Raw genomic sequence first — 115,343 nt, 5'->3', positions numbered from 1 at the left:
GACAAGCTGTGATTCCATTTTCTGCTGCACCTACATCTCTTATTCCAACTATGGCACCATTTTGTGCATCAGAAATATCTGCTGGATTCCCCATTCCTATTGCCACACTGCCAATACCTGGCGCCATCGTAAAAGTACTGCCACCATTGTTCTGTAAAGGTCCTAAATTTAATGCAACACTACTTACATTCGTTTGATCAGAGATAACGGTTCCTACTGGTGCATCATCAAAAATGTTATATCCGTTGCTGGTAGAAATTGAACCAAAAATAGTATTGTCTCCAACATTTCCTGCTAGGATACTACTACCTATTGTAAAGTTTGTATTAGGGGAAATATAAATTCCGCCACCATCTTCTGTATTATTGGATGAGGCCGTATTTCCATGAACGGTTGAATTAATTAGTGTTAAAGCACTATTGGCAACACCTGCACAAACAATTCCTCCGCCATAAGTTCCTGAAGTTAATGAATTCGTGGAAGCAGTATTGCCATAAATCGTACAATGATTAAGAGATAGATTAAAAATTGAAGCATTATTTCCTGTAAGGGTATAAAGACCCCCACCTGCTGCTCCTGAAGTTGAAGAAACTGCCGCATTTCCGCTAATCGTTGTATTCTTTATTGTAAAATTGGAAGAAGAGGTATTGGAATTGGAAGCGCTTCTAGCATAAATACCTCCCCCTAAACAAGTAGAAGATGTAGAAGTGGCCATATTTTCACTTATGGTTGAATTAGTGATTGTTGCAATAATCTTAGAATTGTAAGAAGATTGCGCAGCCGTAGCAAGAGAATAAATTCCACCACCATAAGTAGTTCCTGAAATTGATGAAGCTGAATTTCCCTGTATAATTGAATTGTCTATTGTCAAATTAAAATTAGATGCAGAAGAGGTATATGAAATAGAATTAGAAATAATATAAATTCCTCCTCCCTGTGCTGTGGTTGTTGAAGCTGCGGAATTTCCTTTCAGAATGGAATTCTTTAAAGTTAAACCTGAAAGAGCCGGAGAAGGAGAGTTATCAGTGGTTGCGTAAATGGCACCACCATAAGCCGCCGTTTTAGAAGAAGTTAGATTTTCAGTAAAGGAGGAATGATCTATTGTCAAATAAATATTATCCGCATAGATAGCAGCTCCAGCACCAAAGGTAGCATTGATTGAAGTATTTGAAATTGTATTAGAAACAAAAGTAGAATACGTTATTTCCAATGTAGAGAAAGCACTGGAAGATACTGTATTTGATCTGGTATAAATTGCTCCCCCAGAAGCTGAAGAATTAGAAGATTGAGCGGTATTTCCACTAAAAGTAGAATTATCTATTATTAAAGTAGTTAAGCCAGAAGAAGCATAGGCATAAACTCCCCCTCCAGTGGCCGCTGCAGTACCCGAAGATACTTTATTGTTAGTGAAAGTTGAATTAGTTATTGTCATGGTTCCGCTCACATATACTCCCCCTCCGTATGAAAGATTACCCTGTGCTAAATTTTCACTCACAATTGAATGGTCAATAGTCAAATTAGAAGTGCTAATTCCACCACCATAAGACAAATCACCAGTGGCATTAGACTTGGCTATATTTTCGGTAATAGTTGAATTACTAACGGTCAAATAAGTCGAGAATATTCCACCCCCAACCGCAGTGGAAGCTGAAGAAATAGATGTATTGTCAATGATAAGAGAATTTTTTATTGTCACGTTAAAAGCGAAAATTCCTCCCCCAGCAGTATTGGAAGCGCCTGATGCAGAATTGTTTCTAATAATGGAATTTCTTATCGTCAATAGATAGGCTTTAATCCCTCCACCCTGAGAAGAGTTAAATCCATTAACAATTGCCATTTTATCTAGAATAGTAGTGCCTCCTGTGATATTGAAAATGCGTGAACTATTATTCCCGCTAACGAAAAGTGTGTCTGTAGCAGTTATCAGGCCGATGATGGTTAAATTCTTATTATAGCTGATTTCTCCTGATGTTAATACAATACTGTTATTACCTCCTGATATTAAGTTTGGATTGAAAGTAATAGAGTCTCCACTATTTGCATCCATAACAGCCTGCCTAAGGGACCCTATTCCGGAATCATTCGTGTTTTGTACCGTAAAAACTCCCGAAAACCCTATTAAAGTTGTCAATGAGAATAAAATAAATAAGAATAGTTTTTTCATTTAGATGCTTTCTTTTTCAGTGCCAATATACGATAATATGTCTTAAAATTACAACAAGGTGATTTGTTGGAGAAATCACGTATCAACTTAAAGTAGAGAACCTTGATTCAGAAGGCGTCTATGTTTTAACATTTTAAACATCCCACTAGTCGGCAACACAAAAAATCAGTATCAATCAGTAAACAGAGAAAGTTATAACTAGAATTTACCAACAAAAAAAGAGCGCAACTGTACTACACAGTTACACTCCTTTTAACCCTTTCACTGGTTATGAAAAAAGTTGGTCAATTATCAGAAACTATCGGTACTGGTGTTGGTTACTTTTAATTTGTCATCTCCAGTAGAGATTACTTTGAATTCTGTTCTGCGGTTTTTCTGATGTTCTTCTTCCGAACAATCGGATTTGACTGTTCCTTCGCATTCGCAGCCGTTCAATAAACGGGATTCTCCGTATCCTTTACCGTAGATGCGCGCAGGATTGGTAATTCGTTTTTTGATGTACTCAGCGGACGCTTTTGCACGGTTATCGGATAACTTCATGTTGTAAGCTTTTGAAGCACGACAATCGGTATGTGCTCCCAATTCTACTACCAAATAAGGATATTTGTTCATGACTTCAACGATCTTATCCAATTCTTTGGCTGCATCGGGGCGGATTGTGAACTTGTTCAAATCGAAATTGATCGGGTTAATCTGGATCATTTCAGAAAGGTCTTTCACTTCCGGGTCCATTCCCAGGTCAAGAACGCCTTGAACATCGTATTGTCCGGGTCTGTCAAAAACCGTATTATAGGTAACCGTTTTGGAGAAATACCCTTCTTTTTTAAGAACCAGGTTATAACTTCCGCGGTCATTCAATTTCTTACCAAATAAAGCTTCTCTGAAATCTCCTGTCGCAGGTGTTTCAATTTGTTTCGATTGTCCCGTCATGTTGTCAACCAGGTAAACCTGAACTTTATCCAAAGGCGTTCCTGTTTTCTTGTCTGTGATCAAAGCATAAAGTGATAGTCCGGGATCTTTTTCCAAAACCACATCTGCGATGACTACTTGTTCATCTGTAAATGTACTTGCGGTATTCTTCCCGTCAAAATAATCTGCTTTTGATCCGCCTAACGCGTACTTTTTCTCATATTCCGCTTCAAAAGCATAAGCTCCGTTCTCATCAGCCGTGATTGTTTCAAGGACGTTTCCTTTATCGTCTTTCAGATCCACTTTTGCAAAAGGTACAATTCCCTCTTTCTTATCTTTCGCAGTTCCTTTGATGGTTACTCCAAACACGAACGGGCGAATCAACTGCACGGCATAAATATCATCACCTCCTTTCCCGCCTTCCCGGTTGGAAGAAAGAAATCCTGTTTTGAAATCCTTTGACATGTTGAATGCAAAATCATCGTACTGGCTGTTAATGGGTAATCCAAGGTTATGGATTTTCCCAATAGTTTCTCCATCAAAGAAAGCAGCGAATACGTCTAATCCTCCCAATCCGGGATGACCATTGGTTGAAAAAAACAAGCGTCCTTCGGAATCAATGAAAGGGAACATTTCCTGTCCTTCCGTATTGATTTTATTCCCCAAATTGATCATTTCCCCGAATGTTCCGTTGTCTAAAATGGCTACTTTGTAAATATCAGCGCCGCCAATTCCGCCGGGTTTATCAGATACCAGATACATCGTTTTTCCGTCAGCAGTAATGGTGGGATGTCCCACGGAATAATCCTTCGAGTTGTAAGGAAATTCTTGTTCGTTTACCAGTTTTCCCTCACTGTCAAGGTCTGCAATATATAACTTCAGGTTTTGGATCTTTTGTCCGTCACGACGCTTACTTCCTGAAGAAATGTTATTTCGTGTGAAATAAACGGTTTTCCCGTCGGGTGCAAACGCAAGCGGACCTTCGTGGAATTTGGTATTTACTTTGGAAACACGTTTCGGATCTCCCAATTTATTTTCAGGACTAACGGAAACGTGGTATAAATCCAGGAATCTTCTTGAATCCCATGACCACTCATTTTTGACAAATGCTCTTTTCTTTCTTGCTGTAATAAAATACACCTGGTTTTGCGCCGGATTGTAATATCCTCCGAAATCAGCTGATGCAGTATTCAAAGCCAGGTTCTCCAATGAAAAGAAGGCTTGATTTTTCTCGATTTTTGATTTGTAGCTTGTATTCGACAGGAACAATTGGCTTCTTACGTCGGCAGTGACAGACTGGCTGTATTTATTCATCCACTTATCACTTTCCGGATAATTTCCTGTCTGCTTTAAAACGTAGGCATAATTGTAATAATCGTCCTGCTTCGCTTCGGAAGATTCGATCATCTTACTGTAATAATCAACCGATTTGGTATAATTATCCATTTTCAGGTAACTGTAAGCCAATTTACTTTTCAGTTTGGGGCTGTCAACCTCGGAACCGATTAATTCTTCGTATAATTCGGCAGCATAAGCATAAGATAACCTGTTGAAATAATTGTCCGCCTTTTTCAGTTTCCCTGATTGCCCAAATACTGACAATGAAACACTGCAAATAATTGCTAATATGATTGTTTTCATGTTTGTGTTTTAGTTGATTAGAAATAACGAGGTGAACGAATACCTTCTTTTTTGAAGACGAAATCGTAAGATACCATGAGTTCAAATGATCCGTCATTGTAGTTTCTCAATTTCTGAGTTCCGAAATCGCTGGCTATTCCAACTTTAAACTGGGGAGAAAGCTGTACTTGAACAAAAGCTCCGAAAGCAGCCATTAAGCGGTAATTTGCTCCAAACCACACTTTTTCATTGTAGATTGCAGCCAAAGTCAAATCGAGACTCAAAGGAGAACCCTCCGTGATCTTCACCAATGAGGATGGTCTCAGTTTCCATTTGTTTGCCAGGCCGATAACTCCTCCTATCGTTCCGAAATAGTGACGACGCTCTAAGTTGGTCTTACTGACCTCATCGTAACTCTTCTCCAGGATTTTCGGCGTACTTATTCCAATGAAAAATTTGGGAGTATGGTAGTAAATCCCCACTCCAAAGTTCGGATTCACGTTGTTCCGGATGTTTTGCAGTAATTTGGGATCATCCGGGTTACCCGAATTTAATCCGTCTCTTCCGATATTGATCAGGTTAATTCCTCCTTTGACTCCAAATGCAAGTTTTCCCTTGTGTTTTTTGAATTTAATCGTGTAAGAAGCATCCGCATAAATCATGGTTTGGTTCATCGGCCCAACGTTGTCGTTTACGGCTGTCAAACCCAATCCTACCGATTCATAGGACAAAGGCGAATGCATACTGAATGTAGAAGAGCGTGGTCTTCCGTCAAATCCGACCCATTGCTCCCTGTGAATCCCGGTAAGGTTTAACATTCCGCGGCTACCTGCATAGGCAGGATTAATAAACAGCATGTTGTCAAAATACTGTGTATAATGAGGATCCTGCTGTGCACTTGCACTGGTACTTCCAAGAAGTACCAGTGTGAAACAAGCTACTAAAAACTTTATTGTTTTCATTTTTTCAATTTTGAAAAATTTCTATTCTTAACGCTGGATATATACATACCCTTTTAATACTCCTGCAGCTGCATCTTTTGTATCCAATACATAGAAGTAGGTTCCTGTTGGCAGTTCTTCTCCGCCTACATTCAGCTTACTGTCAGATGTACCGCCCCAAGTATTCAAATACTTGTCTGCTGAGTATACCAGGTTCCCCCAGCGGTTATAAATCATCAATTGGTTTTCCGGGTATTTTTCAATTCCTTCAATTACCCATACTTCATTGATCCCGTCTCCATCCGGAGTAAACGCATTCGGTACGGTAATACCACAGCTTTTCGGATCACATGAATCAAGCGGATTGGAACCTGCGGATACTTCTTCCCCGTTCGTAATTCCGTCACCATCACAGTCTGCATTGTTCCATGCTGTTCCAGGCGTTACCGTTTGATTTGCCAGGATAAAATCACACGGATTGTTTGGATTCGTACCGTTTGTTACTTCAGTGCCGTTAATGACACCATCGCCGTCACAGTCAACTGTATTCCAATCTCCTCCTTGTGTGAGCGTAACGTTTGTTCCTGTGTAATCACAAGGATTATCAGGATTCGTTCCATCCGTTACTTCTTGTCCGTTTGTAACTCCGTCTCCGTCACAATCTGCATTACTCCAAATTGTTCCTGGTGTCACTGTTTGACTTGCTGATGTAAAGTCACATGGATTGTTCGGATCAGTACCATCTGTTACTTCCGTACCATTGATTACTCCATCTCCGTCACAATCTCCGTTATTCCAAGCCGTACCTGGTGTTACCGTTTGACTTGCTACTGTTAAGTCACATGGATTGTTCGGATCAGTGCCATCTGTTACTTCCGTACCATTGGTTACTCCGTCACCGTCACAATCTGCGCTATTCCAAGCAATATTTGGTGTTACAGTCTGACTTGCCAATGTGAAATCACAAGGATTATTAGGATCAGTGCCGTCTGTTACTTCTGTACCATTGGTTACTCCGTCACCGTCACAATCTGCGTTGTTCCAAATTGTTCCTGGTGTTACTGTCTGATTGGCTACTGTCAAGTCACAAGGGTTATTCGGATCAGTACCGTCTGTTACTTCCGTACCATTGGTTACTCCGTCACCGTCACAATCGCCGTTATTCCAGGCAGTAGTTGGTGTTACGGTCTGATTTGCTACTGTTAAGTCACATGGATTGTTCGGATCTGTACCATCTGTTACTTCCGTGCCATTTGTTACACCGTCTCCGTCACAATCTGCATTATTCCACGCAGTATTTGGCGTTACAGTCTGATTTGCTAATGTCAGGTCACACGGATTGTTCGGATCTGTACCATCTGTTACTTCCGTACCATTTGTTACGCCGTCTCCATCACAATCTGCATTATTCCAAGCAGTAGCTGGTGTTAGGGTTTGGCTCGCCAATGTGAAATCACATGGATCGCTCGGGTCAGTACCGTCTGTTAATTCATTTCCGTTCGTAACTCCATCGCCGTCACAATCTTTTGAAGGATCAGATAAACATGGTGTCACTGTAATAATAATCATTGCAGTATCGCATAATACCGGCATTCCTGTATCACAAATCGAGTAGATCAAGGTATCGTTTCCGTTGAACCCGGGATTTGGAGTGTAAGTCACTTCGCCTGTTACAGGGTCAATTGTTACCGTACCGTTTGACGGCGGAGTTACAACCGTTACACTGGTATTATCCAGGTTTCCATCCGAATCTGTATCGTTTGAAGGAACATCGATTACCACCGGAGTATTCTCATCAGTCGTTGCTGTATCTTCGTTCGCTACCGGAGCGTCATTGACCGGAGTTACCGTAATAATAACGAATGTCGTATCACAGATTACCGGCATTCCCGTATCACATATAGAATAAATCAAGGTATCATTCCCGCTGAACCCGGAATCCGGAGTGTAAGTCACTTCACCCGTTACCGGATCAATTGTTACCGTACCGTTTGACGGAGGAGTTACTACCGTTACACTGGTATTATCCAGGTTTCCGTCAACATCCGTATCATTTGAAGGAACATCGATTACCACCGGGGTGTCCTCATTAGTCGTTGCTGCATCTTCATTTGCCACAGGACCATCATTCACCGGAGTTACGGTGATAATCACCAATGCTGTATCACATACCACCGGCATTCCGGTATCACAGATTGAATAGATCAAGGTATCGTTCCCGTTAAAGTTCGCATCCGGAGTATAAGTAATCTCACCTGTTACAGGGTCAATCGTCACCGTACCGTTTGACGGAGGATTTACAACTGTTACGCTGGTGTTATCCAAATTCCCGTCAACATCTGTATCGTTTGAAGGAACATCAATCACAACCGGAGTATCCTCATTGGTTGTCGCTGTATCTTCATTAGCTACCGGAGGATGATTCACCGCATTTACGGTAATAACAACAATCGCTGTATCACACAATACTGGCATTCCCGTATCACAAATCGAGTAAATCAACGTATCTGTTCCGCTGAAGCCAGAATCCGGAGTGTAAGTCACTTCGCCTGTTACTGGATCAATTGTTACCGTACCGTTTGAAGGAGGAGTTACAACTGTTACACTGGTGTTATTCAAATTCCCGTCAACATCTGTATCATTGGAAGGAACATTGATCACAACCGGAGTGTCCTCACTAGTCGTTGCTGTATCTCCATTTGCTACAGGAGCATCATTCACCGGAGTTACCGTAATAATCACCAATGCTGTGTCGCATAAAACCGGCATTCCAGTATCACAAATCGAGTAGATTAGGGTATCGATCCCGTTAAAGTTCGGATTCGGCGTATAAGTGATCTCACCTGTAACCGGATTCACTGTAACCGTACCGTTTGATGGCTGATTAACAACTGTTACACTGGTGTTATCCAAATTGCCGTTATCGTCCGTATCGTTTGAAGGTACATTTATTGTAATTGGCGTATCTTCATTGGTAGTTCCTGCATTCCCGTTTGCTACCGGAGGACAATTGGTTCCTGTTACTGGCAATGTAATATGCGTTGTATTGTATTCACATGCATTTAAAGGGTTCGTGCCGTCCGTAACTTCCGTACTGTTTGCTACTCCGTCACCATCACAATCACCGTTATTCCAGGAAATGTCAGGCATTACGCTTTGGCTTGCCAAAACAAAATCACACGGGTTATTCGGATCAGTTCCGTCTGAAACCTCCTCTCCGTTTGTTACTCCGTCGCCATCACAATCTCCGCTCAACCACGATCCGCTTTGAGAAAGTGTAATGCTTGCAACTTGCAATTCACATGGGTCCAATGGATCCGTTCCGTCTGTAACTTCCTGTTCATTCGTTACACCATCACCATCGCAATCTGCAGTGTTCCATGCCGCGCTCGGTGTACCCTGGCTTGCCAAGGTAAAATTACACGCATTTCCCGGATCGGTTCCGTCTGTGATCTCCTGGCCATTTGTTACTCCATCTCCGTCACAGTCGCCTGCAAGGTCTGTCAGAATATCTACATCCACTAAGAAATCTTCTACTTCACCGTGAATAACCGGTCCAAAACTTCTTTCATCGATTGCTGCAGTTGCAGGATTGTCGGTTAGTGTTTCAGTTGTTATTCTGACACGTGCATATTTATTTCCACAAGAAGTTGAAATACTGTTCCACAAAATATTGGTTGTCTGAGAACTAGCAGCTGAAGGAGCTGAGGTAGTAAAAACCTCATTGGCAGAGAATACACCATCGTTATTCCAGTCAACCCAGGCATAAATATTGGCGCTGGTTCCCGAATTATTTGTAAATGTGAGTGTCGTTGAGAAGTTCGGATTCACAGTTGCATGTGACAAAGGCGTTACTAATCCATCTTCATCCGCTCCGTCACCATTTGTACCTGTATTATTTGCGCCAGGTGCAACTTTATTACTTAATCCGTTATCCGGATCCGGCTGCGTTGCTCCCAGGTAGATATCATCTCCACACATGTAATAGTGTGCCGCAGGATTCCCGCTTTCATAAGAAAAAGGTACATCTCCTGCATCGTAAGTACTGGAACCACAAATCAAACCTACTGGTGTATTTGCACAGTCAAATGTTGCCACAGTGCTCGTTGCAGATACACCATCTCCCATTGAACCGTCTATTTTATGTCCCATGTAGCAATATCTTTCGGCACATAATTTCATAATAGCCGTAGTATGCCCACCGATTTCCACATAAGTTGCGTGGTCTGTTCCTTGTATAAATCCGTTGGGAACTTTTGGCAATGTATGATTACCTGTTCCTCCAGGTACCCCAATCATTTCGTTGTTGTTTGAACCCCAAGACCACAATTCGCCATTGGAGAGAATCACCGACACCGAAGCATTGGGTGTTCCCGGTGATCCGTCGTTGTCATTTGCAGAAACAAAAATAACGTTTACAAGATCTGCCGTATTGGTTGAGTTCCTTACAGGTACCCATCCTGTAGAGTTTGTTGTATTTCCTTGTCCGAGCTGTCCGTTTCCGTTACTTCCCATTGCATATAGTTTGTTATCTGCAGGGTTGATAGCGTAATAAGTAGCTCTATTACTGGCATCGTTCCAAGTATTGTTGCCAAAATCAGCAGTCATTGCAATCATAACAGGAAGACTTGAAAACGGCGTCGTCATAGCAACAGCACGATTGTAAGTAGTAACAGCTGAACCATCTCCTCGATAACATCTAGGTCCCCAAGTGTACCACTGTCCAGTAGAAGTGATAGCAAAAGCCCCCGCAGGAGTAACCCGGATATCAACCACTCCCGTAAGCGGAGGGTTTCCTGTTATATCTCTGGTTACTCTTGCCCAATAATTCTCTGCAGCTCCTGGTAATACTCCTCCGTTTCCATGAATAGCATCATTACGACCACTTACATATACTTCTCCAGAATGTGTAAGTAATACCAATGCTCCCCAAGAAGCAATCATATTTTTAATATCACCCGGAACAATTCCGACCGGCATGGAGATTTGTGCAAATCCCGCAACATTATCCAATCCTGTTCCTATAGCAACGTTATTAGCTCCCCATGAGTAAAGTCCGTCTGTTGACATCACGAAAACTTGTGTTGTAGTTGAGGACTGAGTAGCTAAGGTTGCAAAAAGCGGAGCTCCCGTATAGTTGTAATGTTGTGCCGGAATTCCCGCATTCGGTTCGATGACCACAGGTGTTAAATGCCTTGCTGCGGCAGCTCCGTTTCCATTTGCTGTTGAACCCGCACCCCAAATAAGGAAAGTCCCATCAGGACGGGAAGCGATCGTGGTATGAAAACCAGATTGGATTTGATCGTAAGGCTGAAGCGGATTACAACCCGAAGATTGTGCCAGGACGTCAGCCGCAAAAAAAGTAAGATACCCGGCACCAATCAGTGCAGAGTAAAGCCTGGTTTTATTGAAAAGGATTTTCTTTCTCATTTTTAGTTCGTAATTGAGTAGGTAAAAAAGACGGCTTCTCCCTTCGCATCGTAAACACGAAACTGGATGTTCCCTTTTGTGGGAACTGCTCCCGATAATTCGAATGAAAGTTCATTCAGACCATCTTTCAATACAGCTTTGTCGTTTGTCATGCGGGAAGAAACATTGGCAATGCCTGTTGTCTGTACTTCACGCATGGAATAGTCGTATGCTTTTCCATCATAGGTTTTCACCGTTACAGGAACCTTCATTACAATCCCCGATGCATCTCCTGTTTTGAGCTGCTTTGAGAATGCGATGTGCTCCAGGTCAAAGGTCATTCGGGCACTGCTTACTTCTACAGTAACTGTTTCCGTTTTACCTGGATGATTTCCATGAGCAGGAATGTCGAATGTAATCTGGTATTTTCCAGGTTGAGCGAAAACCAGCTTTCCCGTAATTTTTCCCGTTCCTGATACTTTACTTACCCCCGATTGCGGAGCAACTCTCCATGAAATGGATAAAGAAAGATCCGTAGTAACTCCCGCTTCTATTGCATCACCAAAAGAAATTGAGTAGTGGCTTTGAAGGATACTTACATCATCTTCACACAAAAAAGTAGTCTGGGTATCATTTCCAGATGCAAATAAGCATATCCAGAAGAACCCCAGCACGGTGAATAGTTTTTTCATCATTAAAAAAATTATTTTTAGTTATTGTTTTAAAATAGGGTGCGAAGATAGATCTCAAGATATGCTCATTACTGATAGATGTATGTTCGTATTCGGGAATTTAAACAGCGTAAAACTCCCTGTAAAAAATTCTTAATCCTTCAAAAAGAATGACTTAACTTGCTAATAAATCGCATTTAAAATCTAACCTTAAGTTGCTTAGGAATGTGTATTGTCTTTATACTAACTGGTACAAATAATAGCCTGAACTAATCTAAAAATAGTAGTCAAAAAAATTTCACATAACAAAAAAGACCATTCATGAGAGTGAACAGTCTTCCTGTATATTAATTAATAAATTATCCGAAATGTCTGATAATAGTTCCTGCGAAATCTTACTAAGCTGATTTACTTTCTTCCAGGTATGCTAAAAAAGTAGATGGTGAAAAACCTGTTATAGCTTTAAAAACAGCTGAGAATTTACTATGGGATGAGAAGCCACATTCTTCTGCAAGAACACTTAGTTTATAATTTTTGAACCTTTCGTCCTGCTCAATTTTTTCAATAATGTATTTGATACGGAGCTCATTGATATAGGTATTAAAATCCTTATTCAAATAGGTGTTCAATACATGGGAAAGATATTTCGTATTGGTCTTGAGCATTCCTGCAAGAATTGGAAGTGAAATCTGTTTATCAGTATATTTATTTCCTCTTTCAAAATCTTTCAAGTCCTTTAAAATCTTTGCTTCAATAGCATCTGACATGATTTTTCGATTGGGATCTTTCCTTTCTGAAACAGCAATTACGGTTTGCTCCTGCTCTTTTTCGAATTGAGCTTGTCTCATTCTACTCATCACTTCTCTGAAACGTTCGCGCTCATGTTTCCGACTTCTTCTTTGCCAGATAAAAGTAAGAACAATTAAAATACTCAGTACAATGGATACAATCAACAACACATTTCGATTCTGTGCAAGTATTTTTCCTTTTGATTTGGTAGTATTAACAAAATCGGTAATCGATTCTTTCTTCTTTTTTTCGCTTAGAGCAAGCGCTTCAACATACTTGTCATTATATTTCGCATACTTTACAATGTCTTTTGAAAGCTGATAATAATCGGCCAATGTTTTGTATACTTCAATTTTTAGTTCCAAATAATCTGAGTTTTCAACAATTTCCTCTGCTTTCAGTAAATTTTCAAATGCAATGGTCATCTCCTTCTTCTCCAGATGAACTCTTCCCAATCCACTGTAAATGAATCCACTTAGCATGGCATTTTCCTGAGTCACTTTTGTCAGTTTACCGAGCGCTTTGTTATAATGTTCGGAAGCTTCATCCCATTTATTTAAGCCGATACAAACACGTCCGAGAAGCTGCTCATTGGTAGCCAAAAAGTAATCCCGGTCTTGTTCACTGTAAACCAATTGATTAAAATAATCATCTGCACTCTTGGCTGCTTTATATGCCTTTTTATACTGCTCGTATTCAATCTCATAATAAGCTGTTTCCTGATAAATCATTCCAAGATAAAGCTTCTTCATCTGCTCATTTTCAATTTTATGACTGACATTTTTACCTTTTTCAAGGTATTCCTCGCCTTCTTCATACAATCCCATTATTCGGTATTGCGTAGATAAGAAGCCAGCTATCCTTGCTTCCCAATCATAATTCTTGTGCTTGACAGCAATAGAATCTGCCTTTACTGCATATTGAACCGATTTTTTAATATCTCCTTTTTGCTGAAATAAAGAGGAAGAAAGCATTAAAGCTTTCAATTGATGAATAGCCAATTTTGAATGCTTATGCAATGAATCTGCAATCCTGATCGCCTTATTGATGTCTCCCGCAGCAGTATTTACTGCTGTTGCAAAATAAATACTATCAAATTTACGATTGATATCGGTGTCTTTTTGAGCAATCACACTGCTTATTGACAAACAACTAAATAGAAGTGTTTTAATAAATTTCATGATTTTTTCAAACAATAAATGACACAATTAGCTTAGTGTTTTTGGGGAAACAAAATTAGCAAAAACTCCCTATTAAGTGTTAAGCTATTTAGCTTAATCAAAAATCATAGGGATTACAATTGAATCCTATTTTTATTTTGTTCGATGTAAGTCCTTTTTTCTCTACAAAAAAGCCCCAATCCTTTAGTTAAGGGATTGAGGCTCTTCAAATAAAACCAACTCTCCTATTCCTTTACAAATTTCTCAATTGCCCCTGATTCAGATCGAATAAAATAAACTCCTGAACTTAATCCAATCAATGAGATCAAATTATGACCTGAGTTTAAAGTTACTCTCTGTATTGTTTTTCCTGTCAAATCTACAAGAATAATTTCTGTTACTTCATTCACATCAATAAACAACTGCTCGCTTGCTGGATTGGGGTAAATCCTCCAACTGGATTGAGTAAGTGCTTCTAATCCCAAAGTAGTGATTGCAATGCAATTCGATGTGTCCGAACAGCCATTTTGAGTCACAATTACTGCGTAAGAACCATTTTGAGTTGGAGTGAATGATACATTTGTTGCCCCGTTAATTGTTTGATTCGTTGCACAATCAATCCAATGATAAGTTGCTGCTGTTGCTAATGCTGTAATCGTATTCCCTTGGTTTGTAACAGATGTATTGACAGAGTTAACAACAACTGTCATGGTTACGCTTTGAACACATTGTCCGGAAGTCGGTGTGAACGTATAAATTGTCGTTGCGGTATTGTTGACAGATGGGCTCCATGTCCCACTGATTCCATTGTTGGATATCGCTGGAAGCGCTATTGCTCCTCCAGAACAAATTGGAGAAATGGCTGTAAAGGCTGGCGTCACATTATTATTTACTATTACCGTCATTGAGATAGTTGTTGCACATTGACCAACATTCGGGGTAAAGGTATAGGTTGTTGTTACCATATTATTAATCGCTGGACTCCATGTTCCAGTGATTCCATTAGTTGAAGTGGTCGGAAGAATAACTAGTTCTCCTGCACAAATAGCTGGAATTTGATTAAATACTGGTATTGTCGAACTACTATTTACAGTCACAGTCATCGTAGTTGTCGTTGCGCATTGTCCTGCATTCGGGGTAAAAGTATAGGTTGTTGTTGCCATATTATTAATCGCTGGACTCCATGTTCCAGTGATTCCATTATCAGAAGTTGTGAAAAGTGTAAATAAGTCCCCTGAACAAATTGTACCAACTTGATTGAATACAGGGATCGTGTTATTGTTCACCAGAACACTCATCGTTGCAGTATTTGCACATTGTCCACCGTCAGGTATAAACGTATAGGTTGTTGTTGCTGTATTGTTTATTGCTGGAGTCCAAAAACCTGTAATTGCATTATTCGAAGTTGTAGGAAGTGTAAATGAACCTCCTGAACAAATTGCAGGAATTACAGTAAACGTAGGTGATACAGCCGGTGTTACTGACATCACAATCGCATTACTCGTTGCTGTCGTTGGAGAAGCACAAGTTGCATTACTGACCATTACACATGTTATGCTGTTTCCATTTGCAAGTGTTGTACTCGTATAAGACGGATTATTTGTACCCACATTTGATCCGTTAATCTTCCACTGGTAAGAAGGCGCTGTTCCTCCATAAGTCGGTGTTGCGCTGAAAGTCACGCTTTCTCCCTGACAAATAGTAGTTGTCGTTGTATGAATTGCTACTGTCGGGGTACATGCACTTGGAGGCGGACCGACCAGACAAATACTGAAACTGCTCGTATTCAAAGCAGCACCAACATTAAGCACTCGGATGTAATACGTTTGACCGATAGTTAAAGTAGTGAATGTATAAGATTCTGCGAATCCTGATCCGTTTTGGTTACGGCAAAGAATTTCTGTTCCGGTGCAGCTTCCTTCAAACACCTGAAAACCATGATTCAATCCAGAAACAGCACTCAACTGAACCGTCATGCTTGCAGCCGTCGCTGTAAAACGGTACCAAATATCCTGGAAAGTTGCTGATCCACAAGAAGGAGTATTTCCATTCATCATAGCCCCACTGAATGTTCCTGAAATATTGCTGCAGGTATTATTTGGAGTCAATTCTGTTGCATTGGCACATTGATCATTTACAGGAGAGGGATATTTTCTGATACAAATTCCGAAAGAGGTCGTACTTAAGCTAAAAACATTGAATACGCGTACATAATAAACCTGTCCAGGAATAAAATTATTGTTGAAGTAACTTTCGCCAAACCCACTGCTTGAACTATTTACACATTGTAAAACTGGACCGTTACACGAACCTTGGAGCAATTCAAAACCATGGTTTAATCCTGATTCCGCGGTTAGTGAAATACTCATCGTTGAATCAGTCGCAGTGAAGCGGTACCAAAGATCCTGAGTACTTCCTGGTGCGCAAGAAGGTGCTCCTCCATTCATCATTGCTCCGCTGAATGTTCCAGTTGTAATAATACAAGTTGTATTCGGTGTCAAAACTGTTGCATTCACACATTGGTCATTGACAGGAGATGGGTACTTTCTAATACAAATCCCAAAAGAAGCAGTATTTAAACTTAGCACATTGAATACGCGTACATAATAAACTTGTCCAGGAATAAAATTATTGTTGAAGTAACTTTCTCCAAAACCACTACTTGAACTATTCACACATTGTAAAACTGGACCGTTACACGAACCTTGGAGCAATTCAAAACCATGGTTTAATCCTGATTCTGCGGTTAATGAAATACTCATCGTTGAATCAGTCGCAGTGAAGCGGTACCAAAGATCCTGAGTACTTCCTGGCGCGCAAGAAGGTGCTCCTCCATTCATCATTGCTCCGCTGAATGTTCCAGTTGTAATAATACAAGTTGTATTCGGTGTCAAAACTGTTGCATTCACACATTGGTCATTGACAGGCACTGGAAATTTCCGCACGCAAATCCCAAAAGAAGCAGTATTTAAACTTAGCACATTGAATACGCGCACATAATAAACCTGTCCAGGGATAAAATCATTGTTGAAGTAGCTTTCGCCAAACCCACTGCTTGAACTATTCACACACTGTAAAACTGGACCGTTACACGAACCTTGGAGCAATTCAAAACCATGGTTTAATCCTGATTCTGCGGTTAGTGAAATACTCATCGTTGAATCAGTTGCAGTGAAGCGGTACCAAAGATCCTGAGTACTTCCTGGTGCGCAAGAAGGTGCTCCTCCATTCATCATTGCTCCGCTGAATGTTCCAGTTGTAATAATACAAGTTGTATTTGGAGTCAAAACTGTTGCATTCACACATTGGTCATTGACAGGCACTGGAAATTTCCGCACGCAAATCCCAAAAGAAGCAGTATTTAAACTTAGTACATTGAATACGCGTACATAATAAACCTGTCCAGGAATAAAATTATTGTTGAAGTAACTTTCGCCAAACCCACTACTTGAACTATTTACACATTGTAAAACTGGACCGTTACACGAACCTTGGAGCAATTCAAAACCATGGTTTAATCCTGATTCTGCGGTTAGTGAAATACTCATCGTTGAATCAGTTGCAGTGAAGCGGTACCAAAGATCCTGAGTACTTCCTGGTGCGCAAGAAGGTGCTCCTCCATTCATCATTGCTCCGCTGAATGTTCCAGTTGTAATAATACAAGTTGTATTCGGTGTCAAAACTGTTGCATTCACACATTGGTCATTGACAGGCACTGGAAATTTCCGCACGCAAATATCGAAAGAAGAGGTAGTTAATGAACCTGACACATTGAAAACGCGAACGTAATAAACCTGTCCCGGAATAAAGTTATTGTTAAAGTAGCTTTCTCCGAAACCACTGCTTGAACTATTCACACATAATAAGACGCTTCCGCCACAGCTAGCTTGGATTACTTCAAAACCATGATTTAATCCTGATTCTGCGGTTAGTGAAATACTCATGGTAGAATCTGTTGCGGTAAAACGGTACCATACATCTTGGCTCGCGCCCGATGCACAGGAAGGCGTACCTCCATCAAACATTGCACCACTGAAAGTACCAGTTGTAGTAACGCAATTAGTATTTGGTGTTAAAATTGTGGCATTTGCACACAAATCGTTCGCTGGACTTGGGTATTTTCTTACACAGATACTAAAAGAAGCATTACTTACAACACCAGCATTGAAAACACGAATAGTATACAGCTGTCCAGGAACAAAATTGTTATTGAAATAATTTTCACCAAAACTACTGCTAGAAGCATTGATACATTGCAAACTTGTTCCGCCACAACCACCCTGAATCAATTCAAATCCATGGTTCAGACCGGAAACAGAACCAAGTGTGATACTCATAGTCGCATCTGTCGCGATAAATGTATACCACACATCCTGAGTTGCAGAAGCCGCACAAAACGGGGCTGTACTACTAATCGTCATTCCGCTGAATGAGCCCGTAGTATTTATACACGTGGTGTTCGGCGTTAAAGACACCGCATTCACACATTCATTCTGACCAAAAGCAGTAAAGATTGATGCGATAAAAATAAAAGAGAGAGAGAATCTTGTCATATTGATATTGATTACTTCGCAAAGGTAATGTGTGCATATTCCAATGACGTGCACGGATGTTGTATATCCATGTACTATTGTTGCATCTCTAGTAAAATGAATACTTTCAAAGGATTTGACTAGGACTTTTCCCAAAGTGTTCCGTAAAGGATTTAGTGAAATATGACTGGCTACTGAAACCACATTTGTAGGCAATTTCAGTGATATTCCCGTCTCCATTCAACAACAGATCTTTGGCTTTTTCCAAACGGATCATGCGGATAAAATTGGTCGTCGAAAAACCTGTCAAAGCGGATAATTTTCGATGAAGCTGACTCCTACTGACAGCCATATCATTTGAAAGTTCATTCACAGAATAGTCAGAATCATCCATGTGACGGACAATACATTCAATGACTTTATTCACATAGGAATTCCGACTCCTCACCCGCTCTTCAAAAGTTTTTTCAGAAAGAATCGATGCGTTGTAAGCTTCTTTGTTGCGCTGAACAGTACTGAATAGGTTAAGTATTGTGAGTTTTAGCTCCTCTGGCGAAAAGGGCTTGGAAACATAGGCGTCTGCACCATGCTGTAATCCTTCTAAACGACTTTCCAATGAAGCTTTTGCAGAGAACAAGACAAACGGAAGGTGATTTGTCAATTCATCCGAACGAATGTCATGTAACAGTTCAATTCCATCCTTCTCGGGCATCATCACATCCGAAAGCACAATATCTGGCAAATTTTCACGGATTAGATCCAAGCCCTCACTTCCATTTTTAGCATGAATAATATTAAACTCCTCTTTCAATACTGACATACTGAATGCCGCCATGTCAGCGTCATCTTCGACCAGCAGCAATACTGGAAGATCTTCATTTTTTGCCAAGGTGGAGAGTGAGTGTGAGACTTCTTCATTTTGTTTCTTGCCAACGGGAATCTCCATCCTGAACTCCGTACCAACTCCGCTACTCTGCAACTCAATCATTCCTCCGGTCAGCTCAATCAGTTCTTTCACTAATGACAAACCAATTCCTGTTCCCGTGAGGTCACTCGTGTGTTTTCCTCTAAAAAAACGACGGAATACCTTTTTCTGATCTTTTTTTGGAATTCCAGGACCATCATCTGCTACTTTCAGCTGTAATTTGTTTCCTTTGATTTCCGAACTAACTGAGATCACTGATTTCGCAGGGCAATATTTCACCGCATTGCCAATCAGGTTTGAAAGTATTTTCTCCAATGCATTGGAAGGAAAAGAATAATGTGCTTCTAACTCATTAGGCTGATAATTGATTTGAATTGCTTTGATTTTTGCTTCACCAGAAAAGGTCTCAATCACATTTTCGATGAATTCGATCAAATTTCCATTCGTATAATCCAATTGATAACTTCCTTTTCCGAGTTTCGATGCATCCAACAACTCATTCACTAGATTAATGAGTTTTTTCGAATTGCGTTCCATCAACACCAATTCCTCTGGATAAGCAGTATCTAACTTCATTACTTGGATTGGCCCATCGATTAAAGTCAAAGGAGTACGGATCTCGTGGAAAATATTCTCAAACAAACGTAATTTCTCCTTCTCAAATTGGCGTTCGATTCGTTTTCGCTGGAAAATGAGGTAGGTAATAAATCCTGCAACAAGAAACAATGAAACAGCACAAAAAACAAGGATGTTTTGCTGATTGTTCTTGCGTTCCAATTCCTGCTTGTTCTGCTGAATTTCTTTTTCCTTCTTCTCGCTTTGGTATTTGATTTCCAGTTCTTCAATCTGTTTTTGCTTCTCAACCGAAAAAACACGCTGACGTGCTTCCGTCTCCAATTTCTTATAGCTGTAAGCATGCTTAAAATCTCCTATTGAGTCATACAAAGCGCTGATACGTTGATAAAGCGAAGGTTTGTAGGAATCCTCTGGACGCTTTTCGTTCGTTGCAATCGCCAGTTTCATATAGTCAATTGCTCTGGAATATTCCTTTCGATCGAAATAATAATCGCCCAAATTTTGGTATGCATTCATCTTCGTCAAATAATCTTTATGCTTGGTTGAATATTTAAGACTAAGTTCGTAATAATACACACAGGAATCTGGCTTTACACTTTGATAAGCGGCTCCAAGAGAATTGTAAACCGTTGCTAGGTATTGATCTTGTTTCTTCTTCAAAAGCGTTTTTTCAGCCTCCTTCAGCGTAAGCACCGACTCATCAAACGATTGGTTCATAATCTGCAACCCAGCGAGGTTGATCGCAATTAGCGCATAATACTGATAATCATTTGCGTCCTTCTTAGCCCGTGCTGCTCGTTTCATGTATTGTTCCGCCTTCTTCACATCGTTGAGGTAGAAATAACAAACGCCTATTCCATTGTAGATCGTTCCGGCAAGTGATTTCTCTTTGTATTTCTCGGCCAGTTCCAATCCTTTCAGGTACGAAGCAATTGCCTCCTTCAATTTGTTTTGTCGTTGGTACGCCTCCCCTGTCACAGAATACGAACGAATAATCAATACGTGATCATTCTCTTCCTTGCCAATTGCGCGGGCTTTGCTTCCATAATAGATACTTGAATCTGGGTTTTCAGCCAAAAGCAGGTTGGCAAGTTCCAAGTTGAGTTCTCCTTTTCGCTTCCCAATTGTAGTCTCTATCAACGAACGCAGCGAATCAGTAGGCTCTTGTTTAGCCGACACACCTTGCGGAAACACAAGCATCGAAAGAACTAGGAAAGAAAAAACAAAAATCCTCATGTGGGCGATTCAATAAATGTTTGTATTACTAGCAAAAATAAGGGATTTCTGTTAAAATGAAATTAAATATTTAGTCATAATATGAATCTGTCTCACCTTTAAAGAAGGAAAAGTTCTTGAAGCCTTATCCACACATCAAGAATGAAGTTCTAACGAATTATTTAGAACTGATACGGATAAGAATCTAATAAATAGAGAATTCATAATCAACCAAGATAAAACTCGAATCTTGTGTAAATATTTCTATGATTATTATTAAAATCCAATCACCCCTTCAACCACTTCTTAAATAGCTTGGTCAAGAAAGGCATAATCAGCCATGTCAGGAGTATGACCATCAATGCAGCGTTGACAAAAAGTCGAACAATTACTGGTAAATCTTTTATCAATGGACTAACAGCGAAATAAAGCAACAAACTAGTAGGGAAAACACCACACAAAGTCACTAAAGCCATTTTGATTCTTGGTGGTGCTACTGGAGAACGAAACCAAGCTTCCAATCCTGTTAAATCACGATAAATGGGTTCTTCTGTAAGTGTAGAAGCATAAGTTTCCCATTTTTGAAATTGCTCCGAGTTGTAAAAGGCATCCCGCTCCTCTTTGTTCTTGAAGGTTCTTAAAATTCCTATTTCACCCTCATTCGTTTCCGATAAAGACGTAATCATACTGGCTCCATGAACTCCATCGTGCGCAAATGATTCACTCAAAAAACGACGGAGTGCTTCCTTAAACTCCTCTTCTTTTCCTGGTAAGACTTTTCGGGTTATTGCAACATGTACAGACATCTCTTTATTCTTTGATTAAATCTATCAAAAAAGAATTGAAAACAACTATTCTTTTTTTAAACTGCGTTTAGCGCAATCTGAAAGAAATTGAATTTCAAACATTTAAACAAAACCATTTAGTATTTGACTTTAACTCCTTGGAATTATATCATCGATTAATTCAAAATGATTAAATAATAATCAAATAACTATTAAATATTTATCATACATTTGTTTTAAAGCTTCAGATTCAACTCAATTATGTCCAATAATTTACCATATAAAAATGGCCGTGGAGCCCAGATTAATCCACACAACAGATTCTTTTCACAGGAAAAAGGAGATGATTTTGACGACATTGATCCAGCGGAAGAACCAGAATTGAAAACAAAGTTCATCCAAGTTCATCCAAAAACGATTGTGAACAAATTGTCTAGTCCCGATGTTGGGATGTATTATTCACTCAATCCTTATCAAGGCTGCGAACACGGCTGCACCTATTGTTATGCCCGACCAACCCACGAATATTGGGGCTACAGCCCAGGAACAGATTTTGAACGCATCATCCTCGTAAAGCAAAACGCACCCGAATTATTGGAAGAAGCATTGAACAAGAAATCATGGCATGTTCAACCAATCTCCATTTCAGGAAACACAGATTGTTACCAGCCTTGCGAACGCGAATATAAAATCACACGAAGATTGCTGGAAATCATGCTGAAATACAGACATCCAGTTGGAATCATCACCAAAAATGCGCTGATTACAAGAGATCTTGATATTTTGGAAGAGCTTGCTAAGCTGAATTTGGTAGCTGTAAGCATCAGTTTGACAAGCTTAAAAGAAGAATTGCGCAGAAAATTGGAACCACGAACGGCAACGAGTCACAAAAAACTAGAAACTATTGAACGACTTACTCAACATGGAATTCCTGTAAATGTAATGATGGCACCAATTATTCCAGCTTTGAATGACGATGAAATTTTCTCGATTGCAGAAGCTGTAGGCAAACGTGGGGCTTTGAGTATGCATCACACGATTGTGAGATTAAATGGCCCGAACGGAGAAATTTTCACAGATTGGGTAACCAAAAACTATCCAGATCGTGCAGAAAAGGTCCTGAATCAACTGCGTGAAATGCATGGAGGAAAGCTAAGCGATAGTCGGTTTGGAACTCGCATGAAAGGAGAAGGAGTTTATGCACTCAGTATTCAACGGCAAATGCAGTTAGCTAAAAAGCGGTTTCTCCCTAACCTGCCCTTTCCACGACTTAGAACTGATTTATTTACGAGACCTGATACCAGCGGACAGATGAAATTGTTTTAGAACATTGAGCACACAGAAGTTTTTGATTTATTTAGTGAAATACAGAATAACAACTGTATTTTTAAATTCTCAATGTGTTCATCTGTGCCCGTCTGTGGGAAATAGAAATAGAAATAAAAAAAGGAAAGCACAAGCCTCCCTTTCAAATCTGTATCTTCTATTAAACAGTTACTGCTTCATCCAGCAAATCATGTGCTGTTTCTTTCTGTTTCACACCAGAACCGTATTCTTTACGAAGAAAATCAGCAACCTCATCACGCACTTTTACTTGTTTCGGTTTAATCGCAGTTAAAAATACGATAAATGGAATCAAAACACCTAACAAAACAAGAGATAGCGCAAATAACATTTGTCCACCCATAGTAGGAAATCCTTCAAAAATACGGACATGTCCCTTCTTTTCTCCAACGATTTGTGCACCACCAACTTTACCTTCTCCAATTACCAATACTTTAGGCCCTCTAAATTTCACAGTGTATTCTGGAAAAGCAGCTTCCAATTTAGGCTTCAGCTCAGCCAATGTATATGCTTGCTCAACATTTACTTTCATAGTATTCAGTTTTTTTTTAGTTTGAGGTGCTAAAATAATATCTTTTTTTTGAGCGAACATACCTTTCTAATTTCATAGCAGTTACTTAATAAAAAAGTCGAAATTGCATATCAATTTGTTCTTCCCTATATTTAAACTCTATTTATTGAAACAACAGTAAAAACAGATCGGATTGTAGTGACAGATGCTCTTGGGAGATTTGTAGATCAACGTTTGAAACCAGAAACAAAAACGGATTTAGTGACTTCTTCGTGGAAAAAAGGAACGTATTGGATTACAGGCTACAATCAGGATCAACATGTGTTTCATAAATTACTTGTGGTTCAGTAGAAAATACATCTCATTGAAATGGTTGATTGTTCAGTAACTAAAAAGAAATCATAATTCGCAATTATTTCTTCAGCTTATTCAACACTTCTGTTTTTCTCCTGCGGGATACCTCAAACACCTCATCGTTCGTCATTTCAATGATACAAGGTTCTCCTTTGCTGTATTTAATAATTTTAGTTGTGTTGATAATATGTCTTCTAGTGATGCGAACAAAACTAGAATTTTCATCAAAATATTCTTCAAAATCGATTAGGCGTCGTGTACTTATAAAACGATCATTGTTATCTGTTCGGATTGTACAATAATTTCCGTCAGACATAATGGAAATAATGGACTTCTCCTCTATCATGATCACCGAATCGGCTGAATGTATTGAAATCCGTTGGTTTTCGGAATCCTCTATAGTTCTAAGCAAGTTGACTATTTGAGACTGATTATTCCGTTTGAGAGAAATACTTTCCTTCGCTTTTTCTATGGCTTGTCCAAGATCGCTTATTTCCACCGGCTTCAGTAAATAGTCTAATGCACTGAACTTGATTGCCCAGATGGCATATTGATCGAAACTGGTTACAAAAACGACTTCAAATGGAACTTTTTCAAAGTGCTTCAGGAGTGTAAACCCGTCGCTTTTGGGCATCTGAATATCCAGGAATATAAGTTGTGGTTTTACTTCTACCAAAAGTTTATATGCTTCATCTACATTACTGGCTTCACCGATTAATTGAATTTCGGGAAAATTTTGAGTAATCAAAGTATGCAATACGAACCTACTTTTCGTTTCATCGTCAATGATAACAGCCGTTATTTTATTCTCCATCCATTTAGATATTAACCGGAATACTTATTTCTACTCGTGTTCCTGAAGGAGTTCCTTCCTCGTCGAAAAGATCGATCACCTTCACACTGGCAATATTGTCTCCATGCAGGCGATTCATCACTTCTAGTCTTTCACCAGTAAGTTCCATGCCTACCGATTTGTGATGTGTATTTGAGCGAAAACTCTGAGCTTTTTCCCTTCCTACTCCATTATCTGTAATTGTGAGGAGCAGCCGCTCATCCGCATGATTGATGGAAAGCGTTAATTTACCGCGTCTGCTGTTTTCCAAATTCACGATCCCGTGCCAGATGGCGTTTTCGATGTAAGGCTGTAAGAGCATTCCTGGAATATTAAAATCGGTAATTTCGGTTCCTTCTACTATTTGTAATTCATAATCAAAACAATTGTCAAAACGCAGTTGTTCCAATTCGATGTACAAATGAAGGACTTCTAATTCACGTTCCAAACGCAAAACCTTCATTTGAGAATTATGGAGCACCATGCGGATCAGCTTACTGAATTTGGCAAGGTAACCGTATGCTTCGGCTTCATTTTTCCCGAGAATGTATCCTTGAATCGTATTGATAGCATTGAAAATAAAATGCGGGTTCATTTGTGCCTGTAAAGCAGTAATCTGGTATTCAGCCATCATTTTATTGACCAGCGTTTTGGCTTCTTCCGCTTTTCGAACATTCCCAACAATCCAACGAATCAACAAACCAATTCCAAAAGCAAACAGCAAGACAGCAATTGAAATAAACCACGCCGTTTGCCAAAATGGTGCTGCAATGACGATGTTGAAAACTTCAGGACTGGCACTTTTCACTCCATCATTATTTATTCCATAAACAGCTAATTTGTAGGATCCTGGAGACAAATTCTCCAGAAAAACCTCGTTGCTGTTTACTTCCATTGTCTTATTCTCACCTCCATCATTCAAGACATAAATCAATTTGTTCAGAACTCCATTTTTGAAAGTGAGAATATCAAACACAAAATGCAGATCATTCTGATTATATCCCAGTTTGATCAAACGAGATCTTTTCCAAGGACGATTATTCACCGTCATTTTCTGCAAATGAATCGAAGGCCCTACACCATTTTTAGGCTCTGTGTTTAAAGGCAGACTAAAAAGCCCTTCAAAAGTGGAGAACCAGATCTTTTCTTTATCGGCAGCTACTTTATACACTTCATTCGAAGGCAATCCGCTATGAACCGTATAAAGTGACGATTTATAGTTCGTTCCCTGTTTTGAAAAGCGGTACAATCCTTCATTCGAGGCGACCCAAATGGTTCCATACTGATCTTCTGTAATATCATATAGGTTCCCACCTTTCAAGTTCAGTTGTTTCCCCGCTGAAGTAACTTTAGTTCCATCGATCCAATAAATATCATCATCTGCTGTTATGACCCAGATTCTTCCGGTGCGGGATTTTAGAAGGCTGGTCACTTTTTCTGGGATGCCATTTATCCGGGCATGTTTCCCGGTGTTAAGATTGTATTTGAACACCCCTTGGTCTCCGCCCAAAAGCAGCTGTCCTTTTCCATGGGTCAAAACGGATTTAATCTTAAACGGAAGATAATTGGCAATAAGTTCTATCTGCATTTCCGGATCTTTCAACTCATAGATGAAAGTTCCCATCACCCCATATAAGCTGTTCCGATATTTCACCAGCTGGTAAGCTGCCGCAGTGCTAATTGAATAATGTATGATTTTTGCAGATCCGAACGTTTTATCGGTTTCTATCATAGTTTCTTTACTGGATAGCACCCAATGACCTTTATAAGTTAAAATATCCGAGAAAAAGACTTCTTTCCCAAATGGCAGTGAATAAGACGTGAATTGCCTTCCTGATAAGGTCTTCAAAAATAGCTGATTCCCTGTTGAAGAAGCATATAAATTTCCGTCCAGGTATTTTAATAGGGAAACACTTCGGCCAAGACCTTCGGTTGCAGTAAAAGCCAATAAAGACTTATTGCGGCTGTACTGAATTCCTTTTTCCAGGGTGGTACACCAAATTCCGCGTTCATGATCTTCACAAATCCCGCTTACAGAATAATTTCGGAGACTGTGGTGACCTAATTGCATAGTATTCACATCCGGATAGTAATACACCCCGTGATTGAGTACTCCCACCCATAAACCATTGGATTTATCCACGTATAAACTCAAAATGCGATCGGGAAAGGCTTGCATCGTATGATTCAGTTCTGAGTCTACACGAATCAGCTGGTTATGAATACCTATAAAGTCGGTATTTCCAACCAAACTTGCAGGGGTAAGCCAGTGAAAAACCTTCTTATTTAGTTCGGGAAGACTGAATTTCTTCTGGTGGGTTTCGTTTTCAAGAAGCACGACCACTTCTTTCCAGTTCTCCCCCCAGTCAATACCGCGAATTGACAAATAAGGATGTCCTTTTCTTTTTTTTAACCGATAGACAATCTCCACATCTGCTGCTCTTTTGATCAGTGAAACCCGGTTCTTTTTTTGATTGATCTCTATACTATAATATGAATTCGAGATCATTGAATGTTCAGGATCATTCATATCCAAAGCAGCGGGGATGGAATTTTTTAAAACTCCCGTTCCAAATGCCTGATATTGCTTATTAAACAATGCTTCCTTTAATTTTCCATTTTCATAATAGAGAATCCTGTTTTTTGAAGTTGCAAACCAAATCTTTCCGCTTTTATCTTCAAAAATGGCATAAACATTTTCTTCCGGCAGTCCATTTCTCTTGTCAAAAACTTCCAGTTTGTTTCCACCATAACGGCACAAACCATTATCTGTACTAAACCAAATATATCCTTTTTTATCCTGGATAATTTGGTAACATTCCTGAGAAGGAAGCTGTATTTCATTATTCAGACTGGAGAAAAGTAATTCCTGCGCAGAAAGCTCGTTGGAAAAGATCTGCAAAAAGATGAAACATAAAGAAAATCGATGGATCGCCTGAAACATTGGGCCAAAAATAACTGGTTTTAATGAGGATTGGAGGATTTAATCCAAAAATTGGAAAAACAAAAAGCCCGGAATAACAAACTACTCCGGGTATTCTGATAACATAAGGTTCTATTTTTGAGCATTCTTAATCAACATTTCAGTAACATCCCCTCCAAAGAAATGAAATTTTGGGTTTTCCCATTTGCCACCTACATAGTTGCAGTATAATTGTCCTTGTTCGATGAAGCATTTTCCTTCCGCATTTGTATATACCACATACGCCAACATGGTTCTGTCCGTGATCGTTCCGAATGAATTTCTATTTACCTTCCATTCAGTACTGCTGATACTGGTCCTTAATAATTTTTCCTTCATAGTTGAGAAGGATTTTTTGACCGCAGCAATACATGCCGCATCGTTATTCACAGCTTTCGGACAGCGAATCCTATCCAATTTCAGCTCTTTTATAGTATCAAAATCCTTTGAATACTGTCCGCTGGCAAGGTATTCTGCGCAGTCTACTTTCAAAGAATCTGTTTTGTTCATAGTCTTCAGAATGTCAGCATCTCCGGGAATGATCAGTAAAGCTTTGCGAAGTTTCTTTTGATAGTCATTGATCATGTCAATCATGGTCTCAGGATGATAGAGAGCGATTTTACCATCCCCAGCCAGTTGAAAAAAGTCGGGTTGCATTCGGGTTTCTTTTGAATTTTGAGAAAGTTTTTGCATTGTTGCGACACTTTCATCCGATACCGTTGCCTTTAATTTCTGCGGATATATCGTATAAAAAGTATCGATTTCACGGATGTTTCGTAAGACATCTGATGATTTGTATTCTTTTTTCAAATAAACAGTTTTCAAAGAATCGTAAAACAACTTTCTAACCCAGGTATCATCTTTCAACGTGTAATACTTAGTACCAGATCTGTTGTCCATTAAGGATGATGCAGTACCAGAGATACTTACAAAGTAATTGTAATATTGCATAGGTGTTGTTTTGTCTTCTTCTGTTTGTGCAGCAGATTCGTTTGAAGACGCAGATGCTTTTTCCTTTTTATTGGCCTTGTCAGCCACTTTGCCTTTCAAACCGCCAAGACTGATCTGAGCATTGCTATTAAGTGCAGCGAACGAACAAATAATCAGTAAGGATAGTATGGATTTTTTCATAATTATTCAGTTTTAAATTTCATCACAAAGGTTGTAGCAACGTCCAGATTAACAGCTACCGTAAATGAAATTTTCAGCACAACAGATAAATTCTAAATGTGCTCAAAATTTCATTTATGGTAGGAATAGAGAGATTTAAGATTTAGACATTTGCAGGGAATAAATCTATACTATGAAAAACAAAATCACACTTACTCTTCTGCTGTTTGGACTAATTACAGGTTCAAACAACCTGTTTTCTCAAAATCCTTCATTGACATGGGCGTATGGCTTATCAGTAACACCTACCAATGGGCAACTTGATATAGCATCACTGATAACAGACGCTTCGGGAAATACCTATGCTTTATGCATAATCTCTGGAACCGTGGATTTCGATCTTGGTGCAGGAGTTACAAATTTGAGTTCCCTTGCCGGGAAGAGCTCCATAGTAACAGCCAAATACGATCCTACGGGCGCATTATTATGGGCTAGAGGAATCAATCTAAACGAATCTATGCTGCAATCTCCTAAATTTGATATTGATGCAAACGGCAACGGGGTTATATGCGGGAGTTTTGGAGGAACAATTGATTTGGATCCAAACGCCGGTACGGCAAATATAACTGCAACTGCCGGAGGACAAACAGATATCTTTGCAGTAAAGTGGACATCCAATGGCAATTACGTTTGGGGATTCAAAGTAGGAACTACGGCAGCCGATCAATTTTCTTGTATAGCAGTTGACCCAATCGGTGATGTATTCCTGAGTGGCAGAGTTATAAACACCTCCATTGATCTGGATCCGTCGGCTGCCGTGGCAAATGTTACAGGCAATCCCAGTTCAGCTTTTCTTGCTAAATATTCTTCCTCAGGGGCTTTTATCTGGGGAAAAACATTGGGGTGACATTGGTTAGGGAAATGAAAACAAACGCTGCAGGTGATATATTCCTTACCGGTGATTTTATGGGAACGGTAGATGTAGATCCATCTTCGGGGACCGCCAATTTGGTTTCTATGGGAACGTATACAGATGTTTATTTAGCCAAATACAGTTCAGCGGGTGATTATGTCTGGGCAAAGGCTTTATCCGGCAACAATACAGATGTTGCAACATCCATTGCACTGGATCCCCAGGGAAATGTATTAGTTGCATTTGAATTCCAGGGAACCCTGGATATGGATCCTTCCCCAGCTGTTGCAAACATCAGTAGTTCTTATTCGGGGGATACAGATATGGCATTCGCTAAATACGATGGTTCAGGCAACTACTTGTGGGGCGGTTCCATTGGAGTTGGCAGTCTTTATCAAGATGGAATTTATACTATACGGACGGATGCTACTTCTAATGTGTATATCGCAGGGACTTATGGAGGTACTGTTGATTTTGATATTACTTCGGGGGTTCTCAATAGGACTCAGAGTGCTGGATACAATGGCTTTTGGGCAAAATACACTTCTTCTGGAAATGTGGTATGGGTTAACGAAATTACCGGAGGAGGTCCAAAACCTAGTGCTATGGCAATAAACGGAGCAGGTACTGAGATTACACTTGTGGGCGATTTCGGCACACAAGCTGACATGGATTACTCTGCCGGCGTGTATGAAATTACTGGAACAGGTTCATACTCTGGCTTCATTGCGAAATATTCAGGTAACTGCATAGCTACCACTTCTTCCATTTCGGTCACAGCCTGCAGCTCATATATTGTTCCGTCTGGAGATGAAACACATAGTGTAAGCGGAACATATATGGATACCATTCCCAATGCAGCCAATTGTGATTCAATTATCACCATCAATCTTACCATTGGTGATGCGGTGGCACCTGTCGCAAGCACACCAACACTTACAAATGTAACAGGCCAGTGTTCAGTTACAACTTTAACAGCACCAACCGCAACGGACAACTGTGCAGGACCAATCACAGGAACGCACAACGCAACACTTCCGATTACAGCGCAAGGAACAACAGTCGTAACGTGGACTTATAACGACGGAAACGGAAATACGTCAACTCAGACTCAAAATGTAATTATATCAGACAACACCGCCCCGGTTGCAAACACAGCAAATTTAGCGGATGTAACGGAACAATGTTTAGTCACTTCTTTAACAGCTCCAACCGCAACAGATAACTGTGCAGGAACAATTACCGGAACGCACAATGCAACTCTTCCAATTACATCACAAGGAACAACGGTTGTAACATGGACTTACAATGATGGGAACGGAAATACTTCCACTCAGACTCAGAATGTGATCATTAACAACAATACAGTACCAGTTGCAAATACAGCGAATCTTTCCAATGTAACTGCTCAGTGTTCGGTGACTTCGTTAACCGCTCCAACTGCAACAGACAACTGTGGAGGAAAAATTACCGGAACGCATAATGCAACGCTTCCAATTACCACCCAAGGAACAACAATCGTAACCTGGACCTACAATGATGGAAACGGAAATACATCGACACAAACGCAAAATGTGATTGTAACACTTCCGGTTTCAACAACTACTTTAAGCGGACTAACCATTTCAGCAACAACATCCGGAGCAACTTACCAATGGATTAATTGCGGAACAGGGAATACTCCGATTGCCGGTGCAACTTCACAGTCATTTACGGCAACAGCCAATGGAACGTATGCCGTGATTGTAACACAAAGCGGCTGTTCTGCTACTTCTGCTTGTGTGGCAATTTCAACTGTAGGATTGGATGAGATTTCTCAAACCCTGTTTACGGTTTATCCGAATCCGAATAATGGAACTTTTAAAGTGGTGACGGAATTGCAAGTAAACATTCAAATTACCAATACAGCCGGGCAATTGATTTCAACACAAATGTTGGAACCCGGAGAAAGCATCATCGAGCTTGTAAATGCTGAAAGTGGTATCTATTTCCTCACAGCAACCGATTCAAACGGGCAATCAACGGTTCAAAGAGTTAGTATTATCAAATAACCCCTCTAATTCAAATACTATAACTAAATTATTATGAAACACGCAAATCGTTTATTGTTGTTGTTCTTTATGACAAGTATTTCGCATAGTTATTTCGGACAAAACCCAGTGACTCAATGGTTAAAAAAAGCCGGATCAACCGGGATTGACCAATCTACGTCAATGGCACTTGATGCTTCCGGGAATATCTATATTGCAGGAACATTTGCAGGAACAGTAGATTTCGATCCTTCAGCTGCAACGGCAAACCTTACTTCCGTTGGAGGTACAAATAATATGTTCTTTGCAAAGTATTCGAGCAGCGGAAATTACATCTGGGCGAAATCTATAACAGGTGGTGGCCTTGGATTGATTGACATTGCTGTTGATGCTTCATCGAATGTCTATATCGGAGGCGGTTTCCAAGCAGGAGCTACTCTCGATTTTGATCCTTCTGCCAGCACTGCTAACATGACCTCCGTGGGAGGATATGATATGTTTGTTGCAAAATATACTTCTGCAGGAGTTTATAGTTGGGCGAAGAGAACCGGAGATAGTCAGGCTGAGTATGCCCGAGCAATTGATGTTGACGCAGCTGGAAATGTATACTCAACCGGAATTTTCACATCAACTTCTGTTGATTTTAATCCCGGATCCGGAACGCTTAATCTTACCAATAATAGTAATGCGGGGGCCGGGGATATATTTATTCAGAAACTGGATGGGAATGGGAATTTCCTTTGGGCAAAAGCTTTAGGAGGAACGACTTTCGATACTCCTTATGACATAAGGACAGATGCTTCAAACGTATATATAACCGGAGAATTCAGCGAATTAGTTGATTTCAATCCGGGCGCAGGCGTTTCTAATTTATCCGTACAACAAGTGGGACAAGGTTATAAGGATGCTTTTGTGCTCAAACTTGATCTTTCAGGAAATTTTGTATGGGCAAGGGACATTGCAAGCGGGACTAGCACTTCAACTGGAAAGGGTATTGATATCGATGCAGCAGGAAATGTTTACACCGGAGGATATTTTATTTCGGCTAACACGGATTTTGATCCTGGGCCGGGTTCTGTTCAGTTAACTAATTTTACTGGAGTCAAAGCATTTGCTTCCAAACTGGATGTAAATGGAAATTACGTTTGGGCACAAAAAATAGCAAGCCCTGCAGGAGATTTTATTTATGGAAAAGATATAGCGGTTGATAATGCAGGAAATTGTCTTTTTAATTGTTATTTCAACTCTACAGCAAATGTGGAGCTATTATCCGGAACTGCATCATTCACATCAAGCGGGGGTGACGACATATTGCTAACAAAATTAAGTCCAACAGGTAACTTTTTGTGGGCAAAACAATTTGGTGGTACCGGACAAGATCAAATCAATTCCATGAAACTAACTAATACAGACCATCTTATTGCAACCGGTACATTTGAAAATACGATAGGCTTTGATGCATTCAGCATTACATCCGCCGGAAATAGTGATCTATTCCTCGCAAATCTGGATGTTTACACTTGCTCACCAACCACTTCAACCATCGCTGTTTCAGATTGCTCTTCCTATACTGTTCCTTCCGGAGATGAAACGCATACTGTGAGTGGAATATACACAGATACGATTCCCAATGCAGCCAATTGTGATTCTGTCATCACCATCAATCTTACAATCGGTGATGCGGTTGCGCCAGTTGCAAACACAGCAACGCTTACAAATGTAACAGGTCAGTGTTCCGTTACAACTTTAACTGCCCCAACTGCAACCGACAACTGTGCCGGAACTATTACAGGAACACACAACGCAACACTTCCAATTACAGCACAAGGAACAACGATTGTAACATGGACTTACAATGATGGGAACGGTAATACTTCTACGCAAGTACAAAATGTAATTATTACGGACAACACTGCCCCGGTAGCCAATACGGCGAATCTTTCCAACGTATCAGGTCAGTGTTCCGTTACAACTTTAACTGCGCCAACTGCAACCGACAACTGTGCAGCAACAATTACGGGAACGCACAACACTACCCTTCCAATTACAACTCCCGGAACAACGGTTGTAACGTGGACTTACAACGATGGAAACGGAAACACTTCCACCCAAACACAAAATGTGATTATTACTCTTCCGGTTGCAACAACAACTGTAAGTGGATTGACGATTTCAGCAACGACTTCCGGCGCAACCTATCAATGGATCAACTGTGGAACGGGAAACATACCGATTAACGGAGCAACTTCGCAAGCATTTACTGCATCGGCAAACGGAACTTATGCAGTAATTGTAACACAAAACGGCTGTTCTGCTACTTCTGCTTGCGTGGCAATTTCAACTGTTGGATTGAATGAAATCTCTCAACCGCTCTTTACGGTTTATCCGAACCCAAACAATGGAATGTTTAAAATCGCAACTGAATTACAAGCACTGATCCGAATTACAAATACTGCTGGACAATTGGTTTCAACACACCAATTGGAAAGTGGTGAAAATATGATAGAATTAAAAAATATTGAAAGCGGAGTTTATTTCATCTCTGTAATCAATTCGAACGGATCCATTTCTGTTCAACGAATAAGTGTAGTTAATTAAAGTTTACGATTAAAATTCTAAAAAAGCTGTATTCATAAATGGGTACAGCTTTTTTACCTTATTCAAAAAAACATAGTTATTTTTACTCTGTTTTATCTTCTGAATGAAAATCATAACTACAATGAAAAATCGCTTAACACTACTCCTATCTATCACTTTAATGGGAATTATTGGATGTGAAAAACCTGTTGAAGGGTGTATGGAATCAAATGCGGAAAATTTTGATGTCTATGCAGAAAAAGAGAATGGAAGTTGTTTATTCCGAGGCAGTGCTATTTTTTATCACGATTCTCAAACTGTTCAAAATTTACAAAATGCTGGAGTCACCGACGTAAAATTATATGTTGACGGTGTTTTTCGAGATAATATGGAGCCCTATCTGATTTTCGATTTCCCTCCTGATTGTTCAAATCAATTTGGAATGCAATATGAAAATGTGGATATTGGAAATCTCAAATCCAAAACATTCAATTATGCTATAAAAGACCAATATGACATGGTATTAGACCAAGGAACTTTTGTAATTACTGGAAAAAAGTGTAATGCAATTAAATATACTTATTGAGTAAATTGAATTGTAAATAAGTGCTTTTTATGATTTCTTATCGGTTGCCGATCACCTCAAGTTCAATCTTTTTCTACCTTTGAATTCCAATTGATAAATAGTTGAAAATGAAACAAATTATATTTCATTCCTTACTTCTACTGACTTTCTATTTCGCTGAAACTTCACTATTTGCTCAAAACACCCAAACAAATCTTATTCAGAATGTTCAAGTACAGCATGATGTTGTGGAAAATGGCGTGAAGGGAATTAAAGTGACTACTAACATTGATCTCAAACCATTTCAGAAGAAATACAACACCGATAGTTTACTAAATATTGCATTGAAAACTGCTAAGCTTTCTGTCACATTAACTATGTTGAAAGACAGCTCTTCGGTGAAGTCTGCTTATGGTTACTCCTTCTTAATGGGTAAAAAAGAGTGCATTGAAATCAAGAAGCAAATTTCTTTAGGAACCATTGAAATAGATAACTCTGACTGTATTTCATTTATTCCTTATGCTGCATTAAAACTCACCGAAGGACAGCAAACAATTTCTATCCAAGCAGATTTATCTGGAAAAGATGGATTTAATGCAACTTACAAGCAACGCGCGTTTTCTACTCCAGTTTCATTTGTAAAACCTGCAACGAGACTCTTCGAATTGTCTTTGGATTCTATTCAAGTAAAATCATTCAATGCGCAAGGTCAGGCTTGGGATCACTCACTTTTTGGTGCCGATGCTCCCGATTTGGATTTTTCAATTAAGATGGGAAATATGGAAGTTGGAAATATCCACAAAGGAAACAGCTACTTTATTTCATTTCCTCAAAAACCAAGAGTATTTCAGTTTTTGGTCTCTGAAAATGATGAAATCACCGTATTTCTAACAGATATGGATGATGTTTTCCATGATCAAATTGCGAGCTGGCGTTTTGACACTGCAAATATGAAAGAAACTGTTTCATATCAGCAAAAAGAATCAAAAGCGGGAATCAAAGCCTTTAGTTTCAGATGTAAGATTGGGAAGTTGAAAGGGTGAAAAAGCAATTAAAATCGCATATTCCCCTTTTCAAAATCTTTCTATCTTAGCCGTTTTTAATTAAAACGCTAACATGTCTTCTACTTCGAAACTACTCCTAGTCCTTATTCTTGTTTCACATTCCATTTATTCTTCAGCACAGAAAAAAGTGGCAATTATTGGTGGTGGAATGGCTGGAGTTTCCAGCGCGTATTACATTTCTCAATTTGATTCTACAGCTAAGATTATTTTATTCGAAAAAGAAGCAAAACTCGGAGGAAATGCACAAACTGTTTTAGTAAAAAACAAAGCTGGAGAATTGGTAAATGTAGACGCTGGCCCTCAATATTTTGTAGAAGGCCCATGGGATGATTACATTTTATTTCTAGAAAAAACATTGGGTAAAAATCCATATAAAAGCGAAACATTGGATGCCAGTTTGCTTATCCAACGGGAAAAAGAACAAAAACCAGTATTGGTTTCTCCATTAGGAATGAAGCTTCGAGGTGAAAAATTGGTAAAATTATTGAAATTAAAACGGTTCAATAAAGAAGCTTATGATATGTACAAACATCCAGAAGCTTGGAAAGGAATCAATATCGAAACATGGGTAAACGGATTGAAGTTTGACGAATCTTATAAAAACGAAATCATCTATCCTTTTCTAGCAGCTTCACTTGGAACAACTGTTCTGGAGATTAAAACAACCTCCGCAGTAAATATCGTAAAGCTCTTTGCCTTCCGAAAACCTAAAGCTTCCAATAAATTCAAAGTAATGACGGATGGAATGGGAACTTTAATTCAACAGGTTGGAGAAAAAATAAGTTCCAATCAAGTCACAATTAAATGTAGTTCTCCAGTTGTGAAAGTCATGCAATCTAAAGACAAATGGTTGGTTACTTATTTGAACAATGGAAGTGAAGAAACGGAATTAGTCGATTTTGTACTTTTTGCTACACATGCAGATCAAGCAGCTAAAATAATGAGATTGGAACCAAATCTAAATGAAATCAAGGAAATATTGAAGCATCTCACCTATTTTGAAGCTCGCATTGCTTTGCATACAGATTCCAATTTTGTAAACAACCAAAAACCAGCTTTTTTGAATATCATCACAAATAATTCCAATCAATTGGTTTCAAGTACTATGAATCTCAGTATGATTTCAGAAAGATTGGATGGAATCTATAAAAGTTGGGCAAGTCAGAAAGCAATTGAACAATTAAAAAACTCAGGAAAACTACTCCATGTAACGAGTTTTTGGCATCCGCTCATCACCACTGATTTCATCGCCCAACTCGCAATTCTTCACCAACAAGTAAATCAATTTCCCTCGATTTATTTATCAGGAGGTTGGTCTGAAGGCTTGGAAACTCAAAACAGTGCGGTAATTTCAGGTCAACATGCTTTGGAGAAATACAAGGTATTTATAGCTAATGGCAAGTGATTTTTTTCTTTGACGTAATTCCGCAATATTACGTCAAAGAAAAACCGTCTGCTTCAATTTGAAAACAGACGGTTCATATTCTAAGTTAGATAAACTATACTAGTGCATCTATTTTCTATTGCAATTTATTCACGTGTCCTGTGAACTTCTCACTTTTATTTTTCAACCCATCTTTCACTTCAATCATCCAGGTATAAACACCGTCTTGAACATATTCCGCATGGTAAGTTCCATCCCATCCAAACTCAGTATCGTGCGATTCGAATACCACTTCTCCCCAACGATTAAAGATCATTAATGTGTAATCGTCTATCTCTCTATCTTTAGAAAAGATTGGTTTGAATACATTATTGAATTCATCTCCATCAGGTGTAAATGTATTGGGAACCCAAACCAAGAAATCGCTGAAAAACTTGATTGCTTTACAGATTGAATCTGCACAACCATGCTCAGAGGTAACAGTCAAACAAACCGTGATCGTCTCATCTGGTCTTACTCCATGGAAACTATGTGTTGGATTCTCAATTGTTGAAGTTCCATAAGAAGTTCCAAAGTTCCAGTTATAAGTCGTTTCACCATAAGACAAATTCGTAAACTGAACCGTATTATTCAATTCTGTTGGTAGACTTGGAGAATGGTTAAAATTTGCAACTGGATTATCATATACACAAACTGCAGATGCAAATGTTCCAGTTACAGGACAACCATCAGTTGTGTTACCAGTGAAAATAACATCGTAGCAACCAGGGTTTGTAAATGTTGCATTTATGCTTCCACATCCATTAAACGTTTGACCATCTGAAAAAGTCCACGTACAATTCTGAAGGTTTGTAATCGCTAAATCATTTGAAAAAGTAACATTTAATGGACTACAACCAACTTGATCAGAAGTAACAAACTGAGCTGTAGGAACACTGTACAAGTTCACTTGAATACTTGTATCAACTGTCACACAAACATCTGAAATTGTCACATTATAAAGAGTTGCTGCTGTTGGATTCACAGTAACATTATTCAAAGTATCATTCACTGAAGTACTCCATTGATACGTGTAAGTTGGAGCTCCATCTGTAACATTCACCAACAAGGTTATTGGATTACCGCTACAAATGGATGTATCTCCGAAGATCGAATAAGCGAAGATTGGAAGCATTGTCAAATTTACTGAGTTTGGTGCAGCAGTTGTACAACCATTCGCATCTGCCACAGAAACTGTGTAAATAGCAGGTGTCGATTGAATCACGTCTTGAGTTTGTCCAACAAATCCATTACTCCAAGTGTAGGTGTAAGGTGTTGTTCCGCCAAATGCAACTGCAAATAATGGAATGGTATCACCCGTACACATCAAGCTATCAAGAGATGAAAACAATTGAACTGGAAGTGGTTGTTCAATTTGCACAGAGCTTATTGCAATACATCCTGCAGCATTTGTAGCCTGAACTTGGTAAGCATTCGCACAAAGTGCGCCTAAAGTATTCGCTGGATTAAATGTGGCTCCATTGTCAAAGCTAAATGAAACTCCTCCAGGCGCATAAATCGTTGCTGAACCATCACAAAAAGTATTACAAGAAGTATTTACATGTGTCGTTGAATCAATCACAAACTCAGCAGGGTCAGTAATTACATAAGTCGTATCAAACGCACAGTTATTTGCATCTGTAATTTGAAGCGTGTAATTTCCACTCGTTAAATTTGAATTCGTATTGGATGGTCCTGCCACATTATTCCAATGATAGGTATAAGCAAGCGTTCCTCCAATTGTATTTGCAACAGCGGAACCATTGTTAAATCCAAAACAAGTTGGATCTGTAATGGTGAGTGTTGCAGTTAATAATCCTGGTTGAGTTAATACTTGACTCCCTATAGATTGGCAATTATGATCGTCACGAACAATCAAATTATAAGTTCCTGCAGGAATAACTTGAAGTGTATTTGAAGACACGAATGTTCCTCCATTGTCATACGAATATTCAAACGGAGCAGTTCCTCCAATAGCAGTAATATCTATGGAACCAGAGCTATTTTGGAAACAAGTCAAATTTGTTCCCAGTGACGTAAATGTTAAAGTATCTGGCTGGTTAATAATCACATTCAATGTATCCGTACAAGAATTAACGTCTGATATAACCACATCGTAAGTTCCAGCACAAAGACCATTGAAAATACTATCTGTTTGAGTTACCCCATTCAATTCAAAAGTTAAGGCCCCAGTTCCTCCTGTACCACTTACGTGTGCAATACCATCACAAATACTGAAACAAGTTGGCTCTGTTACATAAACTCCAGAAATTACTGGTGAAACTAAATTTAAAATCGTAACAATTGAATCTACACCACAACCATTCGCATCCTCTGCCTCCAGTTCATAATCATTAGCTGTAAGACCATTGAATACATTTGTTGAGACAAAAGTAGTTCCTGCATCGATACTATAAGTGTAAGGAATTGTTCCACCTGCTAAACTCATATCAATCTCTCCATTTGCATTTCCACATGTGGAAGGAGTTAAAGTTACACTAAGAGTAACACCAGCTGGTGAGCCAATTGTTGTAGTCGCAGTATCAGCACATGCATTTATATCTGTTACAATTAAGTCATACGGTCCTGAACATAAGTTATTGAAGGTACCTGTAACATTAAAAATAATACCTCCATCGACGCTGTACATGTAAGAAACTGTTCCTCCAGAAGCATTTCCTATTATTATTCCATCACAGGCATTATTACATAACACATCTGTTGGAACCGCACTTGCAATTAAATCTGCTGGCTCAATCAATGTAATAGTGGTATCCTGCACACATCCTTCTTGATCCGTTACAACAACATTATAAACTTGTGCTGACAAACCAAAGAATGAACTTGATGCGGAGAACGGTGCTCCACCAGTAATCGAATATTGAAAACCTCCGTTTCCACCCGTTGCTCCTAATTGAATAAATCCAGAGGTATTTTGAAAACAAGTTAAATCTGCTTTATTGTTTGAAATTTCAATTGGAAGAGATTGATCAATATCAACATGTCCAAATTCCATACAACCGTTGACATCCATAACTACTAAATCAAATCCTCCAATTGGTAAATTGGAATACGTTGTTGGCACATCAAATACATTTCCTCCATCAATACTAAATTGATAAGCACCCGTTCCTCCAATAACATTTGTAAATTCTATTTCACCTGTAGATCCGCCATTACAAGCCACATTTGAAACAATTTGATCAAATGTAATTGGATCTGGCTGACTTAAGTTTAATGGAATCGTAAATACACAGAAACCGCCATCATAAATAGTTACAATGTGACTTCCTTCAGACAAATTAGGAAAGAAACCGGATGATTGAGGCGCTCCAGAGTTATCTAGTTCAAAAGAAATTGGAGCTAATCCATTGACATTGGTAACCTCAACAGTTCCGTCAAATGAACCAAAGCACAATGGATCTGCTTGAGAAATTAAAATACCATCCATTTCAACGTCATTTACACCAAAGTAAATACTGTCTTGACAACCAATATCATCCATTACATGAACAAGATATGCACCTGCGAATAAGTTAGGAAAAACACCTGAAGGTTGAAATGGATCCGTATTGATAGAGTACTGAAATCCTGGATTAGGACCTGTTGCTGTTACTACTAATTCCCCGTTGTTGAATCCACAATTTGATTCAGTCATTGAAAGGGTATCAATTTGAATTGCTGGAGGATTCACCAATGTTGGATTCACCTCAAATGTACACCCATTAGCATCAGTAATTTCGACATCTTGATTTCCAGCGCATACATTCAAAATTACATTCGAGGTTTGTGAAGCAGCACCATTTAAACTGTAAGAATACGTTGGTGTTCCACCAGAAGCAGTTACCGTAATTGAACCATCACAAGAACCATTACAAATTGGATCTACTTTTACAAAAGTCGCTGAAACAGCAGTTGGTTGAGTTATTACAACCGTAGAGTTCGTTAAACAACCTTTCGAATCACGAACAACTACATCGATATTACCTGCGCACAAATTCAAAATTGGGTTTGCCAGCGTAAATGTTAAACCATTGTCATGAGAAAAATCGTAGGGAGCCGTACCGCCTGAGGGAGTAATTTGAATTTGACCATCACAAACTCCAAAACAAGATGTACTTGTTAAAGCTGTTGTATAAGTAAGTTGTGTTGGTTGAACAATTATAACTGGAATAGTATTAAAACACCCATTTATATCTGTTACTCTTGCGGTATAAGATCCTGCCTGTAAATTGCTAAACAAATTGGATGCTTGATTCGTTGGTCCAGGGTTCAATGAATAAGTATAAGGCCCCGTTCCTCCAGTGACTCCTATAATAACAGAGCCATTAAATCCTCCAAAACAGCTAACCGGCTGTTGGCTCAAAATAGAAGCTACAGGAGAATTAGCTGCTACGATAGTAACTGATAAATTTTTGGTACACCCATTTGCATCAGTAACAATTACATTATGTATCCCTGGAGTTAAACCTGTAAATGTGCCAGATGCTTGAGTTACGGCACCCACTGTATACGTATAAGAAGTTGTACCACCAGTAGCACTCACTGTTAATGAACCATTGCTAGTCCCACATGTTGCAGGAACTGTTGAAACCAAAGCTAAATTAAGAGGTGTCGGTTCAGTAATAGTTGAGTTTACAGTAACCGTACAGCTATTTGCATCTGTTACAACTACTGAGTAAGCACCATCACATAAAGCAGTATAACTATTTGACACTTGATTTGTAGCCCCATTTAAACTGTATTGATAAGCAGCCGTTCCTCCAGATGCGTTTACTGTAATTGTTCCATTACAAACGTTATTACAGGTTGCATTAGTTTTGACAATTGCTGCAACAAGCGGAGCTGGAGCTGTAAGTGTCGTATTTGCTGTTGCCGTACAAGTTTTAGCGTCCGTAACTGTCACTGAATAGTTTCCTGCACACAATCCGGAAAGATTTGGAGTAGATGCTCCATTACTCCAAGCATAGGTATATGGAGCAGTTGTACTCGTTGTAAAATTGACATTAATGGTTCCATTACATGGAGTTGCACAAGATAAATTCGTTCCAATTAAGCTGATGACTGGATTCGGATTTACCACCAAAGCAACGATGAAGGTGTCCTTACATCCTCCAGGAGTTGTATAAATCACTCTATAATTACCTGTATGAGTTAAAGCAGCACTAGCAATTGTAGGATTTGCTGCCGTTGATGTATAACTATTTGGACCTGTCCAAGCGTAAGTTCCACCAGGAATGGAAACTACCGTTGTGAAATTAATCGCATTTCCAACACAAACAGGTGTATTGACAGTAGCTGTAATTTCAGGGGCAATATAGTTTATGAATGTACTTGGAACAGTTGTTGTTTGTCCAGCCCCCCCCATTCGTTGCACCATTCTCAACAAATTCAGTTAATGAAGACGACAATGTCATACCACTTTGTCCTCCAGCAATATTCTGAGTTGGAGCTCCAGCAGTAATCGCAATAAAGCCACCGCCACCGCCACCGCCAGGACCTTCACTTTCTGTACCTAACGGACCTTGATCGCCACCTTTTCCACCAACAGCATCTAACAACAATGAATTCGCAACAGTTCCTTTAATGATAACTGTTCCACCACCACCACCACCAGCAGGAGCATCGTTCGCTGAACCATTATTATTTGCAATTTGATTGATAGCTGCTCCTCCCTGAGAGCGAATACTTCCTGAACCAGCTATGTTTGGAGCAATAATATAAACAATTCCACCACCACTTCCACCTGGTGCATTCGAACCATTATTTGAATCACCTGCTCCCCCGCCGCCGCCGAAAAAGATCCGAGTTTGAGGTGCAATTGTTAAAGGTCTACCTCCCCAACCACCATTAGGGTCTCTGTTATCACCTCCCCAATTCGTGTTACTAGGTGCAACAGCAAGTGCGTTTTGATTACTTGAGCCATAAGAATATCCTCCGCGTCCTCCTCCAGATGAAGTAGTTAACACATTTCCATTAGCAATCACATAAGGATCTAATAACCAAGCTGCTGTTCCTGGGCAAGCCGTACACATTGAACCTTGACCATTCCATGCAATTCCACTATTTCCATTAGAACCGCCACCGCCGCCAGCATTGTGACCATTTCCACCACCTCCACCATTTGCAGGTGCTCCACGATTATATGCTCCAGTAGTATACTCAGGACCAAAACCAGCAATACTTTCTCCTTTTTCAGCACCATCACTAGAATTTGTTGATACAAAAGCAGTAACAATTCCCCCGCCAGCTGCACTTGTATTTTGCTCTGTTGCTCCTGGTCTAAATCCAAAAGAGGTTGCTTGAATCATTCCATTTACAGTAACAGTACCAAAAGAATGAATTGCAACAACTCCTCCTTTCCTTCCTCCTGCGACATCTTGCCATAGCAATGGAACGATAGACGCTCCAGCATTAACAGTAAGTGTTGTATATGAAGGAACTTTTATTAACTGAACACGCCCTGCTGCAGTGTAATTATTTGTCCATGGATTTTGAACAGTTACTGTCGTACCTGCTAAAGAAACTACATAGTTGAATTCATATAATCCAGAGTTGTTATAAGCATTGATTGTTCCATAAGCATCCGAATTTACGGCATTAATTTCAGCACCCTGAGCTTGGTAAATCATCACCAAATCACCACATTCAAGATTACAGTTATTCCCTCCCGCGTTATTTATAATAACAGACAAAGAACCTGAAGCAACGTTATTGGTAACTGGACTATAGCAATTCACAACAGTATTAAGAGCCGTAATTGTAGCCGGCCCACTTTTACCTGGCTGTGCAAAGGCAAAAGATACAGATAAAAAGAGAATGACGGAGAGTGCAAAGCGGACCCATCCCATGTCCGGGTTTGCTGGTAGAATTTTCGTTTTCATCGCAGAGTATTAGTTATTTTATAGACGCTATATTTATATAATCCACTATAGCTAGTAAACATTTCTAGGTATTGGTTTTTCATTTCTACGTTTCAAGCGAATATTAACAATTAAGATTCCAATTATTTTTTTGCAAAACTGGCTATAATAATCCAATTTATTACATAGTTGATAAGAGTTAATGAAATTTACATTTCTAGTTATCAATTACTTAACTTTAGAAATGTTATATATCAACTACTAAAAGTCTGCAAAAGTAATTATTTTAACGTTCTAAACCTTAATTTTACACAATAATTAACCGTTTGACTTTTTCATGTTTTTTAATCAACACAAGGTATTCACTAGAAAAATTTCGGGTAATACTCAATTCGTATTATCTGAAATAATTCAATCAAAAAGCATTTTGTCTATCACTATCGGTTACAAAAATGACCTATCTTATTCAATGATAAATTGTTAAAGTTAGTTCTATAAAAAGTTTACTTATTTTGAACAAATCAGACCCTTTCAACACATTAAAAAAGAAGTCCTAATTTAAAAATAGGAATCCAAGAGTTTATTATTCAATTGATTAATCAATAAATTTTTAAAAATTAATTTCTCTAAAAAAAAGTCAATTACCATACTCAACTCTTTGTAAATAAAAGTAATAGTTGTATCTTTGCACCCGTTTTCGTAGTGAAATCACTGTAAGTTTCGTTTACAGGTTATTATTCATTTCTTTCAGGAATCACGAAACATCCTGAAATACAAGTAGAAAAAGCCAAATGGCAAAACAAATTAACGCGCAGGGATCTGCGGATTTTGATTGGGACGCATTAGCGTTAGACGGGTACACATTAGCTCAACGTTCAGAACTTTCTGACACGTATGAGAAAACCCTAACTTCAATTAACGAGAAAGAAGTTATTGAAGGTACTGTTATAGCAGTTTCCAAAAAAGAAGTAATCATTAATGTTGGTTACAAATCTGAAGGAGTTGTTGCTGCTTCAGAATTTCGTTACAATGCTGAATTAAAAGCTGGTGATGTAGTAGACGTATTCGTAGAATGCCAAGAAGACAAAAGCGGTCAATTGGTTATCTCTCACAGAACGGCTCGTATGCACAAAGCATGGATTCGCGTGAATGACGTATTGCGTACAGGTGAGGTTATCACAGGTTTCGTAAAATGTCGTACTAAAGGAGGTTTAATTGTTGACGTATTTGGAATTGAGGCTTTCTTGCCAGGTTCTCAAATCGATGTTAAACCAATCCGTGACTACGATATCTATGTTGGTAAAAACATGGAATTCAAAGTTGTTAAGATTAATCAAGAGTTTAGAAACGTTGTTGTTTCTCACAAAGCGTTGATCGAAGCAGAATTGGAAGAACAAAAGAAACAAATCATCTCTGGCCTAGAGAAAGGACAAGTATTAGAAGGTACTGTGAAAAACATTACTTCTTATGGTGTGTTTATCGACTTAGGTGGTGTAGATGGATTGATTCACATTACAGATTTATCTTGGGGTCGTGTTAACCACCCAGAGGAAATCGTTGAATTGGATCAAAAATTGAACGTTGTTATCTTAGACTTTGATGATGATAAAAAACGTATCGCTTTAGGTTTAAAACAATTACAACCACATCCATGGGATGCTTTAGACACAAACTTAGCTGTTGGTGATAAAGTTTCTGGAAAAGTTGTTGTTTTAGCTGACTACGGTGCATTCGTTGAAATCGCTGCAGGAGTTGAAGGATTAATTCACGTTTCTGAAATGAGCTGGTCTCAACATTTACGTTCTGCTCAAGACTTCATGCAAGTTGGAGATACAGTTGAGGCTGTTATCTTGACTTTGGATCGTGAAGAGCGTAAAATGTCTCTAGGTATTAAACAATTGATGCCAGATCCATGGTCTGCAATCGAGGCTAAATATGCAGTTGCTACTAAGCACAAAGCTAAAGTTCGTAACTTCACCAACTTCGGTGTATTCGTAGAATTAGAAGAAGGTGTTGATGGATTGATTCACATTTCTGATCTTTCTTGGCAAAAGAAAATCAAGCACCCATCTGAATTCTGTAAGGTAGGTGACGAAATGGAAGTAGTTGTATTGGAAATTGATCGTGAAAATCGTCGTATTTCTTTAGGACACAAACAATTGGAAGAAAATCCATGGGATGTGTTTGAAACTATCTTCGGAGAAGGTTCAGTACACCAAGGTACTATTATCGAAACAAAAGATAAAGCTGGTATCGTAGCACTTCCTTACGGTGTTGAGGGAATTTGTCCTTCTAAACACTTACGTAAAGAAGACGGATCAAATGCCAAAGTTGAAGAGACACTTGATTTCAAAGTAATCGAATTCAACAAAGAGTCTAAGAAAATTGTTGTTTCTCACACTCGTACATTTGAAGAAGGTACAGACGAAAAAACTACCGCAAAACCTGCAGCTGGTAAAAAAGGTGCAACTAGCGGAAGTGGAGCTGGTTCTTCTACATCACAAGCTGTTAAAGCTAACAACCAAGGAAATGAGAAATCAACTCTAGGTGACTTAGATGCTTTAGCTGCATTGAAAGAAAAAATGGAAGGCGGAGAGTAATCTCAATCTTTTAAAATAATGAATCCCGTTGGTCTTTTGATCAGCGGGATTTTTTTATTTATCCCATGCAAGTCTTAGCTTTGAGTCACATAGAACACGTAGAGAATAATTTTAAGGAATAGTTGAAAACAAACTCTATTCCTAAGCACTTATGAATAGAATTACCCTATTAATAAGCTATCGAAATAAATGGTCATCAAATAGTATTTTCCGCAACCAAAAGCCCACTATGTGACCTCTGTTTCTATGTGATTTTATTCTTGAACAGGAACATAAAGCATTACATCTGTTTTCTTTTTTTATTTCATATCTCTTGCCCCTATTGACTTTTTGACTTGTTTAAAAAATTATTTTTTTATTTTTATAGTACTTTGTATTGCATAGTACTGATTTATACATATATTTGTGTCATAAATAGTACTGTTATGAATGTAGAAAATACTCAGGCGCAAATGCGAAAAGGAATCCTGGAATTCTGTATTCTCAGCATCCTAAATAATAAAGAAGCTTATCCTTCTGAAATTTTGGATCAACTGAAACAGGCAAAGCTAATTGTGGTTGAAGGAACCCTTTATCCACTTTTAACTCGCTTGAAGAATATCGAACTCCTCACCTATCGTTGGGAAGAATCCACTTCTGGTCCGCCTAGAAAATATTACTCCATCACGGAAGGAGGAAAAAACACATTAGAAGCTTTACAAATCACATGGAATGAGCTTCAACACGCCGTAGAAACATTAACTGCTAAAAAGAACTGATCATGAAAAAAACACTTTCAATACATTTAGGTCGCCAATTATTTGTTATCGAGGAGGATGCATACGACCGTTTACAAGCTTACTTAAAGAAATTAGAAGCTTCCTTAGCTAACGAAGCCGGAAACAGCGAAATTGTGGAAGACATTGAAATGCGATTCGCTGAATTGTTGATCCAATATTTGGGAGAAACGCGTCAAGTTGTTACCATTTCTGAAATTGAAAAGGGAATTGCTTCTTTGGGTGAACCAGAAGAAATCACCGAAGAAACAGAACAACCAAAACAACAAAGTACAACAACTTCACAGCAAGAAACTAGCGGACAAAAAAGAATGTACCGTGACATGGACAATGCAGTGATTGGTGGTTTAGCATCAGGTTTGGCTGCCTACTTAAATATCGACCCAATTATTATTCGAATTGTTTTTGTAATCTTCGGGTTCATGGGATTTGGAGTTCCCGTTTACTTGATTCTCTGGATAATCATTCCAGTTGCGAAAACACCTGCCGATCGGCTACAAATGAAAGGGAAACCTGTCAATATTGATACCCTAAAAGAAGAGTTCGAAAAAACAGCACACCGAATCAAAGATGAAACAATCAATGCTGCTAATCGGTTTAAAAGCAACAATCAACACTTAACCAAACAAGCGTCGAACTTTCTGCGATTCATTGGAAAAATGATGGGTGTATTCTTTATTACGAGCGCGTTGATTTGGTTAATCGTATTCTCTTTAGTTGTAAGCGGAATTATTGATGTAGTTCCCACAACTGGTGATCAGAATTTTGCATCTCTTTATGAATTCCTTCGATTAGTTTCACCAGCTAACAAATCCTTTTCGTTGATTTGGATCGGAATTTTACTGGTCGGATTTGCAGGACCTTTGCTTTCAATTGCCATTGGAGTGAGGTTGTTGATGGGAAAAGTAAACAAGTATTTTAAACTAAACTTCATTGTCTTACCTGTATTCATTTTTGCAGGAATCATTCTTGGAATCATTGGTGCTATTAACTCTGCAAGGGATTATGAAATACAACGCGAAGTTAAAAATCAAGAGTTAACTCTAAATTTGGAGCAATTACAACTAGAAGAACTCCCACTCATCGTAAATAGCAAAGAAATTACAGGGACTCATGGAATTGATTTTATCTCTATACACAAAGGTCAGATTATGGAGCATGGAATCTATATCAAATACAAAGAGTCTACTGATAGCTTATTCCATGTATCTCAAAAATTCAGCGCCCATGGAATCGATATGATTGCTGCTGATAAGAGAAGTTCACATATTAAACATCAGTTGAAAATAGAAGGAAATCAGTTATTAGTAGATCCATATTATTCTTTTCCTTTGAAAGACGGATTAAGAAATCAGGAAATTGAAGTCGTAATCGAAGTTCCAAGAGGAAAAAAGCTATTTATCAATAACCAAGAAGTACTGATTAACGGAAAAGAATATTCTGGAGTGATGTATGCAGGCGAAGCATTTGAAGCGGAAGAAAACTGACTTCATCAAGGTAAAAGTTCAAATTTAATTTTTAACTCTTCGAACTATTTTAAAAACTTGAACTTTTCTTTTAGAATCAACACCAACCAAACATAAGTAAAGCAAAGTAAGCGGTACTCAGGTAAAACTGGATACCGTTTTGCTTTTTCAGGTGTTGGGTAATAAGAAAAATGAATAAAACATAAAAAAAATATAACTAATTAAAAATCAATCAATTAAATTAAAACTTGTTCACATCTTTGTGAACAAGTGAATTCTGAAATTCGCAAATTTTCGAAGTATTTTTAAATACATACTAATTTGTTTCTCTTGCAATTTCCTTCTTCTGGGGTTTGATAAATTCCTCTATTCGAATCAATTGTCCAAACTCATCAAAATGAACCCATTTACTAATTTTCTCATCATTTTCGTTGACAAAACCATAACTCTTAAGAGGATAAGTCTTCACCCAATCCTTTGAATGTGAAGAATGAAAACGAGGCACTGAATGAATCGGGTAATATTGAAGATTTTCCAAAACGGAGTACCATTCAAACTCCATACGTGATCGTGTTTGCTGCCTGTAACCATCCAACCAATTAACCTTCCCATCTGAATAATTCACATGAACGGAATCGAATCCTGATATGTCTATCGGAGCTGGTAAAACATGTACATGGGTTAAAATCTCTTTTCCAAGTCTTTTGAAATCACTCAGAAAAAACTGATTCATCTGCACTGAATTAGATACTTCTAATGGATCTAATTCATCTTTGTAATAAACCCAATCTCCCTGTTTAATATACTCTACCAATTGTGGCTCTGAATATAACCTAACTGAACTTGCCCCTTGCACAAATCTCGAGCTTCCTTTTTTACGAATCTGAAGATCCATAGAATAAGACTGAGAAGACAAAGACATAGTATTCAGTGCTGTTAATTCAATATTCTGAAACCACTGTAGGTTTCCTGGATTATGAATCGTTTCATGTCCAGAAGCAAGTAATCCACCATTCAAATCATAAACTTCTGTCCACACATTATCTCCTCCAAGAGGTTTCCGCACATATTTCAGTGATTGCTTCAATTCATAGTTTGTTTTTACGATCGCATTTCCATCTTCAAATTGAATCTCTTCGATGACATTCCCAGAACGATCAAAACGCGTACGAATCCCATTCAATTTATCATCTTTCCAATGTTCTGTCCGACATAAAGCATACGTTCCCTGATAATATTCCAGCCATTTTCCTTCACGCTTACCATTTTGATAAAAACCTAAAATCCAAGGCAAAGAAGGAGAATAATTTTGCTGCCATCTTCCATGTAAAATCCCATTCTTACCTTCCCCACGAATCCAAATCTTACTGGTTCCACCAATACTATTGCTTTGCAGCAAATCACTCTGTTTAAAATTGACTGAAATAACTTCTGGTTTTTGCGGGATTTCAATCCGATTAGGGGCTTTTAACGCAAATGGCATATACGAATCATAAGCTCCTTGAATCAATTTCAATTCTTCTAATGTAAATCCTGATAATTGCTGCCATTCAATGACTTCTTGATCTTTTAAATCCTTTACCCAACTATAATTATCCGTTTTTGAGATTTTTAGAGCCAAGTTCTCAAAACCGCTTTCCTTCATTAAATAACCAACTGCACAATGCGTATTATGTTCATCGATAAACACTGGAATTCTCTCAGATTTATAGTAATTCAATGGAAAATTTCCTTGTAAACGATAATCCGAAAGAACCTTTATTAAACGAATTCTCATTCTGAGTTGATCGGCATTCAAACATTTCAAATCGGGAGAATTCAGAACTTGAATCACCAATTCCAAATGAGACTGAATATACTGTTTGTCTGAGAGGAATACACGCTCATTTTCTATCGGAACATAGGATTTGTAATTACCCCAATTCGGATTAAAAACACATAATTGTTCAAAAAGTGTACCCGCTTGTAGCGAAAAATGAAATGTAAGTACTAAAAGTAAACTAGCTGTTTTCATAACGAATCAATTTTGGTTAGTGTTACAGCCTTAAAAAGCATTCGTTCAATGATGATATTGAAACAGGCTACTAATTAAAGAATCAAATACTCAATCAATAACTGTTAGTAATTTTACTAACACACTAACAATTTCAAATCATTACATTGATTATCAATAAATTAACCTATTTTCGTAAGTAAATTTACTAAATTGCTTACGTTAAAAATATATCATACTGATTGTTAATACATTAAAAACTAACAGATCCATCTCAAATGCCTTGCTCATCAAACACTCACCTTTCATTTCTAAAAAAGTGATTTACCTCCCCTAAAACCACCTCCATTTTTGCTCAAGATTTAGTATATTTGTGCAACTTTATAACAAAGCTATGGCATCACAAACACCCCAAGAAGAATTGATCGCAGTGGACTTTAATACATTCAAATCGGAAGTATTGAAAGACTTTCGTTTGGCTAGTATCTCCAGAGAAACCTCGCTTTTAGGACGAAAAGAAGTTCTTACCGGAAAAGCAAAGTTTGGAATTTTTGGCGACGGAAAAGAGTTGGCACAAATTGCATTGGCAAAACAATTCAGAGATGGTGATTTTAGATCAGGATATTACAGGGATCAAACCTTGATGATGGCCATTGATCAATTAAGTGTGCGTGAGTATTTCTCTGGTTTATTTGGTCATACAGACGAAGTGGTTGAACCACAATCTGCTGGACGTCAAATGGGTGGACATTTCTCCACACGTAACCTGGACGAAAATGGAAACTGGAAAAACCTAACACAACAAAAGAATTCCTCAGCTGACATCTCTCCTACTGCTGGACAAATGCCCCGTTTATTAGGATTGGCTCAAGCTTCAAAAATTTATAGAGAACACCCAACATTGAAAGATTTGGAAGAATTTAAAAAATTCTCCAATGGCGGAAATGAAGTTGCTTTCGGAACAATCGGTGATGCTTCTACTTCAGAAGGTCCTTTTTGGGAAACTATCAATGCTGCAGGCGTTTTACAAGTTCCAATGGTCATGTCTGTTTGGGATGATGGATACGGAATTTCAGTTCCTCGCGAACATCAAACAACGAAAGGAAGTATCTCTGAGGCATTGAGCGGAATGCAGCGTTCTGCAGATTCGAAAGGATATGAAATCTTCGTTACCAAAGGTTGGGATTATGCACATTTGTGTGAAACTTACGAAAAAGCAGTTGAATTAGCTCGAACAGAACATATTCCTGTATTGGTTCACGTAAAAGAAGTGAATCAACCGCAAGGACACTCTACTTCGGGATCACATGAGCGTTACAAAGACGCTGCTCGTTTGCAGTGGGAATCAGACTTTGATTGCATCCACAAATTCAAAGAGTGGATCCTAAACTTTGATGCTGATGGTCAAAAATTGGCTTCTGAAGAAGAATTAGCTGAGATTTCAAAAGAATCAAAAGACTTCGTAAACGTACAAAAGAAAGAAGCTTGGGCGTTATTCACACAGGATTTAAAACAAGATTTAGATAGAGCTGTTGCAGTTTTAGAAAACCTAGCGAATGAAAGTTCAAATGGGATTTTCATCAAAAGAGAGATTGAAGCACTTCAAAAAACAATGAATCCAATCCGCAAGGATGTATTCAATACCGTTCGAAAAGTCTTGCGTTTGGTTCGCGAAGAAAATACAGCAGCTAGAACAGCTTTAATTGCTTGGTTGAAACAAGAAACAGAAAACAACTCTGATCGTTATAGCAGCTACCTGTATTCCAATTCGGAAAATAGTGCATTGAAAGTAACACCAGTTGCACCTGCTTATGATGGAAGCGGTCACCTCGAAGACGGAAGAATTATACTTCGTGATAATTTTAAAGCAATTTTCGAAAAACACCCGGAAGCATTAATTTTTGGTGAAGATGCAGGAAAAATAGGCGGAGTAAATCAATCATTGGAAGGATTACAAGATCAGTTCGGTACATTGCGTGTTTCAGATGTTGGAATTCGCGAGTGCACCATTATTGGTCAAGGAATTGGTATGGCAATGCGCGGATTAAGGCCGATTGCTGAAATTCAATACTTGGATTACTTGCTTTATGGAATTCAGATTATGTCTGATGATTTAGCAACAGTTCAATACCGAACAAAAGGCGGACAAAAAGCTCCATTGATTATTTCAACTCGTGGACATCGTTTGGAAGGAATTTGGCACAGTGGTTCACCAATGGGAATGATTATCAATTCCATTCGTGGTATTCACGTATGTGTTCCAAGAAATATGACAAAAGCTGCGGGTTTCTACAACACCTTAATGCAAGCAGATGAACCAGCTTTGGTGATTGAGCCATTAAACGGATACCGCATTAAAGAAGAGATGCCAAACAACATTGGAAGCTTTACAACTCCATTGGGAATTCCTGAAATAGTTACTGAAGGAACAGATTTGACAATTGTTTCTTACGGTTCTACATTTAATTTGTGTGAAGTAGCTGCAAAATCATTAACGGAACTGGGAATCTCTGTCGAGTTAATTGATGTCCAAACATTACTTCCATTCGACATCAATGGAATGGTTTCAGAATCATTGAAGAAAACAAATCGTTTAATGATTGTGGACGAAGATGTAAGTTCTGGTGCTACAGCATTTTTGTTGGATCAGATTTTGGTGAAACAAGGAGCTTTTGAATATTTAGATTCAGCTCCAGTAACATTGAGCGCAAAGGATCACAGACCAGCTTATGGAACGGATGGCGATTATTTCTCCAAACCAAGTGTAGACGATATTGTTGAAACAGCTTATTCAATTATGAACGAAGCAGATCCAACAGCTTTCCCTTCCATTTACTAATTAAATGATTTGAAAAGAACTGCGACCATATTGAGTATTGTTTTTGTAATAGCTTTGCTTTGGAAAGATATTGCAGCATTCTCTTGGAACGTTTGGTTTTACAATAATCAAGTAGAACTCGCAGCAAAATATTGTGTCAATAAGAAAAAACCGATGCTTCATTGCGACGGTAAATGTTATTTGGCCAAGCAATTGAAAAAATTGGAGCAGGAAGAGCAAAAAAATCAACCTGTTCCCAAAATGCCATTGAAATTAAAGGAAAACGTTTGGACAGCAGATGCACAGATCATTTTAGCATTCGAAACAAGCACCATTGAATTGCTTTCAGAAAAAGCAACCATTTTCTTTTATCTAAACAAAGAACTGATTTCTTATTCTGGTTCTACTTTCCACCCACCGTCTTTAGGATAATTTCTTTTTTAGAACTGGATTTCTTGGACCTTAACGCTAAAAGTGCTAGAAAACAAGAGAATGGAGCGAAGCCGAACCCATGTTTGAGTCAACTTGTCCAAACCGATTTTAATCGGATTGGGTAACAAGTTAGACGAGTTTGGGTGCAGGTAGCGAAATGACTCGTCGTTTTCAAACTTTTGAGTATAGTCCTAGACTTTTTGGCTCCCCCTTTTTTGGCAATGAAAAAAGGTGGAAAGTTCTAAATAATCTTATTTATTCAAATTATTTAATACAGAATCATGAAAAAAAGGATCCTCTTTTTCGTGTATCTTGTGGTATCTCATGCTGCGCTCTCTTGTGATGTGTGCGGATGTGGAGCTTTTAATTCCACACAAGGTTTGGGAACATTGGCACAAGGCAACCGAACAAGTATTGGACTGAATTATCAATACAGGCTCTATAAAAGTAAGCATCCTAAGGTTTTTGGAAATGGGATTGAACACAGCACCGATTATTTTCAACGCTTAGATGTATTGGGTCAATTGCGACTTTCGAAAAGATGGCAATTACAGCTTTCTGTTCCAATTAGTTTCAATACACACATTGCTGAAGATACAACCTCCCGAAAAAATGGATTAGGGGATCCCATTTTAATGGTTAATTTCTTCTTATTCAACAAGCAAGACAGCCTGCAAACACGTATGTTTCGGTGGATTGTTGGAGCTGGGGTGAAAAATCCAATCGGGAAGTTCACACATCCAAATGATGTAGACTTATACCTCTATCCAGGCACTGGAACGTTTGATGCCGTATTCCAAAATTCTTTCTTTCTTCAAAAGAGAAAATGGAGTTTGGTTCAAACATCTCAATATGTGCTTCGTGGAGAAAATAAATACAAATACATTCCTGGATCTTTGTTTAGCGCAAGTCTTTTTGCCCAATACAAATTTAGAACTTGGGGAATTTACGCTGGAGCTCAATATTCGTGGAGTGGTGTTGATTACTTGAACCGAAAAGCGGTTTCCAGCTCACCCACACAAGGAAAAATCCTAACAGGAATCATTGGGGCCTCCATTCAATGGAAAGACTGGGTTCTTCAAGGAAACTATCATATTCCGATAGCTCAGCAACTAGGAGAAGGAAACTCCCATCAAAAAACCGCATTTAGCATTTCACTTAATTATTTTTTCAATTAGATATGAGAACATTTTTTATTACAACAATTCTAGTAAGCAGCCTTTCTTTCACAGCGTGTAAAAAAGAAAAGAAAACCGAAGAAGAATCTGAACACGAGCATACAACAGCTCTAATAACAATCACTTCACCAAACGAAAATGATACGATTCAAGGGGATTTTGTGGTTACAGGAAGTATAACTGGAACAGATAATCTCCATGGATATCAAATTACTGTTACAAATACCTTGAATGATTCAATTGTTTATCAAAATGAAGTTCACGATCACTTAGCGGATTTCACAATCAATCAAGCTGTAGCGCAACCCTACACTACATTCACACCATTGAAATTGGAAGTTGTGGTAGCATTGGATCACGATGGAAACAAAGAGAATAAGGTTGTTCATTTTGTAGTGCATTAAAATGATTGTAAGTGTGGGGAAAATGTGGGAACGTGATGCGTCGCGTCCCCGCAAAATTTCCCCACACTTTCCCACATACCAACTTATACCAATCAATTTCTGTATTTTTGCTCGCCATGACAAAAAAAGAAAAAGCGCAATATGTAATCGAAGAACTCGAAAAATTGTATCCTGAAACTCCAGTTCCTCTAGATCATTGGGATGCTTATACCTTACTAATTGCAGTTTTACTATCAGCTCAATGCACCGATGTACGAGTAAATCAGATTACTCCTATTTTATTCAGACGCGCTTCTCGACCACAAGACATGATTAAATTATCTGTAGAAGAAATTCGAGATATTATCAAGCCTTGTGGACTTTCTCCTAGAAAATCACAAGCAATCTACGATTTGTCGCACATGATCATTGATTTACACGGTGGTGAAGTTCCTGCTTCTTTTGAAGATTTGGAGAAAATGCCAGGGGTTGGTCACAAAACAGCTTCAGTAGTCATGTCACAAGCCTTTGGAGTTCCTGCTTTCCCTGTTGATACACACATTCATCGTTTAATGACTCGTTGGGGTTTGACCAGTGGTAAAAACGTAGAAACTACCGAAGCCGATGCAAAAAAACTCTTTCCTAAAGATTTGTGGAACAAACTACATTTACAAATCATTTTCTACGGTAGAAGCCACTCTCCTGCCCGATCGCCGAAACGAGATATCGATTACATTACTGCAAAGATTGGAACGAAGAAAGCATTGGAGGAGTTGAAGTGATTCAGATTGAACAAAATTTAGGATATTTAACTACTTTTGCCACTCTAACTAACACAAACCTTACAAATAAAACCACGCATGAAATCTATAACGCTTCTGATATTAGCCTCTACGTTAATTGCTCTAAACTCTTGTAAAAAGAAAAACGATTGCCCTATCAATCCAGAAGACATTGTATTGAATTCAAATGGACCTGTTTTTGAAGGTTGGCCGCTACATTTATGGACAGAAAGTGGTTTCAGTTATACTTACCATTGGCAAGGCCCAAATGGATGGAAGAAAGACTACGATTATTCAACAAATACGTCGGGTAGTGAAACAATTGAATCCATGACACAAGCCAAAGCAGGCGTATACATTGTAAATATTCGTGATGGAAATTGTGTGATCAAAAAAGGAAGCGTAAATGTAAGTGTGATTCCTCCCAGTAATGCACCTTGTTCTGTCAATAATAATACATCAACCTCAACTGTAATTGGAGTTGGAGGAACAAATTACACTTCTGTATTTGGTAATTCAAATTCGAACTATTACGTACAAGCATCTAATAGTTCTCAAGCAATAACGTTCAATTTTAAAGGAGAACAAGCTCCTCTTCCAGGAATCTATAAATCAAATGACACCTATTATCCTTCAGAACAAAACAAAGTTGGAGTTTATATTGGTACTGGGTTTCAAGATTATCAAATGGAACCAGATGTAGATGTATATGTAAATAAAGTAAACGGAAAAACTGTAATTTCATTCTGTAGCGCTGGATTCTATAATCCAGTTGGAAATGCGACAATAACCATTTCAGCAAAAGTGACAGTTCCGTAGAGATTTGATTATTTACGCACTTAGGTATTCTGTTTTTTTGAAGCTTTCTAAATCTGATTTTTCGCTATCTTTAATCGAACTAAAAAAAGCAATATGTCGTTTCAAGCATATCTCGATAACATAAAAGCAAAAACAGGAAAACTACCTGAAGAACTTCAAAAATTAGCCGAAGAAAAGGGATTCATCAAAGACGGAGAACTCTTGGCTGATGTGAAAGCTGGACAAATTGTAGCTTGGCTGAAAGAAGAATATGAATTGGGGCATGGACATGCAATGGCTATTTATGCTTATTTCAAAGGAAAACGATCGTGAGTTCTAAATCGATTCAACTAACAAATAAACAATCTTCTGAGACTATTGCGATTGGTGCTTCAGCTTACAACATCTTGTTAAACAGTCAAAATTCAGAAGGACAGTTGGCCATTATTGAAATGTTGGTTCCTCCAAACGGCGGACCAATTCCACACGAACACAAAGGTTTTCAAGAATGTTTTTACATACTCGAAGGAGAAGTGGAAATGCAAACCAAAGAAAAGAGATTCAGTGCAAAACAAGGAGATTTGGTTCACATTCCGTTAGACGGACCAGTTCATTGTTTTAAGAATAACAGTTCTGTAAATGCACGGTTGTTGTGTATTGTTACTCCATCAGGATTAGATTCATTTTTTGAAGAAGCAGGACGAAAAATTCCAGCAGGAACCTTACCTGACCCAGTTCCTCCAACTCCCGAACAAATCGCTTTTGCAAACCAAACAGCAGAAAAATACGGTCAAAAGTTGTACCCGAAAGATTATTTGGATTAAAGGTTATAAATTTTAAACTTTGGTATCCTTTTTAACTTAAAAACAACCATGATCTCAGTAATAGTAACTTACCAAATAAAACCGGAATTCGTTGAACAGAATAAAGAAAATATTCAAGCATTTCTGAACGATTTCGAGCAATTGGATGCATCAAAATTCAAATACAATGTATTCGTAAAAGAAGATGGCGTTTCATTTGTGCATTATTCCCAGTATTCGGACGAAGAGATGCAAAATATGTTGTTGAATATCAAATCTTTTAAAGCTTTCCAACAAATGCGCGATGAAAGCGGATTGAATGATTCGCATCGAGTGGAGATCCTTCAATCAATTGGTTCTAAAGGAAACTTGGGATAAAAAATTAACCGCAAAGAAACAAAGGACGCAAAGAATCTAATATTCCCTTTGCGCTCTTCTATTCTTTGCGGTAAAAAATAGAAGTTAACTATTCGCTACAAACGGACTTTTCTGGACGTATTCTTCATTCGAAAGTTGATCCACTAGAAAGACAGCTAAATCTGTTGCACTGATATTTTCTCCCGGACAATCTATTAAACTTATTTCCACCGGAAATCGTTCATCTGTTTGAATAATCATAGGCAGACGAACCATCGTCCAATCAATCCTGCTATTAGCAAGTAACTCGTATTCAACTTGTCTGTCTATCGTTGTTTTGGGATAATTCTGATACATCCAATCAGTCGCGAAACGAACTTTCTCATTCTTTTCGTCTCCAATCGCATCTACGTTCAATCCAGCGGTGACAATGTATCGTTTGATTCCTCTTGCTTCCATTGCTTGAATAACATTCCGTGCGGCGTCTCCGAATATCGATTCTTCACCAATCGGCTGACTCAATGTGCTGATTACCGCATCACATCCTTCAAAAAGTGAATAAATTGAATTGTAGTCTCTTACATCACCTCGAACGATTTCCACCAATGGATTTTCAGTTTCAAAATGAGAGGTATTTCGGAGTAAAAGTTTGATTGGAATGTTGCGATTCATTAATTCCTGAACCAAGTATTTACCTGATTTTCCTGTTCCGCCTAATACGGCGATTTTAATTGTATTCATGATTTTCTACTTATAAATAGATACTAAAATTTTGGTCAGTTCCTCAGAAGGAACCGATAACCCCAGCGGGTTTTTAATAAATTCTATTTATAATTAGATTCGAATAGTGTAAAACTACAATTCATTTTTGAAATCAGCAAGCATTACTTCAATGCTGCTTTTAATGCTTCTGGATCCAATTGCTTTTCCCATCTCGCAACAACAATCGTTGCAACTGCATTTCCAATCAGGTTCGTTAAAGCACGGCATTCCGACATGAATTTGTCTACACCTAAAATCAACGTCATACCTGCAATTGGTACATCTGGCACAACGGTTAGTGTAGCTGCCAAAGTCACAAAACCAGCCCCAGAAACTCCTGCTGCACCTTTGGAACTCAACATCGCTACTAAAAGTAACGTTGCTTGTTGACTAAAACTTAAATCTACATTACAAGCTTGTGCAATAAACAAGGCCGCCAATGTCATGTAAATATTTGTTCCATCCAAATTAAACGAATAGCCAGTTGGTACAACTAGTCCAACAACTTGATTAGAACATCCTGCTTTCTCTAATTTCGTCATCAATGATGGCAAGGCAGATTCAGAAGAACTAGTCCCAAGAACTAATAACAACTCATCCTTCAAATAGCGAAGTAGCTTCAGGATATTAAAACCATTATACCTTGCTACCAATCCCAAAATAACGACCACAAACAAAGCTGCCGTCACGTAAAACGTTCCGACCAAAAAGAATAAATTTTGCAAGGTTTCAACTCCGTATTTTCCTATTGTAAAAGCCATTGCTCCAAATGCTCCTATTGGTGCCAATTTCATCAAGATATCTACTATTTTAAAAATCGGATGAGTCAATGCTTGAAAGAAATCTAAAACGGGTTTGCTTTTATCCGCAGTTAAAGACAGGGCTACCCCAAATAAAATTGCAGCAAACAACACTTGTAGAATATTCTCCCCAGTAAGTGAACTCATGAACGTTTTCGGGATAATGTTCAACATAAAATTCGAAAACGAATTTCCATGTGCCACAGCAACATACTCAGAAACATCTTTCTGGTCTAACGTACTTGGATCAATGTTCAAACCGCTTCCAGGTTGCACAAGATTACTGACGATCATTCCAAGTATCAATGCTAATGTGGAAAATGTGAGAAAATAAATGAATGCTTTACCCGTTATTCTCCCCACCTTTTTCAAATCATTCATAGATGCAATTCCAACTGTTATCGTAATAAAAATAACAGGTGCAATAATCATCTTAATCAAGTTGATGAATCCATCCCCAAGAGGTTTCATTTTTTCTCCTAGATCTGGCTTAAAATACCCAAGAGTTATACCAATTACAATAGCAATCAACACTTGAAAATACAAGGCTCTATACCACGGTTTCGGTTTTACAGGTTTGGCGTTTAAGTCTACTTCCATCAGAGAATTTCTTTTTTAGAGAATAATTTCGTTGAATATATTAATTATTGGTCAATTGCAGTCTTTTCTTCCAATTACTCTTCGACAAAATCTAAATCCCGACCATGAGTTTCTGGAATACTCCATGTACTGTAAATTCCAAGGGCAAATGAAACAAAACCAACAATCGCCGCAGAAACTAAAGCCGATTGTCCCATTCCCATCAGTCCTTCAAAGCTTATGGTCATTAAAATAACCATTCCACGTACCATATTTGGAATCGATGTAGCAGCGGTTGATCGAATATTTGTTCCAAATTGCTCAGCGCCAATTGTTACGAACATTGCCCAATAACCTGTTCCAAATCCAAACCAACAACACATGAAATAATACATATTGGCTGAATGAATCGTTCCTGATAAGATCCAAATAACACTAATTAATGTAAATCCCATCATAAGAAGAATAGATTTTCGTCGAGATTCCAACCAATGACTCAATATTCCACTAAAAATATCTCCTGCGGAAATACCAATGTATCCCCACATAATAGCGTCTCCAGGATCAATTCCGCCTTGAATCCCCAAAGCTTTGCCAAAAACATTCCCATAAACAGCTAAAATACCTATACAAAACCAAGTTGGTAATCCAATAAATATGCACCGGATGTATCGCCAAAATCGATCCCAATTCGTGAAAAACATAAAAAAATTGCCTCTACTCACTTTGCTTTTCTTGGTTTCTTTAAAAATACCAGATTCCAATACTCCAAACCGAAGCAAGAGCAAACCAATTCCCATTCCGCCACCAATGAAATAAGCAACATTCCATTCTTCAGTTAGTTTAACGGTAAGATTCGCAACGACCGCTCCCGACAAACCAACACCAGCAACCAAAGAAGTTCCCAAGGCACGTAATTCCTTAGGTAAAACTTCAGAAACCAAGGTGATTCCGGCTCCTAATTCTCCAGCGAGGCCAATTCCTGCCATGAAACGCAAAGCGATGTATGTATAAGTCAAATTTTCTTTATCGTTGGGGAAATAAGGCAAAAAACCGCACATAATATTCGCTATCGAATACAAAATAATCGAACCAAAAAGCACCGATAATCTTCCACGTTTATCCCCAAGAATTCCCCATAAAATCCCTCCAAGTAACAAACCTCCCATTTGCCAATTGAAAATCAAGGTTCCTACATGAGCAATTTCCTTTTCATTGAATCCTAATCCTTGGAGACTGGGAACTTTAACTATACCGAAAAGTAATAAATCGTAAATATCTACGAAGTAGCCCAATGCTGCAACAATAACGGGCAATGACCATAAAGGTTTGTAAGAAGTAATTTTATCCAAAGTAGTTTGTTTGAGGGTGAATATACTTAATCAATTCCTAATTACGAATGCCGAATTACGAATTGATGAATTCATATAAGGTTTGCAGTTCTTCTATTTGACATGAAAATTGAAATTAATTCTAATTACGACCATTTTTTATTAAAGATGTATCCCACAATTCGGAATTCGTAATTCGGAATTCGTAATTTTGACTAATGAATTTGGATGAAAAATACATGCTTCGAGCGTTGCAATTGGCTAAATCAGGTGGTATTTCAGTTGCTCCAAACCCGTTGGTAGGAGCTGTCATTGTTCACAACCAACAAATTATTGGTGAAGGATATCATCAAAAATATGGGGAAGCACACGCAGAAGTAAATGCCGTAAATTCGGTGAAAGATAAATCCCTTCTGTCGGAATCTACTATCTACGTAACTCTTGAACCTTGTTCTCACTTTGGAAAAACACCTCCTTGTGCTGATCTATTGGTTCATTCTCAATTCAAACGAGTCGTTATTGCTCAGATTGATCCTTTCTCCGAAGTCGCAGGAAGAGGAATTGAAAAACTAAAAAATGCAGGAATCCAAGTTGATTGTGGCATTTTGGAATCTGAAGCAAAAGAACTCAACAAACGTTTTATTACTTTTCACACCAAAAAAAGACCCTTTATTACCCTGAAATGGGCACAAACTAAAGATGGCTTTATTGATCGTGATCGGTCTCAAGATAAAGAGATTGGAATAAATTGGATTTCACAGCCAGAAACGCAAGTAATTACACATCAAATGCGGAGTACAGAACAAGCCATTCTCGTGGGTTGGAAAACAATTCAAAATGATAATCCGTCATTGACTACCAGAGTTTTCACAGGCCCTAATCCAATTCGAATAATCATAGATCCCAATCTAAAAGCACCAAAAAACGCTACTATTTTTACTGATGGATTAAAAACAGTTGTATTCAATAAAACAGAAGAAAAAACAATCAATTCTATTCAGTATGTAAGGTTGGAATCAATTGATTCTAAATCGATTTTACGCAAATTACACGAACTTCAAATCAACTCTGTAATTATCGAAGGAGGTGCATTTACACTTACCCAATTTATCGATTCGAGCAATTGGGACGAAGCTCTTATCATCGTTGGCGAAAATCAATTTAAAACAGGAATCAAAGCTCCTATTCTTCCCCAAATTCCTTATAAAAGCATTCAATTTGGCAAAGACAAAATCAATTATTTCAAGAATTCGGCTTTTTAATCTCCTTTTTCATTGTAAAAACCCTCGAATTTTCTATTTTTAGTTCGCAGAAAGAAATCTACCCTTTAATAGATTCATGCTTTCAAAACCGAAAAGATGAAAATTTACCCAATTGAAACTGGCACATTTAAATTAGATGGTGGGGCAATGTTTGGAGTCGTTCCAAAAAGCCTTTGGTCAAAAACAAACCCTGCAGATGACAATAATTTGTGTACTTGGTCTATGCGCTGTTTGCTCATTGAAGATGGAAACAAATTAATTCTGATAGATACAGGAATTGGAGATAAACAAAGTGAAAAATTCTTTTCGCACTACTATCTAGCGGACACAAAAACGTTGGAGCAAAGCTTGAATAAATTGGGGTTTGGATTAGATCAAATCACCGATGTTTTTCTATCTCACCTTCACTTCGATCATTGTGGAGGAGCTGTTAAATGGAATTCTGACCGAACGAAGCTAGAAACAGTTTTCAAAAATGCTATTTATTGGAGTACTGAAAATCATTGGAATTGGGCTACAGAACCTAATTCACGAGAGAAAGCATCCTTTTTAAGCGAAAATATTCTTCCCTTGCAAGAAAGCGGACAATTGAAATTCATTCAAAGAACCGGTAATTATACGAAATCTGTATTCAATAACTTCGATGTCTTGTTTGTAGACGGTCATACAGAAAGCATGATGATTCCACACATTCATTACCAAGATAAAACACTTGTCTTTATGGCAGATTTATTACCAAGTACTGGTCATATTCCTCTTCCATATGTAATGGGATACGATACTCGTCCATTGATTACGATGGGAGAAAAAGGAGAATTCTTAAATCAAGCAGCTGCTAAAGAAATGGTCCTCTTTTTGGAACATGATAGTGTGAATGAATGTTGCCTAGTTGAACAGACTGAAAAAGGGGTTCGACTAAAAGATCACATGACTTTCTCTTCCATATTTGGATAAAAACTTTATATTAGAACAAAACTTCACATCATGAATAATTACTTGCTACAACTATTAAAAGAAGTCAAAACATTGATCATTCCTGGTCTTGGAGCCCTAACGGTTACCAATGAAAGCAGCGGTGAAATCTTGTTTATGCCTTATTTAAAGTTCGACGACGGCACTTTAGCTAAGCACATTGCAAGTAAAGAAAATATGGACTTGAATGATGCTACGAATCTAATTTCAAAGTTTGTTCGTGAAGTTACAGCTGAATTAGATAAAGGAAATTCATACGACATGTATCAATTTGGTCGTTTTATCAAAATCGATGGTGAAATTGCATTTGAGGCGTGGTCAGTTAATTCAGCTGAACAAGAGAAAGCACCGATTTCGAAGATTGAAACACCATCTCACAAAGATGAGGAATCACTGCTTCCAAAAGAGTCCAAAATTGTTTCTCCAATAATCGAAACTACTAAAGAAGAAAAAGTACCGCTTCCGAAGGCTGAAGCTTCAATTGAAAAAGAGGAAGAGCTAAAGGTAAAAACTGTTCAAACGGTAGTTGAGACTTCTAAGAAGGAAGAGCCTGAAACTTCGGAAACACCTAAGGTTGATCCAGTCATTCCTCCAGTAGCTGAAAAACCGAAAGAGTCCAAAATTGTTGCGCCAATAGCCGAGACTCCGAAGAAGGAAGACCCAATCATTCCTATTCCACTTAAAACAGAAGAGCCGAAAGTTCCAGCGGGAAATCCAAGTTCTTTGAATGATAAAAATACGAAGCAAAAAGAAACTGTTAAAAAGGAAAAGGTTGTAAAGCCAGCGAAAGAAGGAAAAAAACGATCTGTACTTTCATACATTTTGTGGGGATTCCTTGTACTTGTTTTAGGTTCAGGAATTTTTGTTGCTGTCAATTTCAATACGTTAAAGAAAGACTTTCCAATTTTAGCTGATTTAGCTGGTGAGAATGACAATATTGCTAAAGGAAGTTCAGATGTGAAGACATTGGAAGACGAAACGGAAGAAAATAGTGATTCTGAAGTAGAGTCAGAACCTATTCCAGAAGATCAAGTTCAAGTAGTTGAAGACCAACTTCCAGAGGAGAAAGTAGTAGAGAAACCCAAGAAGGTAGTTACTCCTACAAAGGAAACTTCTACTCCAAAAGTCACTCCTAAACCAAAACCAGTTGTTACGGTTAATAAGAAACCCGTTAAAAACACTAAAAGCACACCGAGTTCATCTGGAACATTTGACAGTTCTAAATCTTTCCATGTAATTGCAGGATCTTTTGGTTCAGAAACGAATGCAAATAAATTGGCCGGAAAACTACAATCAAAAGGATTTGGTGAAGCTTCTGTAACGATGAACAGTGGAATGTATCGTGTAAGCGTGAAAGGATTTGCTACATTGAACGAAGCAACTACAGAAGCTGCGAATATTCAAAGTTCCGTTCCTGGTGCATGGGTATTGAAAATGTAAATATGATATAAAAGTAGGGATGTGATGCATCGCATCCCTACTTTTATATCGATAAATATTACCCCAATTTTACCACCAAATCAATCAAACGATTCGAAAAACCAGCTTCGTTATCGTACCAACCAACCACTTTGATCATATTTCCAATAACAGAAGTGAGTTCACTATCAAAAATACACGAATTGGGATCTCCAATAATATCAACTGAAACAATTGGATCTTCTGTATAACGAAGAATTCCTTTTAAATTAGATTCAGATGCTTTTCGGAATGCAGTATTGATTTGCTCTACTGTTGGCGGATTTTCTTTCACTATTACAGTCAAATCAGTCAATGAACCATCTGGAACAGGAACACGCATTCCACAGCCTCCCATTTTACCTTCCAATTCTGGAAAAATACGGGTAATCGCTTTTGCCGCCCCCGTTGATGTTGGCACAATACTTACAGCTGCTGATCTTGCTCTTCTCAAATCTTTGTGAGGACTATCATGCAATCGCTGGTCCGATGTGTAGCTGTGAATAGTTGTAATGTAAGCTTCTTCAATATCACAAAACTCTTTCAAAACGGCAACCAGTGGAGCAGCAGAATTCGTTGTGCAAGAAGCGTTACTAATAATTTTATGTTCGTCCGCAATTAAGTGATCATTGACACCAATAACTACATTGAAGATATCATCTCCCTCAGAAGGTGCACTCAAAATAACACGTTTAGCGCCCGATTTTAAATGAACTCCAGCCTTTTCAGAAGTTAGAAACAATCCTGTAGATTCAATCACAATATCTACGCCTAAATCTCCCCAAGGAATTTCTTCTGGATTCTTATGTTGTAAGAAAGTTATTTTTTGAGTTTGATTAAAAATCAATTGATTTCCATCGATAACCATTTCATCATGTAATCTTCCGTGAATGGAATCGTACTTTAGTAAATGTACCAATGTTGAAATTGGAGCTAAATCATTAACTGCTACTAATTCTATTTTTGGGTTCATCAAAGCTAACCGACTGAAATAACGTCCAATTCTTCCAAATCCATTCACTCCTACTCTTATGCGTTCTTCCATTTGTATTAATTTGTAAAATTTAAAAAGCGATACTACAACTATTGAATGTACAAAAATAAGAAAGGCCTTGATTCGTTTTATTGAATCAAGGCCTTTCTTTTAACATCATTTAATATTAATGGAATACCTGAACAAATCCTTGTTGTTGAATTTCTTCACCAGTTTGCAATTTTGCAGTAAAGTTGTAGAAATAAACTCCTTCAGAAACAACTTGTCCGTTTAAATCTTTACCATCCCAAGCAGCTGCTGGATCATCATATTCAGTAATTAAATTACCCCATCTATTTACGATTGAAATGTGGAATTTTTCAACACCATCGTAAGAAAGGAAAAACTTATTATTACCAACAGCAGAAGATAATGTAATGATATTTGGCGCAGTAATGTAACACACTTTCCCACCAATTGTCATTGTTGAAGAAGATGAATTACATTCATTAGTTGCCGTTACAGTATAGACACCAGGTCCAGCCAAGATATCATGACCAACTGTACCATCACTCCAAACATAACTATCATTCTGCGGGTATTGTCCTGAAGAAAACAAAATTTGAGATCCAATACAGATTACAGTGTCGACTGTCGTTACATAAGCCCAATTGATAAAGTTAATTTCTGAAGTAACAGAAGTGTTACACTGATTGTCAGTAAAAGTAACTTCAAAAATACCTGGAATGCTTGATGTAATAGTAGGATTCAAGACATTTGCATTCGGAAGGAAACGTATGTTCGTGTCTGCAGATGACCAAACACCTCCATTTGCAGCAATTGTACCTGAGGCATTATAGATATAGTTACAAGCAGATGTATCTGGGAAAATTTGAGGCAATAAGAACAATGTTACTTGAGAGGAAACCGAATTATTACAAACGCTATCCGTATAAGTAACTGTATATTGACCACTAGTTGTAGCCCCAATTAAAGGATTCACAGTAGCATTATTCGGGGAGAAGAATACTTCTGGTGAAACTGCAGACCAGTAACCTCCAGTAGGATAAGTAAACGTACCTGCAACTTGAAAATCATCACCACAAAGAAGTGTATCATTAAATATCTGCGGATAAGGCGGGAATATAATCGTCGAGGTGACGGTATCACTACAAGCATTATCGACATAGCGGACCGTATATGTTCCAGCTGTACTCGTGGTAATTAATGGATTATTATTCGTTGTAGAACTGAAATTCAATCCATTTGGTATTGCACTCCAAACTCCACCAGCAAATGCTTGCGTACCTGCAACTTGGAAAGTCATATCACAAGCTAATGTATCAGGGAAAATAATTGGTAATGGTAAACTGAACACATCAAAAGTCGTGTCATAAGAACAACCGAAATCATCTACCACATTATAAGTATAGTAACTGTGTCCCGGTGCAGTTGTTTGGATAACAACTAAAGTGTCATTCTGTCCGGAGATAATATTTGGAGAAGGACTCCAGAAACCATCTATATAATAATTTTGATACGTTTCAAAATTAGGATATAACGAAGCGTCAAATTCAAGCCCCCATTGGAAAATATAACCATCATCCTGACCCTGGTTATCCTGAACTGAAATTGTCCAATCACCATCTAAAGGACAGCCAATAAAATTACTGAAATTTCCATCTGGAGTATATGTTCCTGGAATCATCGATGAAAATCCTGAAGGATTTTGGTAAGTATTACCTAAATTAGCACAAATAGTCCCAAAATCTGGATTGACAAAACTAAAACAATAAGTCTCAACAGGAGAACCAGGTGCACCACCGTCATCATCAGTATCGCTACCAAGAAAGATATCTCCACCTGCACATCCAAAGGGAACTAAGTCATCATTATTAGGTGCTGCTGTAAAATCAGAATATGTATTCATTAAAGAAACCATGGTTCCATTAGGACAAGTTAACGCGATTTCTAAATCTCCAATAAAGGAATGTTCAATATCCAAACAAATAGAGGCAATATCAGATGCTTGTGTTACGGTTCCTGAACCCAAACCAGCAATAGTAATGGTAGTTTCATACAATAAACCATTTCCATCAGGCAAAAAAGTTAACCCAGCAAAATTCCCTCCAATTGAAAACTCTCCTCCTGGAACATCTACACCAGCAGTATCTTGTGCAGTCACCCCTCCAATTAACACATTTGTTTCACCTAAACATATTGTATCTTCAATTGGGCCAGCTGTTGCAAAAGAAGGAAGAATTGAGACTCGAATCTTCGCTGTAATTCCCATTAATTGAGGGAAAATATCCGTTGTTTTCAAATCAAGAAAAAAACCTTGTCGCGTAGTTGGCACAAACCATATTGAGTCATTATTAATTCCTAACGGCCCAACATTTGAAATAGTCCAATTATAATTAATATTATTCAAATTCTGCAAATATCCATGTCCTGTAGATTCGAATGAGTATGGAAATAAATGTTTAGCAACAAATAAAATACTATCCCCCAAACAAACATTCACATAACCTGTATCAATCGGATTAATCTGATTTTGAGGATTACCATTAACAAATGCTTCCAAATGCGGGTAATAAGGTTGAGCTAAATTACCACAAGCAACTTTTGCTAACCATCCTGTTCCTTCATTTATAGCATCCGACTTAAATCGCACCGTCAAACATCCACTTGGATTATTCAAAAAAGTAGCTTGCCAGTTACCTCCAGTAGGGTTTGTTGCTGAATTTGAAGCAGTTAATAAAGGTGCAGAAGTATTCGGCCCATCGTAAATATACAAAGTATCAGAAGGGTGGATATCAAATTCATAACCAATATTCGTAGCAAATGCAATGGAAACTTTTGTTCCTTGACTCAAATCAGGACAAAATGTAATAGTATCACTAAAGTTAGGAGCATAGTTTCCAGCCATCTCAATAAAGTTAAGCCCGCCTGCTGATAATGCAGTACAATTCAATTGATTTACTCCAACATAGTCGGCATCAGATATAGTCATTTGAGAAAAGGAAGTAAATCCTGTCGTCAATATTCCAATCGCTAAAAGTAATTTCTTTATTCTCATCTGTTAGAATTTTTCATTTCGTTATCAAGTATCCACGTTGATTTAACTACCAACAAATCATTTGTCCCGGCGATAGTAAAATATTGAGTTTTATTGATAATTTTTACGCCGATTTCTTTGGGATCAACCAACTTTGCTTTTTCGAGTGTCACTTCGCCATCCGGAGTTAGTTTTTTGCCTTCCGAACGAACTATGATGTACGTTCCATTCTTCGCTGCATAAACTTCCATTTCCTTTGTTAAGGGAGGAGGTGTCTGATCCGATGCAACTTGTTTCATTGGAGGTTTAGTTGTTTGCTGTCCGTAAGATATTCCCAAGCAAAGAAAAAAACCAACGGAGAGTATTGTCTTTATCATAGTTTAATTAGTTTGTGATTTATTATTCTAGACTCCTACTATTAAAAAAGAGTTGCATGAACGTTTAAAAGTAGTTAAAAAAAAAGAAGTGGAAGCAAATATAAACCTTAGATTTGCATTGAAAATAGGAAATAACAATGGAAATTCAACAATTACAAGCAATTGCAACACAGGTAAGAAGAGACATCGTTCGTATGGTTTCTGGTGTAAATTCAGGTCATCCTGGAGGTTCGTTAGGTTGTACTGACTTTTTAACAGTGCTTTACTTCGAATTCATGAAACACAATCCAGATCATTTTTCGATGGATGGAAAAGATGAAGATTTGTTTTTCCTTTCAAACGGGCATATTTCACCTGTTTGGTACTCTGTTTTGGCAAGAGCAGGTTATTTTCCAATTGAAGAATTAGGAACTTTCCGTAAATTAAATGCACGGCTTCAAGGCCATCCAAGTGTCGATAAAAAAATCCCTGGTGTTCGAATGGCATCTGGTTCTTTGGGGCAAGGACTTTCAAACGGAATTGGAGCTGCACTAACTAAAAAATTGAATAACGACGATCGTTTAATCTATACGCTTCACGGCGATGGAGAATTACAAGAAGGTCAAATCTGGGAAGCAGCATTATATGCAGCCGCAAATAAAGTAGATAATTTGATTGCAACGGTTGATTACAACGGTCGTCAAATTGATGGTGATGTGGATGATGTACTTTCTTTGGGTGACTTAAAAGGAAAATGGCAAGCTTTTGGTTGGGAGGTTCTGGAAATGGATGGTCACAACTATTCAGATTTGATTGAAACATTGAATAAAGCGAAAAACATGACAGGTAACGGAAAGCCAATTATCATTATTATGAAAACTGAAATGGGTCAAGGAGTTGATTATATGGTAGGTTCTCACAAATGGCATGGTGTTGCTCCAAATGCGGAACAATTGCAACTTGCTTTAGACCAATTAGAAGAAACTTTAGGAGATTATTAATGAAATTTTACGCTGTCATTTGTAGTTTTATTCTCTTGAGCTTTTCAAAGGTTCAAGGACAAGAACTGACGCGTATATTATTCATATTGGATGCTTCTAACTCTATGAATGCAAATTGGGGGGCACAAACAAGAATTGAAGCAGCTAAAGAACTTCTAGTAAAAACTATTGATAGTTTGGATGGTTCTGCAAATTTGCAAATAGCATTGCGGGTTTATGGACACCAATCCCCTATTACAGCAACATACCAAGATTGCAACGACACGAAATTGGAAGTTCCTTTTGGACCAGATAACTTTTTGAAAGTTCGCAACAAAATTCGAACAATTATAGCAAAAGGTACCACTCCAATTGCTCGATCTTTAGAAGCGGCGGCATCCGATTTTCCAGACACAAATGCCCGAAATATCATCATTTTAATTACAGATGGTTTGGAAGCTTGTGACAATGACCCTTGTGTGATTGCAAAAAAACTGCATGATAAAGGAGTAAAAGTGACACCCTTTGTAATTGGACTTGGATTGGACTTAACCTATTTAGATCAGTTTAAATGTATCGGAAGTTATTCGGAGGCAGAAACAAAAGAGGCCTTTAATAATGTATTGAAAACGGTTATCTCAAAAGCACTAATCAATACAACTGCGCAAATCAATTTGAACAATATCAACAAGGTTCCAAATGAAACAGATGTAACAATGTTCTTATACAAAGCTGGGACGCAAGAATTGATGTATACGTTTGTTCATACCTTGAATCGTCAAGGAAATCCAGATACATTAACAATGGATCCGAGTTTTAAATATGACTTGGTGGTGAATACAATTCCGAAAGTGTACAAAAAAAACATCACCCTAGTTAAAAATACTCACAATATTATTCCAGCGGATTGTCCACAAGGATTTATTAAACTGCGATTTACGAATGCAACAAGTCCTTATCAGGTACTGTCAAGGGTTTATCAAAAAACGGATGAAAAAACATTGAACACCCAGTTGGTAGGATCAACGGATAAATACATCGTAGGAAATTACGAAGTCGAACTACTGACACTTCCTCGAATTTATCATTCAGTTCAAATCAAACAAAGTACCACTGAAACAATCGATCTTCCAGCTCCTGGACAATTGAATTACAGTGCAACAAAAATGATAGCTGCTCAGATATTTGTCATTCGAGAGAATGGAAATGCGGAATGGGTTTGCAACTTAGACCAAGTGAATTTGAAAGGCTTGATTTATCTTCAACCAGGAAATTATCGCTTGGTTTTTAGACAAAAGCAAATGAAATCTACTACTTACACTACTGAAAAGAATTTTAAAATACAATCCAATAAAACAACTTCGATTAATTTATAGCAATGAAGCAATTTGAAATTTTAGGAAAAAAGGATACCAGATCTGGTTTTGGTGAAGGTTTATTAGAAATTGGTCGCAAAAATCCAGATGTGGTTGCATTATGCGCTGATTTAACGGGCTCTCTGAAGATGGACGCATTCTTAAAGGAATTTCCTGAACGCTTTTTTCAAGCTGGTATTGCAGAAGCAAATATGATTGGTATGGCTGCAGGTATGACTATTGGTGGAAAAATTCCTTACACGGGAACTTTCGCTAATTTCTCTACTGGCCGTGTTTACGATCAAATTCGCCAATCTGTTGCATACTCTCAGAAAAATGTAAAAATCTGTGCTTCTCATGCAGGATTAACTTTAGGTGAAGATGGCGCAACTCACCAAATATTGGAAGATATTGGAATGATGCGCATGTTGCCAAATATGACAGTGATTGTTCCTGCGGATTTCAATCAAACGAAACAAGCTACAATGGCAATTGCAGATCATTTTGGACCTGTCTACCTGCGTTTTGGAAGACCAGTTGTTCCAATTTTTGTTCAACCAGATGCGAAATTCATCATTGGTAAAGCAGATTTATTGATTGAAGGAACCGATGTAACTATCATTGCTTGTGGGCATTTAGTCTGGAAATCCATTGAAGCAGCACAACAATTAGCAGAACAAGGAATCAGTGCAGAAGTAATAAATATGCACACGATTAAACCTTTGGACGAAAAAGCAATCTTAGACTCAGTTCGTAAAACGAAATGTGTCGTTACTGCAGAAGAACACATGTTGAATGGAGGTTTGGGAGATGCTGTTGCGCAAGTACTTGCACGTCATTTGCCATCTCCTCAAGAATATGTTGGAGTGAATGATACATTTGGAGAATCTGGAACACCAGACGAATTAATGGTAAAATACGGTTTGGATACTCCAAACATTGTTGAAGCAGTAAAAAAAGTGATCAAACGAAAATAAAAATATGAATCAAATTCCCGATGAAAATACAATCATAACTTATTTTCGTCGGGAAGATGATTTAGCCTACAAAGCCTTTACCTGGATTGTCGATATCCACAGTAAACGTCTCTATACTACTATTCGTCGTTGGGTCAATAACCATGAAATCACCAACGATATCCTTCAAGAAGTTTTTATTAAAGTTTGGAATCACAGAACCCAATTTCAAGGAAATAGTGCTTTATTTTCATGGATGTATCGCATTGCTTATAATGAAACAGTGCATTTCCTCAAAAAAGAAAACAAACACAAAAGCTTTGATATTGACGAACCTACCGTTTCCTTTTCACATCAATCGGAACACTATGGGAAAATGAATTCCGAAGAAATTACAAAACTTCTTTTCGAAGCGATCGAAACTTTACCCCAAAAACAACGCCTGGTTTTCGAATACAAATATTTTGAAGATTTGAAATACGAAGAAATTTCCAAACTAACAGGTGGTTCTGTTGGCGGATTGAAAGCCAATTACTTCCATGCTGTTGGAAAAATTGAAGATTTTTTAAAACAGAAATTAAACCATTGAACAAACAAATTGTCTTAGAGTTATGAACCAAGAAAACAAATACATTATTGATGATTTAGAGGTCACTCCTATTCAAATTCCTTCTGACTCGTATTTTGAAGATTTGAAACAGAATATCCTCAACCAAATCGACAATCCTTATTTGGAAAAGAAAAATGAACCACGGATTATCACCATCTATCGTCGCTGGTACGTTTGGGGATCAGCTGCAGCAGTTCTTTTGTTTGCTCTTCTTTTCTCTTGGAATACACCAAACTCTGTAGAACAATCTAATTCAGTAAATTTATCTTCCGTGAGTAACGAGGAAATTTATGAATACTTGGATAAACACATTGAGGACCTCGATTCTGAGGTCATTGTTTCTCACATAGACAATACTTCACTTATAGAAAGTACTGAAAAACGAGAATCGACAAATGATGTCACTCAATTAAATACTTCCCCGAAAAAAACGCTGTTTGAAAGTGTTGACGATGAAGAAATCATGGATTATTTGAAGAATGAATCAACAGAATTGGACGAATATTTACTAATAGAAAGTTAAAAACTAAGAAAAATGATACAGAAATTAATTTGGATCCTTCTTCCACTTGCATTTGCAACAAATGTATTTGGTCAAGACGACAAAGAAAAAGAAGACAAAATCGAAGCATTAAAAGTTGGTTTTATTACCAAAGAATTGAACTTGACAACTTCTGAAGCAGAGAAATTTTGGCCAATTTACAATGAAATGGATGGAAAGATGAAGGAACTTCGTCAAATTTGTCGCAAAATCAATCAAGAACTGAGAGAATCGGAAGATAAGATTTCCAATGACGATGCTCGAAAAAAGCTCAATACACTTTTCGAAAACGATCAGAAAGAATTGGATTTAAAAAAAGAGTACAGCGAGAAATTTATTAAGATTATTGGTGAAAAAAGAAGCTTAAAACTCTTAAGTTTGGAACATGAATTCAGACGTGCTCTTTTAGACCGATTGAAAGATCGAAGAGGAGGAGAACATCCCGATAAAAAATCGCATGGAAAACCGTAAAGAAGACTTTTTAAACCATTTAGGACAAACGAATCCCTTCCCGTATTTAATTGATGTTGAGTCCGCGGAAGGGATTTTTATTTACGACAAATCAGGAAAACGCTACACCGATATGATTTCGGGAGTTGGTGTTACCAATATCGGGAATCGACATCCACAAGTAATCAAACGCATCAAAGAACAATTGAATAAATACTTGCACGTAATGGTTTATGGAGAATTTATTCAGGATTCTTCCTTAGAAATGGCGCGATTGCTCCGAAAGTTTCTTCCTTCGGAATTGAATTGTGTTTATCCTGTAAATTCTGGAACAGAAGCCAATGAAGCAGCTTTAAAGCTAGCAAAGCGTGTTACTGGTCGAACACAACTCATAGCATTTAAGGGTTCTTACCATGGAAATACACACGGATCTCTCAGCGTTTCAGCCAATGAAGTGAAGAAAAATCCCTTTCGGCCGCTTTTGCCAGATGTGGATTTTATTCAATTGAATGTTTTAGAAGATTTAGAGCGAATTACCACTAGAACAGCTGGTGTTATTTTAGAAACTGTACAGGGTGATGCTGGAGTTCGAAAAGCTTCTGACCAATTTTTGAAAGCACTTCGCAAACGGTGCAGCGAAGTTGGAGCAATCTTGATTTTCGATGAAATTCAATGCGGAATGGGAAGAACTGGAAAAATGTTTGCATTTGAGCACAGTGGTGTAATTCCAGATGTTTTGACACTTGGAAAAGCACTTGGAGGTGGATTACCAATTGGAGCATTCATTTCAAAATACGAATATATGAATCAGCTGAGCCACTCTCCTATGTTGGGTCACATTACCACTTTTGGTGGAAATCCAGTGATAAATGCTGCAGCCTGGGGAACCTTGGAAGTCTTCGAATCAGAAATCAACTTTGCCGAAGTAGAAAAATTGGGTTATTTATTAGAATCTTACCTCCAAAAAATTGACGAGATTTTTGAAATTCGCCGTGTAGGAATGATGTTTGCCTGCGACATGGCGAGTGATGAACGTGTAGCAAAAGTCGTAGATAAACTATTGGAATATGGCGTAATTAGCTTTTGGTTCTTATCTCATCCATACAGCTTCCGACTTTCACCTCCATTAAATATCACCGAAGAGCAAATTCACGAAGTGGGAAAATTGATCCAGCAAGCAGTTGCTGAAACAAGATAGTTATCACCACGAGGCACCAAGGATTATTCAATATAATCTTCCTGTGCCTTGTGTACTTCGTGGTCATTCAAAAACAAAACAGCTGAACTATTATTTAATTAAGCTTTGGAAATAATAGATCAATCGTTGTATTATTATTCAGAACACACTCTCTTTTTGCAATTTTATAGATTGAATCCAAATTCATCGTTTTACACAATTCAAAATCAAGTAAATTCATTTTTTGACTTGGCGATATTGTTTGAATAACTCCATAATCATTGCTATTACTAACATACTTTCCCTTTAATTCTTTTGGAACCTCTTTATCAAAACTTACACGAGCTTCCGAATTACCTTTTTTCAAGACCTGCATAAATATCCGGGAACTACTATTTTCGGAGGAATCAACTTGAGCGACTAAATCACAATTAAAGGCAGTCTTATCGTCTAAAAAGTAAATAACATGATTACTGTAATCCAAAAAAACATGCTTCAAAGAGCCGTCATCCGACCCAATCCCTTGACTACTTTTGATGAATTTATTATCAAAATACGCATATTTTCCATTCGAATAGCATTGCATTCTTTCAACAATTACTAAACGTCCATTTGACTGAATTTGATTGGTATCAATAGAAATCCAATCTTCAAATGTGAGTGAATCTTGGGGGTTTATTTTAGCCATCGAAATAGTGGAATAAGTTGCATGATAGGTCACAAACTTGCTACAGCCAAATAAACAAGTGGCAATTAATCCAATGAAACATATTTTAATCATAGTTAAACAAAAAAGTAAAATAGAATTACCAAACTCAAAAGCTTGGTAATTCTTAATAGGTTAATTACATTAATTGTAAATATGCAACAAAATCCTCCAACATATCACGGTCACTTTGGAAAACTCCAATGATTGCCCTAGAGCCAAACATTTCTGAAGTTCCATCATCGTGAACAGCTAATCCAAAAGTAAAAGTCCCTTCTGGACAACCATTTTTTCCTGATGCATAAACATTACCAGTAAAGTTACCTGTCCATGAATTATAATTTCCAACTATATGAAACTTACAACCATTTTTAGATGTCAAAGTAATATCAATATGAATCTTCTTCTTATTATTAATATCATAAGATGAATTAGTACGATTCAAAGCTGTTGTAGCTAACAATGTAGTGCCAGATCCTAAAAGGAAAAGCGATAAAAATGCAATTTTCATTTTGATTAAATTGTTAGATCCCCCAATTTAAAAATCAGCTGGGTTATAGGCTGACTTAGACGTGAATAATGGCCATTTATATGAATAAGTAAAGTAAGAATAAAAAAAAAGTGGAAACATTTCATAGGAATCAATATATAAATTAACTTTTTTTAACAAAAAAAACAATCTATAGTTAGACAAAGCTTTCCTTTTATCTATTGCAACACTCAAGGAATTTACTTCTCAGACAATTCTAGAAAACGAACTATTAAAAATCCCGTTAGTTATTGATTAGCGGGATTTTTTTGTTTCCACCGGCATAAATCTGCGAAGAGGTTAACCACAAAGAGCAAAGAGCACAAGGATTTTTTTTGCATCTATAAGGAACGATCAATCTTTGTGTTCCTTCTTTACCTAAGAAAACTCCATCCAACAATCCATCTATTCTTCGTGCTCCTCGTCTCTACCTCAGGCTATTTCTTCATTGAAGAAGCCTTCGTCTTCAGATATTTCACATCTTCTTGTGGTAAAATATTCAGCGAAGCTGCCAACTCCATACAAACAACCCTTATATTCTTCTTCCTTGTGGTAAAAATCAAAGTGAAGTTCCCAATTATTTTAATCCAGACAAACGATTCCCTTCATTTCTTCGTTAAGCAGAATAAAGAAGTTTATAATGAAGCAAATTGTTTTCCTGTTCCTATTCCTTAGTTCATTCATTCATGCCCAAACTTGGACTTCTGTTACTTCGGTTCCGACAGCTGGTAGAGACGATGGAATTTGTTTTGCACTGAATGGATCTGGATACATTGTTACAGGATATTTGGGCACATTTGCAGAAAGTAATAAACTCTTTCAATACGACGCATCAACCAATTCATGGAATGAAAAATCCGTTTTTCCAGGAATAGCAAGACAATATTCAAGCGTTTTTACACTTAACAATAAAGCATACATCGTTGGTGGATATTCAGAATTTAGTCAAGCATTGAATGATGTTTGGGAATACGATGCTTTTACGAATTCTTGGAGTCAAAAAACTAATTTTCCTGGAATCGCTCGCTGGCATGCAACTGCTACAAGTATTAGAAATACAGCTTATTTAGGAATGGGAACCACTGCAGATTCAACTTTGGCTGATTTTTGGAAATACAATCCAGATTTAGATTCTTGGATTCAATTGAGTAATTATCCTGGAGGACCAAATCGAAGTGTTTTAGGTTTTTCATTATTCAACGAAGGAATTTTTGGTGAAGGGTTTGACATCAATCCAATTACCTACTCCAATTCGTGGTATTCATTTAATCCCAGTACAGAAACGTGGACTTCCTTCCCCCCTCTTCCAGCTGGATTAAGATCTTACGGAACTGCTATTAGCAATGAAATGAGCGCAATCGTTTGTGGCGGAATGGATGAAAATAGTATTTTTAAAAATGATTGTTTTTACTTAGATCACACCAAAACATGGAGAGCGATACCTGCTCTTCCAGTAACTGGTTTGAAAGGAGCAAAAGGTTTTGCATTGAATGGACGATTTTATTTAGGAACTGGATTAAATGACAATCTAACACGCATTTCAGATTTCTTTCAATATACTCCAGAAATGAAATCACCTAAAGAATCACTTCTATTTCCGAACCCTAGTAAAGATTATTTTAACTTAATTACAGAAGCAAATGCCAAAGTTTCGCTTTTATCCATTGGTGGACAACTCATTAAACAATTCAAAACCAACGATTCTGGTTTCTTAGAAATCACCAATCTTCCAATCGGTTTGTACCTACTACTGATTGAAGGAAAAAAGAGCTCCGAGATAAAAAAAATCGCGAAAGTATAAGATTTTATAAAATCAATTAAGTGATTAGTTCTTTCAAAAGCTTGTAGCTATCTTTGTTAAGAAATTCACTTCAATATGCGGTTTCAACCGATTAAACAATTCAATACGATTCTTCAACAAGAATACCTAGAACCCACAATTAGTTGGTCTATTCGGGTAGTTTTAGCGTTGAATGTTCCATTGATTGTTTTTCCGCTTTTCTTTGGATTTTCTTACCACATTATCTGGGCGGCTTTCGGAGCTTACATGCTTACACTAATTGATTACCGCGGTTCTCACTACCGCAAAATGTTGATTCAACTGGTTGAAGCAATCCTCATATTAATTGCAGCAATTATCGGAATGAACATTGGTAATTCCATGATTCTTTCAGTTATCGGAATGCTTGTCATTGGCATATTTGCCGCATTGATTCGAAATTGGAGTGATTATGGCTCCACAATTGGAGTTGGTGTAGGATTTTTCTACCTTTTTGGCATTTCGAATCCAACCAATTTTGGAGAATCGTTGGTTTACGGATCGTATATCATTGCTGGTTCAATTTGGGCAATTGCCATTATTTTCATCTCATTTCCTTTTTCAGCATCCAATCCATTAAGGCGTTCATTGGCAACGATTTGGAAGAAAAATACCGAATATTTAGATGCTCTATTGGAAAGCTTTCTCGATTTAGAAATCGACAATCAAGATATTCGAACCATTACTGCCAAGGAAATTGAGATTCGAGCAGCTATCGACAAATCCATCGAATTGTTTAATCGGAGAAAGGAAAACTCGCGTTTAAAAGCAGATCATTACGATCAAATGATGGAGGTTCGCAAATCTGCTGCTTATTTTGGAGCGAGTGTTCGCGTAATCCACGAAGAATTGGAATCACTCCGAGGAAATGCCTTGCTCCAAACCAATCAATCCATTCTTTACAAAACAATTTCTTCACTTTCTCAGGCCTCTGCTCGACTTTCCATCGTTATTTTCACCTTCAGAGGAGAAGATTTAACCATGGCTAAAATTCGAATCAAACGCTTCGAAATTGCTGTTGGAATCCTAAAAGAAACACTTAAAAATCAAGAATTTGATTTGGACCAACGTATTATTCTGAAACAATTGATTGTCAATTTGGAACAATGCCATGAATTAATGCAAAACACCATTGATTTAGTGACTCAAAAACTCGATTTTAAACGCAGTAACTATTTTGAAAATTACAAACTCTCTTTCAACCATTTCATTGCTGGTTTACAACCACGTGTCATGGTTCAGATTGTGAGAGAAGTTTTCAATATTGATTCACAGCAGTTTAAATACTCCTTACGAGTTGGTTTAGGGCTTGCTCTATCTGTTTTTATTTTTAAATTTTTTAAAATCGATCACGGCCATTGGATTGCACTGACGTTACTCATTGTGATTCAACCCTATTACGGAGCTACCCGTAAAAAAGGAATTGAACGAATTATTGGAACTGTTGCTGGAATTCTAGTTGGTGGTGCAATTATGTTACTTCCCATCAAGCACGAAGCATTCGTTGTAATCTTAATCTTCATTTCTTTCTTGGTTGCATATTACTTGCGAAACAACTACAAAGTGGGAGTTTTCTTCGTCACAATCATGATGGTTGTTATGATGCAGCTTTCCAAACAAGGTTCTTGGGATTTAATTTGGTGGCGAGTTCTTTCCACACTAATCGGATCTATCCTTGCCATCATCATTAGTTTTACTTTTTGGCCGATTTGGGAAAAACAACGCTTCCCTTCCTTGCTCAATAAATCATTGAACATGAATTTGTACTTCTTGAATCAGGCAGTTTTAAATTATCAAAAGAAACTTCCACCAGGAATAACTTGGCATCGAAGTAGGCGCTTATCCGAAGCGGCAAACAATAATCTTTTTGCCTGTGTGCAGCGCATGTATGAAGAACCTCAATCACAACAGCGAGATTTAAATGTGAATTTTGCGAAAGTTGGTTCAAATATCCGCATCTCACGCGAAGTAACCAGCTTGTCATTTAGTTTGGAAAAAATTCCCTATTCGGAAGAACTTTCCAATTTATTGAATAGCTACATGGCTGAAGTAGAAACTATCTTTTACAAGAACATGCGTCGAGAAGATGATATTAATCTCAATCCTGTGAAGCAAATTATTCAAAATCCATTTTTCACTACAAAACAAGAATATCAATTCATTCAAGTTGATTTGGAAAAAATCGTCTTCGAGTTGGAGGCATTGAAAGCGTTTAGAGCATAATTCATGTCCTTTATTACTAAATTAGCCGTTGATGAGTTCCTACAACAACAGAAATACAGAACCTGCATTATGGGTAGAGCGCTTTGCCGATTATCTCTATTCAATAGCATGTATTCAAGTGAATGATAAAGAACAAGCCAAGGATTTAGTCAGTGACACTTTTTTATCAGCACTTCAAAATCTAGACAATTTTAGAGGAGAAAGTTCTGAAAAAACGTGGCTAACGCGTATTTTAAATAATAAAATAATTGATCATTACCGAAAATCCAGCACTGGTTCTAAAAACCTGAAACATTACTTGGAATCATCAGACGAACAATTCTACCAAACATTTTTTGAACCGTCATACCTTTCAGAATACCATTGGAAAGGAAATAATTCACCTAGTAAAAACGAGCAATTCACAGATTATCTCATTACCAACAGTGAATTTCAATTGGCATTGGAACATTGTTTGAACCAATTATCCCCAAAACTAAAGCCCATTTTTGTTGCAAAGTTTATTCATGAAGCCGATTCGGAAACTATTTGTAAGGAATTTGAGATTAGTTCGTCTAATTATTGGATTATTATTCATCGAGCCAAATTACTTATGCGTACTTGTCTCGAACATAAATGGTTAAATGGAAAGGCATAGAATTACAACAAAGTCACATTGGAACCTCAACTGTAAAGAGGCTACTTTTCTAACCGAATTAAGTAAGGAAGGCAAACTTTCTATGTCCTTACGAATTCGTTTGTGGTATCACCTAAGGATTTGCCCACCTTGTAAACGATTCAAAAAACAAACTCTTCTTTTGGCGAAAAAACTAAAAGACCTTGGAACCATTTCAAATTATTCTTTGGGAAATTCAGAAAAAAAGCAGCTTCAAGAGCAAATTGAACAAATTTTAGCCAATAAAAATAAATAAGCCATTCAAAATCAATTAATTATATATTTTTTTTTATAAAAAAATCAATTCTTCTTGTAAGGAATAAGAAACATTCCCGTCTGTTATTTGAGACTAAATAATATGGATATGAAAACAAAAATCAACTATTTGATCCTTTCAATTGGATTAATGTTCGCTCCTTCAAGTTTTGGACAGCTTCAAACAGGAAGCATTGCACCGAATTTCACACTCACTGATATAAACGGTTCAACTCATACACTCTACGATTACCTCGATGCAGGAAAAACAGTCTATCTTGACTTTTTTGCATGTCACTGCCCGTATTGCTGGAATTACCACAATTCTCATGCTCTATCAAACTTGTATGATCAATATGGCCCAAATACTGCTTCCAACGATGTCTTTGTCTTTGCAATTGAATTCGATCCAAACAACGGAAACAATGAATTTTACGGAATTAGTGGAAATACTCAGGGTAATTGGGTAGCGGGAACCAATTATCCACAAATAAACCCAGAAGGAGGTGAAAGAGATGCAATTATTTCAGATTATGAAGTCAATTTATATCCCTTAATTTATGCCATCTGTCCTGATCGAACTATCACTGTAATCGGAACAAAAAACACCTCTCAATTGTATGCTCACGCGGCAACATGTGCTCCTTTAGGACTTCAAAATCTCGAAGAAACCTTTTCTGTAAGCCAACATGAAGCAACTATTACCATTCAATCTTCAATGAATTTTGATGCGAATCAAACAACAATCATTCTGACAGATATTCAGGGAAAACAATTATTGAGAAAATCTTTTTCAGGGAATATAGAAACTCTTGATTTGAAAGATATCAATCATGGCATCTATTTTATTCAAATTGTTGGAGAAAGACAAATTGTTTTTTCTAAAAAAATTCAATTCTAATTCAAACGAAAATATTAAAAAACGTACTCAGTGGGTTTAAAGGGAAATATCATCCAAAAAATCTAACAATACTACGTGCAATTTATCCAATTCTTCTTCTGAAATACAATAAGGAGGATTCAAATACAAGACATTTCCCAAAGGGCGAATCAAACACCCTCTTTCGAGAAAATAATTGTATGCCTGATCTCTAATCGTTGAATAATAGTTATTCCCTTCGCCTGTTTCTATTTCGAAGCGCAAGATAGTACCACACAAACCAATGTCTTTTACCTTGGAATGGGCTTTCAAAGCTTCGATAAAATAACGGTGACGTTCTTCTATCCATTCAATCGAATCCCAAGTTTCTGGTTGTTCAAATAAATCTAAACTTGCATTTGCGACCGCACAAGCCATTGCGCTTCCAGTAAAGGAATGACCATGAAGCAAGGCTTTTGACGTTTCTGGATGTAAAAACGCGTCGTAAATTTCGTTCGTTGCAACTGTTAATCCCAAAGGAAGAACTCCTCCAGTTAATCCTTTCGACAAACAAATCAAATCAGGTTCTTCGGCGCAAAAGTTATGAGCAAACAACTTTCCAGTTCTTCCCCAAGCAGTCATTACTTCATCAAAAATAACCAATGCCTTGTATTTACGAGCTAAAGAAACAAAAGCATCCAACCAAACAGCATCATACATACGCATTCCAGCAGAACCTTGAACCAAAGGCTCTACAATCACTGCAGCAACTTCTCCAGTTTGTAAAATTTGTTCCGCTTGAATCAAGGAATGACTTCGTGCTTCGTCTTTCGGGAAATCAATGAAATCTACATCAAAAAACAAATGCTCAAAAGGTTTATTGAAAGCCCCTCTTTGTCCAATAGACATCGCACCAAACGTATCTCCGTGATAAGCTCCATCCAACGCAATGATGCGTTTTTTTGGTTCGTTTTTATTGTGCCAATATTGAAAAGCCATTTTCAAAGCCACTTCAACTGCCGTTGATCCATCGTCTGAAAAAAAGACCTTTTCTAGTTTTTCGGGTAGAAGCGAAGTAATTCGATCAGCCAATTTAATAGCTTGCGGATGAGTTGCCCCAGCAAAAATAACATGATCTAATTGAGCAAACTGTTCCTGTAAAGCTTCACCCAAATAAGGATGTCCGTGTCCATGAACATTTACCCACCAAGATGAATTTGCATCAATGTATTCTTTACCATTTGCATCTGTCAGCGTTGTTGCTTCTGCTTTAACAATACACAAAGGTTCGCCAGCAGTTTGCATTTGTGTAAAAGGATGCCAAACGTGTTTTTTATCTTTTTCTAAGCTAGTTGCTCTATCCATAATTTGGCTGCTTGTTGTATGCTTTCTTTCGAAAATTCGTTCAATTCAGGAATGGTTGTAATGGCAAGATCTGGAAAGTGTGAATAATAAATGCGTTCTGAAGCTTCGTTTCGTTCTCCGTTAACAATTAATCCCGCTATTTCAATTTCACGAGACAGCAATGCATTCAAGGTCAATAAAGTGTGATTAATACTTCCCAAATAATGTTTTGTTACTACGTAAACAGGAAGTTCCCACAATTGAAACAAATCTATGTAACACAAGCCCTCATCATTTAATGGAACCATTACTCCTCCCGCTCCTTCAATGATTGTTTGCTTTGAAAAACGAGGCAAATCAAAATCGTCTTCTGTCAATTCAATTTCATCCAAACGCGCGGCTTCATGCGGCGACATGGCGTAGTTCAACAATACATTTGAGGGAATAATTTCCGTTTCAGAAGTAAATGAACGCACAAAATCACTATCCAAAGTATGTAAATCTCCTGCTTGAACTGGTTTCCAATAATTGGCTTTCAAAGCTTCACACAAAACAGCACTAACTACAGTTTTTCCGACTTCTGTTCCGATTCCAGTAACTACAAAATGTTGCATCTTATCTCAATTCCGCACCCAATTGTTTTTCCAATTCGGTTCTTATTGTATTCATCACTCCATCTACTTGAGAATCTTTCAACGTTTGCTCAGCATCTTGGAATGTGAATGAAACTGCATATGATTTTTTACCTTCTGGTAAATTTTTCCCTTCGTAAACATCAAATAAACCTACTTTTTGAAGAATCTTCTTATCCGCTTTTTTTGCAATTTGTTCGATTTGAGAAAACCGTACTTTCGAATCAAGCAACAAGGAGAAATCGCGACGAACCTCAAATGTTTTCGGCAATTCTTTGTATTGTACTTTGACTAATTTCAATGAATCTAAAATAGCATCCCAATCCAAGTCTGCCACAAAAACGTCTTGTTTCACTCCAAAATGCTTTTTCACTTTTTGATTTGCCCAGCCAACTGTTCCAACTACATTTTTGAGAATGCGAAGTTGATATCCATCTGCTAAAACTTCTTGCTCTGAAAGTGATTCTTCTTGCAATAATGAGTGTAATCCAAGTCTTTCAAACAAATTCCCTACAATTCCTTTCAAAGTAAACAAGGTCGTTTTTTCTTGTTTTTGAGACCACGATTCTTCTTGCTTATTTCCGGTAATTAAAAGCAATAAGCGCTTGTTCTCCCCATAAATATCGTTTTCAAAACTATAAGTCTTGCCAAACTCAAACAAACGCAAATCTGGGTTTTGACGATTTTGATTGTGAGCAACCGTTTCCATTGCTTGGAACAATAAACTTTGGCGCATCACTGCTAAATCTTGACTCAATGGATTCAACATGCTTACTGCTTTTGAAACAGGGAATTGATTTCCTCCCAATTTCTCAGCGTACTGTGGACTTGTCAATGAATTATTCATCATTTCGTTGAAACCCATTCCAGCTAAAACTTCTGCGAAATTGGAACCTAACCGCTCTAAATCAGGTTTTGAAGTAACAACCAATGAAGTATTCAATTTTTCTGGTAGTGGAATCAAATTGAAGCCATAAATACGTAAAATTTCTTCTATCACATCTATTTCACGATCTACATCTATTCGATAATTTGGAACCAATAAATCCAATCCTTCTGAAGAAGATTTTACCACTTCAAAATCCAGAAATTCTAAAATAGTTGCGATAATTTTTGGTTCAATCTCATGTCCTAAAAGCTGTTTACAACGTTCATAACGCAAAGTAACTGACCTTTTTTGAATGGGATTTGGATAAGCATCTACGACTTCCATTCCAACTTTACCTCCAGCAACTTCTTGGATTAACTGAACGGCTCTTTCCAAAGCATACGGAACTAAATCTACATCTACTCCACGTTCAAATCGGAAACTTGCATCTGTAGACAAACCGTGTCTTTTAGCCGTTTTACGTACCGAAACAGGCTGAAAATAGGCAGCTTCCAAAAACACATCCGTCGTAGAATCTGAAATTCCAGAGTGATTTCCTCCAAAAACACCCGCAATACACATGGCTTCTGAACCATTTGCAATCACTAAGTCTTCTTCGTGCAATTCACGTACAACACCATCCAATGTAGTGATTTTTTCTCCTGATTTTGCTGTACGAACAATCACTTTTCCTGCCACCACTTTTGCATCAAAAGCATGCAATGGAGTTCCCAATTCACGCATGACGTAATTTGTTACGTCTACAACATTGTTGATCGGTGAAAGTCCAACTGCTCTTAATTTATTTTGTAACCAAGCTGGAGAAGGCTTTACCTCCACATCTCTTAGCGTAATTCCCAAATATCTGGGACAACGTTCTGTATTTTCAACCGAAACAGAAACAACCAAATCAGCTTCTTTAACGGGTTTCTTTGTTTCTTTTAATTGTAATTTTGCGTTACTTCCTTCGTGACAAGCCAAGTAAGCCAACACATCTCGAGCCACACCAACATGTCCCATTGCATCTGCTCTGTTTGGAGTCAACCCAATCTCTATTTGAACATCACTTTCCAATTCCAAATACTCAGCCGCTGGCATCCCTACTTTTGCAGCAGGATCAAGTACTAAAATACCATCGTGACTTGTTCCTAACCCCAATTCATCTTCTGCGCAAAGCATTCCGTGAGATTCTACATCGCGAATTTTCGACACCTTCATTTTCAAAGGCTCATCTGGTTTCGGATATAAAGTAGCACCCACTTGTGCTAAAATCACTTTCTGTCCAACCGCTACATTTGGCGCACCACAAACAACTTGAAGAATTTCAGTACCATTATTTACTTTGGTTACTTTCAAACGATCAGCATTCGGATGTTGCTCGCATTCAATCACTTCAGCAACAACAACACCTTGCAAGCCGCCTTTCACGCTTTCAATCGTTTCAAAACCTTCCACTTCCAAACCAGTATCAGTTAGTAATTGATCTAATTCTTCAGGAGATTTTTGAAGGGGTAAAAACTCATGTAACCAAGCAGATGAAATTTTCATTATTGTGTATTTTTTTGGAAGTTCAAATTTAACAAAAAGGCAAAGAATACACCGCATAAATTAAAGGAAAAGCGTTAAATTCGTTGACACTAAAATTGGAATGAAGCATCTCTACTTACAAATTCTCTTTTTGTTTCTTATTTCACCTGTTTTTTGTCAGGAAAATGCTACAATTAGTGGTTATTTAACCGAAGAAAGTTCTGGAGAACCAATTATTGGTGGCCAAGTCTTTGCACCAACTATTCAAAAGGGTGCAATTACTAATGAGTACGGCTTTTATTCTTTAACACTTCCCAAAGGAACATATCAACTCATTTATCGGGGAGGAGGATTACCAAATGACACTATTTCAGTGGACTTAACTAACAATATTGTCAAAAACATAGAACTTGGAAAATCCGTTGAAATTGATGAAGTAGAAATCAATGCCAAAAAAGGAGACAATGTGAACTCTACCAAAATTGGACAAATTGAATTAGACATTAATCTCATCAAGAAGCTTCCAGCCTTTTTAGGTGAAGTCGATGTGTTAAAAACCATTCAATTACTTCCTGGTGTTTCATCCGTTAGCGAAGGTGGACAAGGTTTTTATGTTCGTGGCGGAGGACCAGATCAAAACTTGGTATTGCTAGATAATGCTCAGGTTTACAATGCCTCTCACTTATTTGGATTCTTTTCTGTTTTCAATTCAGATGCCATTAAAAGTGTAAATTTGATAAAAGGAAGTATGCCAGCAAGTTATGGAGGCAGACTTTCATCTGTGCTTGAGGTAAACATGAATGAAGGGAATAACAAGAAATTCAAAGTCACTGGTGGTCTAGGACTTATATCTTCGCGATTAACTTTGGAAGGTCCAATTGTGAAGAATAAAGGTTCATTCATTGTTTCTGCTCGAAGAACCTACATCGATGTTTTCATGAAAGCATTTATCAAAAAATCGAGCGCCTTTTATGGATCTAGTTATTTTTTCTACGATTTAAACGCCAAATTGAATTACAGACTAGGTCCAAAAGACAAAATTTATTTGAGCGGGTATTACGGGAAAGATTTATTCAATTTCGGGAATAAAAATGCCAATTTCAATGTTCGCATGCCTTGGGGAAATGGAATTGGAGCATTTAGATGGAACCATCAATTTAGCAGTAAGTTATTCATGAATACGACTGCAACTTTAACCGATTATTTATTCAGTTTTGGATCCGAACAAGATCAATTTAAGTTTGAATTAAAATCAGGAATCAGAGATTTGGGAGGAAAAGTAGAATTATCGTATTTTCCAAACAATCGTCATTCCATCAAAATGGGAGCAGATTACATCTATCATACATTTACACCAACAAGTGTTTCTGCTTCACAAGAAGATGTGGTATTTGATACTGGATTGGCTCAAAAATTATTCAGTCACGAATCTGGAATTTATGCGCAAGATGAAGTGGATATTACTTCTTGGCTTCGAATCAATGCTGGAATTAGAGTCAGCATGTACCAATTTACAGGACCATTTACACGCTACTATAAAAGTCCAACAGGACAAATAGATTCCACAAAAAATTACCGAAAAGGAGAAATAATCAAGTCTTTCTTCGGATTTGAACCACGCATTTCAGCTCGCTTCTTATTAAAAGACAACAGTTCTATCAAAGCCGGATTTACTTACAACAATCAATACGTTCACTTAGCAAGTTTGAGCGCTGTTTCACTTCCAACTGATATTTGGTATCCAAGCACCGATAAATCGCACCCACAAAAAGGTTGGCAAGCAAGCTTGGGTTATTTTAGAAACTTTAGCAACAATAAATGGGAAACTTCTGTGGAAGTGTATTACAAGAAAATGGAAAACGTGATTGAGTTCAAACAAGGTGCTTTACCAACAGACAATGTGAATGACAACACCGATAATTTATTGGTTTATGGAACTGGCTGGAGTTATGGTGCTGAATTCTTTATCAAAAGAACATTTGGAAAATTAACTGGTTGGATTGGTTACACTCTTGCAAAAACAGATCGTCTCTTCCCTGATTTACAAGCTGAGAAATATCCAGCAAAATACGACCGAAGACATGACTTAACGCTTGTTGGAACTTACGAATTGAATAAGCATTGGACATTTGGTCTATCCTTCATTTATGCATCTGGAAACACATTAACCCTTCCAAATAGCTGGTATTTCAACAATCAAGATTTATTGTTCAATTACGGCCCTCGTAATTCCACACGGATGGCTCCATATCACCGATTAGATATTTCTGCAACGTGGTATGATAAACCAACAAAAACACGAATCGATAAGAAAACAGGAGAAAAGATGGAAGTTGTGAAGAAATTTAGACAAAACGTTGCGTTCTCTGTTTACAATGTTTACAACCGAGCGAATCCTTATTTTTTGTATATTGATAACAGCGGAAGTGTAACTTCTAACGATTTTAAAATTTCTGTGAAGCAAGTTTCCTTGTTTCCAATATTACCAAGTATCACATGGAATTTCGAGTTTTAATAGTGCTTTTCTCTTTTTCCGCCATTCTTTCCTCTTGTACGAAAGAAGTAAACATTGATATTCCAGGATACGAAGAAAAAGTAGTCATTGATGGAAGAATAGAAACTGGAATGCCGCCAATTGTTTTGATTTCAAAAACACAAGACATCTACTCTCCAACAACTCTAGATGCATTTTTGAATAGCTTTCAATCGGGAGCAATTGTTACCGTTTCTGATGGAACCACAACAGTTGTATTAGATGAAATTTGTTCAGATAATTTACCTCCTGGAACTGAAGCCATGGCAGCTGCTTTATTTGGAATTTCGGAAGCAGAATTGGCAAACTATCATATCTGTGCATACTCCTCCTTCAATCCCGCTATTTTTGGTCAAGTTGGTAAAACCTATTCCTTAAAGGTCGAATTGAATGGCGAAACATTTACTTCCTCTACTCAAATCGTAAATCCAAGACCGCTAAATACCGTTTATTGGGAACAAGATCCAGGTGGAAACCCAGGATACGGCTATTCTTGGGCAAACTTATCTGACCCAGCAGGAGAATACAATGCTTATCTATGGGAAGTCAAACGTATTAACATGGTAGATGGCGCCACGAAAGACCCAAACTTTAAAACAACTTTCAGTCCCGTAATTAATGATGAGTTTTTCAATGGTCAGACCTTTAATTTTTTCTACGAAAACCCTTTTACTTGGGATGATAACACAGTAGCAAGCTCTGATAAAGGTTATTACAAGCAAGGCGATTCTGTGGCGATTAAATTTTCCACAATGGATGCAAACGTTTACGAGTTTTTAGAAAAGAAATACATGCAACTTCAAACAGCAGGAAATCCATTTGCAGCTCCAACATCAATACCTACAAACATTCAAGGAGGTGCGCTTGGATTATGGGCAGGATATTCTCCATCGTTTGATACACTTTATTGTATCCCCTAAAAAATTCAAAGGTGTTTAATGAAATCTATTTTGAACATTTGAACATTTGAACATTTGAACATTTGAACATTTGAACTTTCATAGTTATAAACGAGCTTTTGTTATTTTCATTTTTACAAACTAGATAAATAATTCTGTTCTAGGTATTATTTTTGTCCCATGAAACAACACGAAGATTTCATCAATGTAAAACGCTTAATTGGAAGTAAGAATCCGAGGTTGATTAAATGGATTCCTGGTTTTATTATTCGCTATGTAGAACGGATTCTCCATCAAAAAGAAATCAATAACTTCTTAAATACACACGATTCGAAAAACCAAGATTTTTGTAAAGAAGTACTTGAACACCTTGGCGTTACCTACTCTATTTCAGGAATTGATAAAATCCCGAAATCAGGAAAATGCGTAATCGTAATGAATCACCCACTCGGAGGAATGGATGCGATGGCATTGGTCGATGGTTTAAGAGATCACAGAACAGATATCAAATTCATTGTCAATGATTTACTTCTAAATTTAGAGCCCCTAAAAGATATTTTCGTAGGAATCAATAAACATGGTAAAACGAAAAGTAGTTCTTTACTTCAAGTAAATAGTTTGTTCTCATCAGAGCAATTGGTGTGTGTATTTCCAGCAGGACTTGTGAGTAGAAAAAGCAAAGGAGTTGTAAAAGATTTGGATTGGAAAAAAGCATTTGTGAAGCAAGCCAGACAAAATGACCAACTAATTATTCCTATTCACATTGATGGAGAATTATCAAATTTTTTCTACCGTTTGGCAAATTTTCGTAAATTCATTGGAATTAAAGCGAACATCGAAATGCTTTATTTAGCAGATGAAATGTTTCGCCAAAAAGGGAAACACATTCAATTCACTGTTGGTGAACCAATTGAAGCAAAAACATTAGATACTAAAACATCAGACGTAGAATGGGCCGAATGGTTCCGGAATACGGTCTACTCATTGAAAAAATAGACTATGAAACCCATAATTCCTGCAGTTGACAAAGAAATTCTGAAGCAAGAGTTAGCCCAAGTTGGTATTGCTAGAACTACACGCAAAGGCGATAATGAAATTTACATTGTTACCATTCACAATGCACCAAATGTGGTGCGAGAAATTGGACGTTTACGAGAAGTTACTTTTCGCCATGCTGGTGGTGGAACTGGGGAAGAACTCGATTTGGATGAATTAGATACTCAGGAAATTTGCTACAGTCAGTTGATTGTTTGGGACCCAGAAGAAGAAGAAATTATTGGAGGCTATCGCTTTATTTTATGTAAAGATGCCATTGACGAAAACGGAGAAATTCATTTATCCACCACTCATTATTTTGATTTTACGGAACGTTTTATCAACGATTACTTGCCCACAACTTGTGAATTAGGACGAAGTTGGGTACAACCCAATTATCAACCAGCACAGAATCCAAGAAAAGGACTATTTGCATTGGATAATATCTGGGACGGACTGGGTGCATTGGCAATTGGTTACCCAAATCTCAAATATTTCTTTGGTAAAGTAACCATGTATCCCAATTACAACAGAGAAGCGCGTGATTTTTTACTTCATTTCATGCATCATTACTTTCCGGATACTGAAAATTTGATGGTTCCTTATCATCCCCTAAAAACTGAATATGATTCCACTTTTGTAGAAGAACAACTCAAAGGATTGGATTTCAAAGATGGATTTAAGGTACTAAACACCTTTGTGAGACAACATGGAGAGAATGTTCCTCCATTGGTAAATATATACATGCATCTTTCCCCTACTATGAAAACGTTCGGAACGGCAGTCAACCCAGAGTTTGGAAATGTCGAAGAAACAGGAATCTTAGTAACGATTGAAGATGTTTACCAAGACAAAAAAGAGCGCCATTTGACTTATTGATTGCTATGAATCACGAGTTTGCACGTTGTTTTACAAAAGATCTGGATTCCTTAGCGAAAGAATTAGCGCTTTGTGATGAAGACACACTTTTGTGGCAAGTTCCACCAGGAATTGCGAATTCAATTGGGAATCTGACACAACATCTGATTGGAAACCTGAATCATTTTATCGGTGCGACACTGGGTGAAACCGGTTACGTCAGAAATCGAGATACCGAATTTTCAAATCGCTATTTCTCTAAAGTAGAATTGATCTCCGAACTCGAAAAGACTTCCAAAATGCTGGAAAAAGTGTTGGGTTCACTCACACAAGAACAGCTAGATAAAAGCTATCCTTATGAAACATTCGGTTATTCCATGACCACCAATCATATGATTGCGAAATTAGCCAGTCATTTGGGATATCATTTGGGACAAATTAATTATTTGAGGAGGATTATTTCTGGAGGAAATTAAACTTCATGTCGGTCTCGATACTTCCGCTTGTCAATTCGAGTGCGAAGTAGTATCGAGAATACAAGCGGAATCCCGATAACCATCGGGACGACAAGACATGAAAGTTAGAGCAAACTCGAAATACTTTTAACTTAAATCAAGTAGGTTTCCCCGTCCTCAACAACTCGTACATTTTTAAAAACTGCAGATGCTTCTTCGAAATGCTTCAAACTATTGTCATAGCGGGCGCTTAGATGACCTAGAAGCAATTTACCGACTTCTGCTTGCTTTGCAATACTTGCTGCCTGGGAAGCCGTTGAATGAAATGTCTGTTTTGCGCGGTCTAATTTATCATCCAAGAAAGTTGCTTCGTGATATAACAAATTTACGTGTTTGACATATGCAACAATTCGTTCATCGTAAATGGTGTCTGAGCAATAACCGTAAGACCTACTTGGTTTTGCTGGATACGTGTATTCATCAGCATAAATAACTTCTCCGGAATCCAATTCGACATCGATTCCTTGTTTGAGTTTCGGAATAAGCGTTAATGAAAGTCCAGCTTCTTCAAACAATTCGGCATTCAATTTTCGATCTCGCGGCTTCTCTTTAATCAAAAAACCATTTGTGGGAATACGATGACTCAATGGAAAAGTCCAAATTTCAATGATTTTATCTTCAAAAAGTAGGCGGTTTTCTTTTCCATTTAAAGCTACAAAATTCAACTCGAAACCCAATCGTGCTCCTCCTACTTCAAGTTGTAAGCGAATAATTTGCTCCAATTCTTCTGGACCATAAATAGTGAGCCCTTTATCTCTCCCCAATAAATGCATGGAACTTAAGAAGCCAACAAGTCCGAAAAAATGATCTCCGTGGAGATGAGAAATTAAGATGTGATTGATTTTCTGAATGTGCACATGATATTTACGCAGTTGAACCTGTGTCCCTTCTCCACAATCGATTAGAATGTGTCGATCGTTGCAAGATACGTATTGTGCAGTAGGATTTCGATTTGAAGTTGGCAATGCTGCTCCTGAACCTAATATAGTAACTTCAAAATTCATTGTTTAAATCAATACAGATTTCGCTTCGGTAATTGTTTCTGAAATACTTAATACTTTATCCAGCTGAGCAATTCGAATCATTTTGGCTACATTTTCTTGTAACCCACATAAAATGAATTTTCCATTGGTGTCTTTACACAATCTGTTTGCAGTTAAAATGGCAGATAAACCTGAAGAATCACAATATCTTGTTTTAGAAAGATCCAAAATAATGGAATTCACTCCCGATTTATTCAATAGAAGCAATTCACTTTTCAAATCTGAAGCATTGGAAGCATCCAATTTTTCAATAGAAGATTGGATGACCGTAAAGTTAGAATCTTGCGCAATAATAAAGTTCATGTTGCCACTGTGTTTATCAAATGTAACAAAATATTCGGTTTAAAGACTTTAAAGTACGTGAGTTTTTAACGACCAATTTTAGCTGCGAGCAAATAAATAACTGCCATTCGGATAGCCACTCCGTTCTCAACTTGCTGAAGAATAATTGATTGACTAGAATCTGCTACATCAGAAGTAATTTCCACACCTCTATTAATAGGACCTGGATGCATGACGATGATTTCTTTCCCTAGACTATCCAAAATCTCTTTATTCAGACCATATTGCATAGAATATTCTCTCAAACTTGGGAAGTATTGAATATCTTGTCTTTCCAATTGAATTCGAAGCATGTTTGCCACATCGCACCATTCAAGTGCTCTTCTAAGATTATGTTCCACTTTTATTCCGAGTGTATGAATGTATTTCGGAATCAAGGTTGTTGGTCCACAAACCATTACTTCAGCACCTAACTTTTGAAGTGTGTAAATGTTTGACAATGCAACTCGAGAATGAAGAATATCACCAACAATTACCACTTTTTTACCTTCAACAGATCCAAGTCGTTCACGAATGGAAAATGCATCTAACAATCCTTGAGTTGGATGTTCATGCGTTCCGTCTCCAGCATTGATAACACGTGTATTTGTTCGTTCGGAAAGAAACTTTGCAGCACCCGGATTTGGATGTCTCATAACAACCATATCCACTTTCATGGAAAGAATATTATTTACGGTATCAATCAACGTTTCACCCTTTTTTACAGAGCTTGAACTCGCTGAAAAGTTGACAACATCTGCAGATAAACGTTTTTCTGCTAACTCAAAAGACAAACGGGTTCTTGTTGAATTTTCAAAAAACAGATTGGCAATCGTAATATCTCTAAGCGATGGAACTTTCTTGATCGGTCTATTAATAACTTCTTTAAAACTATCAGCAGTTTTAAAGATTAATTCGATATCCTGACGAGTCAAGTCTCGAATTCCAACTAAATGATCAACACTTAAATGCTCCATTATTCGGGTGTATACAATACAATTTTATCCATTCCTTCACTATCCTTCCATTCCACAGTAACTCTTTCAGAATCCAATGTATCAACAGCTTTTCCAACGTAATCTGCCTGAATGGGTAAATCGCGTTGAAACCTTCTATCGATTAATACCATCAATTCTACGCGAAGCGGTCTTCCAAAAGCCATCAAAGCATCTAAGCCCGATCGAATGGTTCTACCTGTATACAAAACATCGTCAACTAAGACTACATTTTTTCCTTCAATCGTAAAATCAATATTGGTAACATTGGGAATGAGTGGCTTTTCGCGTCTTCGAAAATCATCTCTGTAAAAAGTAATGTCTAATTGACCACAGGTTACTTTTTCTTGACGAATGCTCTCTAAAATTTCTTTCAGACGCTCAAGCACAAAAACACCTCTTGGTTGTAAGCCAATCAGCACAGTATTTGAGAAATCGTCATGATTTTCGATTAATTGATAAGCAAGACGGTTCATTGTTAATTGAACCTGCTGTTCGTCTAAAATGACTTGCTTTTCCATCAACACAAATTTAGTAAAAGGATTTATATTGCCACTATTTATTTCAAATAATGATTCAAAACTAAATCGTTTTACACATCAAATCTAGTTGTTCGAAACAATTAGCAATCAATTTTTTACGGTTAAATCAATAAAGTGGATATTTTAAAAAAAAATAAGTTGAATCAAAAAAAATAAATGTATTTTTGATTCATTCAAAAGAACATTTCATTTTTTTTAGGATAAAATATTTGGAATTTTAGATGTCGGAAGATATTTACTTTTTCATAGGGTTGGTTATTGGTTATAAATTTTTGAACAGTAAATCCGGCATCTAAATTCCATTTAACCTCCTTTCCTTTTGGTTTTATACCCCTCTTTTGTTAGCAACTCAATTACTTTATCTCGAAATGATCCTTGAATAACAATTTCACCATCTTTGGCAGTTCCACCTACTCCACACTTCGATTTCAATAATTTACCTAAGTCCTTCAAATCTTCATCCGACCCAATAAAACCTTCAATCAGTGTTACCTCTTTACCTGCTCGCTGTTTTTTATCCAGTAAAACATATAACAATTGATTCTTTGGATCAAGCGTTTCGGGTGTTTCTTCCTCTTCAAATTCATAAGAGAAATTTGGATTCGTTGAATAAACTACGTTTAATTTTTCTTTTTTATTCTTACTCATTTGTACTTTTCAATTAGCGTTGCTTTAATATCATCTGTCAATAAAACAGTTGGTTTTTTCTCAAAAGCAGATACAATTCCTGTTGCAGAACGAACATCGTAAATGATGACTTTCTTTCCTGCAAATTTAATAGAATTCACATCTGAATCGGTAATTTCCGAATTCCTAAAAGAGGCACCATCCGCATAAGTATTCATTGGATGATTGAAAAAATAAGCTGCATTAATCGCGTCTAAGTAAACCGTAAACCCCAGGCTCTTCATCGTTGGAACAAATCTTCCACTATTGCTAATTATTTCAAGATTTCCGTTTGAAAAATAACTTTGTGCTTGAATTAAAGCCTGTAACAATGTTGTTGAATCTATAAATCCAGAAGTTGTACCATCCGATTCTTTCAAATCAAGCTGCAGGGTCAATCCTTTCAAATCAGCAGGCAGATCTTCCAAACGAATTAACTTTTCTTTTTCCAATGAACGGTATTTGAGTGTAGACAAATAAGAATCTTCCACTTGGGCTACAGCTCCAGTACCAGAAGATTGATCACTTAATTCCCTGTCATGAAAAAGCCAAAGTGTTCCATTTTTTGAAAGCTGTACATCGACTTCTATTACCTCTACCCCTTCAAAACTCCGGGCATATTTATACGCTTCCAAACTATTGTCGTGATAATTATTGTTTGAAACAGATAGGCCTGCACAAGCATGACCACCAATTTTCGTGTCTGGAAAACGATTTTCAGATTTTCTGCATGCTGTTGAAAACAACAGCAGAAAAATAAAAGTAAACATCCCTTTAAAACACATAATAGTAGGTTATTTCAGCAAAATAATTCCACATCAAAAAATGCTGTCGTCTTTGATAATAAGAATCGTATTTCCATTCAATCGCTGGTCCGATTCCTCCCCCGAGTGCAAGCTGGTTCTTTTTTCCGACTGTAAACCTAGCTGCTAGAAAACATTCGGCGGTGTGAATAAACGGATGTTTTGAGGGGATTTTGACATTCAAATTGTAATAAGCTAAGCGAATGAATGGAGTAGCGGAAAACCAATTTCCAAACTTCCATTTATATCCTAAATCATAACCTAAACTTGGCATGAACTGCTTATTTGAAATCGTCTTTATTGTTCCAAACCCCAGAAAAACATCTTGAACCAGATATTTTTGGTCTAATTGTCCGTGGATATGAAAAAATAAATCTTGTGGGTGGTAAGAGATGGATGCTCCAAGTGCGAATTTAGAGGAATCTTGGCACTTTGCTGAAAAGACAACAAATAAGCAATAAGAAAAGACCAACTTTCGAAACATCCTTCAAAAATACGGATTGCCTAGCTGAAAACTAAAGTTTCGGACACTTTTTACAGTGATACCCTTTTCGTTTATATTTCTTGCAGCACTCTTTTTTCTTATCGCACGAACAGTTGTCACAGGAAAATTGAGGAATATTGTTCTGCTGTAAAGAAACTTCTTTTCTCACCATCTTTATTTAGACTAATTCTATACAAAGATAATCTGAGAAAATAAACTACCAAATATTGTTGGTAAATATTTTGTTAAATAACAAAGTTAAAACCTTGTTCAAAGAGTTCAAAAGTTTAAACTATTGAAGCTTTTGAACATTCAATTATTTTCCAAATAATTGATGAGCCAATCGGAAAACATGCATGTGAGCATTCACAATATCGCGTACATTTGTACTATATCCGCCACCCATTGAACAAACAATTGGAATATTTCGTTCTTTGCCTTTGTTCAAAACAAATTCATCTCGTAAACGGATTCCGTTTTGAGAGACACTCAATTTTCCAAGCTTATCTGTTTCTAGAATATCCACACCACATTGATAAAATATAAAATCAGGAGAGAACGAATCCAAAATAGCGGTCAATTCCGATTTTAAGATATTCAAATAATCTTTGTCTTTCAGATTTGTTTCTAAGTGAATATCTCGGTCAGACTCTTCTTTATGCATCGGATAATTGGCTTTTCCATGCATACTAAAAGTAAAAACGTTCGGATTATTTTTAAAAATCTCTGCGGTTCCGTTTCCTTGATGTACATCTAAATCTACAATCAAAATTCGTTTAAAGAGTTGTTCATCTAAGAGCCATTGAGCTGCAATTGCCTGATCATTCAATAAACAAAATCCCTCGCCTCTATTGGTATATGCATGATGTGTTCCTCCTGCAATATTTAGAGCTATTCCTCCATTTTCAACCCGTTCAGCGCACAATCTCGTTCCTTCCATAATCCGAAATTCACGTTCAATTAATTGCTGATTATGAACAAACCCACTGACACGTTGTTCTCTTGAAGTACAATTCAGATTCACCAATTTTGTGAGGTATTCTTTTGTATGAACTTTAGATGCAATTTTTAAATCTAAAAGATTAGGCTCCAAAAAATGTGCTTCTTCTAGAATTCCCTCATAAAGCAATTGTTCATAAATAAGTCCGTACTTCTCCATTGGAAATCGATGAGTACTCGGAACAGCATGAATATAAGAAGGATGATAAGCTACAAAAAATGACATTTTACTGCATTCTATCTACGTCAGTTGCAATTGTAAACAACATTAATTCATCACTTACGTGCATGAATTGATAGTCTAGACGCGACTTAGATTTCATCCTCATAGTAATGAATCCAAGACCAGCTCCACCTTTATCTGAAATCAATCCATTGTTCAATGTTTCCAAATAAAAAGACTTCACTTCTTCTTCGTCCATTGCATTCAATCGATCCAAATAAGTTTTCAATTTATCTGTTTCTGAAATTTCGGTCAGATTTCCAAGAGCAATTCGGTAAGTAGTTTCGTTGTAAGCGACTATCAATAAAGCTTGTTGTTCATTATCCCACGTTTTTCCATGGATAAGAATATTTTGCAAACCTTCAATTAGAATTGAAAATACACGCTTGACTAATGTTTTTTTATCACCTGCTGAAATCATGAAGTCTTCAGTAGATATCGTAAAGCTATTTACCAAATCTTGATTCAAAGGACCAAAATGCGCAACTTGAACTGAGTTAAATCGAGCTTCCTTTACGTCTTGTATCCAAGAAGCAAGTATTGTTTTGGGTTCTATGTGAAGTGTACCAGGTTGCATCAATAGTCAACTGAACGTAAATATACTAAAGGAAAAGGATTCGAACTTAATCAATGAGCAAATGAACATTTCCCTGCCATATTTTACCATCTGCAGTTATTAATTGGTAGAAATAGACTCCATCATCTATCTTATTCCCTTCAAGATCTTTTCCTCCCCAATCATTTTTATAATTCGCTGATTCAAAAACTAAATTTCCCCATCTATTTTGAATAATCAATTTAGAATTTGGCTTCAAATTGGTAATGTAAAACTCATCATTTGTATGATCTCCATTTGCTGTAACAATATTTGGAATTTTCAACTCACCCAAAATCTGGAAGCCTTTCGTAATTGAATCAATACACCCATCTGCCGTTTCAATCACCAACGTCATATGGTAATCTCCTTCAATCATTGAATTATAAGTACAAGATGAAGATGTACTAATAGAACCAACACCCGAAATATTCCAACTGTAATCAACAATCACTCCTCCAGAGCTCGCATCGGTGAAGTTAATGAGTTCTCCAGGCGAAGCAATTACTGGTGAAATTGTAAAGTTTGCATTGGGCATTGGACCTGAACTAACTGTTATTGGTAAACCTGTAGTAGTACATCCATTCACATCAGTTATCGTCAATGTGTAAACTCCAGCAGTTAAATTCGTCAAATTCAAACTAGTCAAAGGTGTTCCCGTCCAGGAATAAGAGTATGGCCCATTTCCAGCAATTTGAATTCCATTAATTGAACCGTTGTTACCGATACAGCTTTCATTAGAAACAAGCACATTCGTTTGATCAATAACGGACGCAGGTACAACACCTACAAATAAAGTCGTTGTGGCTTGACATCCCGCATTATCTGTAACAACCAAGACGTAATTCCCTGTTGTTAGATTCGAAATGTCTAATGTATTTAATGTGGAAGAATTATTCCAAGAATAGCTGTAAGGATTTGTACCTCCTGAAACTGTAACACCTGAAATTGTTCCTGTTCCAGTACCACAATTGTCATTTGTAATAACTACATTATTGGTATTGACCGCTAATCCAGATGTTGTTGGAACCGTAAATGTTTCTTGAATACTGCAATTTTGATCATCTGTAACTGTAATGGTATAATTACCTGCAGCTAAAGCTCCAATACTCAATGTAGTTTGACCATTAGGTGACCAAGAGACTGTTGGATTTATACCTCCAACGATCTGCAATCCATGAATTGCTCCTATATTTCCAGTACAGCCAGTTGGTGTAATAAGCAGTGAATTTTGATTCAGACTCAAAGGAATAACTGCATTTACTGTAAAAGGCCCTCCATTTACCGAACAGCCAAATACATCTGATACAACGACATTATATACTCCTGGAGATAAACCGGTTTGGTTTAATGTTGGACTTACCCCACCATTCCAAGTATAAGTTAATGTTCCTGTTCCATTTGCGATTAATCCAGAAATCGTTCCATCATTTAAAGCACATGTCTCGTGTGTGATTTGAACATTTGTTGTATTTAGCGTTAGTGAATTTGAAGCTCCAATTGAAATCGGACCATAAGTAGTCGTACAGTTATTTGCATCTGTAACAATCAGGGTATAATTTCCTGATGCTAAATTTGATTGATTTAATGTAGAACCCACTCCATTCCATTGATAGGTAAGACCTGTTCCTGTTGCATTAATTCCTGTAATACTTCCATTACTCAAGCCACAAGTGGTGTTAGTTACAACCATGTTTGTGGTATTGATTGCAGGTCCAGGTGATAAGCCTACATTAAACGGCCCAGCAACAGCATTGCACCCAAATGCATCAGACACTATTAAACCATAAGTTCCACCAGGAATATTTGTATGATTCAACCCAGCACTTGGGACTAGATTCCAAGTGTAAGTTAATGTTCCTGCTCCACTTGCTGTAATTCCAGTAATTGCACCATCATTTCCCGCACAAGTTTCATTTGTAATAACCACATTCGTGCTATTAATTGTTGGTCCAGCGATATCATTTACAGTGAAAGGTCCTGCATTTACAATACACCCTAAATTATCCGTGACTTGTAACGAATAATTTCCGGCTGGAATTGCACTTAAATTCAAGGTTGAATAAGCTCCTGAGTTCCAAGAATACGTATATGCTGTTTGTCCTCCGGAAACTGTAAGTCCCGAAATTGCACCTGTAGACTGTCCACAATGAGCATGAGTAATTGCAATAGACGCCGAATTGATCACTGGAGCACTCGATGCGCCAATTACTATTGGTCCTACAGATGCTGTACATCCAATATTATCAGTAACCACTAAATTATAATTTCCACTTGCTAAACCTGTAATATCTAAGGTTGAATATGCTCCTGTATTCCAGTTATAAGTTAAACCTGTTCCAGTAGCTGAAATCCCTGTAATACTTCCATTACTTAATCCACAAGTAGTATTCGCAAACACCATATTTGTAGTATTAATAGTTGGACCAGCATTTTGCCCGACATTGATTGGGCCCAAAGTAGCTGTACATCCATTATTATCGGTTACTAGCAAACTGTAATTACCTGAATTTATGTTTGTAATGTCCAAGCTTGAATAAGCTCCAGTATTCCAATTATATGTCAATCCTGTTCCTGTTGCTGTAATACCTGAAATTGAACCTCCACCTCCTGTGCAAGATGCATTAGTAACAACCATGTTTGTTGAGTTGATTGTAGGTCCGCCAGATGTTCCAATAACATAAGGTCCTGAAGTTGCCGTACAACCTACTCCATCTGTAACAGTAACAGTGTATGATCCAGCAGATGCATTTGTCAAATTCATTGTTGGATTAACAACACTATTCCAAGTGATTACTGGAGTTGGTGCCCCACCAGAAGTTGTTAATCCTGTAATTGAACCACCAGTTGAACAAGTCGCGTTAGATACTACCGCTGTTCCAGAAATGGTTGGTCCACCAACTGTAACAGTTACGGGAATTCTGAATGTTCCACCAGGACAAAAGCCGACATAATAAGTTGTTGTTGCTGCTAAAACTGGTGTTGTGAAAGTTAATCCTGTTCCTAATGCGGCAGTACTAGTATATGTAGCATACCAAGTGATATTTGCATTCGTTACGGGTGCAGGCAAAGTTCCTTGAACACTTACCGAGAGATTTGCTGTGCCTCCAGTACAAATCGTTGCATTGTTTGCGGTTAAGTTGTAATATGTTTGAGGTAAAGAAGAAGTTCCAGTAGCTCCGTTAGTTGCTCCATTTGGAGGAAAATTAGCTACAACATTCGTCAAATTCGTTGTTACAACAATTCCACTATTTCCTCCTCCAACATTTTGTACTGGTGTACCCGAGGTAAAGGCAATCATACCACCACCACCACCACCACCTGGACCATCTGCTTCACGAGGATTATTCGTTGAACTAGAGATAATAGCATTGTTTCCACCATTTCCGCCAATCGCACTTAAAGTAAGTGTACCCGGAAGTGCAGTTCCATTTGAAATGACAATCGCACCACCTCCACCTGCTCCACCAGCGCCATCAACACCTCTTCTAGCCCCACCATGTGGGGCATCAGTAGGATTAGACTTTTGACCATTTGCTCCATTTGCTTCAATTAATGCTGTTCCGGTAATGTTACCGTAAGATTGGAGAAATACAATTCCCCCTCCGGCTCCACCGCTTCCTCCATCAGAATTATCCATTTCGCCAGCTCCTCCACCACCTCCACAGAATACTCGTGTAGCATCATAAGCCAATGGGTGGCCTCCTAATCCGCCTTCATTCCTTCTAAAATCACCTACCCAAGTGGCATTATTAGGGCCCACTGTTGTTTCGTCCGGATCCCAAGCGGGAATACTAGCAGCTTTCGTTGTACCTGTATAACCACCTCTACCACCACCAGGACTGGATGAAGTACCCATTCCTGGTGCTTCAAGGTCCCATATTGCGGTATATCCGGGAACCGGAATACCTTTTCCGGTATAACCTGCTGTGTTTCCCACATTGGAACCACCACCACCACCGGCATTTTTATTATTTCCACCACCGGCACCATTTGCAATAGCTCCATTACCATAACGAGAATAAAGCGTTGTATATTCAGCAGTAGCAGAACCACCAATTCCTTCGCCTTTTTCAGCACCTCCAACACCTCCAGTACCTGCAACATTTATCTTATGCCCTGGATAACCAACCTCATTTGCACTTGAAGCTGAACCAGAAACATTTTCAACTAAACCACCACGAAATCCAAATCCAGAAGCACTAATTTTTGACAAGTTTCCAAAGGAAATAGCACCTTCCACCTCCAAAGCTACAATTCCACCCGTAGTCCCATTCCACGCTTGCGGAACGATTGAGGTATTTGCATTTAAAGTCAAGGAAGAATATCTAGGAACTTTAACAATTTGAACATGACCAGTCGCCGTATAATTATTCTTCAATCCACAGCGGACCGTTACATTCGATCCTGCCACTGAAAGGACTTCTGCTAATTCGTGTTTTCCTGCATTATTATAATTAGTAACTGCTCCAAATTCTGAACGATAGTCTGTCCATACCCCTGGTATCAATCCATTTAATGCTTGAAATGAGTTGCTTGACATTGTATAGGTGCCACCCCATCCCCATCCCCATGGTGATGCAGAAATCGTGTCAATATCAACACTTGCTCCCTGCATTTGAATAATTAATATTAAATCTCCTTGAGTTAAGGATAGCGTATTAGAAACAGGAAAAGTTGTACTACCAATGGCAACATTCGCTGTAACCTGAGCGTATGTATTTACAACAGTAAGTGGAGCAGTTATTGTAAATGCACCATTTTTAGCTTTTTGACTAAATCCAAAATTGCTTGTTAGTAATAGTAAAATGAAGAGTAGAAGAGATTTCATGTTGAAAATTTGGATATACTAGTTAATTAAAGAGACGCCAAATTATATAAAAGGTTGTAAGTTTTGTTATATTTTTTTCGATATTTCTTTTACGATGAAACTCACTGCTGGACAGACTTCCATATTCTTTCTTGTAAGATCTAAAATCTGATACATATTCTTGCGATCTGTATGCGGATATTCTCTGCAAGCAAGCGGTCGGTCTTCGTATACAGAGCAGTAATTATCAGCACCTAAGAAAGTACAAGGAGAGGATTGAAGTACATAATCTTGATCTTCGTCAATTTTCAAATAAGCATCAATGAATTTACTTTCGGTTAAACGCACTCTTTTTGAAAGTCGTTTTATATCCACATCTCTAAAGATTGGACTGGTTGTTTTACAACAGTTCGCGCAAACCAAGCAATCAATTTTTCGGAATGCTTCATTGTGTGATTTATGAAACTGCTCATCCAATGTTCGATTATTTGTTTTTTTTGCCTTCTTAATCCATTTCAGGTAGAATTCCTTTTCGGCCTTTCCATAATCGGTCAATTCTTTCAAATTCATCTTACAAAATTAATAGAATAGCATCGTGAATTTTAAAGTATTGTTTAATTTAGTGGGAAGACTTATGGAAAAATTTGATTTAATTGTTATCGGTGGAGGTCCAGCGGGTTACGCAGCTGCTATGCGCGGAATAGATTTTGGCAAACGTGTTTGTTTAATTGAAAAGGATCGTGTTGGTGGCGCTGGGGTTTATAACGGCGCGTTGTCATCCAAAACTTTGTGGGAAATTTCTCAAAAAGTAGCATCGGTAAATGACACGATTGGCGGAAAAGGACGAGAGAAATTCTACCTTTCTTGGGACGATGTGATGGCTACAGTTGATGAAGCTGTTTTTGAACGAAAATTCCAATATTCTTGCCACTTAAAATTACTTCAAACGGAAACAATGAACAAATTACTTACCTATGAAAGAGGTACAGCAAGTTTTTTGAATCCACATGAAATTGAAATTCATCAAAACGGCGAAAAAACAGTTGTTTATGGAGAAAACATCATCGTTGCAAGTGGAAGTCGGCCGCGAAAAATGAAGGATTTAAACGTAGACGAAGAAACAATCCTTACAAGTGACGGCATTGAAAACCTAAAAGATTACCCCAAAAGTTTGGTAATCGTTGGAGCTGGTGTAATTGGTTGTGAATACGCAACTATTTTCTCTAATTTTGGAAAAACAAAAGTCTATCTAATTGACCGCCAAGACAGAATCCTACCCTTTGAAGACAACGATATCTCAACTATTGTTAGTGAGAATATGGAAGAAAAAGGAGTTACAATCCACCACAATGCTCAATTAGAGCGATTAGAAAATATTGGAAATGAAGTCGAATACGAATTGAGCTATCCAGATGGATCTCGCGAGGTAATTCGTGTGGAAAAAGCACTTTTATCCATTGGCCGTATTCCAAATATTGAGTCCTTAAAACTGGAAAATGCTGGAGTTTTAATGTCTAAACGAGGTCAACATATTGGAGACGACGATACGGTAACCAATGTCCCTCATATTTATGCCGTTGGCGACGTTTCAGGACGAATTGCACTAGTAAATATGGGGGAAATTGAAGCTCGACATGCGGTTGAAAGAGCATTTGGAACAATTCGGGAACGCTTGAGTTATGATAACGTATGTACTATTATGTTCTTACAGCCAGAAGTAGCAGCCGTTGGCATCAATGAAATGCAATGTTTGGAACAAAACATCCCCGTAAAAGTGGTCAAAATTGACTATTCAGTGATTGCACGTGCAATTGCAATGCGAAAAACAGAAGGATTCTTTAAAATAATTGTTACTAATGACAGCGACATGAAAGTTCTCGGTATGCGAGCTGTTGGTGAACATGCGTCTACAGCCATTCAAACGATTGGACTAATCATGAAATTGGGATTACCAATTCATGTAATCGCAGAATTGGTTCACCCTCACCCATCTATTGCTGAAGGAATTCAGGAGTGCGTGCGTATGTTGCTCAATCGCTCTTTGTTTAAATCTTCTGTATTCAAAGACAAATTAGCTTGTTACTCTTTGGTAGACGGAGTTCAAACACCACTGGAACGCCTGTAATTCAAAATTATGAATGCAAAATTCGTTACTTTCCTTTCAATTCCATTGCTTTCAATGTATTAATCATCAATGAAGCAATCGTCATTGGACCTACTCCACCAGGAACTGGTGTTATTGCAGATGTTTTAGGCGCAACCTCTTTGAAATCTACATCACCAGCCAATCTCCATCCTCTTTCTCTAGAAGGATCTTCGATACGTGTTGTACCAACATCAATAACAACAGCTCCTTCTTTCACCATATCTGCGGTGATGAATCCAGGAATTCCAACTGCCGCAACCAAAATATCAGCATTCAAACAAATCTCCTTAATGTTTTCAGATTTTGAGTGAGCAAGTGTCACAGTGCAATTTCCAGGATCAGTATTCTTCCCTAAAAGTAAGCTCAAAGGAGTTCCAACTATATTGCTTCTTCCAACAACCACACAATTTTTTCCAGAAGTTTCGATGTTATATCTACGCATCAATTCTACAATTCCAGCTGGTGTTGCGGGAACAAATCCTGGCAAATTCAACATCATATTTCCAACGTTGATTGGATGAAAACCATCCACATCTTTTTTAGGATCGATCGTCAATGTCACCTTCATTTCATCAATATGCGCTGGAAGCGGAAGTTGAACGATAAATCCATCGATACTTTTATCTTCATTCAACGATTGAATCTTCTTTAAAAGAGTTTCTTCCGTAATCGAATCATCATATCGGATTAAAGTACTTTCAAATCCAATCTCTTCGCATGACTTCAATTTATTATTGACATAAGTAACTGAACCTCCATCGTTTCCAACTAAAATAGCCGCTAAATGTGGAATTTTTCGACCTGCATCTTTACGTTCTTTTACTTGAATAGCTAGTTCTTTTCTAATTATTTCAGCCGTTTCTTTACCGTTCAGTATCTGCATATCGAGAATTTTTGTGCAAATATAAGGCTTACATCGATTTAGTAACAAATTAAATTCAATCCAAGAAGAATTGATTTGTGAAATTTTATAATAAATTGATTTATTATAAAGTATATTTTCACACAAAATTCCATTTTAATCAATCAACGTATGTGTTTAATCAAAGACTAATTTGAAATCCAACCTTTTAAAAATCAAAGGCGTCTTAGTAGTGAAACGACTAAACTTATTTGTCATGGAAAATAGACTCACTAAGAATCGCTTTATTCAGACCTCTGCAGTGAAGCAAATTAATGAGGCAACAATTGTTTTGAGACATTTTATTGAATTAAGTGCCAAATTATTGCCTTTTCTCAATGAATTATCAAAAAAATCAACGTTACTTCCTCATGAGCAAAGTGATCGTAATAAGATCATTGAAGTTTATCACAATTATACATTCGACACAAGTACGTCTGAGATTTTAATGGAATCGGATATATTAAAAACGATTCAAGATACATTCAGAAGTATTGAAAAACGAAAAACAGACGATAAATCTGATGCAGACCAATTAATTACTGCCTTTCAAAAGAAGCATCAACAATTGGTTCGAAATTGGACAATGACAGATAAAAATTAAGTAGATACGCAATGCATCGGGAATTAATCACAATGCACATCAAAACTTATTTTCCACCACAAATGCGCAAATTATTGGCTCGGCTACCGCACTCGCTTTGAACCGTGTAAGAATATAATTTATCAGGTTTTGCTGATTAAAGAGACGCTGGTAAGCGCCTCAAACATTTGCGCATTTGCGGTAAAGTATAATACAATTGTATTTTAAAAATGACTTGGGTGCGAATAATACATATATACCAATGCCTCGTGTACCTACTTAATCCATCCGTAGATCCAAGTTTCTGAAAAATTTGCGGGATTAATCACCCGATTTTCTTCTATAACTGGAATTCCATGCATAATTACAAATCGCCACTTTCCTTTTTTTGCCAAAACAGAATAAGCGGTAGAATCGGCATAATATGCAATGATATTTTTATCTGTTCTTCTTGGCCAAGCACCATTTTCTATTATTTCAGGCGACCAGTGAAGTGATATTTTTGATTTTGTTTGGTAGAAATCACCTGTGAATGTAGATGTCTTCGGGAAAAAATCACCCAACATTTCCGTATCTCGACCTAAAAAATAACGTTTTAGAAGCTTCATTTTGTTATTCACCAATCTCAAACGATTCAAATTGTGAGAAGCATTTTCACAACATGGATATTGATGGTGATACAATAAAAACTCTTTAGTATTCGGTTGAACTTTATAAGCTAGTAAATGACCAATTTCATTATAAACAGAAACCAATTCCCCTTTGATTGTTGTGAAAATCTGCAATTGCTCCTTTTCTCTTTCTTCTCCTGGATATCCGTTGAAAATAAGTTCAGGAACTTTGTCATTATTCAAATCAATCAATTGATAGAGGGGCCCAAATTGCTTGTAATAGTTGACAAATAATGCTAAAGGATCATACGCTTTTGTGCCAATATGATCAATCAAATCATTATCGAATAGAAAAGCAACCATTTTGGCTTTAAGCGTTTCATTTTCTATTCGAATTTTCGAAAAATCGGTCTCAGGATTTGCAATAAAAATTTTCGCATCAACACGTGTCATTTCAACATAACTCAATCCGAGTGTAGAAAATCCAAGAGTCATTAGTACTATTAATTTCAATTTCATCATTCAAAGATAAAAAAGTGGGGAGGCAATTATATCGCCTCCCCACTTTAAATTTATTAATAATCTGTTATCACAGATTCATTATCGAAAGCAGCTTTGTTTGACCGCGCTAACGCTTGTCACTTATCGAAAGCAGTGCTCTTTGCTTGACTTCACTAACGTTTGTCAATTATCGAAAGCGATGCTTTCTCTTACTTTTTTGTTGCTTTCGATTTACCTTTTCCGATGGTAATTTTCAAAGCGATATTTGCCTCATCGATATCCAAAACAATTGAATCTCCTTCTTGCAAATTTGTTTTGATGATTTCCTCTGCCAATGGATCCTCGATATACTTCTGAATCGCTCTTTTCAATGGACGAGCCCCAAATTTCTCATCGTATCCTTTGTCTACAATGAAATCTTTTGCTTTATCAGTCATTGAAGCTTGGTAACCCAATGCCGCAATACGATCAAACAATTTAACCAACTCCAAATCAATGATTTTGTGAATGTTTTCGCGAGTCAATGAATGGAAAATAATCATGTCATCAATACGATTCAAGAATTCTGGAGAGAATGCTTTACGCAATGCATTTTGAATCACTGTTTTTGCATTTTCATCACGTTGATCTGTTTGTGATTTTGTTCCGAATCCTACTCCTGCACCAAAATCAGCTAACTGACGAGCACCAATATTTGAAGTCATAATCAGAATGGTATTTTTAAAGTCAATCTTACGACCCAAACCATCCGTCATGTGCCCATCATCCAATGCTTGAAGTAACAAATTGAATACATCTGGATGTGCTTTTTCAATCTCATCCAATAAAATGATTGAATACGGTTTACGTCTCACTTTTTCAGTCAACTGTCCTCCCTCTTCATACCCAACGTATCCCGGAGGCGCTCCAACCAATCTTGATATCGAGAATTTCTCCATGTATTCAGACATATCAATACGAATCAACGCATCTTCTGTATCAAATAAATACTTTGCAAGCACTTTTGCCAATTGTGTTTTTCCGACACCTGTTGGTCCTAGGAAGAAAAATGAACCAATTGGTTTATTCGGATCTTTCAATCCTGCTCTATTTCGTTGAATTGCTTTAACCACTTTTTCAACAGCTTCCTGTTGTCCGATTACTTTTCCTTGAAGTTCTTCAGACATGGTCGCCAATTTGCCCATTTCTGTTTGTGCAACTCGCGTCACTGGAATTCCACACATCATAGAAACAACCTCAGCAACATCTTCTTCAGTAACTACTACTCTTTTTGCTTTAGAATCGTCTTCCCAACGCTTTTTAGCATCCTCCAATCGGTCTTGCAATTTGCGTTCAGAATCACGTAACTCAGCTGCTTTCTCGTATTGCTGCGATTTAATAACTTCGTTCTTCTGATCTTTTAGCTCTTCAATTTCTTGTTCAATATCAATAATTTCTTGAGGAACATTGATGTTTGTAATGTGAACACGAGAACCTACTTCATCTAAGGCATCGATTGCTTTATCTGGTAAATGACGATCTGTAATATAACGTTCAGTCAATTTCACACAAGCAGCAATTGCTTCTGGAGTATAACTAACCATGTGGTGATCTTCGTAACGTTCTTTGATGTTATTCAAGATTTGAACAGTTTCATCGATTGTTGTTGGTTCAATCAATACTTTTTGGAAACGACGCTCTAAAGCACCATCTTTTTCAATGTATTGTCTGTACTCATCCAAAGTTGTTGCACCAATAGCCTGCATTTCACCGCGAGCCAAAGCTGGTTTAAACATATTTGAAGCATCCAACGAACCACTTGCTCCTCCAGCACCAATAATGGTGTGAATTTCATCAATAAACAAGATGATATCTGGATTCTTTTCGATTTCAGCCATTACAGCTTTCATACGCTCTTCAAACTGTCCGCGGTATTTTGTTCCCGCAACCATTGAAGCTAAATCCAAAGATACAATACGTTTATTAAACAAAATACGTGAAACTTTACGTTGCACAATTCGCAATGCTAAACCTTCAGCGATGGCACTTTTACCAACCCCTGGTTCACCAATCAAAATTGGATTATTTTTCTTTCTACGTGACAAAATTTGAGACACCCGCTCAATTTCTTTTTCACGCCCTACAATTGGGTCAAGCTTTCCAGCTTCTGCCATTTTCGTTAAGTCACGACCGAAATTATCCAAAACAGGTGTTTTAGATTTAGGGTCTGTAGCTTTTCTTTGGCTCGCTCCAAATGTTTGATCATCATCTTCAGAAGACGATGACATTTCTGCTCTTGGTAATTTATTTTCGTCGACCATGTTTTCTAATTCCTCGTGAACTGTATTATAATTTACTCCGTAGCGATTTAAGACGCTGCAAACTACGGAATCTTCATCCTTTAACATCGAAAGTAACAAATGTTCTGTACCTATCATAGGACTCTTGAACAATTTAGCTTCCAAATAAGTTATTTTTAACAAACGTTCTGCCTGTTTTACCAGCGGAATATTCGCTCCAGCAGTCGAATTAGATTTTGAAGCATCCAGCAACGGTTTTTCTAATTCTGTTTTCAATTTCGGTAAATCCAAATTAAACCCAGTAAGAATTCGAACGGCATTCCCTTCTCCTTCTCGCAAAATTCCAAGCAAAAAATGTTCTACCCCAATAAAATCATTTCCCAAACGCAAAGCCTCTTCTCTACTGAAGCTCAGTACGTCTTTTACGCGGGGTGAAAATTTTGCTTCCATATCTCTCTTATTTAAGATTCGTGTGCAATGTGTGTGCCTTACAAATATACAAACACATTAAATGTTAATAAGTACATCGAATTATCATTTTTTCACCACTTTTTGTTAGTAAAATTCCTTTTACCCCTCTTTTTTGTAGCTATAAAAAAACTAATTTCGAAACTTGCATTTAGCACGCAAATTTCGTGCATAATTTAAAACTATGACAAGATGGCAGATGGAGAAAAGATAATCCAGATTAACATCGAAGATGAAATGAAATCGGCGTACATCGATTATTCGATGTCAGTGATTGTATCCCGCGCACTTCCAGATGTACGCGATGGATTTAAACCAGTACACCGCCGTGTATTATATGGTATGCAAGATTTGGGAGTTTATTCCAATCGACCATACAAAAAGTCAGCACGTATTGTTGGTGAAGTACTTGGTAAATATCACCCGCACGGTGATAGCTCGGTTTACGACACCATGGTTCGTATGGCACAATCGTGGTCTTTGCGTTACCCTTTAGTAGACGGACAAGGAAACTTTGGTTCAGTAGATGGTGATAGTCCAGCAGCAATGCGTTATACGGAAGCTCGTTTGCGTAAGATTGCTGAAGAAATGTTGGATGACTTGGAGAAAGAAACAGTTGATTTCGCTCCAAACTTTGATGACTCTTTACAAGAACCTACCGTATTGCCTTCCAAAATTCCTAATTTATTAGTGAATGGAGCAAGCGGTATTGCGGTTGGTATGGCAACCAACATGGCTCCACATAATTTGGGAGAAGTGGTTGATGCAATTATTGGATACGTTGATAATAAAGACATTGAAGATGAAGAGTTGTTACAATTCGTAAAGGCTCCCGATTTTCCAACTGGAGGTATTATCTATGGTGTTGATGGTGCTCGCGATGCATTGTTGACTGGTCGTGGTCGTATTGTAATCCGCGCAAAAGCTGAAATTGAAGAGTCAGGAGGAAGAGAACAAATCATCGTAACAGAGATTCCTTACCAAGTGAATAAAGCAGATATGATTAAAAAAACTGCTGATTTGGTAAATGACAAAAAAATTGAAGGTATTTCTGACATTCGCGATGAATCTGACAGAAATGGTATGCGTATCGTTTATGAATTAAAACGCGATGCAATTCCAAACGTTGTCTTAAATAAATTATACAAATACACATCTCTACAAAGCTCGTTCTCGATTAACAACATTTGTTTAGTTGATGGAAGGCCCCGCTTGTTGAACTTACGAGAAATGATTACTGAATTTGTGAAATTCAGACATGAGGTTGTGGTTCGTAGAACAAAATATGATTTACGCAAAGCTGAAGAACGTGCACATATCTTAGAAGGATTAATCATTGCTTCAGATAATATTGATGAAGTAATTGCAATTATTCGTTCATCGAAAAGTCCAGAAGAAGCCCGTGAGCGTTTGATGGAGCGTTTTGCACTTTCTGATCTTCAATCTCGTGCCATTGTTGAAATGCGTCTGCGTCAATTAACTGGACTAGAGCAAGATAAATTACGTGCAGAGTATGCTGATTTGATGGCTTTAATTACAGATTTGAAAGACATTTTGGCACGTGAAGAACGCAGAATGCAAATCATCAAAGACGAATTGATTGATATTCGCACAAAATATGGTGATGCACGTCGTTCTAGAATAGAATATTCAGCTTCAGAAATGAAAATTGAAGATTTAATTCCAGATGAAGAAGTTGTTATTACCATTTCTCATGCAGGATATATTAAGCGTACAAACTTAGATGAATTCAAGGTTCAAAGTCGCGGTGGAATGGGATCGAAAGGTTCTACGACACGTGATAAAGATTTCTTGGAGCATTTATTTGTTGCAACGAATCACAATTATTTATTGATTTTCACCGAGAAAGGACGTTGTTTCTGGATGCGTGTGTTTGAAGTTCCAGAAGGAAACAAAACTGCAAAAGGAAGAGCCATCCAAAACTTGTTGAACATTGAGCAAGATGACAAGATCAAAGCGTATGTGAAGGTCAAAGATTTGACAGACAAAGAATACGTTCAGAATAACTTCATCGTGATGTGTACTAAAGAAGGTATCATTAAGAAAACTTCTTTAGAAGCTTATTCTCGTCCAAGAGCAAATGGTATCAATGCGATTACTATTCGTGAGAATGACGAATTATTAGAAGCAAGATTGACTGATGGAACGAATGAAATGGTATTAGCTACGAAAGCTGGTCGTGCAATTCGATTCAATGAAGCAAAAGTTCGTCCAATGGGAAGAAATGCTTCAGGTGTTCGTGCAGTAACTTTGCAAAATGATACGGACGAAGTAGTTGGAATGATTTGCGTGAAAGATAACACAGAAACAATCATGGTTGTTTCAGAGAAAGGTTATGGAAAACGTTCGTTCTTAAATGATCCAGAAGATGGAGAGCCTGTTTACAGAATCACCAATCGCGGAGGAAAAGGTGTCAAAACGATAAACATCACTGATAAAACAGGACCGCTTTTAGCAATTAAAACAGTTGCAGATGAAGATGATTTGATGATTATCACAAAAGCTGGTGTAACAATTCGTATGCACATTGATGGTATTCGCGTGATGGGAAGAGCAGCTCAAGGTGTTCGTTTGATAAATCTAAAAGGAACTGCAGCAATTGCAGCTGTAGCAAGAGTTCCACGTTCGGATGAAGAAGAAGAATTCGAAGGTGAAGATGGAATAATTGTTGCTGGACCAGTAGAAGAAATATCAGATGATTCAACGGAACCAGATGATTCTACAGAAGACACAACTGAAACAAATTCGGAAGATTAAATATGGAAAAGGAGCTTCGTTTGCATCTTTAAGCTAAAACTGGCATAAAAGTTGGAAATGTCGTAACCAGAAAATAAACAATTATGAA

The 115,343-nt window shown here is 37.6% G+C and carries 84 protein-coding genes (2 of these 84 cut by a window edge); 43 read left to right on the top strand and 41 right to left on the bottom strand.

Features of this window, described 5'->3' with window-relative positions; all coding sequences use genetic code 11:
• The 9 genes from FLUTA_RS16775 to FLUTA_RS16735 all read right to left on the bottom strand — a co-directional run.
• Positions 1–2,164: the 5' portion of a beta strand repeat-containing protein gene (locus FLUTA_RS16775; RefSeq protein ID WP_013688095.1), read on the bottom strand. The gene continues 434 nt to the left of window position 1, outside the view; only the first 2,164 of its 2,598 coding nucleotides appear in the window; its start codon is at positions 2,162–2,164; its stop codon lies off the left edge, out of view.
• A gap of 291 nt (positions 2,165–2,455) precedes the next feature.
• Positions 2,456–4,714 (bottom strand): OmpA family protein, encoded by a 2,259-nt coding sequence (locus tag FLUTA_RS20980; protein WP_013688094.1) that lies wholly within the window; start codon positions 4,712–4,714, stop codon positions 2,456–2,458.
• Positions 4,715–4,731: 17 nt separating this feature from the next.
• Positions 4,732–5,655, bottom strand: a complete 924-nt coding sequence (locus FLUTA_RS16765; protein WP_013688093.1) for a PorP/SprF family type IX secretion system membrane protein — start codon at positions 5,653–5,655, stop codon at positions 4,732–4,734.
• Between the two features lie 27 nt (positions 5,656–5,682).
• On the bottom strand, positions 5,683–11,064 hold the full coding sequence (locus FLUTA_RS16760; RefSeq protein ID WP_013688092.1) for a tandem-95 repeat protein: 5,382 nt from the start codon (positions 11,062–11,064) through the stop codon (positions 5,683–5,685).
• 2 nt (positions 11,065–11,066) lie between these two features.
• The gene (locus tag FLUTA_RS16755; RefSeq protein ID WP_043023901.1) at positions 11,067–11,738 is read right to left on the bottom strand and encodes a hypothetical protein; all 672 of its coding nucleotides are present in this window, start codon (positions 11,736–11,738) and stop codon (positions 11,067–11,069) included.
• A gap of 374 nt (positions 11,739–12,112) precedes the next feature.
• Positions 12,113–13,684, bottom strand: coding sequence for a helix-turn-helix domain-containing protein (locus FLUTA_RS16750; RefSeq protein ID WP_013688090.1), 1,572 nt, complete (start codon positions 13,682–13,684; stop codon positions 12,113–12,115).
• A gap of 224 nt (positions 13,685–13,908) precedes the next feature.
• Positions 13,909–18,435, bottom strand: coding sequence for a T9SS type A sorting domain-containing protein (locus FLUTA_RS20975; RefSeq protein WP_083800576.1), 4,527 nt, complete (start codon positions 18,433–18,435; stop codon positions 13,909–13,911).
• Complete coding sequence (locus FLUTA_RS16740; protein WP_083800575.1) at positions 18,323–20,932, bottom strand: ATP-binding protein; 2,610 nt, start codon at positions 20,930–20,932, stop codon at positions 18,323–18,325. Before FLUTA_RS16740 ends, FLUTA_RS20975 begins: the two co-directional genes overlap by 113 nt.
• A gap of 266 nt (positions 20,933–21,198) precedes the next feature.
• Positions 21,199–21,717: an antibiotic biosynthesis monooxygenase gene (locus tag FLUTA_RS16735; protein ID WP_013688087.1), complete on the bottom strand. Its 519-nt coding sequence runs from the start codon at positions 21,715–21,717 to the stop codon at positions 21,199–21,201.
• A 240-nt stretch (positions 21,718–21,957) separates the two neighbouring features.
• On the opposite strand from FLUTA_RS16735, the gene FLUTA_RS16730 reads away from it, so the two are divergent.
• A complete protein-coding gene (locus tag FLUTA_RS16730; RefSeq protein WP_013688086.1) occupies positions 21,958–23,022 on the top strand; it encodes a PA0069 family radical SAM protein in 1,065 nt (354 codons plus the stop codon).
• Positions 23,023–23,182: 160 nt separating this feature from the next.
• Here the strand turns inward: FLUTA_RS16730 and FLUTA_RS16725 are convergent, their stop codons facing one another.
• Positions 23,183–23,572, bottom strand: coding sequence for a hypothetical protein (locus tag FLUTA_RS16725; RefSeq protein ID WP_148235458.1), 390 nt, complete (start codon positions 23,570–23,572; stop codon positions 23,183–23,185).
• A 144-nt stretch (positions 23,573–23,716) separates the two neighbouring features.
• On the opposite strand from FLUTA_RS16725, the gene FLUTA_RS21475 reads away from it, so the two are divergent.
• A complete protein-coding gene (locus FLUTA_RS21475) occupies positions 23,717–23,902 on the top strand; it encodes a hypothetical protein (protein WP_148235457.1) in 186 nt (61 codons plus the stop codon).
• Between the two features lie 61 nt (positions 23,903–23,963).
• Here FLUTA_RS21475 and FLUTA_RS16720 read toward each other — a convergent pair whose 3' ends face one another.
• The 3 genes from FLUTA_RS16720 to FLUTA_RS16710 all read right to left on the bottom strand — a co-directional run bounded on the left by FLUTA_RS16720 (position 23,964) and on the right by FLUTA_RS16710 (position 28,830).
• Positions 23,964–24,719: a LytR/AlgR family response regulator transcription factor gene (locus tag FLUTA_RS16720; RefSeq protein WP_013688084.1), complete on the bottom strand. Its 756-nt coding sequence runs from the start codon at positions 24,717–24,719 to the stop codon at positions 23,964–23,966.
• Between the two features lie 4 nt (positions 24,720–24,723).
• The gene (locus FLUTA_RS16715; protein ID WP_013688083.1) at positions 24,724–27,681 is read right to left on the bottom strand and encodes a sensor histidine kinase; all 2,958 of its coding nucleotides are present in this window, start codon (positions 27,679–27,681) and stop codon (positions 24,724–24,726) included.
• Between the two features lie 111 nt (positions 27,682–27,792).
• Positions 27,793–28,830, bottom strand: a complete 1,038-nt coding sequence (locus FLUTA_RS16710; RefSeq protein WP_013688082.1) for a hypothetical protein — start codon at positions 28,828–28,830, stop codon at positions 27,793–27,795.
• Positions 28,831–29,197: 367 nt separating this feature from the next.
• Here FLUTA_RS16710 and FLUTA_RS16705 point away from each other — a divergent pair, with 367 nt between their 5' ends.
• The 6 genes from FLUTA_RS16705 to FLUTA_RS16680 all read left to right on the top strand — a co-directional run bounded on the left by FLUTA_RS16705 (position 29,198) and on the right by FLUTA_RS16680 (position 37,363).
• Positions 29,198–29,716 (top strand): hypothetical protein, encoded by a 519-nt coding sequence (locus FLUTA_RS16705; protein WP_148235456.1) that lies wholly within the window; start codon positions 29,198–29,200, stop codon positions 29,714–29,716.
• Positions 29,717–29,730: 14 nt separating this feature from the next.
• Positions 29,731–31,773 carry a T9SS type A sorting domain-containing protein gene (locus FLUTA_RS16700; protein ID WP_043023899.1) on the top strand — a complete coding sequence of 681 codons (2,043 nt, stop codon included), beginning with the start codon at positions 29,731–29,733 and terminating at the stop codon, positions 31,771–31,773.
• 33 nt (positions 31,774–31,806) lie between these two features.
• The gene (locus FLUTA_RS16695; protein ID WP_013688079.1) at positions 31,807–34,350 is read left to right on the top strand and encodes a T9SS type A sorting domain-containing protein; all 2,544 of its coding nucleotides are present in this window, start codon (positions 31,807–31,809) and stop codon (positions 34,348–34,350) included.
• Between the two features lie 121 nt (positions 34,351–34,471).
• The gene (locus FLUTA_RS16690) at positions 34,472–34,915 is read left to right on the top strand and encodes a hypothetical protein (protein ID WP_013688078.1); all 444 of its coding nucleotides are present in this window, start codon (positions 34,472–34,474) and stop codon (positions 34,913–34,915) included.
• A 107-nt stretch (positions 34,916–35,022) separates the two neighbouring features.
• Entirely contained in the window at positions 35,023–35,937 is a 915-nt protein-coding gene (locus FLUTA_RS16685) for a hypothetical protein (RefSeq protein WP_013688077.1), read from the top strand.
• Between the two features lie 73 nt (positions 35,938–36,010).
• Positions 36,011–37,363 (top strand): NAD(P)-binding protein, encoded by a 1,353-nt coding sequence (locus FLUTA_RS16680; protein WP_013688076.1) that lies wholly within the window; start codon positions 36,011–36,013, stop codon positions 37,361–37,363.
• 115 nt (positions 37,364–37,478) lie between these two features.
• Here FLUTA_RS16680 and FLUTA_RS16675 read toward each other — a convergent pair whose 3' ends face one another.
• Positions 37,479–42,761, bottom strand: coding sequence for a T9SS type B sorting domain-containing protein (locus FLUTA_RS16675; protein ID WP_083800574.1), 5,283 nt, complete (start codon positions 42,759–42,761; stop codon positions 37,479–37,481).
• The gene (locus FLUTA_RS16670; RefSeq protein WP_013688074.1) at positions 42,688–44,265 is read right to left on the bottom strand and encodes a hypothetical protein; all 1,578 of its coding nucleotides are present in this window, start codon (positions 44,263–44,265) and stop codon (positions 42,688–42,690) included. Before FLUTA_RS16670 ends, FLUTA_RS16675 begins: the two co-directional genes overlap by 74 nt.
• Positions 44,266–45,035: 770 nt before the next feature.
• On the opposite strand from FLUTA_RS16670, the gene rpsA reads away from it, so the two are divergent.
• The 3 genes from rpsA to FLUTA_RS16655 all read left to right on the top strand — a co-directional run bounded on the left by rpsA (position 45,036) and on the right by FLUTA_RS16655 (position 49,107).
• On the top strand, positions 45,036–46,844 hold the full coding sequence (gene rpsA / locus FLUTA_RS16665) for a 30S ribosomal protein S1 (protein ID WP_013688073.1): 1,809 nt from the start codon (positions 45,036–45,038) through the stop codon (positions 46,842–46,844).
• Positions 46,845–47,269: 425 nt separating this feature from the next.
• Complete coding sequence (locus FLUTA_RS16660; RefSeq protein ID WP_013688072.1) at positions 47,270–47,602, top strand: PadR family transcriptional regulator; 333 nt, start codon at positions 47,270–47,272, stop codon at positions 47,600–47,602.
• A 2-nt stretch (positions 47,603–47,604) separates the two neighbouring features.
• The gene (locus FLUTA_RS16655; RefSeq protein ID WP_013688071.1) at positions 47,605–49,107 is read left to right on the top strand and encodes a PspC domain-containing protein; all 1,503 of its coding nucleotides are present in this window, start codon (positions 47,605–47,607) and stop codon (positions 49,105–49,107) included.
• A gap of 295 nt (positions 49,108–49,402) precedes the next feature.
• Here FLUTA_RS16655 and FLUTA_RS16650 read toward each other — a convergent pair whose 3' ends face one another.
• Positions 49,403–51,100 (bottom strand): toxin-antitoxin system YwqK family antitoxin, encoded by a 1,698-nt coding sequence (locus tag FLUTA_RS16650; protein ID WP_013688070.1) that lies wholly within the window; start codon positions 51,098–51,100, stop codon positions 49,403–49,405.
• 373 nt (positions 51,101–51,473) lie between these two features.
• Between FLUTA_RS16650 and FLUTA_RS16645 the strand changes: the two genes are divergently transcribed.
• From FLUTA_RS16645 to FLUTA_RS16605, 9 genes are all read left to right on the top strand, one after another.
• Positions 51,474–53,918, top strand: coding sequence for an alpha-ketoacid dehydrogenase subunit alpha/beta (locus FLUTA_RS16645; protein WP_013688069.1), 2,445 nt, complete (start codon positions 51,474–51,476; stop codon positions 53,916–53,918).
• Between the two features lie 9 nt (positions 53,919–53,927).
• Complete coding sequence (locus FLUTA_RS20970) at positions 53,928–54,329, top strand: hypothetical protein (RefSeq protein ID WP_013688068.1); 402 nt, start codon at positions 53,928–53,930, stop codon at positions 54,327–54,329.
• A gap of 281 nt (positions 54,330–54,610) precedes the next feature.
• A complete protein-coding gene (locus tag FLUTA_RS16635) occupies positions 54,611–55,507 on the top strand; it encodes a hypothetical protein (RefSeq protein WP_013688067.1) in 897 nt (298 codons plus the stop codon).
• Between the two features lie 2 nt (positions 55,508–55,509).
• A complete protein-coding gene (locus tag FLUTA_RS16630; RefSeq protein ID WP_013688066.1) occupies positions 55,510–55,911 on the top strand; it encodes a hypothetical protein in 402 nt (133 codons plus the stop codon).
• 116 nt (positions 55,912–56,027) lie between these two features.
• Complete coding sequence (nth, locus tag FLUTA_RS16625) at positions 56,028–56,672, top strand: endonuclease III (protein WP_043023896.1); 645 nt, start codon at positions 56,028–56,030, stop codon at positions 56,670–56,672.
• A gap of 78 nt (positions 56,673–56,750) precedes the next feature.
• Positions 56,751–57,491, top strand: coding sequence for a hypothetical protein (locus FLUTA_RS16620; protein ID WP_013688064.1), 741 nt, complete (start codon positions 56,751–56,753; stop codon positions 57,489–57,491).
• 93 nt (positions 57,492–57,584) lie between these two features.
• Positions 57,585–57,803 carry a DUF4287 domain-containing protein gene (locus FLUTA_RS16615; protein WP_013688063.1) on the top strand — a complete coding sequence of 73 codons (219 nt, stop codon included), beginning with the start codon at positions 57,585–57,587 and terminating at the stop codon, positions 57,801–57,803.
• A complete protein-coding gene (locus tag FLUTA_RS16610) occupies positions 57,800–58,294 on the top strand; it encodes a cupin domain-containing protein (protein ID WP_013688062.1) in 495 nt (164 codons plus the stop codon). The genes FLUTA_RS16615 and FLUTA_RS16610 overlap by 4 nt, the downstream gene beginning before the upstream one ends.
• A gap of 48 nt (positions 58,295–58,342) precedes the next feature.
• A complete protein-coding gene (locus FLUTA_RS16605; RefSeq protein WP_013688061.1) occupies positions 58,343–58,651 on the top strand; it encodes a hypothetical protein in 309 nt (102 codons plus the stop codon).
• 84 nt (positions 58,652–58,735) lie between these two features.
• On the opposite strand, the gene FLUTA_RS16600 is transcribed toward FLUTA_RS16605, so the two are convergent.
• The 3 genes from FLUTA_RS16600 to FLUTA_RS16590 form a co-directional block, all read right to left on the bottom strand.
• Entirely contained in the window at positions 58,736–59,371 is a 636-nt protein-coding gene (locus FLUTA_RS16600; RefSeq protein ID WP_013688060.1) for an NAD(P)-dependent oxidoreductase, read from the bottom strand.
• Positions 59,372–59,514: 143 nt separating this feature from the next.
• Positions 59,515–60,792 carry a dicarboxylate/amino acid:cation symporter gene (locus FLUTA_RS16595; protein ID WP_013688059.1) on the bottom strand — a complete coding sequence of 426 codons (1,278 nt, stop codon included), beginning with the start codon at positions 60,790–60,792 and terminating at the stop codon, positions 59,515–59,517.
• Between the two features lie 74 nt (positions 60,793–60,866).
• Positions 60,867–62,123: an MFS transporter gene (locus FLUTA_RS16590; protein ID WP_013688058.1), complete on the bottom strand. Its 1,257-nt coding sequence runs from the start codon at positions 62,121–62,123 to the stop codon at positions 60,867–60,869.
• A gap of 197 nt (positions 62,124–62,320) precedes the next feature.
• Here FLUTA_RS16590 and ribD point away from each other — a divergent pair, with 197 nt between their 5' ends.
• From ribD to FLUTA_RS16575, 3 genes are all read left to right on the top strand, one after another.
• Positions 62,321–63,364 (top strand): bifunctional diaminohydroxyphosphoribosylaminopyrimidine deaminase/5-amino-6-(5-phosphoribosylamino)uracil reductase RibD, encoded by a 1,044-nt coding sequence (ribD, locus tag FLUTA_RS16585; RefSeq protein ID WP_013688057.1) that lies wholly within the window; start codon positions 62,321–62,323, stop codon positions 63,362–63,364.
• 96 nt (positions 63,365–63,460) lie between these two features.
• Positions 63,461–64,318, top strand: a complete 858-nt coding sequence (locus FLUTA_RS16580) for an MBL fold metallo-hydrolase (RefSeq protein ID WP_013688056.1) — start codon at positions 63,461–63,463, stop codon at positions 64,316–64,318.
• Between the two features lie 30 nt (positions 64,319–64,348).
• Complete coding sequence (locus FLUTA_RS16575) at positions 64,349–65,776, top strand: SPOR domain-containing protein (RefSeq protein WP_013688055.1); 1,428 nt, start codon at positions 64,349–64,351, stop codon at positions 65,774–65,776.
• Between the two features lie 58 nt (positions 65,777–65,834).
• Here the strand turns inward: FLUTA_RS16575 and gap are convergent, their stop codons facing one another.
• From gap to FLUTA_RS16560, 3 genes are all read right to left on the bottom strand, one after another.
• Positions 65,835–66,839 (bottom strand): type I glyceraldehyde-3-phosphate dehydrogenase, encoded by a 1,005-nt coding sequence (gap, locus tag FLUTA_RS16570; RefSeq protein WP_013688054.1) that lies wholly within the window; start codon positions 66,837–66,839, stop codon positions 65,835–65,837.
• A 115-nt stretch (positions 66,840–66,954) separates the two neighbouring features.
• Positions 66,955–69,846 (bottom strand): proprotein convertase P-domain-containing protein, encoded by a 2,892-nt coding sequence (locus FLUTA_RS16565; RefSeq protein ID WP_013688053.1) that lies wholly within the window; start codon positions 69,844–69,846, stop codon positions 66,955–66,957.
• Positions 69,843–70,202, bottom strand: a complete 360-nt coding sequence (locus tag FLUTA_RS16560; RefSeq protein ID WP_013688052.1) for a hypothetical protein — start codon at positions 70,200–70,202, stop codon at positions 69,843–69,845. The genes FLUTA_RS16565 and FLUTA_RS16560 overlap by 4 nt, the downstream gene beginning before the upstream one ends.
• A gap of 137 nt (positions 70,203–70,339) precedes the next feature.
• Between FLUTA_RS16560 and FLUTA_RS16555 the strand changes: the two genes are divergently transcribed.
• Genes FLUTA_RS16555 through FLUTA_RS16525 form a run of 7 tightly spaced genes read left to right on the top strand, consistent with a single transcriptional unit; the run spans position 70,340 to position 76,271 of the window.
• The gene (locus tag FLUTA_RS16555) at positions 70,340–71,182 is read left to right on the top strand and encodes a transketolase (protein ID WP_013688051.1); all 843 of its coding nucleotides are present in this window, start codon (positions 70,340–70,342) and stop codon (positions 71,180–71,182) included.
• Positions 71,182–72,537 carry a vWA domain-containing protein gene (locus tag FLUTA_RS16550; protein ID WP_013688050.1) on the top strand — a complete coding sequence of 452 codons (1,356 nt, stop codon included), beginning with the start codon at positions 71,182–71,184 and terminating at the stop codon, positions 72,535–72,537. The genes FLUTA_RS16555 and FLUTA_RS16550 overlap by 1 nt, the downstream gene beginning before the upstream one ends.
• Positions 72,538–72,539: 2 nt before the next feature.
• Positions 72,540–73,493 carry a transketolase family protein gene (locus FLUTA_RS16545; RefSeq protein ID WP_013688049.1) on the top strand — a complete coding sequence of 318 codons (954 nt, stop codon included), beginning with the start codon at positions 72,540–72,542 and terminating at the stop codon, positions 73,491–73,493.
• 4 nt (positions 73,494–73,497) lie between these two features.
• Entirely contained in the window at positions 73,498–74,061 is a 564-nt protein-coding gene (locus FLUTA_RS16540; protein ID WP_013688048.1) for an RNA polymerase sigma factor, read from the top strand.
• Between the two features lie 22 nt (positions 74,062–74,083).
• Positions 74,084–74,605, top strand: a complete 522-nt coding sequence (locus FLUTA_RS16535; protein ID WP_013688047.1) for a hypothetical protein — start codon at positions 74,084–74,086, stop codon at positions 74,603–74,605.
• Positions 74,606–74,617: 12 nt separating this feature from the next.
• Entirely contained in the window at positions 74,618–75,094 is a 477-nt protein-coding gene (locus FLUTA_RS16530) for a hypothetical protein (RefSeq protein ID WP_013688046.1), read from the top strand.
• Positions 75,081–76,271, top strand: a complete 1,191-nt coding sequence (locus tag FLUTA_RS16525) for an aspartate aminotransferase family protein (protein WP_013688045.1) — start codon at positions 75,081–75,083, stop codon at positions 76,269–76,271. Before FLUTA_RS16530 ends, FLUTA_RS16525 begins: the two co-directional genes overlap by 14 nt.
• 94 nt (positions 76,272–76,365) lie before the next feature.
• Here FLUTA_RS16525 and FLUTA_RS16520 read toward each other — a convergent pair whose 3' ends face one another.
• Both FLUTA_RS16520 and FLUTA_RS16515 read right to left on the bottom strand, forming a co-directional pair.
• Positions 76,366–77,031, bottom strand: a complete 666-nt coding sequence (locus FLUTA_RS16520; protein WP_013688044.1) for a hypothetical protein — start codon at positions 77,029–77,031, stop codon at positions 76,366–76,368.
• A 64-nt stretch (positions 77,032–77,095) separates the two neighbouring features.
• Positions 77,096–77,467: a hypothetical protein gene (locus FLUTA_RS16515; protein WP_013688043.1), complete on the bottom strand. Its 372-nt coding sequence runs from the start codon at positions 77,465–77,467 to the stop codon at positions 77,096–77,098.
• A gap of 658 nt (positions 77,468–78,125) precedes the next feature.
• Here FLUTA_RS16515 and FLUTA_RS20965 point away from each other — a divergent pair.
• From FLUTA_RS20965 to FLUTA_RS16490, 4 genes are all read left to right on the top strand, one after another.
• Positions 78,126–79,286 carry a T9SS C-terminal target domain-containing protein gene (locus FLUTA_RS20965; RefSeq protein WP_013688042.1) on the top strand — a complete coding sequence of 387 codons (1,161 nt, stop codon included), beginning with the start codon at positions 78,126–78,128 and terminating at the stop codon, positions 79,284–79,286.
• A gap of 75 nt (positions 79,287–79,361) precedes the next feature.
• Positions 79,362–81,527 carry an FUSC family protein gene (locus FLUTA_RS16505; RefSeq protein ID WP_013688041.1) on the top strand — a complete coding sequence of 722 codons (2,166 nt, stop codon included), beginning with the start codon at positions 79,362–79,364 and terminating at the stop codon, positions 81,525–81,527.
• 31 nt (positions 81,528–81,558) lie between these two features.
• On the top strand, positions 81,559–82,164 hold the full coding sequence (locus FLUTA_RS16500) for a sigma-70 family RNA polymerase sigma factor (RefSeq protein WP_013688040.1): 606 nt from the start codon (positions 81,559–81,561) through the stop codon (positions 82,162–82,164).
• Positions 82,165–82,546: 382 nt separating this feature from the next.
• Positions 82,547–83,338 (top strand): T9SS type A sorting domain-containing protein, encoded by a 792-nt coding sequence (locus FLUTA_RS16490; protein WP_013688038.1) that lies wholly within the window; start codon positions 82,547–82,549, stop codon positions 83,336–83,338.
• Between the two features lie 36 nt (positions 83,339–83,374).
• Here FLUTA_RS16490 and bioA read toward each other — a convergent pair whose 3' ends face one another.
• Genes bioA through pheT form a run of 3 tightly spaced genes read right to left on the bottom strand, consistent with a single transcriptional unit; the run spans position 83,375 to position 87,688 of the window.
• Entirely contained in the window at positions 83,375–84,661 is a 1,287-nt protein-coding gene (gene bioA / locus FLUTA_RS16485) for an adenosylmethionine--8-amino-7-oxononanoate transaminase (RefSeq protein WP_013688037.1), read from the bottom strand.
• Positions 84,640–85,254, bottom strand: coding sequence for a dethiobiotin synthase (gene bioD / locus FLUTA_RS16480; protein WP_013688036.1), 615 nt, complete (start codon positions 85,252–85,254; stop codon positions 84,640–84,642). Before bioD ends, bioA begins: the two co-directional genes overlap by 22 nt.
• 1 nt (position 85,255) lies before the next feature.
• Positions 85,256–87,688 (bottom strand): phenylalanine--tRNA ligase subunit beta, encoded by a 2,433-nt coding sequence (pheT, locus tag FLUTA_RS16475; protein ID WP_013688035.1) that lies wholly within the window; start codon positions 87,686–87,688, stop codon positions 85,256–85,258.
• 100 nt (positions 87,689–87,788) lie between these two features.
• Here pheT and FLUTA_RS16470 point away from each other — a divergent pair, with 100 nt between their 5' ends.
• From FLUTA_RS16470 to FLUTA_RS16450, 5 genes are all read left to right on the top strand, one after another.
• Positions 87,789–90,182, top strand: a complete 2,394-nt coding sequence (locus tag FLUTA_RS16470) for a TonB-dependent receptor (RefSeq protein WP_013688034.1) — start codon at positions 87,789–87,791, stop codon at positions 90,180–90,182.
• The gene (locus FLUTA_RS16465) at positions 90,164–91,120 is read left to right on the top strand and encodes a DUF4249 domain-containing protein (RefSeq protein WP_013688033.1); all 957 of its coding nucleotides are present in this window, start codon (positions 90,164–90,166) and stop codon (positions 91,118–91,120) included. Before FLUTA_RS16470 ends, FLUTA_RS16465 begins: the two co-directional genes overlap by 19 nt.
• A gap of 159 nt (positions 91,121–91,279) precedes the next feature.
• Positions 91,280–92,095 (top strand): 1-acyl-sn-glycerol-3-phosphate acyltransferase, encoded by an 816-nt coding sequence (glsA, locus tag FLUTA_RS16460; RefSeq protein ID WP_013688032.1) that lies wholly within the window; start codon positions 91,280–91,282, stop codon positions 92,093–92,095.
• A 3-nt stretch (positions 92,096–92,098) separates the two neighbouring features.
• Positions 92,099–93,013 (top strand): glycine N(alpha)-acyltransferase GlsB, encoded by a 915-nt coding sequence (gene glsB / locus FLUTA_RS16455; RefSeq protein WP_013688031.1) that lies wholly within the window; start codon positions 92,099–92,101, stop codon positions 93,011–93,013.
• A gap of 5 nt (positions 93,014–93,018) precedes the next feature.
• The gene (locus tag FLUTA_RS16450; RefSeq protein ID WP_013688030.1) at positions 93,019–93,468 is read left to right on the top strand and encodes a DUF1572 family protein; all 450 of its coding nucleotides are present in this window, start codon (positions 93,019–93,021) and stop codon (positions 93,466–93,468) included.
• A 131-nt stretch (positions 93,469–93,599) separates the two neighbouring features.
• Here FLUTA_RS16450 and FLUTA_RS16445 read toward each other — a convergent pair whose 3' ends face one another.
• The 11 genes from FLUTA_RS16445 to FLUTA_RS16395 form a co-directional block, all read right to left on the bottom strand.
• Complete coding sequence (locus tag FLUTA_RS16445; RefSeq protein ID WP_013688029.1) at positions 93,600–94,511, bottom strand: ribonuclease Z; 912 nt, start codon at positions 94,509–94,511, stop codon at positions 93,600–93,602.
• A 3-nt stretch (positions 94,512–94,514) separates the two neighbouring features.
• Positions 94,515–94,853: an STAS domain-containing protein gene (locus FLUTA_RS16440; RefSeq protein WP_013688028.1), complete on the bottom strand. Its 339-nt coding sequence runs from the start codon at positions 94,851–94,853 to the stop codon at positions 94,515–94,517.
• 65 nt (positions 94,854–94,918) lie between these two features.
• The gene (locus FLUTA_RS16435; protein WP_013688027.1) at positions 94,919–95,848 is read right to left on the bottom strand and encodes an aspartate carbamoyltransferase catalytic subunit; all 930 of its coding nucleotides are present in this window, start codon (positions 95,846–95,848) and stop codon (positions 94,919–94,921) included.
• Positions 95,848–96,387, bottom strand: coding sequence for a bifunctional pyr operon transcriptional regulator/uracil phosphoribosyltransferase PyrR (pyrR, locus tag FLUTA_RS16430; protein ID WP_013688026.1), 540 nt, complete (start codon positions 96,385–96,387; stop codon positions 95,848–95,850). Before pyrR ends, FLUTA_RS16435 begins: the two co-directional genes overlap by 1 nt.
• A gap of 324 nt (positions 96,388–96,711) precedes the next feature.
• Entirely contained in the window at positions 96,712–97,056 is a 345-nt protein-coding gene (locus FLUTA_RS16425) for a translation initiation factor (RefSeq protein ID WP_013688025.1), read from the bottom strand.
• Entirely contained in the window at positions 97,053–97,859 is an 807-nt protein-coding gene (locus tag FLUTA_RS16420) for a glycerophosphodiester phosphodiesterase (RefSeq protein WP_013688024.1), read from the bottom strand. Before FLUTA_RS16420 ends, FLUTA_RS16425 begins: the two co-directional genes overlap by 4 nt.
• Positions 97,849–98,361 carry a hypothetical protein gene (locus tag FLUTA_RS16415; RefSeq protein WP_043023892.1) on the bottom strand — a complete coding sequence of 171 codons (513 nt, stop codon included), beginning with the start codon at positions 98,359–98,361 and terminating at the stop codon, positions 97,849–97,851. The genes FLUTA_RS16420 and FLUTA_RS16415 overlap by 11 nt, the downstream gene beginning before the upstream one ends.
• 316 nt (positions 98,362–98,677) lie before the next feature.
• A complete protein-coding gene (locus FLUTA_RS16410) occupies positions 98,678–99,586 on the bottom strand; it encodes a histone deacetylase family protein (protein ID WP_013688022.1) in 909 nt (302 codons plus the stop codon).
• 1 nt (position 99,587) lies between these two features.
• Positions 99,588–100,160 (bottom strand): DUF6272 family protein, encoded by a 573-nt coding sequence (locus FLUTA_RS16405; protein ID WP_013688021.1) that lies wholly within the window; start codon positions 100,158–100,160, stop codon positions 99,588–99,590.
• Between the two features lie 46 nt (positions 100,161–100,206).
• Entirely contained in the window at positions 100,207–105,009 is a 4,803-nt protein-coding gene (locus tag FLUTA_RS16400; RefSeq protein ID WP_013688020.1) for a T9SS type B sorting domain-containing protein, read from the bottom strand.
• Positions 105,010–105,075: 66 nt separating this feature from the next.
• A complete protein-coding gene (locus FLUTA_RS16395) occupies positions 105,076–105,558 on the bottom strand; it encodes a YkgJ family cysteine cluster protein (RefSeq protein ID WP_013688019.1) in 483 nt (160 codons plus the stop codon).
• Between the two features lie 64 nt (positions 105,559–105,622).
• Here FLUTA_RS16395 and FLUTA_RS16390 point away from each other — a divergent pair, with 64 nt between their 5' ends.
• Positions 105,623–107,113 carry a dihydrolipoyl dehydrogenase family protein gene (locus tag FLUTA_RS16390; RefSeq protein WP_013688018.1) on the top strand — a complete coding sequence of 497 codons (1,491 nt, stop codon included), beginning with the start codon at positions 105,623–105,625 and terminating at the stop codon, positions 107,111–107,113.
• Positions 107,114–107,138: 25 nt separating this feature from the next.
• Here FLUTA_RS16390 and FLUTA_RS16385 read toward each other — a convergent pair whose 3' ends face one another.
• Positions 107,139–108,017 (bottom strand): bifunctional 5,10-methylenetetrahydrofolate dehydrogenase/5,10-methenyltetrahydrofolate cyclohydrolase, encoded by an 879-nt coding sequence (locus FLUTA_RS16385; protein ID WP_013688017.1) that lies wholly within the window; start codon positions 108,015–108,017, stop codon positions 107,139–107,141.
• Positions 108,018–108,252: 235 nt separating this feature from the next.
• Here FLUTA_RS16385 and FLUTA_RS16380 point away from each other — a divergent pair, with 235 nt between their 5' ends.
• Positions 108,253–108,639 (top strand): hypothetical protein, encoded by a 387-nt coding sequence (locus FLUTA_RS16380; RefSeq protein WP_013688016.1) that lies wholly within the window; start codon positions 108,253–108,255, stop codon positions 108,637–108,639.
• A 254-nt stretch (positions 108,640–108,893) separates the two neighbouring features.
• Here FLUTA_RS16380 and FLUTA_RS16375 read toward each other — a convergent pair whose 3' ends face one another.
• A complete protein-coding gene (locus FLUTA_RS16375) occupies positions 108,894–109,724 on the bottom strand; it encodes a hypothetical protein (protein WP_013688015.1) in 831 nt (276 codons plus the stop codon).
• A 215-nt stretch (positions 109,725–109,939) separates the two neighbouring features.
• A complete protein-coding gene (locus FLUTA_RS16370) occupies positions 109,940–112,459 on the bottom strand; it encodes an ATP-dependent Clp protease ATP-binding subunit (RefSeq protein ID WP_013688014.1) in 2,520 nt (839 codons plus the stop codon).
• A gap of 210 nt (positions 112,460–112,669) precedes the next feature.
• On the opposite strand from FLUTA_RS16370, the gene gyrA reads away from it, so the two are divergent.
• Together gyrA and FLUTA_RS16360 are read left to right on the top strand one after the other, a co-directional pair.
• On the top strand, positions 112,670–115,255 hold the full coding sequence (gyrA, locus tag FLUTA_RS16365; RefSeq protein ID WP_013688013.1) for a DNA gyrase subunit A: 2,586 nt from the start codon (positions 112,670–112,672) through the stop codon (positions 115,253–115,255).
• A gap of 83 nt (positions 115,256–115,338) precedes the next feature.
• Positions 115,339–115,343: the beginning of a tetratricopeptide repeat protein gene (locus FLUTA_RS16360; protein WP_013688012.1), read on the top strand. It continues 1,102 nt past the right edge of the window; the window shows 5 of its 1,107 coding nt (coding positions 1–5); its start codon is at positions 115,339–115,341; its stop codon lies off the right edge, out of view.

It is taken from the genome of Fluviicola taffensis DSM 16823, from assembly GCF_000194605.1.
Taxonomy (GTDB): domain Bacteria; phylum Bacteroidota; class Bacteroidia; order Flavobacteriales_D; family Crocinitomicaceae; genus Fluviicola; species Fluviicola taffensis.
This window is presented reverse-complemented; position numbering and strand designations above follow the sequence as displayed.

Bases quoted from the DNA above. Each gene is read 5' to 3' on its own strand.
- FLUTA_RS20980 (WP_013688094.1), bottom strand. From the start codon at position 4,714: ATGAAAACAATCATATTAGCAATTATTTGCAGTGTTTCATTGTCAGTA.
- FLUTA_RS16765 (WP_013688093.1), bottom strand. From the start codon at position 5,655: ATGAAAACAATAAAGTTTTTAGTAGCTTGTTTCACACTGGTACTTCTT.
- FLUTA_RS16760 (WP_013688092.1), bottom strand. From the start codon at position 11,064: ATGAGAAAGAAAATCCTTTTCAATAAAACCAGGCTTTACTCTGCACTG.
- FLUTA_RS16755 (WP_043023901.1), bottom strand. From the start codon at position 11,738: ATGATGAAAAAACTATTCACCGTGCTGGGGTTCTTCTGGATATGCTTA.
- FLUTA_RS16750 (WP_013688090.1), bottom strand. From the start codon at position 13,684: ATGAAATTTATTAAAACACTTCTATTTAGTTGTTTGTCAATAAGCAGT.
- FLUTA_RS20975 (WP_083800576.1), bottom strand. From the start codon at position 18,435: ATGGAGACGGGAATATCACTGAAATTGCCTACAAATGTGGTTTCAGTA.
- FLUTA_RS16740 (WP_083800575.1), bottom strand. From the start codon at position 20,932: ATGAGGATTTTTGTTTTTTCTTTCCTAGTTCTTTCGATGCTTGTGTTT.
- FLUTA_RS16735 (WP_013688087.1), bottom strand. From the start codon at position 21,717: ATGTCTGTACATGTTGCAATAACCCGAAAAGTCTTACCAGGAAAAGAA.
- FLUTA_RS16730 (WP_013688086.1), top strand. From the start codon at position 21,958: ATGTCCAATAATTTACCATATAAAAATGGCCGTGGAGCCCAGATTAAT.
- FLUTA_RS16725 (WP_148235458.1), bottom strand. From the start codon at position 23,572: ATGAAAGTAAATGTTGAGCAAGCATATACATTGGCTGAGCTGAAGCCT.
- FLUTA_RS16720 (WP_013688084.1), bottom strand. From the start codon at position 24,719: ATGGAGAATAAAATAACGGCTGTTATCATTGACGATGAAACGAAAAGT.
- FLUTA_RS16715 (WP_013688083.1), bottom strand. From the start codon at position 27,681: ATGTTTCAGGCGATCCATCGATTTTCTTTATGTTTCATCTTTTTGCAG.
- FLUTA_RS16710 (WP_013688082.1), bottom strand. From the start codon at position 28,830: ATGAAAAAATCCATACTATCCTTACTGATTATTTGTTCGTTCGCTGCA.
- FLUTA_RS16700 (WP_043023899.1), top strand. From the start codon at position 29,731: ATGAAAACAAACGCTGCAGGTGATATATTCCTTACCGGTGATTTTATG.
- FLUTA_RS16695 (WP_013688079.1), top strand. From the start codon at position 31,807: ATGAAACACGCAAATCGTTTATTGTTGTTGTTCTTTATGACAAGTATT.
- FLUTA_RS16690 (WP_013688078.1), top strand. From the start codon at position 34,472: ATGAAAAATCGCTTAACACTACTCCTATCTATCACTTTAATGGGAATT.
- FLUTA_RS16685 (WP_013688077.1), top strand. From the start codon at position 35,023: ATGAAACAAATTATATTTCATTCCTTACTTCTACTGACTTTCTATTTC.
- FLUTA_RS16680 (WP_013688076.1), top strand. From the start codon at position 36,011: ATGTCTTCTACTTCGAAACTACTCCTAGTCCTTATTCTTGTTTCACAT.
- FLUTA_RS16675 (WP_083800574.1), bottom strand. From the start codon at position 42,761: ATGGTGCAACGAATGGGGGGGGCTGGACAAACAACAACTGTTCCAAGT.
- FLUTA_RS16670 (WP_013688074.1), bottom strand. From the start codon at position 44,265: ATGAAAACGAAAATTCTACCAGCAAACCCGGACATGGGATGGGTCCGC.
- rpsA (WP_013688073.1), top strand. From the start codon at position 45,036: ATGGCAAAACAAATTAACGCGCAGGGATCTGCGGATTTTGATTGGGAC.
- FLUTA_RS16660 (WP_013688072.1), top strand. From the start codon at position 47,270: ATGAATGTAGAAAATACTCAGGCGCAAATGCGAAAAGGAATCCTGGAA.
- FLUTA_RS16655 (WP_013688071.1), top strand. From the start codon at position 47,605: ATGAAAAAAACACTTTCAATACATTTAGGTCGCCAATTATTTGTTATC.
- FLUTA_RS16650 (WP_013688070.1), bottom strand. From the start codon at position 51,100: ATGAAAACAGCTAGTTTACTTTTAGTACTTACATTTCATTTTTCGCTA.
- FLUTA_RS16645 (WP_013688069.1), top strand. From the start codon at position 51,474: ATGGCATCACAAACACCCCAAGAAGAATTGATCGCAGTGGACTTTAAT.
- FLUTA_RS16635 (WP_013688067.1), top strand. From the start codon at position 54,611: ATGAAAAAAAGGATCCTCTTTTTCGTGTATCTTGTGGTATCTCATGCT.
- FLUTA_RS16630 (WP_013688066.1), top strand. From the start codon at position 55,510: ATGAGAACATTTTTTATTACAACAATTCTAGTAAGCAGCCTTTCTTTC.
- nth (WP_043023896.1), top strand. From the start codon at position 56,028: ATGACAAAAAAAGAAAAAGCGCAATATGTAATCGAAGAACTCGAAAAA.
- FLUTA_RS16620 (WP_013688064.1), top strand. From the start codon at position 56,751: ATGAAATCTATAACGCTTCTGATATTAGCCTCTACGTTAATTGCTCTA.
- FLUTA_RS16615 (WP_013688063.1), top strand. From the start codon at position 57,585: ATGTCGTTTCAAGCATATCTCGATAACATAAAAGCAAAAACAGGAAAA.
- FLUTA_RS16605 (WP_013688061.1), top strand. From the start codon at position 58,343: ATGATCTCAGTAATAGTAACTTACCAAATAAAACCGGAATTCGTTGAA.
- FLUTA_RS16600 (WP_013688060.1), bottom strand. From the start codon at position 59,371: ATGAATACAATTAAAATCGCCGTATTAGGCGGAACAGGAAAATCAGGT.
- FLUTA_RS16595 (WP_013688059.1), bottom strand. From the start codon at position 60,792: ATGGAAGTAGACTTAAACGCCAAACCTGTAAAACCGAAACCGTGGTAT.
- ribD (WP_013688057.1), top strand. From the start codon at position 62,321: ATGAATTTGGATGAAAAATACATGCTTCGAGCGTTGCAATTGGCTAAA.
- FLUTA_RS16580 (WP_013688056.1), top strand. From the start codon at position 63,461: ATGAAAATTTACCCAATTGAAACTGGCACATTTAAATTAGATGGTGGG.
- FLUTA_RS16575 (WP_013688055.1), top strand. From the start codon at position 64,349: ATGAATAATTACTTGCTACAACTATTAAAAGAAGTCAAAACATTGATC.
- gap (WP_013688054.1), bottom strand. From the start codon at position 66,839: ATGGAAGAACGCATAAGAGTAGGAGTGAATGGATTTGGAAGAATTGGA.
- FLUTA_RS16565 (WP_013688053.1), bottom strand. From the start codon at position 69,846: ATGAGAATAAAGAAATTACTTTTAGCGATTGGAATATTGACGACAGGA.
- FLUTA_RS16560 (WP_013688052.1), bottom strand. From the start codon at position 70,202: ATGATAAAGACAATACTCTCCGTTGGTTTTTTTCTTTGCTTGGGAATA.
- FLUTA_RS16555 (WP_013688051.1), top strand. From the start codon at position 70,340: ATGGAAATTCAACAATTACAAGCAATTGCAACACAGGTAAGAAGAGAC.
- FLUTA_RS16550 (WP_013688050.1), top strand. From the start codon at position 71,182: ATGAAATTTTACGCTGTCATTTGTAGTTTTATTCTCTTGAGCTTTTCA.
- FLUTA_RS16545 (WP_013688049.1), top strand. From the start codon at position 72,540: ATGAAGCAATTTGAAATTTTAGGAAAAAAGGATACCAGATCTGGTTTT.
- FLUTA_RS16540 (WP_013688048.1), top strand. From the start codon at position 73,498: ATGAATCAAATTCCCGATGAAAATACAATCATAACTTATTTTCGTCGG.
- FLUTA_RS16535 (WP_013688047.1), top strand. From the start codon at position 74,084: ATGAACCAAGAAAACAAATACATTATTGATGATTTAGAGGTCACTCCT.
- FLUTA_RS16530 (WP_013688046.1), top strand. From the start codon at position 74,618: ATGATACAGAAATTAATTTGGATCCTTCTTCCACTTGCATTTGCAACA.
- FLUTA_RS16525 (WP_013688045.1), top strand. From the start codon at position 75,081: ATGGAAAACCGTAAAGAAGACTTTTTAAACCATTTAGGACAAACGAAT.
- FLUTA_RS16520 (WP_013688044.1), bottom strand. From the start codon at position 77,031: ATGATTAAAATATGTTTCATTGGATTAATTGCCACTTGTTTATTTGGC.
- FLUTA_RS16515 (WP_013688043.1), bottom strand. From the start codon at position 77,467: ATGAAAATTGCATTTTTATCGCTTTTCCTTTTAGGATCTGGCACTACA.
- FLUTA_RS20965 (WP_013688042.1), top strand. From the start codon at position 78,126: ATGAAGCAAATTGTTTTCCTGTTCCTATTCCTTAGTTCATTCATTCAT.
- FLUTA_RS16505 (WP_013688041.1), top strand. From the start codon at position 79,362: ATGCGGTTTCAACCGATTAAACAATTCAATACGATTCTTCAACAAGAA.
- FLUTA_RS16500 (WP_013688040.1), top strand. From the start codon at position 81,559: ATGAGTTCCTACAACAACAGAAATACAGAACCTGCATTATGGGTAGAG.
- FLUTA_RS16490 (WP_013688038.1), top strand. From the start codon at position 82,547: ATGAAAACAAAAATCAACTATTTGATCCTTTCAATTGGATTAATGTTC.
- bioA (WP_013688037.1), bottom strand. From the start codon at position 84,661: ATGGATAGAGCAACTAGCTTAGAAAAAGATAAAAAACACGTTTGGCAT.
- bioD (WP_013688036.1), bottom strand. From the start codon at position 85,254: ATGCAACATTTTGTAGTTACTGGAATCGGAACAGAAGTCGGAAAAACT.
- pheT (WP_013688035.1), bottom strand. From the start codon at position 87,688: ATGAAAATTTCATCTGCTTGGTTACATGAGTTTTTACCCCTTCAAAAA.
- FLUTA_RS16470 (WP_013688034.1), top strand. From the start codon at position 87,789: ATGAAGCATCTCTACTTACAAATTCTCTTTTTGTTTCTTATTTCACCT.
- FLUTA_RS16465 (WP_013688033.1), top strand. From the start codon at position 90,164: ATGGAATTTCGAGTTTTAATAGTGCTTTTCTCTTTTTCCGCCATTCTT.
- glsA (WP_013688032.1), top strand. From the start codon at position 91,280: ATGAAACAACACGAAGATTTCATCAATGTAAAACGCTTAATTGGAAGT.
- glsB (WP_013688031.1), top strand. From the start codon at position 92,099: ATGAAACCCATAATTCCTGCAGTTGACAAAGAAATTCTGAAGCAAGAG.
- FLUTA_RS16450 (WP_013688030.1), top strand. From the start codon at position 93,019: ATGAATCACGAGTTTGCACGTTGTTTTACAAAAGATCTGGATTCCTTA.
- FLUTA_RS16445 (WP_013688029.1), bottom strand. From the start codon at position 94,511: ATGAATTTTGAAGTTACTATATTAGGTTCAGGAGCAGCATTGCCAACT.
- FLUTA_RS16440 (WP_013688028.1), bottom strand. From the start codon at position 94,853: ATGAACTTTATTATTGCGCAAGATTCTAACTTTACGGTCATCCAATCT.
- FLUTA_RS16435 (WP_013688027.1), bottom strand. From the start codon at position 95,848: ATGGAGCATTTAAGTGTTGATCATTTAGTTGGAATTCGAGACTTGACT.
- pyrR (WP_013688026.1), bottom strand. From the start codon at position 96,387: ATGGAAAAGCAAGTCATTTTAGACGAACAGCAGGTTCAATTAACAATG.
- FLUTA_RS16425 (WP_013688025.1), bottom strand. From the start codon at position 97,056: ATGAGTAAGAATAAAAAAGAAAAATTAAACGTAGTTTATTCAACGAAT.
- FLUTA_RS16420 (WP_013688024.1), bottom strand. From the start codon at position 97,859: ATGTGTTTTAAAGGGATGTTTACTTTTATTTTTCTGCTGTTGTTTTCA.
- FLUTA_RS16415 (WP_043023892.1), bottom strand. From the start codon at position 98,361: ATGTTTCGAAAGTTGGTCTTTTCTTATTGCTTATTTGTTGTCTTTTCA.
- FLUTA_RS16410 (WP_013688022.1), bottom strand. From the start codon at position 99,586: ATGTCATTTTTTGTAGCTTATCATCCTTCTTATATTCATGCTGTTCCG.
- FLUTA_RS16405 (WP_013688021.1), bottom strand. From the start codon at position 100,160: ATGCAACCTGGTACACTTCACATAGAACCCAAAACAATACTTGCTTCT.
- FLUTA_RS16400 (WP_013688020.1), bottom strand. From the start codon at position 105,009: ATGAAATCTCTTCTACTCTTCATTTTACTATTACTAACAAGCAATTTT.
- FLUTA_RS16395 (WP_013688019.1), bottom strand. From the start codon at position 105,558: ATGAATTTGAAAGAATTGACCGATTATGGAAAGGCCGAAAAGGAATTC.
- FLUTA_RS16390 (WP_013688018.1), top strand. From the start codon at position 105,623: ATGGAAAAATTTGATTTAATTGTTATCGGTGGAGGTCCAGCGGGTTAC.
- FLUTA_RS16385 (WP_013688017.1), bottom strand. From the start codon at position 108,017: ATGCAGATACTGAACGGTAAAGAAACGGCTGAAATAATTAGAAAAGAA.
- FLUTA_RS16380 (WP_013688016.1), top strand. From the start codon at position 108,253: ATGGAAAATAGACTCACTAAGAATCGCTTTATTCAGACCTCTGCAGTG.
- FLUTA_RS16375 (WP_013688015.1), bottom strand. From the start codon at position 109,724: ATGACTCTTGGATTTTCTACACTCGGATTGAGTTATGTTGAAATGACA.
- FLUTA_RS16370 (WP_013688014.1), bottom strand. From the start codon at position 112,459: ATGGAAGCAAAATTTTCACCCCGCGTAAAAGACGTACTGAGCTTCAGT.
- gyrA (WP_013688013.1), top strand. From the start codon at position 112,670: ATGGCAGATGGAGAAAAGATAATCCAGATTAACATCGAAGATGAAATG.